Source organism: Cupriavidus sp. OTU4054 (genome assembly GCF_038440175.1).
Lineage (GTDB): Bacteria > Pseudomonadota > Gammaproteobacteria > Burkholderiales > Burkholderiaceae > Cupriavidus > Cupriavidus pauculus_D.
Genome location: NZ_JASATF010000021.1, coordinates 1 through 113,413, shown reverse-complemented (window position 1 = coordinate 113,413; position 113,413 = coordinate 1). Strand labels below are relative to the sequence as shown.

Below are 113,413 nucleotides of genomic sequence, written 5' to 3'. Positions count from 1 at the left end.
GCTGGTCGGCCGAATAGCCCGCCGCCTCGCGCGTGACGCGGATGCCGTCCGCCATCGCCTTGAGCACGTCGCGCGCCACGTCCGCCAGCACGTGCGCAGCCTCGGTCGGCAGCAGGTTGCGGCCCTCGTGCCGGAAGAGCGCGCAGCGCATGCCTTCCTCGAGCGAATGCAGTGCACGGTGCACGCTGACGGTGCTCACGTCGAGCGCCTCGGCGGCCTTGGCCAGGTTGCCGGTCTCCATGAACGCGAGCAGGGCCTCGAGCTTGCGGAAGGTGATTTCTTCGCTGATACGGCTTGGCATGGGCGGCAGGGGGATGAATATCGCCCAATGATAGCGGACCGGTAACCGCTTTGACCCGCAATGCTGCCGGGGGACACCGCAAAAAAAACCGGCCCCGCAAAGCGAGGCCGGCTTTCGTCGCACGTCGAGATCGGTCAGTAACCGTTCGCGGCGCCGTTGCGGCGGTTGTCGGCCGCCCCGCTATACACCGGGAAGCCATTGCCGTCATACGAGACGGAGATGCCGCTGAGGCCGCTCGTCAGCCCCGTCACCTGCGCGGTGCTGGTCGTGTTGCCGTACGTCGCGATCAGGTTGGCCACCTGGCTCGCGATCGGCTTGCCGCCCTCGAGCTGCGCAATGCCGTTCTGGCCCGTGAAGTTGTCCGCGTTGATCGCGGCCTGCAGGTCCATGCCGTAGATCTCGTGGCCAAGGAACGTCTTCACGATGTAGTCGGGGATCGGACCGCCGCCGGCGGAGCCCCAGACCAGCCGGATCCGCCCATCGGCATCGAACGCGATCGACGGCGAGATCGAGCTGCGCGGACGCTTGTTCGGCGCGTATCCGTTCACGTCGAGGCCCGGCGTGCTGGCCGAGAAGTTCGACATCGCGTTGTTGATCATGATGCCTGCCGCCTCGATATGCGCGCCCCAGTGCGTGTTGATCGTCGTGGTCATCGACAGCGCGTTGCCGTAACCGTCCACGATCGCCACGTTGCTCGTGGTGTTCCAGTCCTCGGCGTGCAGCGCTGCGCCGTTTGCATCGGCCTTCGCCAGCATCGTCGAGCGCACCGTCTTTACGCCCTTGAGCGTCTTGCTGCTGACCGCGGCCATCGTGTCGTAACCGGTCGGATCTGTCGCGGCGAACGCGGCGATGCCGTCGGCGGTGCCGCCCGCCGGCACGGTGCCGATCGCCGTACTCGTGATGAGCGCGGCGCGCGCGTCGAGGTAGGCCGGGGACAACAGCGTGTTCACGCGGGCATTGACGTTCGAGAACGCCGGGTCGCCCACGATATTGCGGCGGTCGGCGTTGGCCAGCCGGCTGCCTTCGGTCACCAGGTGCAGGTAGTCCGTGCCGTTGAACGCGGTGGCCGCCACATTCTTGCGCTCGAGCAGGCCGAGGTTGTACAGCTGGACCACGCCACCGAACGACGGCGACGGCTGCGTGTAGATAGTGAAGCCGAAGCGCGTGCCCACCAGCGGCTTGCGTTCCACCGCGTGATACGCAGCGAAGTCGGCCGCCGTCATCAGGCTCGGGATCCTGGCGACCGTGCCCGCCACTGACGGGGCGGCCGTGGTGCCGGCGACCGGCAGCGTGGAGTAGCACGGCAGCTGGCCCGTGGTGAGCTTGGTGATGATCGCCGGAGCGATGGTGCCGGCCGGATCGTAGAACGCTGCCGCGCCACCGTCACGCACGGTCGTCATCGACGCCGCGAGTTCCGGGTTCCTGATGATCGTGCCGACAGGCAGCGGCTTCTGCCTCGCCGCATCGGCCGGATCGCAGTAGCGTGCGTTGATGTCGGGATACTTGCAACGCGCGGCGCCCTTGGCCGTGCCGGCGGAATTCACCCAGGCCGACACCGCCGTACCGGCCGTCACCGGGTTGCCGTCGTCGTCGTATTCGCCGGAGTCCGAGTACAGCGTCTCGTACATGTACCGCGTCATCGGGAAACCATCGGTCGCCAGCTTGATGGCGTCGTCCCACAACCGGTTCCACGCGGTCTTGCCGTAGAGGTTGTGCACCATGTCGAGCACCGAGAGCGTGCCCGGCACGCCGACCGCGCGCGCGGAGATATTGGTGTTGCCCTGCTGCGACGAGATACTCGCGTTGGCCACAAGCCCGGACTTGCAGACGTTGTAAGGCGCGGTCGTCGAGACGTCCTGCGCCGTGGCGCGATAGATATCGGCCACGCCGCCGGTGGTCGCGGGCGACGACGAGAAACCGTCGAACGTGCGCACCTGCTTGCTCGTGGCGTCGTAATACGTGATCACCGTACCGCCGCCGATGCCCGAAGCGAACGGCTCGGCCACGCCGAGCACCGCCTGCACGGCAATGGCCGCATCGATCGCCGTGCCGCCATTGGCGAGCACCTTGCAGCCGGACGCGGAGGCATTCACGTCGGCCGACGTCACCATCATGTTGGTTCCCGTGATGCCGACCGTCTGACCGTAGGGGGCACCTGCCTGCTGGGTGCATAGCGAGGGATCGAACTTGACGCTGCGTACCGGTGTGGAGGGATCGGAGGGGGTGGCGGGGGGGCTGGCAGGGGGGGCAGTACCGCCGGTACTGCTTGTCGGCGGCGGATCGGAATCGCCACCACAGCCCGCGACGGCCATTGCCAGTACGGTCCCGATCACGAGACCTTTCTTCGTGGATTTCACTACGTACTCCCGTTTGAGTGTGAAGGTTCTTGTTCTTCTTCTACGGGAGAGCGTAAGCAACGAACGTGCCGTTTGAAAACATCCGTTGCTTACAGCGTATTTCGCCAAGCTTGCGGGCGCATCGCAATTCTGATTTGTCACATCGTGATGCTACGCGTCCAGCCGTTCGAAGCGGTGTCGGTCACGACCTGCCTCGCGATCGCATCGGCGAGCCGCTTTGCGTCGGCCGAGATGGTGTCGTGCCTGACCTCGGAGGCACCATGCACGCCCGCACCGGCCGCGGCGGACATGGCCACGTGGCCGGCCAGCGCGCCGACACCAGCGGTTTCCGCGACGCCGGGCATATGGCCGCTGTCGGCGTTCGACGTGAAGTGCTCGAGCGACACCGGTGCGCCATCGGCGGGCTTGTACAGGACCTGCACCGACGCGCCCACGTCGCTCTTGCCGGCGCCGAGGCCGATCAGCAGACGGCGGCGCGACTTGCCTTCGTCGATCTTGTCGAAGTCGCCCGTGAGGATCAGCGCGTTGACGCCGGCGGGAACGGGGCCATCCAGGCGTTCGGCATTGAGACCCTTCGCGCGGAGGTCTTGCACGATCTCGTTCGCCACGGCTTCGCGCGCCTGCATCACGGCCTGATATTGCTGGTCGGAGGACGACTCGCCGGTGGCCATGTTCGCCACCTTCTTCACCATGCCGCTGTCGAGGCGGACCATGCCGGTGGTGGCGACGAACGGCGTGACGTAGATGATGTCGGCATGCACGGGCGCAGCGAAGGGCGCGCGATTGACGTCGGCGGTCTGCGCGCTGGCGCAGCCGGTCATGAGCATCGTCGCGGCGGCGGCGGCGGTCAGTACGACGATCCTGGCTTGCTTGAAGAGGCGGGTGGTGGTTTGCATGATGATCTCCGGGTCTGGTTTCGCCGCGGTGGTCGCGACGTCGTTTGCTTGGGACCCAGTATGGAAAACACGCGACCAACTATCCAGCCATCAAGTATGTCGACACATGTCACGGAGATTTCACGGCGCGGGCAGCGCCACCACGGCCTCCATGCCACCGCCCTCGCGCGCGCGGAAATGCAGGGTGCCGCCGTGCAGGCGCGCGATGCGATCGACGATCGCCAGCCCCAGCCCCGTGCCCTTGGTCTGCGTGCGCGCGTTGTCGCCGCGGCTGAACGGCTCCTTGAGCCGCTCGAGCGCTTCCGGCGAAATGCCGTTGCCGCGATCGCCGACGGCGACGTACGCCGTGCCGTCCTCGCGCCACGTGCGCACCGCGAATCCGCTCTTGCCGTAGACGATGGCGTTCTGCATCAGGTTCATCAGCAGCCGCATCATGCTGATGGGCCGGAAGGGTACTGGCGGCAGATCGCCGAGCGTCAGCGCGAAATCGTGGCCAAGGCCCGCGAAGTCCGATGCAAGCTGGCCGACCAGCGCGTTGAGATCGCCGGGCTCCGGCGCCTCGCGCTCGCCGCTGCCCGCGTAGTCCATGAACTGCTGCAGGATCGTGTCGATCTGGTCGAGGTAACCCTCGGCGGAGGCGACGAAGTTGTCCTCGGCGCCACGCGGCAAGGACATCGCCATGGCCAGCCGCAGCTTCGTCAGCGGCGTGCGGATATCGTGCGAGATACCGGCGAGCATCAGCGCGCGCGTCGCTTCCGCCTGCTGCAGCGACTGCAGCATCTGGTTGAACGCGTGGCTCACCTGCGCGATCTCGGTCGGCCCATCGGTGGGCTGAGGCGGCGGCGCGCGGCCGGCACTCAACTCGCGCGCGGCACCGGCCAGCGTCTGGAGCGGGCGGTTCAGGTAACGCTGAAGCAGCAAACCCGTCAACGCGGCAAGCAAGGCGAGCCCGAGCGAGAGGAACAGCGTGGTCGTGATGCCACTCGCCTGTGCGTCGGCCGTCATCGGCAGGGCCACCCAGCGTGGCTCTCCGGCCACGTGCACGCGAATCCAGAGGCGTTCGATCTCGCCGCTCTCCCATCGCACGGGCATATCGGGCGGCAACTGCGTGCGCAGCGCGCGGACGAACGTCTCGCGCTGCCAGGTGCCGAAAAAGTGCGAAAGGCCCTGCCCCCGGTGCGGAGACTCGCCCGGTGTCTGCGTCTGCGCGCCGAGTTTCGCGGCCACCGCCTGCCCGGCATCGCGGGGCATCGCGACGAGCACCGTGTCGAGCGTCCTGACGTAGTCGGCGAATATCGTGGCGGCCCGCTCGATGCGGGGACGCTGCACGAAATGCAGCAGCACGGTGAGCGAACACAGTTGCGTGAACGCGACCAACGCCACCAGGAGCGCGATATTGCGTGCGAGCAGCGACCGCGGCAGCAGCCGCATCATGCCTCCACGCCGGCAACCAGCATGTATCCGACGCCCCACACCGTCTTGACGAAGCGGGGCTTGGACGGGTCTTCCTCGATGATCTGCCGCAAGCGCAGGATCTGGACGTCGATGCTGCGATCGAGCGCGTTATGGTCGCGGCCGCGCGCGCGGGCAAGCAGGTTGTCGCGGCTGACCGGCCGGTTCGGCGACGAGCCAAGCGCATGCAGCAGCAGCATCTGCGCCGAGTGCATTTCCACCGGTTCGCCGCCGCGCCGCAGCGTCTGCCTGCCGACATCGAATTCGAAGTCCCCGAAGCGTAGCGTCTGCGACGTGACGGTGGGATCGCCAGCCGCCATCTTCTGCCGTCGCAGTAGCGCGCGGATGCGCGCGACCAGTTCGTCGGGCAGGAAAGGCTTGGCCAGGTAATCGTCGGCGCCGGTCTCGAGACCGAGCACGCGATCGACGGGATCGCCCTTGGCGGTCAGCATCAGAATCGGCAGCGTCTGCCCTTCCGCGCGCAGGCGGCGGCAGACGGACAGGCCGTCCTCGGGCTCCATCATCAGATCGAGCACGAGGAGGTCGTACGGTTCGCGTTGCAGGTAGCGGTCCAGCTGCTTGCCGTCGGCGACGGTCCGCACGCTGAAGCCGTGGCCCGTCAGGAAGCGCTGCAACATGTTGCGGAGCTCGGCCTCGTCGTCGAGCACCATGATCTTGTTCGCCTGCTCCATGCGCGTCTCCCGGTGCGAGTCAGCTATCGACTCATCATCTGCTTCGCCATGAACGCCTCGATCTGCGGCAGCGTGATATAGCCGGCGCGCTGCGTGTCGATCTCGTCGAAGTGCCGTGCAACCATCGGCATCCCGGCCGCTGCCTGCTCCCGCGTCAGCTTGCCGTCGCGGGTCGTGTTGGCGTTGGCGAAGCGCGACTGCAGTTGCTGCTCGGCGCGCTCCATGCGCGGATTCGGCGCGGCGGGGGCCGCAGCCGGCTGCGGGCTGGCCTGTGCATAGGCACCTGCCGAAACAATACACAAGAAAAGTGCGGCAATCATCCGATTCATGATGGACTCCGTGGGGTGGCCGACATGGCCGGCCGGGGTGAAATAGGGATAGGTCAGGAGAGCGCGGGAGCGCCCGGTATCAGGCGTAGTGCCCAGGTACCCAGACGCGGCCGATCCAGTGGCCCGGAACATAGACGGCCACGCGTGCGGGTGGCGCCACATACACGACGAGCGGCGGGGGCGGCGCGACATATACGACCTTCGGTGCCGGCGCCACATAGACGACCTTGGGTGCGGGCGCCACGTAGACGGGGGGCTTCGGCGCGGCCGGCGCATACACGGTGACCGGCGGGAGCACGTAGGGCGTGGCGGGCGGAGGCGGCGGAGGCACCACCACCGCGGGCGCCGGGGCGACGGCGACCGTTGCGCCGACCGTGGTCACGCCGCCGGTCGCCACGACCGCGGTGGTGGTGCTGCCCGTCGTCACGACGCCGCCGTGCACGACGGTCGTGCCGCCGCCGGTGGTCACGACGCCACCCGACATCTGCGTCGCGCTGCCGCCGTGAACGACCGTGCCGCCATTGCCGCCCGTGACGGTGCCGCCGCGGTAGCAGGTGTTGCCGGCGCAGCTGGTCGCGGCCGAATGGTTGTAGGTGTTGCCGTTGCCGGTGGTGACCGTGCCGTTCGAGCTGTACTGCCCCGGTGCCTCGCGTGTCACGCTGCCAGACGTCGTGGCCGAGCGGCCATCGGAGCCGGTGAGGTCGCCCGTATGCGAACACGTGCCGCCGGCGCAGCTTGTCGATCCGTCGTGCTGCACCTGGCGGCCATTGGGGCCGATCGCGGTGCCGCTGTTCGAGAACTGGCCCGGCGCGGTCCGCGTGACGGCGCCCGTGTTGGTACCGATGCCGCCGTACGGGCCGATGGCGCCGCCGGCATGGTTGCAGGTGCCGCCGCCGCACGAAACGGCATGCGCGCCGTTGTACGTGCCGTGCGGGGTGTAGGCCGTGCCGTGACCGGTCCAGCTGGCGAACGCGGGGGTGCTGGCGATGACGAGCGTCGCGGCGGCGGAGATGAGCTTGAGCGATTTCATGTGAACTCCTTTCGGTTCGGATCTGCACCGCCGCGGTGGCGCGGTGCCGGTGACGGGACGAACTATAGAAGTCGGTCCGCGCGATCCAAACCCGAAAGGCATGTCACGGTGTTACACGCCGGGCTCGTGACATCGGGCGACATATTTGCCCGATGCGCCGTGCATCAGAGGCTACCCGAACAGCGCGGATGGGGGCGCGTAGAAACCGCGTCCGATCAGCCCCGCGTCGCCCGCCTCGTCGAGGATGGCGAGGTTCACGATTGGCACGCATGCGGCCTCGCGTGCGCGGCCGGCATCGACGATGCCCGTGACCGCATCGGTCACGCTCGCGCGGCGCGTCGCGAGGTCCGCCGGCAACCATTGCTGCCAGTCCGCGCGCAGTGCCGGCGCCAGCATCAGCGCCTGCCCGCCGAGTCCGCCGAAGTCGATCACCGCGCTGTCGCCGATCGCGCCGAGCGCGACGGTCGCATCGTGGCCCGGCAGACGAATACCGACCGGCGGCGCCGCGGGTACCGTCTGCCATGCCGCCGCGCGATGCAGACGCATGCCGAAGTCCACGCCGTTGCCTCCCGCGGCGGCGATGCCGGACGCCTGCCTGCGCAGATGCCAGCATGCGGTCGCCATCAGAATCGGCAGTACGAAACCCGCATTGGCGCCGACGACGGCCAGCGCCTCCGGCTTCAGGCCCGCGAGCGCGGTGACCAGCGCCGCATTGGCCGCAACCGTGCGGCCGTGACAGTCGTCGCCGTTGGCAAGCGCCTCGGCAATCAGCGGTCCCATGGCCACCGCATGTTCGCGCAGCCAGCCGTCGAGTGCGTCCAGGCCGCAGGCGGCAACCGCCGCGAGACGCGTTTGCGCCGCGGCGTCGCGGGTGCCGAAGCGTAGCGCGGGCGGCGGTCCCTCGATCAGCGGCGCATAGGCGACGGACGCGCCGTCACCCACGACTGCAAGCGGCATCGACGCCGACACCACCTGCGCGAGCGGCGTCGCCACGCCGTAGTCCTGCGCGGGCGCCAGCGTGACGTCTCCACCGGCCAGCAATCGCCCTGCCGCTTCGGCGTCCGGGGCAAGCCCCTCGAACATCACGGCCTGAATCGCCGCATTGCGTACGGGCGCCGGCACGGCCGCCGCGCTGGCATACGGCGGTCCCGCATGCAGCAGCACCGTGCGCGGCAGATCGGGCAGCACCGCGTCGCGGCGTTGCACGCCACGCCATAGCGCTGCCGCATACGGACGCGCGTACAGGCGCGCGAGGGCGTGTGCAGCCGGGTCGGCAGTCGTGGTCATCGTGGACGCTCCTCAGGCAGCTTGCGCCAGCGGCAGGATTGGCGATTGCGCGTCGAAGCGCCGACCCGCGCGCAGACAGAAGCTCGGCGAGAGCCAGCGGTCGGTCACGACCTCGGTGCCTTCGTTGTCGCGCATCACCCAGCGGCCACGCGCATCGTCGAGGACGCTCACGTCCGCCACGCCGCCCACCTTGAGCACACCGAGTTCGCCTTCCATGCCGATCATCTGCGCGGCGTTGCGCGTAACCATCGCCACCACGTGCTCGAGCGGCAGGCCCAGCGCGATCATGCTCGTCATCGCGGAGACCAGGCCGAAGCGCGAATTGCCCTTGAACAGATGGTCCTCCTCGTCCGGATGATGGTCGGGCGTGCCCGGCGGCGCGGGCACCGACGTGTTGTAGCCATGCATGTCCGCCCCGAGCGTATCGGGAATGACGCCCGCATCGAGCACGATGCGCGCGGTCTTGAAGCTGAAGTGGGAGCCGTGGCCGACGTCGATCTTGAGCCCGCGCGCGATCGCTTCCGGCACCAGCGGATGCAGCTTGCCGTCGATCTCCACGAAACCGCCCGGATGGCGGCTGAACGGGTGCGCGAGGATGTCGCCCGGTTTCAGCATTTCCACCACCTGGTTGAAGATCGAATCCGGATTCACGGCGCGGCCGCCGTCTTCGGGTTTCGGCCACAGCTGACCGAAGTGGATATAGACGGGCAACTGCGATTCGCGCCCGATACGCGTGGCAATGCGCATCACATCGACACCCCATCGCGCAAAGCCGCCAATCTCCGCATGGGCCTTGAGTCCGCGCACGAGGTCGCGATTGCTGCGCGCCGACTTGACCGTGGCATCGACGTCGAGGCACTCGGGCCGATACAGCTCCGGATAGTAATGGCCCTCCAGCCCGCCGACGAGATAGGCCGAGAGAAAGGCCAGCACGCGCGTATGCGAGGGCTGCGCGACGTACTGTCGAAAGCCCGGCAACGTGATGCAGCTTGGGCCGCCCTGATCCACCAGCGTGGTCACGCCGGAATGCACGCCACACATGTCGGCATTGAGGCCGAAGCGGCCGGTCACGCCTTCGTACACGTGGGCGTGAGTATCGATGAGCCCCGGCAACACGAGCTTGCCCCGGCAGTCGATCACTTCCGCGTCGCCGGCCTGCGCCGCCAGGTCCGCGCCGATGGCCGCGACGGTACCGCCGTCGATCAGCACATCGAACACGCCATCGCGTTGGCTGGAGGGGTCGATCACCCGTCCGCCCTTCAAAAGCTTCTTCGTCATGTGAGGTGAGTGTGCATTGTGGAGCGTTGATTTACGTGGCATACCTCATATTTGTGGCGAGGCAGCCCCCGGAATGGCGCGCGGACGTCAGCCGCCCAGATACGCGCGCCGGATATTCGGGTCCGCCAGCATCTTGTCGGCCGGCCCTTCATTGACCACGCGCCCGTTCTCGAGCAAATACGCGCGGTCGCACATTTCCAGCGCGGCGTAGGCGTTCTGCTCGACCATCAGCACCGTGGTGCCTTCGCGGCGCACTTCCAGAATCAGGTCGAAGATCATCTCGACGAAGTTCGGCGCCAGGCCCAGCGACGGCTCATCGAACATCACGAGGCGCGGCCGCGCCATCAGCGCGCGCGCAATCGCCAGCATCTGCTGCTCGCCGCCGGACAGTGTGCCCGCCGCCTGCTTCAATCGTTCACGCAGCCGCGGAAAGCGATCGAGCATGCGCTCGCGATCCTGCCGTACACGATTGCGATCGATGCGGCGATACGCGCCCATCTCGAGGTTCTCCGCCACCGTGAGCTGCGGGAAGACACGCCGGCCTTCCGGGCAGTGCGCGACGCCGCGCTCGATCACCGCCGCGGCCGATGCCCCGGAGATCTGGTGGCCGTCGAACGTGATGCGGCCATGCACGAGCGGCTCGAGGCCGCTGATCGCGCGCAGCGTCGTGGACTTGCCCGCGCCGTTGGCGCCGATCAGCGTGACCAGTTCGCCTTCGCGCACCTCGATCGAGACGCGCTCGACGCCGACGGCCGGGCCGTACCGTACAGAAATCTGTTCAACCTTGAGCACGTTTGAGCCCCGATCCGAGATAGGCCCGGATAACTTCCGGGTCCTGCTGAATATCCGCCGGCTTGCCGGTTGCAATGCGCTTGCCGTGGTTGAGCACCACGATATGGTCGGAGATCGACATCACCATATGCATGTCGTGCTCGACCAGCAGTACCGTCACACCGCTGTCGCGAATGCGCCGGACCATCGTCTTGAAGGCGTCCGTCTCCGACGGGTTGAGACCGGCCGCGGGCTCGTCCAGCAACAGGATGCGCGGCCGCGCCGCGAGGGCAATCGCCACGCCGAGCAGCCGTTGCTCGCCATAGGCAAGGCTCGATGCCAGTTCTTCCGCGCGATGCGCAAGACCGACGAACGCGAGCAGTTCTTCGGCGCGGGCACGCAGCGCGCGTTCCTCTTCGCGGACGCGGCGGCCGCGCGTCAGCGCCTGCCACAATCCCGAACGGCCCTGCAGATGCAGCGCGGTCAGCACGTTGTCGAACACCGTGCAGCCGGGGAACACGTTCGTGCGCTGAAAGCTGCGAACAAGCCCCAGCTCGGCGATCTTCTCGGGCGGCAGTCCCACCACGTTGCGGCCGAACACGCGAACCTCGCCAGCGGTCGGGCGCATATAGCCCGAGATGGCGTTGAATGTCGTGGTCTTGCCCGCGCCGTTGGGTCCGATCAGGCTGACGATCTGTCCCTCCTCCACGTCGAAGCTCACGGTGTCCATCGCCTTGAGACCGGCGATGTCCATCGTCACCCCACCCAGCGTCAGTACGGCCGCGCTCATGCTTCGTCTCCCTTTGCCGGCACCGCCATGGCGATCGGCGAGGCCACCGCCGTCGGCCGCGCGCGGCGGCGCAGCCTGGCGAACGCCGGCACGATGCCGCGCGGCAGCAGGATCAGGATCACGATCATCAGCGTGCCGTAGAGCATCCATTGCATTTCGGGAGCCATCACGCCGCGCAACGCTTCGGGCATCAGCCCGAAGATCAGGCCGCCGACGACGGGGCCGGCCAGCGTGCCCTTGCCGCCCGCGATCACCATGATGACCATCGTGATCGTGAACATGAACATGAAGACGTCCGGGTCGATGATCTGCACGGTATGCGCATAGAGGCCGCCCGCCGCACCCGCGATGCCGGCCGAGACCAGCGTGGCGATGCGCAGATAGCGCGATGCCTCGATACCGATCGAGCGCGCCAGCGTTTCGTTCTCGCGCAGCGCGACCATCGCGCGGCCCACGCGGCTGCGCACGATCGCCGCCACGGTGAACCATGCAACGGTTCCCGCCGCGAGCACGAGCCAGTAGCGCGCCGCCTTGGTCGTCAGGTCCATCACGCCCTGGCCGGGGACCCACATCGTCAGCGCGGGAATGTTGTTCAAGGCCATCGGACCCTCGGTGAGGTCCACCCAGTTCAGCGCGACCATGCGCATCACCTGCGCGAAGCTGATGGTCACGATGACGAAATACGCGCCGCGCACGCGGAATGCGAGCTTGCCGACGAGCCAGCCCGACAGGCTGGCCATGGCGATACCGGCAACGAATGCCACCCAGACCGGCTTCGGCGCCACGACGAACGGCGTGTCGAAACCGTAGATCGATACGTCGAAACCCAGCGAGAGCAGCGCGCTGGTATAGGCGCCGATGCCGAAGAAGGCCACGTGGCCAAGGCTTAGCTGCCCCGTATAGCCGAGCAGCAGGTTCAGGCTGATGGCCGCGACGATGAAGATGCCGCACGAGGCCATCACCGACAGCACGTAAGGGTCCGGCCAGAGCACGGGCAGCAATGCGAGCGCCGCGACACAGGCCAGCGGCGTGAATCTTGCGAGAGTCATCCCACACGCTCCTTGGTGGAAAACAGGCCCTGCGGCCGCACGATCATGACGATCAGGATGACCAGGAATCCGATGGCATCGCGGTACGCGGTGGACACATAGCCCGCGCCGAACTCCTCGACGAGGCCCAGCGTGAACCCGCCCAGCGCGGCACCCGGCAGATTGCCGAGGCCGCCCAGGATCACGATCGCGAACGCCTTGAGGCTGGCCAGATCGCCCATGGTCGGATTGACCACGAACACGGGCGCGAGCAGCGCGCCGGCCACCGCCGCGAGCGACGAGCCCAACGCGAAGGTGAGCGTGTACATGTACGGCACCTTGACGCCGACGATCTCCGCGGCGTCGCGGTCCTGGAACGTCGCCCGCATGGCGAGACCCAGCCGCGTGCGCTCGATCAGCAGGTAGAACAGTCCCAGCAGCACGACGGCCGTGCACAGCACGAACAGGCGAATCGGCGAAACGGATACGAGCCCCAGCACGAGCGGCTCCTGCGAGAACGGCGACGGCACCGCCTTGGCGACACCGCCCCAGAGCAGCAGTTCGCCGTTCTGCATCACGATCATCACGCCGATCATGATCAGCATGATCTCGTCCATGGCCGCGAGGTTTCGCCGCCGCAGCAGCACGTACTCGATCAGCGCGCCCACGGCAAAGCCGCCGACGGCCGCGAGAATCAGCGAGCCGAAGAAATTGAGGCCCAGCACCGATACCACCGCGTAGGCGATATAGGCACCCAGCGCATAGAGCTCGCCGTGCGCGAAGTTGACGACCCGCATGATGCCGAAGATCAGCGTCAGGCCGATGCCCAGCAACGCATAGGTCGCCCCAAGCACGAGTCCGTTCAGCGCATGCTGCAGGAACGATTCCACTGTGTTTCCCCTGTCCGTGCGTGGCTGCGGTATTACTTCACCGCGACCGCGCCATCCTTGAGCTCGACCACATAGATGTTCGGCTCGGCCTGGCCGCTTTCCTTGCCGGCGGGGCCCTCCTTGATAAACGCGATGTCGCCGTTCACGCCCTTGAGCTTGACCTTCCACAGCGCGTCGCGGATGGCGGCCGGCTCGGCCTTGCCGGCCACGCGGATGGCTTCGGCGATGGTCAGGATGGCGTCATAGCCGCGGAAGCCTTCGGTCTGGCCAGCGAAGTCGAGCTTGCGCGCGTTCCAGCCTTCCACGAAGTCCTTTGCCACTTCCGGATACTTCGCACGTTCCACGGCCCACGGCGCGAAGAACAGCAGATGCTGGCTCGCATAGCCCTTCGGGCCCGGCGTCTTCAGCAGCGGCTCGGGGAACGAGCCGCCGGTCGTGATGATGCGTTGCGGCAGGCGCTGCTCGGCCGCCTGACGAATCGCGAGCGTCAGCTGCTCGATGCCCGACGTGACGATCAGCGTGTCCGCGCCCGTGCTCTTGAGCGAGGCGAGCTGCGCCGACAGGTCGGTGGCGTCGGGCGCCATCGTTTCCGTGCGGCCTACCGCGATACCCTTGCCTTCGAGCGCCTTGCGGAACTCGGCGGCGGCACCGAGACCCCAGTCGTTGTTGACCGACAGGAAGTCCACCTTCTTGATGGCGGGGCTGAACGAGGCGAGATGCCTGGCGAATGCCGCGGCTTCCATTGCCGACGTCGGGCTCGTGCGGAAGATCCACGGATTGCCCGCGGTCGTGATCTTCGTCGACGACGCGGTCTCCACGACCATCGGCACGCCATACTCGACCAGCTTCGGCATGACGGCGAGCGTGAACGTGGAGCTCCACGCGCCCATCAGCACGGGCACCTTGTCCTTGAGGATCAGCTTCTCGGCCGAGTTGACTGCTTCGCGCGGGTTCGACTTGTTGTCCTCGATCACCAGCTCGATCTTGCGGCCCAGCACGCCGCCACGGCTATTGATGACGTCCGCCGCGATGCGCGCGCCGTTGGTCACGTAGGTGCCCGACGCGGCCACCGCGCCGGTCAGCGGCTCGGTGACGCCGATCTTGATCGTTTCCTGTGCCTGCGCGGACGACGCGCCGTAGGCGAGAACGCACGTGGCCACCAGAGTGGCGGCATGACGGATGGGGGCGCTGCGCTTGCTGCGGATCCACATGGGGATCTCCTTGTTCGAGATGAGACAGGACGATGGGTTACTGCAAGGGATGGAATCAGGCGGCATTCTTGCGGCCGCGCCACCACTGGCGCAGCCATGCCTTGAACACGCTCCACAGGTCGATGGAGGCCGACGCCGGCGCGGGTGCCGCGACAGCGGCGACAGCGGTGGGCGCACCGAGGGCCGCCTCCGCGCTCGCCGTGCGCGCGGCAACCTCGGCGACCATCGGCGTCTCCGCGGGCAACGCCGCCTGCAAGTTCGCCGCAAACTCGCGCGTCAGCTGTTCAGCCAGCGCCCGCACGATGCCCTCGCGGCTGAACTGCGCCAGCGCGCCCGTCACCGTATAGTCCACGGCCACGACGACCTCGGTCCCGGTGCCGGCCGGCTGCAGCGCGAACCGCGCCACTCCCTTGACGCGGCTTTGCGTCTTGCCATCCACGGCCGACCCGCTGAACGCGCCACTGCGGGCAGCGGCGTCCTGCTCCAGCTCGCCCTGCCCCTTGAAGCGCGCGGCGATCGGGCCGAGCTTGACTTGGAACAGCAGCGGCACCTTGTTGCCTTCCACCGCCGCATCGTCCGGAATGGACGCACCGGGCAGGCAGTTGACCAGCAGGCGGACATCCTGGAATGCCTGCCATACGGCGTCGGGCGCGGTAGACAGCGTGAAACGTTGTTCGATTTCCATGCAGCGCTCCTCAGGCGAACAGTTCGGGTTGCGCACGGCGCTCGCGCAGCACGCGCTGGATGGCGCGCACGATGCCGATATATCCCGTGCAGCGGCACAGGTTGCCCGCCAGTTCTTCCTGAATGCGCGCTTCGTCCGCGTCGGGCAGGCGCAGGACGATGTCCCGCGCGGTCATCAGCATGCCGGGCGTGCAATAGCCGCATTGGAGCGCGTGCTCCGCCGTGAAGGCCCCGCGCAGCTGCGCCATCACGGCGTCGTCGTCGAACGCCTCGAGCGTGCGCACCGCCTTGCCGACGAAGCGCACCGCCGATTGCAGGCACGACCGCTGCGGCGTGCCGTCGATCTCCACCGTGCACGCGCCGCACACACCGTGCTCGCAGCCGATATGCGTGGCCGTCAGGCCGCAGTGGTCGCGCAGTGCGTCGGCCAGGTGCGTGCGGTCCTCGATCTCCAGTGCGTACCGGCGACCATTCACGTCGAGGTCGATGCGCGTCGCGCGGACTTCCGGAAAATTCAGTTCAGGGGCGCTCATTCGGTGGTCTCCATATCCATGACGACGCGTCGCAGCATCTCGGCAAGCTGGGTGGCACGCGCGGGATCGACATCGACGCCGGCATCCGCGAGCCATGCGGCACGCTGCGAGGCATTCGAGAGCGAAGCAATCAGGCCCGCGCCTTCGAACACGCGCGGAGCGCCATCGAGCGCGCCGATGACGAGGCGCTCGACACCGAGCGCGGGATCGCGCAGCGCGCACACGAGCGCATGCGCGAACTCGCCGGTCTTGCGGCAGAACTTGCGATACGACCATTGGGCTTGTGCGGACAGCCGCGGCACGCTGACGGCGGTCAGGAGTTCGCCTTCGGCGAGCTGCGTCTCGAACGCGGCCAGCATGAAGTCGGCTGCGGGGACCATGCGCGCGCCATCGGGGCCTTCGAGCCGCAGCGTCGCGCCAAGCAGCGGCATCGTGCTGACCCAGTCAGCCGCCGGATCGGCATGGCACAGGCTGCCGCCGATCGTGCCGCGGTTGCGCACCGCGCGATAGGCAATACCGCGCGCCACCGTGGGCATCAGACCGCGGCTCGGGTCCGGCAGCCTGCCGTCCTCGAACGCCGCGTGAGTACACATCGCGCCGAACACGATCGCATCGGCGTCCTCCCTCACCGCGCGCAGTACCTCGATGCCGTCCAGATCGACGAGCATCTCTGGCTGCGCGAGCCGCAGGTTCAGCATCGCACCGAGCGACTGGCCGCCGGCGATGGGCTTGCCGCCCCAGCCGGCGTCGCGCAGCGCGCTTGCCGCGGCGTCGATCGAAGTGCCGCGCTCCAGGCGATAGGCAACGGCTTTCATTGCGCACCTCCCTGATGGGCGGCGACCCGCGCCTCGGCCAGCGCGGCGAGCACGCGTTCCGGACTTGCGGGGCATTGCGTCAGTTCCGCGCCCAGCGCATGCAGCGCATCGTTGACCGCGTTGATAATGGCGGCCGGCGGAGCGATGGCGCCGCCTTCGCCCAGCCCCTTCTGGCCGTACTTGCTGTGCGGGCTCGGCGTTTCCATATGCAGCAGCTTGAGCGCGGGCATTTCTCCCGCGCCGGGCAGCAGGTAGTCGGCCATGGTCGAAGCCAGCGGCTGGCCTTCCGTATCGAAGGGCATCTCTTCGTAGAGCGCCGTGCCGATACCTTGTGCAAGGCCGCCGATGATCTGGCCATCGACAATCAGCGGGTTCAGCAGCACGCCGCCGTCCTCGCAGATCGCGTAGTCGAGCAGCGTCACCTTGCCGGTGGCGGTATCGACCTCCACCGCGCACGCGTGCGTGGCGTAGCTGAAGGTGCCCGTATCGGGCTGGGTCTTGTATCCGGTTACCACTTCGAGCCCGCCCGGATCGACGCCGGCCGGCACCTTCTGCGGCGCGCGATACCAGGTGTGGGCGATCTCGGCGAGCGACATGCCCGTCGGTTGACCGGGTTCCCGCACAACCCCGTCGATCAACTGCAGGGACGCCGCGGGCTTGCCGAGCACGCCGGCCGCAATGCCGATCAGGCGCTGGGCGAGCAAATCGCACGCCGCGCCGACGGCGCCGCCGGCCATCACGGCGCAGCGCGAGCCCCAGGTGCCGGTGGAGTACGGCGAGACCGCCGTGTCGCCATGCACCACGCGCACACGTTCGATCTCGATGCCGAGCACCGTGTGCGCGACCTGCGCCATCGACGTTTCCATGCCCTGCCCATGCGAATGCACGCCGAGCCGCAGTTCCAGCACGCCGTCGGGGGTGATGCGGGCCGAGCATTGTTCGTGGCCGGGCACCATCGGGATGCCCCAGCCGTGATAGACCGAGGTGCCGTGCGCGCCCTGCTCGCAATACACGGACAGGCCCAGGCCGATACGCGTGGTGCCGCCCGCCGCATTGACCTCGCGCTGCCGCGCGCGCCAGCGTTGCCAGTCGAGCGCGGCCACCGCGCGCGTCATGCTTTCCGCGTAGTCGCCGGAGTCGAACAGCTTGCCGGTGATATTGACGAACGGCATCGCGCTGGCCGGCACGAGGCTGCGCGCGCGCAGGTCGTAAGGCTCCATGCCGAGGTCGCGCGCGGCCGCGTCCATCATCAGCTCGATGGCAAAGCACACACCGGTGCGCGCGACACCGCGGTAGGGCAAGATGCCGGGCTTGTTCGTCGCCATCGCGCGCGAGCGGCAGACATATCGATCCATCGTGTACGGGCCGGGCAGGATCGACGCCACCTGCGACGCTTCCAGGCAGGCGCTGAACGGATATAGCGAGTACGCGCCGGAGTCCACCATCGCCTCGCACTCGATGCTCACGAGGCGGCCGTCGGGCTCGACCTCGATGGCGATGTCATACGCATGCTCGCGGCAGTTGGCATTCGCGCTCAGTTGCTCGCGGCGGTCTTCGAGCCAGCGGACGGGGCGGTTCAGATGGCGCGCGAGCCAGGCGCAGCAGACTTCCTCGGGCAGCAGCAGCCCCTTGTAGCCGAAGCCGCCGCCGACGTCGGGCGAAATCACGCGTACCTGGCCTTCGTCGAGGCCCAGGCACTCGGCCAGACCGGTACGGTTGATATGGGGCACCTGCGCCGCGGAGTACATCACGAGCTGGTCGAGGCGGTGGTCCCACCAGCAGAGCACGGCGCGGCCCTCCATCGGCATCATGCACTGGCGCGCGGTACGAAGCTTGCGGTGATAGCGACGTGTGTTCGTTGCCGACGGCGTGTCGCCGCCCTTCTCGCCCTTCTCGCCTTTCTCGATGCGCGTCTCGACGAACACGTTGTCGCTCCACGCGTCGTGCACGCGCGATTCGGACGTATCCGCCGTGTTCATGTCGGCCAGCACCGGCAGCTCGTCGTAGTCGACCTCCACCTGCGCGGCGATATCCTCGGCACGCGCCCGCGTCGGTGCGATACACGCGGCCACCAGTTCGCCCACATGGCGCACCTTGTCGCTGGCAAGCGGATGCTGCACCGAGCGCTTGAAGCCCGGCAGGCCCGCGGCGGCGAGGATTGGCGCCACGCCCTGCAGATCGGCCATCGTGTACACCAGCGATTCGAGGCCCGCCGGCTTGTGGATGGCGCCGAGGCGCGCGTGGGCGACCGGGCTACGCACGAAGGCGACGTCGAGCATGTCCGGCATGCGGATATCGCCGACGAACTGTCCGCGGCCAAGCAGCAGCCGCTGGTCTTCCTTGCGCGGCACGCGCTCGCCGATGCCCTGGGCACGGACAACGGGCGCGAGGTGATCCCTGGAGGTTGGAGCGTTCATACGCGGGGGCGTCTTGTTGTGTGGTCCCGGCTTTCGCCAGCTGTGCGCTGCATAAAGCAACGCGTGTGCCACCGCGCACGCCTGGCGCGCCATCACATCGCGCAACCCATTGATCCGATTGATAAAATTCCACTGAATAAATATGTGCCATACCCCCTATCTCGCTAGAATGCGAGGGACGCCGCGACGTCCGCGCACCAACTTGAGTCGCACCCTGACGCATAAATGGGGCATGCCACATATTTCATGGTGCGCGAAACCACCTTACATGTCGTAATTTCCCGAAATACTCCGACATATGGGCTGCGGCGATACGTGGCATACTTCCCAAATCGCCTGCGGGCTATCCAGTACCCCTTCCATGATTCGCGAAGACAGCCTTCCCCTGCTCGAGGCGGAGCTAGCGGCGGTCCAGCAGCGCTCGGTGCTTTATTCCCGCCCGGGCTTTCTGATTCGCCGGCTGCATCAGATCCATGGCGGTCTGTTTCTCGAAGAGACCAGCGAGTTCAACATCACGCCGGTCCAGTACAGCCTGATGTCGGCCCTGCTCGAGCAGGGCGAGCTCGATCAGAATTCACTGGCGATGGCGATCGGCCTCGAACGCACCACTGTGGCCGAGGTGTTGCCGCGCCTCGAGGCACGCGGATTGATCGAGCGCCGGCAGTCGCCCCTCGACGGCCGCGTCAAGCTCGTGCGTCTGGCGCGCAAGGGCCGCACGCTCGTGCAGCGCATGCAGGAGGCCGTGGAGCGCGCGCATGCGCGCACGATCGAGCATCTGACGCCAGCCGAGCGCGACCTCTTCATGCTGATGATGATCCGGATCGTCGAGGCGAGCGACGTGCCCGGCGTGGCACCCTTGAAGAGCAAATAAGCCTCACACGCGCTTTCATGTCTCCCTGGCTTCGCGCAGCGGAAACATCAGCATCGCTGCCGCAATGCCCAGCGCGCCACCGAGCAGCGTCTCCCAGGCGCGCGCGACCAGCACCGCCAGCGAATGCTCGCCGGAGACGGCCAGCGTGACCACGAGCGTGAATGCGAAGGCGCCGCAGGCCACGTCGTACCGCTCGGGAAGCGCCATCGCGTAGACGATCATCGCCAGCGACGCGGCACACCAGATCAGCAATGGCGCGTGCGCCGCGAGCGGCAGGCAGACGAGGCCCAGCGGTACGCCCACGAGCGTGCCGACGATGCGGCGCCGTCCGCGCTCCAGCGTCGCCGCGGCGGTGCCCGTCACCACATACACGCATGCGGTGACGCCCCAGGCGGATTCGATCAGACCGAAGGCGCTGTTCAACGCCACGACCACCAGCGAGGCGGTTGCCGCCTGCAGGCCCATGACCAACTCTGGCGAGCCGAACCGCGGCCGCACGATCGGCGCGAGCGGTGGCGCCGGCACCGGCTGCTCGGCGGGGCCGGTCAGCATGCGTGGCACCACGGTGGATACGATCGCAATCAATACGGCCGCGACAATGGCCATCAGGTCGCGCGGCCCGAGGTCCGTCGTATAGCCCAGCAGTTGCCCGATATAAAGCTGCGATCCCACGCCGGCGCCGAGCACGCCGTAACGGCGCAGAAACCCGACACCGAACGCGCCGCTGATCAACACCCACTCTCCGCCCGCGCGCAGATGGGCTGACAGCCAGGGCGACGCCACCGCATAGACGGCCGCGCCGAGCCCGGCCGCGATGCAGAGCGCGACGAGATCGCGGGCCGAGGCATACCGTGTCGTACGTGCCTCCGACACACTGGCCCACAACGCGAACCCGGCCGCCAGCGTCACGAGGGGCGCCGCGTCGGGCAATCCAACCGATACGTCCCGCAGCGCGCCGAGCGCCGCCGCGATGCCATAGGCCGTGACGAGGCGCAGTCCCTTGATACGGCGATGCGTACCCGGGTCGATGCGATCCAGCCACTGGGAAAGCTTTTGGGAGAGCCGCTGGGCGAGGGCGGCCGCGGCGGTAAGAGCGGCGGTAAGGGCGGCGGTAAGAGCGGCGGGCAATGGGTGCTCCGGCGAAGGAACGGCTGCCTGCTATTAAACGCCGCCTCTGGCCAGCACGCAACGGCACGCGGAGCGCAGGGACATCGCGGCAGGCTTGGCGCGGCGGCGCTATCATCGCGGCTTTGCTCGCTCGCTTTCAGGAGACTCGCGTGCCCTACCTCGATCACGCCGGCGCCCGGCTGTTCTACACCGTCGATGGCCCCGATGGCGCGCCCGCCATCGTCTTCTCCAATTCTCTCGGCGCCGATCACACGATGTGGCAGCCGCAGGCCGACGCGCTGGCGGGCGAGTACCGGGTAGTCCGGTATGACACGCGCGGTCATGGCCGCTCGACGTTCGACGGCAAGCCGTTCGACATCGACACGCTCGGCCGCGACGTCCTGGCTGTTCTCGATGCATTGGAGATCGATACGGCCGCGTTCTGCGGGCTATCGATGGGCGGATCGACGGGGCAGTGGCTCGGCATTCACGCGCCGGAGCGCTTCTCGCATATCGTGCTGGCCAACACGGCGGCGAAGATCGGGGGCACCGACGGCTGGAACACGCGTATCGCCACGGTGCTGAGGGATGGCATGGGCGTCATGGTGGAGCCTTCGGTCCAGCGCTGGTTCACGTCCGGCTTCGTCGCGCGCGAGAACGCGGCGATCGCGCCGCTGCGTGAGGTACTGGCGGCGCTCGACCCGCAAGGCTATGCAGCCAACTGCGCCGCCGTGCGCGACGCGGATTTCCGCACGACGGCGTCCTCGATCACGGTGCCCATGCTCGTCATCGCGGGCAGCGACGATCCTTCCACAACAGCCGCCGAAGGCCGCGCGCTGGCCGATGCGATCCCGAACGCTCGCTATCTCGAACTCCCTGCCGCCCATATCTCGAGCTTCGAACAGCCGGCGCGCTTCACGCAGGCGCTGCGGGAGTTCCTGCGCTGACGGCGGGCGCCGGCCCGAGCCGCGCGGCGAAGACACGCCGGCAGATGTCGAGGAAATCGCGGCTCAGAATATTGCCCTCGGCCTGCAACGCAGTCGCCGCAATGATCGGCAGCCGCACATCCGGCACCAACGGCACCGCGCGCAATCCCATGGCCTCCGCCCCCAGCGCGGTGGCCGCTTCGACGATACCCACCCGCCTGCAGCGCGCGGCCAGCGCCATCACCGAGTGATAGGACAACGCCTGCACGCTCGACTTCACGTCGATGCCGAGATCCCGGCAGGTCTGCGCAAGCAGCCGCCCGACGGGATCGTCCGGGTCCGGCCCGATCAGCGGATGCTCGCCCAGGAACGCCAGATCGATCGCATTGACCGGCGGCACCACGCTCGGCGGGCCAATGCACATGAGCCGGCTCATCGCGAGCAACTCCTCGCGCACCGCCGGATGCGGCAAGTTATGGAACAGAATGCCGATATCCGCATCCAGCAGCGCGAGATCCGCCGCCGCCTGATCGGAGTAGATCGCGCGCACCGTAATGCGCGCGTTCGGATAGCGCAGTGTCATCTCGGCCACGGCCTCCGCCACCAGCGTCTCGGCCAGCGCCGGTGCCGCAATGATCCGCAACGTATCCGACCGCTCGCCCCGCAGGTTCTCGGCAAGCTTGCGAATCGCGCCAAGCTGTGCATCCAGCTTCTCCATCTCCGGATACAGCTGCAGCGCCTCGCGCGTGGCGACCAGACGCCCGCGCACGCGCTGGAACAACACGTAGCCAAGCTGCCGCTCCGCACTATGCAGGATCTGCGTGACGGCCGGCTGGCTCAGGTTCAGCAGCTCGGCCGCCGCGCTGAGCGTGCCCGTGACGCGAATGGCATTGATGACCTCGATATGGCGCAGCCTCATCGGCACTTCCCCCTGTTGCGGCATCCGCGGCCATTATGCGCCGCCGCGCCTACGCCTTCTGCGGTAACGCCCCCTCGGCCCCCTCGGTCCCCACGTCCGGCGTGCCCACCCGCTGCCTGCGGAAGTACACGAGGCAAGCGAGCGCGAGCATGACCGTCGCCATCACGTAGTAGGCGGGAATCATCTTGCTGCCGGTAGCCTTCGACAGCCACGCGCACGCCAGCAGCGACAACCCGCCCACGACCGTGAAGTTCAGGTTATGGATCAGTGCCAGCCCTGTCGTACGCGTACCGTGAGGAAACAGCTCCGCGAGAAACGCCGGCATCGCGCCCTGGAACACCATCACGCACGCGGTAAGCCCGGTCACGCAGGTGACATACACCGGAACGGTCGGCACATTCACCATCCACAGGAACGCGGGCACGGTCAGTACCGCGGTCAGCAACGTCCCGAGCGTGATCATCGCCAGCCGGCCATGACGATCGGACAACGCGCCGAACACCGGCGGCAGGATGATCTGCGCCATGGCGTAGCCCATCGCGCCATACATCGAGTCCGCGACCGACAGGCCCAGCTCCTTCTGCGCATACAGCGGGATGTAGACACCAAGCAGATAGTTGGTCGAGGCCGCCAGCGAGTACACGCCGATTGCACAGGCGATGCGTGCCTTGGCGGTGGTCAGCGTGGTGCGCACCGGATTCGCCTCGTGCCGCCCCTGCGTGAACTCGGGTGTCTCGTCGACGCGGCGACGCAGCCAGTAGCCGAACGGCACGATGACTAGCCCAAGGATGAACGGCAACCGCCAAGCCCATGCAACAATCTGCTCGCTGGGCACGGCGGCCGTCAGCACGTACGTCACCACGCTGGCGAGTCCCGTCGCCAATCCGATACCGACCACCTGAAAGCTCGCGAAATAGCCGCGCCGATGCCTGGGCGCGTGCTCGGTGACGAACGACACCGACGTCCCGAACTCGCCGCCCGCCGAGAATCCCTGCAGGAACTTGCCGGCGACCAGCACGACGGTGCCCGCGATGCCCCATGCCGCGTAAGACGGCGCAAACGCGATCATCGCGGTGCCGACGCCCATCGCCCAGATGGTGAGCATCATGCCGGCCTTGCGGCCATGACGATCGGCGTAGCCACCGATGACGAGCGCGCCGAGCGGCCGCACGAAGTAACTCACGCCGAACGTGGCCAGCGTCACCAGCAGCGACGTGTAGGGATCGGCGGTGGGAAAGAAGACTCTGGCGATATAGACGGCGAGAAAGCCGTAGATGAACAGATCGTAGAACTCCAGCATATTGCCGACGAGCGCCGAGCCGATGACGCGGCGAAAGCGGGCGCGGGTGGCCTGATCGAGAGCATGAGATTGCGGCATGACGGACTCCGGTGTGGGTGGCGGGGCCGCCATCAAGCGTTCAGGAAATCGAAGCCCGCCAACGCAAAGGCTTCCGCCAGCGCGCGCAGCTCGGCAATCGACACGTGCTCGTCGGGTGCGCCCATGTTCCGCGGCGTCAGACCGCAGACGACGGTCGGGACGCCCGCGCGCCGGTACAGCCGCGCATCGGATGCGCCAACGCGCATGTTCACCACCGACGGCACGCCCGAGACCTCCTCGCAACAGCGCCGCAGCGTGGCGACCACCGCGTGGTCCGGCGACGTCCAGCTCGGTTCGTAGCGGCGGTCGATGATCGCTTCCACACCTGGGCACTGCTGCAGGATCTGCGCCAGCTCGTGCTCGACATCGGACACGCTCGTCCCCACGGGAAGACGGAGGTCAACCGTCGCTTCGGCCGTGTCGGCCACCAGGTTCGGCAGCCGGCCCCCGCGAATCGTGCCGATCGTCATCGTGATCCGGCGCAGCACGTCGCTCTCTCCCGCGCCGGACAGCGCTTCGGAAACATGGCTTGCCTCGCGGATCGCGGCCAGCACCGTCGGCGGCGCCGCCACCGGCATGTCGCGCAGCCCCGTCAACGCATCGAGCGCGCGCAGCAGCTTCTCAATCGCGCTATCGCCCTTATGCACATGGGCGGCATGCGCGGAGGTCCCCCGCGCACGCAGCGTCAGCCACACCATGCCCTTCTCGCCAAAGCGCAGCACGCGCATCGATCCGGTGTCGGCGCTGATCATCGCGTCACCGCGCGCATGCGGGACGTGGTCGAGCAGGTACTGCGTGCCTTCCACCCCCATGGTCTCCTCGTCGCCGACGAATGTCGCCACCACCTCGCCCGGCCAGGCATGCCGGCACGCTGCAAGCTGCCGCATCGCAACAAGAATGGCGGCGATGCCGCCTTTCATGTCCGACACCCCGAGACCGAATAGATCGGTGCCGCGCACTTCGCCGGCAGGGTCGGCGGTCCACGCGTCGGCATCGACGAGCGGAAACGTATCCATATGCCCATTGAATACCAGCGTGCGCCCGGGGCCATTGCCCTTCAGCCGCAGCACGAGATTCATCACGTGCGGCAAGGTGCGGTACCGCTCCACCTCCACGCCGGGAATGTCGCTCGCATAGGCGGCGATGGTCTCCGCCATCGCGTGCGTGTCGCCGGGCGGGCATGCGCTGGGCACCGCGACAAGGCGGCGCGCGACGTCGATGGTGTCGGCGGAAGCCGAGCGTGCGGCAGCCGCCAGCCATGCACGCGTGTCGTGCCGGCCCACTGGCGCGGCGGTGGCCGGATATGAGGAGTCGAGAGTGTCTTGCATGGCGAATGGACGATGTCGATGGGGGAGCCGATGTCGATCGGTGTGTGCCGCATGTCGTCGATGACGATTGCGTGAACCCATCTTCGGCGCCGCGATGGGCGCCGTCCAATTAGCAAGTGGTGCGCGCCTATAAGAGAAATCAAAGTCCGGCACCGTTCTCGCGCATGGCGCACCGCAATAAAGATTCCCGTGCGCCGCAACGGGGAACGCAAGACGTTCTTCGCAGGATTGGTAAAAATCCCTACACCTGCCGCAAATCCTTATGCTATAAATCCCTGCAAGACGAGATGTCGTCTCACAACATGTCGCGCTAGCTGCCAATATTGCCAGCGGAGCGCAAGGCAACAGAGCCCGAACCGGTGAAGACCGGTTCGGGCTTTTTCGTTTTCAGATTTCTGCGCCTTTCGTAGTGCCCCAGTCGAATGGATGCCACGGCAACCAGGGCGGAGCTTTGCCTTCGACTTCGAAAACAACACCGCATCACATGGCCTAGGAGAACACGATGAGCCAGTTCAATCGCCGCCGCTTCGTCAAGACCGCCGGATCCATGCTCGCGCTCGGCGCGACCTCGGGCACGCTGCTGCGCCCGCTTGCCGCGCATGCGCAGGAGAGCGTCAAGCTAGGGCTGCTGCATTCGCTGTCGGGCACCATCGCCATTGCCGAGGCATCGCTCGTGGATGCCGAGAAAATGGCCGTGGACGAGATCAACGCCTCGGGCGGCATCATGGGCCGCAAGATCGAGGTAGTGGTCGAGGATGGCGCGAGCGAGAACCCGATCTTCGCCGAGAAGGCGCGCAAGCTGCTGGAGCGCGACAAGTGCGCGGCGATCATCGGCTGCTACACGTCGGCCTCGCGCAAGGCCGTACTCCCCGCGCTTGCGCGCGCCAACGGCCTGCTGTTCTACCCGACGTACTACGAGGGACAGGAGCAGGACAAGCACGTCATCTACCCGTCGCAGGAAGCCACGCAGTCCGTTATCGCCGCCATCGACTGGATGGCGCGCGAGAAAGGCAAGACCATCTTCCTGGTCGGCTCCGACTACATCTATCCGCGCACCTGCAACAAGATCGCCAAGGCCACGATCACGAAGCTCGGCGGCAAGCTCGCGGGGGAGGAATACGCACCGCTCGGCCATACGGAGTTCTCGTCGATCATCAACAAGATCAAGGCTGCGAAGCCCGACTGCATCTACAGCACGGTGGTCGGCGGCTCCAACGTCGCGTTCTACAAGCAGCTGCGCGCCGCGGGACTCGACGGCAGCAAGATCACGCTGCTCTCCACCGTGGTGTCGGAGAACGAGATCGAGGGCATCGGCAAGGACAACGCGGTGGGTTACTACGCGTGCATGGGCTACTTCCAGAGCCTGAAGAATCCCGTCAACGAGCGTTTCGTCAAGGCCTTCAAGACGCGCTATGGACAGGAGCGGGTCATCGGCGATCCGATGGAAGTGGCCTACAACAGCGTCTACCTGTGGAAGCTCGCCGTGGAGAAGGCCAAGACCTTCGACCCCGAGAAGGTGGCGGCGGCGGCCGGCGGCGTCACGCTCGACGCGCCCGAAGGCACGGTCCGCGTGCATGCCACCAACCATCACGTATGGAAGAAGGTGCGCGTCGGGCGCGCGCGCCCCGACGGCCAGTTCGACATCGTGTGGGAGTCCGCGAACCTGATCGAGCCGAATCCGTTCCCGCAGCTGTAACGGAGACGACGCATGGATATCGATATCGTCGCGATGCAGGTGTTCAACGGCATCAGCCTGTTCACGATCCTGTTCCTGATGGCGATTGGCCTCGCCATCGTGTTCGGGCTGATGGGCGTCATCAACATGGCGCACGGCGAGCTCATGGCGCTCGGCGCGTACATGACGTACCTGACGTCGCGCGCGTTCGAGCATTGGGCGCCGCAGTGGATGGACGGCTACCTGTTTGCCGCCATCCCCGTGGCGTTCGCCACCACGTTCGCCGCGGGCTATGTGCTCGAGCGGGGCTTTATCCGCTTCTTCTACGACCGCCCGCTCGATACGCTGCTGGCCACGTGGGGCCTGAGCCTGATCCTGCAGCAGACCTACCGCTCGGTGTTCGGCCCGCAGGAAGTCAGCGTACCGCTCGCGTCGTGGCTGTCCGGCGCATGGGAGCCCGTGAGCGGCATCCAGCTGCCGCTCACGCGCATCTTCGTGATCGGGCTGACCGCAGTGGTCGCGCTCGCGGTGTATCTGCTGCTCTATCGCACGCGATGGGGACTGCGCGTGCGCGCCGTGACGCAGAACCGCGCGATGAGCGATGCCGTCGGCATCAACACGGACCGCGTGGATGCCGCCACGTTCGCGCTCGGCTCCGGCCTGGCGGGCATTGCCGGCTGCGTGTTCACGATGATCGGCTCGACCAACCCCGGTACCGGGCAGCTGTATATCGTCGATTCGTTCATCGTGGTCGTGTTCGGCGGCGTCCAGAGCCTGATCGGCACGGCGCTATCGGGCTTCACCATCGCGCAGTCGCAGACGACGCTCGAGTACCTGATGAGCGGCTCCATGGCAAAGGTCGCGATCCTGCTGCTGGTGATCACCGCGCTGTACTTCCGGCCCAACGGCCTGTTCGCCCGCAAGGCACGGAGGTAATGCCATGAAGCGCTCCACGAAGCTTGTCTACCGCAAGACCGACATCGCCGCGCTCGCCGCCGTCGCCGTGCTGCTGCTTGCGGTGCTGCCGCTCGCGCTCGATGCGTTCCGGCTCAACCTCGTCGGCAAATACCTCGCCTTCTCGTTCGTCGCCATCGGCATCGTCATCACATGGGGGTATGGCGGCATCCTGAGCCTGGGCCAGGGCATCTTCTTCGGCCTCGGCGGCTACATGATGGCGATGTTCCTGAAGCTGGAGGCTTCCGCGCCCGAACTGCCCGACTTCATGGTCTGGAGCAGCGTGGAGAAGCTGCCGCTATGGTGGGAGCCGTTCCACAGTTTCGCCGCCACCGTCGTGCTGATCCTCGTGCTGCCGGCACTGCTCGCCTACGGCCTGTCCTACGCCGTGTTCAAGCGCCGTCTCAGCGGCGTGTACTTCGCGATCGTCACGCTGTGCCTTGCCACCACGCTTACCGTGCTGATCATCGGCCAGCAGGGCGACACCGGCGGCGCCAACGGCATCACCGACTTCCGCACGCTGCTGGGCATGGACGTGGTCGGCGACGCCGCGCGGCAGGTCATCTACTTCGTGCAGGCCGGCACGATCCTCGTACTGATGGCCCTCGCCGTCGCCCTCCTGCGCAGCCGCTTCGGCAAGGTGCTCATCGCCATCCGCGACAGCGAGGACCGTGTGCGCTTCAGCGGCTACAACACCGCGCACTTCAAGGCGTTCGTGTTCATGCTCGCGGCCATCCTGAGCGCGATTGGCGGCGCGTTCTACACGCTGCAGGTCGGCCTGGTCTCGCCGGGTGTGGTCGGCGTGGTCACCTCCGTGGAGATGGTCATCTTCGCGGCCGTCGGCGGGCGGCTATCGGTGCCGGGCGCCGTGGTCGGCGCGCTGCTCGTCGGTTTCCTCAAGTCGTGGCTGTCGGAGACCTTCCCGCAAATCTGGCTCTACTTCCTCGGTGCGATCTTTATCGTCGTGGTCGTGGCCATGCCCAATGGACTCGCCGGGCTATTCAGCAACGTCGGTGACGCTCGCCGCGCGAAGGAGAGCCCATGAACGCGGAACTCGATATGGACAACATGATGCCCGCCCCGGCGATGGCCGCCACGCAGGCCGAACCTGCCGCACCCGTGGCCGGCTGCCTCGAGATCGAAGCACTGACGGTGTCGTTCGACGGCTTTCGCGCGGTGGACGGACTGAGCCTGCGCGTCGATCCGTGCGAGTTGCGCGTGATCATCGGCCCGAACGGCGCCGGCAAGACCACGCTACTCGACATGATCTGCGGCAAGACGCGCCCCTCCTCCGGGCGTGTGCTGTTCGAGGGAAAAGACCTCGCCCAGATGCCCGAGCACGAAATCGTGCGCGCGGGTGTCGGCCGCAAGTTCCAGACGCCGTCGGTCTATGAAGACCTGACCGTGTTCGAGAACTTCGAGATCTCGCTGCCCAATGCGCACGGCGTGCTGCGCTCGGTGTTCTTCCATCGCCGCAGCGACGTCATTGCGCGCATCGAAGCGGTCGCGGACATGGTGTTCCTGCGCGACCGCCTGGACGGCAAGGCCGGCCGGCTGAGCCACGGGCAGAAGCAATGGCTCGAGATCGGCATGCTGTTGCTCCAGGAGCCGCGCCTGCTGCTGCTCGACGAACCCGTGGCCGGCATGAGCCCGCGCGAACGCGAACTCACGGCTGCGCTACTCGCCCGCATCGCGCAGGGCAAGTCGGTCATCGTGATCGAGCATGACATGGACTTCGTGCGCCAGATCGCGAGCAAGGTGACCGTCCTGCATCAGGGCCGCGTGCTCAGCGAGGGCACCGTCGCGGAGGTACAGGCGGACCCCCGTGTCATCGACGTCTACCTCGGCCACTAGGAGCCCAGCCATGCTCGACGTGCAACGACTCAATGTGGCCTACCGCGAATCGCATGTAATCAAGGATGTCTCGTTCTCGGTCGCCGAGCGCGAGTCGGTCGCGATCATGGGCCGCAACGGTATGGGCAAGACCACGCTGCTCAAATCGCTTATCGGCATGCTGCCCGCGCGCAGCGGCAGCATCCGCCTGCGCGGCACGGAGCTCAATGGCCTGCGCGGCCACGCGCGCGTGCGGCAGGGGCTCGCGTTCGTGCCGCAGGGACGCATGATCTTTCCGGCGCTGACCGTGGAACAGAACATCCTGACCGGCACCGAGTATTCGCGCTATCGCGCGGTGCCCGACTACATCTACCAGTGCTTTCCTGTGTTGAAGGAGATGCGCAACCGGCGCGGCGGCAATCTCAGCGGCGGTCAGCAGCAGATGCTCGCCATCGCGCGCGCGCTCGTTTCCGACCCGCAGGTACTGATTCTCGACGAGCCGACCGAAGGCATCCAGCCCTCGATCATCAAGGACATCGCGCGCACCCTCAACACGCTGCGCAAGGAGCGTGGGTTCGCGATCGTGGTGTCCGAGCAGATGCTGAGCTTCGCGCTCGACCTCGCTGACCGTTTTCTGGTCATCGACGGCGGGCGCATCGTGCACGAGGAAGCGCGCGAGACGCTCGACCAGGAGAAAGTGCGGTCATTCCTGACCGTCTGAGGTGTTACCCGTTTTTTCCAAGGAGAAATAACATGCGACATGGCGATATCGGCAGCTCGAAGGACACGGTTGGCGTGGCGGTGGTGAACTACAAGATGCCGCGGCTGCATACGAAGGCGGAGGTACTCGACAACGCGCGCAAGATCGCCGAGATGCTCGTGGGCATGAAGCAGGGCCTGCCCGGCATGGATCTCGTGGTGTTTCCCGAGTACTCGACGCATGGCATCATGTACGACGCGAAGGAGATGTACGAAACCGCATCGCAGATTCCCGGGGAAGAGACCGAGATCTTCGCGGCCGCCTGCCGCAAGGCCAATGTGTGGGGCGTGTTCTCGCTGACCGGGGAACGGCACGAGGAGCACCCGAACAAGGCGCCGTACAACACGCTCATCCTGATGAACAACCAGGGCGAGATCGTGCAGAAGTATCGCAAGATCATGCCGTGGGCGCCGATCGAAGGCTGGTATCCGGGCGACTGCACGTACGTGTCCGAAGGGCCGAAAGGGCTCAAGGTCAGCCTGATCATCTGCGACGACGGCAACTATCCCGAGATCTGGCGCGACTGCGCGATGCGCGGCGCCGAGCTGATCGTGCGCTGCCAGGGCTATATGTACCCCGCGCGCGACCAGCAGATGATGGTCGCCAAGACCATGGCATGGATGAACAACAGCTACGTGGCGGTGGCCAATGCCACGGGCTTCGACGGCGTGTACTCGTACTTCGGCGGGTCGTCGCTGATCGGCTTCGACGGCCGCACGCTCGGCGAGTGCGGCACCGAGGAGATGGGCATCCAGTACGGCGAGTTCTCGCTGAGCCTGATCCGCGACGCGCGCAAGAACCAGCAGTCGAACAACCACCTGTTCAAGCTGCTGCACCGCGGCTATACGGGCAAGATCAACTCTGGCGAGGGAGCGCAGGGCGTGGCCGCCTGTCCGTTCGAGTTCTACGGCAAGTGGGTGAACGATCCGGATGGCACGCGAAAGATGGTCGAGTCCATCACGCGCACGACCGTCGGCACGCCCGAGTGTCCGATCGAAGGGATTCCGCACGAGCAGGCCGAGCACCGCTGACGCGATTGCGGTGACCGCACCCACCGCGGATGACGCACGCCGCGGTGGGCCACCTTTCCACGACGATCCCTCTCACCAGACCGCGCAATGTCCAGTGCCATCGCCGCCTATCGCATCGAGACCGAACCGTTCTATCAACCCGTCGGACAGGAAGTCGCATGGTTCGAGCACGCCTACGCGCACCGGCTGCCGACCGTACTCAAGGGCCCGACGGGCTGTGGCAAGACGCGGTTCATCGAGTACATGGCGTGGAAACTGCGCAAGCCACTCATCACGGTGGCATGCAACGAGGATATGACCGCGTCCGACCTCGTCGGCCGCTACCTGCTCGACGCGCAGGGCACCGCCTGGCATGATGGCCCGCTCACCACGGCCGTGCGCGAGGGCGCGATCTGCTACCTCGACGAGATCGTCGAGGCGCGGCAGGACACGACCGTGATCATTCACCCGCTCACGGACGCGCGGCGCATCCTGCCGCTCGACAAGAAGGGCGAACTGATCCACGCGCATCGGGACTTCCAGCTCGTCGTGTCGTACAACCCTGGCTACCAGAGCCGCGCGAAGGACATGAAGCCGTCCACGCGGCAGCGCTTCGTCGCGATGCAGTTCGACTACCCCGATGCCGCCGCGGAGGCGCGCATCGTCGCGGCGGAAGCCGATATCGCCCCGCAACTCGCCACGCAGCTCGTCGATATCGCCGCGCGCACGCGCGCGCTGCGCCATCGCGGCCTCGACGAAGGCGCCTCCACCCGCATGCTGATCCACGCGGGCACGCTCATGCGCTCGGGCGTCTCCCCGCGCGACAGCTGCGACATGACGATGACCCATGCGCTGACCGACGATCCCGATATGGCGCTCGCGCTGCGCGGGCTCATCGAGGCAACGTTCGCATGACGGCTTCGGACGTCTCCGCATCGCTCGATCCACTGCTGACGGGATTGTCCGGGCCAGCCGGATGCGGTCTCACCGTGGCGACCGCCGCACGCCTGCGCCGCCCGGTGCTGACGCCCACGCATCTGCTGATTCCGGCCGCCGAGGCCTACACGGCGTCCTACGCCATGCAACGCGCGGCGGCCGCGCATGCCGCCGCGCATCTGCGCTTCTCGCCCCGCGCGCAGTCCTCTCGCGGTCTCAAGCCCCTGAGCATTGCCGTGATCTCGGCCATCGAGGATGCGCGGGTCGATAGCCTGATGATGCAGGATTGCCCCGGCTTGCGCGCGTGGTGGCTACCCCCGCTGCGCGATGCCGTCGATCCGCATGGTCTGAGCTTCCGCGCGATGATGAGCCGCCTGGGCGCGGCGCTGCTCGACGACGACTGGCCGGACGACAACTACTGGATCGACAAGGCGCGTCGGGGCTTCGCGGCACTGCGCGCGCGCCTGCACGACCATGCGGCGTTCCGCGAGATGGCGTCGATCCTCGCCAACGATCTCGGGCAGATGCGCGTCCGCTTCGATGCGAACGACTACGCGGTGCCAGCCCCTTATCGCGACGACAACAGCTTCCTGTGGGACCATGGCGATGCCGCGCCGCCGCCCGATGCGGAATCGCTCGCGCTCGCGGGTACATCGACTTATCAACGCGACGAACGCGATGAAGCGAGCGGCGAGGTTGCCCGCGCGGAGATGGCCGACGAACTGTCGCGCACGGTGTACCCCGAATGGGACTATCGGCTCGACCTCGCTCGCCAGGACTGGTGCACGGTCATCGAGCGCTCGCCGATGGCGCAGTCGTTGCCGCATGGCGACGTGGCGCCACCGGATCCGTCACGGATCGGCGCGCGTCTCTCGCTGCCCCATCGCCAGCGCCTGAGCCGCGAACGGCGCCTCCGGCGCCAGCTCGAAGGCGAGTCGCTCGATCTCGACGCGGCCGTCACGGTCATGGTCGATCGCCGGCTCGGCCTGGCGCCGGAGCCGCGGCTGTTCCTGCGTCCCGCGCGCGGTACACCACACTTCAGCATCCTGCTGCTCGTCGATGCCTCGGCGTCCACCAACGACGTGGCGACCGGCGTTGGTACCGGCAGCGGCGCCACGGTGCTCGACGTGGAACGCACCGCCACCGCGATGCTCGCCCATGCGGCCGCGGAGTGCGGCCATCGCGTCGCCATCCACGCGTTTTCGTCGGACACGCGCGAGGCGGTCAACTACTTCCGGCTGCTCGACTTCGGCAAGCCGCTAGACCTCGACGCGCGCGCGAGACTGGGCGGACTCGCGGGCCGCTTCTCCACGCGTCTCGGTACCGCGCTTCGCCACGCCACCACGTGCGTGATGGACGAACCCAACCCCCATCGCGCCATCGTCGTCATCACGGATGGCGAACCGTCCGATGTCGATGTATTCGACCGCCGCTATCTCGTCGAGGACGCGCGCGCGGCCGTGCAGGCGGCACGCCGCGCGGGCGTGGCGGTCTGCGGTGTCACGATCGACTCGGGTGCGGCACCGTACATCCGCACCATCCTCGGGCATGGCAACTTCTGCATTGCCGATACGGCGCGGGCCTTGCCTGCGCAACTGTCGGCAATATATGCTCGACTCGTGTCCAACTAGCGAGACCGCGGAACCATGGCCAACAAGGACCCCGTGCGCGTCGGCGTACTGTTCTCCGAGACGGGCGCCACTTCGACGATCGGTCACTCGCAGCTTCAGGGATCGCTGCTGGCGATCGAGGAAATCAACGCGGCAGGCGGCCTCGACGGGCGCGAACTCGTGCCCGTGGTCTACGACGCGCAATCGTCGCCCGCCGTCTATGCGCGCCTGGCCGAGCGCCTGATCGTGCAGGACCGCGTCAACACGATCTTCGGCTGCTACATGTCGAGCAGCCGCAAGGCCGTGCTGCCTGTGGTCGAGCGCTGGAACAAGCTGCTGTTCTACCCGACGCTCTATGAAGGCTTCGAATTCTCGAACAACATCATCTACACAGGTGCCGCCCCGAACCAGAACAGCGTGCAGCTGGCCGAGTTCATGACGGCGAACTTTGGCGCGCGCGTGTATCTGATCGGCTCGGACTATATCTATCCGTACGAATCCAACCGCATCATGGGCGAACTCGTGCTGCAGCGGCAGGACAGCCAGAAGGTCGGCGAGCGCTATGTGCCGCTCGATGCCGGCGAACGCGACTTCGCACCGATCATCGCGGAGATCCGCGAGCGGCGGCCGGACTTCATCTTCTCGACCGTGGTGGGCAATTCGACGGCCGCGTTCTACCGCGCCTATGCGGAGGCGGGCCTCGATCCGCGCACGATGCCCATCGCGAGCCTCACGACCTCGGAGGCGGAGATCAGCCAGATGGGCGCCGACGTGGCTACGGGCCATGTCACGGCGGCCCCATACTTCCAGTCGATCCAGCGCGACGACAACCTCAAGTGCCTCGAACGTCTGCGCCGCCGCTTCGGCGACTCGGTGCCGAACCTGTGCTGGGAGGCCGCCTACTTCCAGATGCACGTCTACGCGAATGCGTTCCGCCGATGCGGCGAGGACGAGATCCTGCATATCATGCCCCATATCCTCGGCAGCGAGTTCGATGCGCCGCAGGGACGGATCCGCATCGATCCGTCGAATCATCACACCTGCCTGTATCCGCGCATCGGTATCGCCAATTCCCGCGGCCAGTTCACCATCGTGCGGGAGGCCACGCGTCCGGTCCATCCCGACCCCTACCTCGTCACGCATTCGCTCGGGGACTGGACCACGACGCTCACGACGCTGGAGCTCTGACGTGGGTGCGGAAGGCCAGCGTCGCACGATCCGGGCGACTCCCCAGATTCTCAAGGACCTGCGCTCGCTGCGCGTGCTCGTCTTTCATCCCGACGATGCCGACGGCAAGCAACTGACCGACCAGCTGCAGCGCATCGGCTGCCAGGTGCAGGCATTCTGGCCCCCGCTGCCGACGCTGCCCGAAGGCATCGACGCAGTGTTTCTCGCCGTGCGGCCCGATTGCATCGAGCTCGGCTTCGACTGGTTCAAGGCCGAGAACGCGCCGACGCTGATCGCGGTGGTGACCTACGAGAATCCGACCATCGTCGAGGCCGTGCTGCATATCGGCGCGCAGGCGGTACTGGGTTCGCCCGTGCGCTCGTTCGGCCTGCTGTCGTCGCTCGTAGTCGCGCGGCAGGTGCATGGGCAAGCCGGCGCATCCGGCCGCAAGATCCGCAAGCTCGAGGCCAAGCTCGTCGGCGTGCGACAGATCGAGGAAGCGAAGAACATCCTCATGCGCACGCGTCAGATCAGCGACGGTGCCGCCTACGACCTGATCCGCGACCAGGCCATGAGCAAGCGCGTGACCACCGAGGTCATCGCCGCCGCCATCATCAACGCCAACGAGATCCTGTCGATCGGCAAGACCTGATCGGCTGGCGCGGTCAGCCGATCAGCTTGAGCAGCGCGGGCACCGTGAGCACCGCCGTGTAGTAGCCCATGAACTGCACGCCGGTGTTGAAGCCGATCGTGCGCGCCAGCAGGCCCCCCATCAAACCCATCGTCAGGATCACCAGCAGCCCGACGAGTCCGCCTTCCCACACGCTGATCACGAGAATCAGTCCGACGAACGTCGCGATGATCGCCTCGTGCGAGACGCGGCGCGAGACGAACAGCGCCGCGCGGCGCGCGTAGTTCATCGCGAACGGATACGACACCAGTGCGGCCAGGCAGACGGCGAGCAGCCCGTAGCCGAGGAACTCCCAGTGATTGAGGAGGTTGTGCAGATTGTGCGTCTGCCCGCCGCCAGCGTCCACGGTGAAGACCGGCGGCGCATTGAACAGCGGCGCGGCGGGACCTGCCGCGACCGGGCTCAGGGGCAGCCCGAACGCGATAAGCGGAATCAGGGCCTCGGCGATATAGGTGGCTTCGGTCACGCCATTGCGCGCGCTCAGGACCGTGGTCAGGCGATGGTAGGCATGCCGGATGCGCGAACCGACCAGTTCGCCGAGCACGACCGTCATCGCCACGGGGCTGAACACGAACGTCGCGCTCGAGATGGCTGCCGTGGCCACCGTCCATCGCGTCTGCTCGCGATCGAGCACGCGGAACGGGTTAGGGAAGTAGCCGGCCCAGCCCTTGACGTCGGGCGCGATGGCAAAGGTACGCACCTTGTCGCGCCGCATGCGCTGGCGATCGGTGGGCGAGATCACCGAGTACAGGTCGGCGATCAGGGGGCCGATCGCAATCCCGAGGAAATAGCTGATGCTGAGCTTGACGCCGAACTTCGCCGTCAGCGTCTGCAGCGCCACCACCACGAAGACGAACGGCACCAGCGCGGCAACCGAGGCCCAGCGTCCGGCCGAGCTGTACGCGATGATCACCGCGGCGATCACGAAGATCCATGGCGCCGCCTTGGTGATCGTCGCGCCGAACGGTGCAAGCAGCACCGCGAACAGGACCGCGAGCGGCACCGCGACGAATGCCGCGATGATGGCGCCCGAGATCATCTTGCGTAGCGCGATATGCGGCACGCCGAGATTGCGCAGGTGGTTGGCATCCTGCAGCAGCGGGGTGGCCAGCGTGTCGCCCGGGATGCCGAGCAGCGCGGTGGGAATCGCGTGGGTCATATGCTTGGCCACGGCGCCCGCGAGGAAGAACGTGAATACGCCTTCGGGGGGCACGCCCAGCAGCACGACGAGCAGCGTCAGCGGGGCCAGCGTGGTGGTCTCGTCGGTGCCGGAGACCAGGCCGATGGCCGCGAACACGACCGCGCCGATCAGGCCCATGCCGGCGGCCACGAGGATATGGGACAGCAGTGTGGATTCCATCATCGTTCGTCTCCGTGTCTTACGACGATGCGGATACCGGCGACGCCGGCGCCGGCACGTGCCGCGCCGCGGCGGCCACCGCCTCCGGACGCGCCGCGCGTTCGCGTGCGGCGAAGAGTTCGAGCAGTTGCAGGGCCTCGAGCTCGCGCACCGCGGCGGCGGGCAGGTCGGCGATCGAACCGAGGCCGCCGTTCTCCGCCGCGAGCTTGTCGAGCACTTCCTCGCGCCATGCGGGATCCGCGGCCGCATCCTCCGTGACCTCGCGCTTGGGCGCGAACAGCAGTGCGCACAGCACGCCCGAGAGCAGGCAGCCGCCCAGCCCCGCGAGCATGGCGTAAGCCCGTGCAAGATCGGCATTGGCGACGAGGGTCGCGAGCAGGCGGCTCGCGGCAAGGTAAGCGGCAATGCTGACAACGGCCCCGATCGCGATGGCCCAGGCGAGATGGCGCGTATCCGCGGTATCTCCCCAGACCTCGACCAGGTCCCATGCCGATGCGTCGGCTTGAGGTTTCATCGACTTGTCTCCTTGATGGCCCGTCTTGCCGCGCGCACGGGTGTGGCGCGGCAGACGATGCTCTGGTTTTCTCTACTGCAAAGGCTTCAGGCGCGCAGTTCCGCGAGCAACGCCACCGCCCGGTCGGTCCGCACGTCCTTCTCCTCGGCCATCCGCTTCGCGATGCGATCGACTTCGTCGCCGACCGCGCCCGCGACGAGCGCGATATTGCGCGCGTGCAGCGCCATATGGCCGCGCTGGATCCCTTCCGTGGCCAGCGCGCGCAACGCCCCGAGATTCTGGGCAAGTCCGACCGCCGCCGCAATCTCGCCGAGCTCCTGCGCGGACTTCACGTCCAGAATCTTCAGCGCGAGGCGTGCCAGCGGATGCGTCTTCGTCGCGCCGCCCACCAGCCCGACCGGCATCGGCAGTTCGATCGTCCCGACCAGCGCGCCGCTGGCATCCTTCTCCCAGTGCGTCAGCGATGTGTACTGGCCGTTGCGGCACGCGTAGGCATGGGCGCCAGCCTCCACCGCGCGCCAGTCGTTGCCGGTGGCCACGACCACGGGGTCGATCCCGTTCATGATGCCCTTGTTGTGCGTGGCCGCGCGGTACGGATCGATCGCCGCGAACACGTAGGCATCGATCACGCCCTCGACAATCTCTTCGCCGCTGCGCTCGGCCGTGGCGAGCACCGATGCGGGCAGCCTCACGCGGGCGCGCGCGAGCCGCAGGTCCGCGAGGTTCGACAGGATACGCAGCCGTACCGATCCGCCCGTGATTTTCTCCACGAGCGGCGACACGGCCTCGGCCATCGTGTTGACCGTGTTGGCGCCCATGGCATCGCGCACATCGACGATCAGGTGCATGACCACCATCGGTCCGCGCGGCGTGTCCTGGAACACGTGCACGGCAATATCCTTGCAGCCTCCGCCCAGGCCGATCAGCACCTTGTCGCGGCTGTTGGCCACGGCGAGAATGTCTTCGCGCTGACGCAGCAGTGCCTGGCGCGCGCCGTGCGGATCGGACACACCGAGCACCTGCACCTGCGCCCGCATCAGCGGCACGGTGCTCGATGTCTCGAAGCCGCCGCAGTCGCGCGCCAGCTTGGCCATGAACGACGCGGCGGCGACCACCGAGGGTTCTTCCACGACCATCGGCACGAGCACGTCGCGGCCGTTCACGCGGAAGTTGCCGGCCACGCCGAATGGCAGCTCGAACGTGCCGACCACGTTCTCGATCATCCCGTCCGCCAGCGCGCTGCCCAGCGCGCCGGGCTCGGCCAGCAGGCGGATGTCGTCGGGGGAGAGGGCGGCGGCGCCGGCCAGATGCTGCAGGCGTTGCGCGGGCGTGAGGGCGCGAAAATTCGGTAGCCGGGAGTCGAGGCCCACGGTGTCTCCTTGTTGGTATGGAATGGTGACACTTTAGGTCCACTGTACCCATGAAAAAAGGTACAGTTCGGCAGGACACTCGCCTACCCGCCCGCCATCGTGACCCGATCGACCACCCTCTCCGCCACGCTTGCCAACTCGCTCGAGCGCCAGATCGTCGAAGGCGCCTACCGTGCCGGCGACAAGCTGCCCTCCCTGCGCGAACTCGCTTCGCTGCACGGCTACAGCAAGAACACGATCGTCGCGGCGTTCGAATTGCTGGTGAGCCGCGGCCTCGTGGAGCCGCGCCGCGGGGCCGGCTATTTCGTGCTGGACCAGCACGCGAAGGCGCGGCCCGACGAGGAACCCGGTTCGTTGCGGCGCGCGATGGATATCGTCTGGCTCATGCGCGAGCAGCTCAAGAGCCGGCCCGACGTGCTCGCGGTCGGCGATGGCTTTCCGCCGGTGGAATGGCTCGCGGAAGCGCGGCTCGACAAGTACCACCACAAGGTCGCCCGCACCGGTCTGGGTGCGTTGTTCCGGTATGGCAATCGCTTTGGCTATGGGCCGCTGCGCGACCATCTCGTGCGCAAGCTCGGCGATGTGGGGGTGGGCGCCGATGCGCGCCAGATCGTGCTTACGCACGGCGCGAACGATGCACTCGATCTCGTCATCCGCTACTTCGTGCCGCCGGGCGCGACGGTGTTCGTCGATGACCCGGGCTATTACCCGTTGTTCGGCAAGCTCAAGCTCGCCGGCGCGCGCATCGTCGGCGTGCCGCGCCTGGCCGATGGCCCCGACCTCGATGCGCTCGAGCAGTTGCTCGTTCAGCGGCGGCCACGGCTGTTCTTCACGCAATCGGTCGGCCACAACCCCACGGGCTCCGACCTGTCGGCCGCGAAGGCCTACCGCGTGCTGCAGCTCGCGCAGAAGTATGACGTGATGCTGGTCGAGGACGATGCCCTGGCCGATTTCAAGCCGACCACGCTGCCACGTCTGTCCGCGCTGGACCAGCTGACGCGCACGATCTACGTGGGCAGCTTTTCCAAGTCGTTCTCGGCGGCGTTACGCGTGGGGTTCATTGCATGCAGCGCCGATCTGGCGAGCGATCTCGCGGACCTGAAGGCGCTGATCCACGTGAGCAGTTCGGAATACTGCGAGCGCACGATCGACGTGATTCTCAGCGAAGGGCATTACCAGCGCTATATCGCGCGGCTGCGCGCTCGGATGACGGCGGCGACGGCCAGGGCCCATGCGCTGTTCGACCGCCTTGGCATCGATATCTTCGCGCGGACCGAACAGAGCCTCTATCTATGGGGCACGATGCCGGGGGTCACCGACTCGCTGGTCGTCGCCGAGCGCATGCTGGCGCAAAAAGTCATGATCGCCCCGGGCCGCGTCTTCCGCGTGAACGCCGAGGCCACGTCGCCGTGGTCGAGGTTCAACGTGGGGGCCGTGCTGGTTCCGCGATTCGAGCGCGCGCTACACGCGGTGCTTGGGCAGCGCTTATAGCGGTGCCTGCACCTTCGCCGCGGGCACGGCCGGCGCGGGGGCCGGGCCAGTCGGCTGCGCGCCGCCGTAAGCGAAGTACTTCGCCTTGGCGCCCTTGGCCCAGTAAGCGGTGGTGAACTGCTTGCTGTCGCGCCCATAGAGCAGTTCGATGCTGCCATTGGCGGCCGCCCACTCGGCATAGCCATTCTCGGCGCCCGGGTCCGTCTTGCGCTTCGATTCGTAGCGCGCATCGAGCTTCTTCGTCACGTCGTCGAGCGCGGGCCGATCGAACGTCAGCGTAATCAACGCCACCGCATCGGACCCATCGCAATTCACGATCACGCGCGTCAGCCCCGGCAGATTGAACCGCTCGAGATGCTTGATCTCGATCGCATCCCCACCCGCCCAGGCTGCCTTTCCCGCGTTGACGTGGTTCTGCGCATGCGTGAGCTTCGCGCACTTGCTTACCCCGAGCTCGAGCCCCAGCGGCGCGGCCGCCGGGGGTACGGGCTGCGCCATCGCGCCCGTGGCCACGGCAGCGGAGATCCAAAAACCAGCGAAAGAGAAAACCTTGAGCATCGTGAGACAAACCTGAAAAGAGTCTGCGCAATATTACGGCCATTTCCTGCAGAAACTGAAACAGGCCCGTTACATGTGGGACATCGCCCGCTCAACCGGGCGCGCTCTGCTTGACCCGCTCGATCAATGCCTCGGCCGCATTCGAGAGCCGCGCGTTCCAGCGCCGGATCAGCGAGATCGGATGCCGATACCCGGTCGCCGGCAATCGCCGCGCCACGAGCCCGAGGTCCTTCACGAAGTCGAGCACATAGCCTGGCAACACGGCCACGCCCACCCCCGATTTCACCATCGCCAGCACCGACAGCACCGTGCCTACCTCGATCGCCGATCGATACGTCAGCCCGTGCTGCGCGTACACGCGATCGACGGTGCGGCGCGTGCTGAACGACGGATGCATCGAGATATGCGGATAGCGCGCGAGCACGTCCCACGTCAACGCACGCTTGCGCGCGAGCGCATGGTCGGGCAGGCAGATCGCGTGCAGGGTCTCGTCGTAGAGATGCTCGATCGCGAGCTTGGGATGCCCGGCCTCCAGCGAGACGAGCCCGAAGTCGGCGCGCCCGTTCACCACATACTCGACGGTTTCGTCAGTGGACAGTTCGTGCAGCCCGATCTCGATACCGGGATGCGCGGCGTGGAACGCCGCCACGGGCTGCCGCAGCAAGCCGTAGGACATCATCGGCGACGCGGCCACGCGCACCTCGCCGCTTTCCAGATCGAGCAGCGTCTGCAGGCTGCGCTCGGCCGCGTCCATGGTGCCGAGCACCTCGCAGACATAGCCATAGAGCTGGTCTGCCAACTGGGTCGGCAGGACCTTGCGCGTGGTGCGCTCGAACAGGCGCTGACCGACCTTGGCCTCCATCTCCTGGCAGATCTTGCTGACCGCGGACTGGGTCATATGCACGGTCTGCGACGCGGCACTGAAGCTGCGCAGTTCGTACACCACACGGAACACGCGGAATTCGCGAAGGGTCAGGTTCATGGCGCGATGATAAATGACGAGCTAGGGTTCTCCCGTATTTGCGCTGCAACATCGGGCAGTACACAATCCGATCCCATATTCGAATGTTGTCCGGTTGCATGGACAACCATTCCTTCCAACCGCTGCACGCGAGCCCGCTCGCGATGCCCAAAGTGGTGATTCTCAGCCCTTACTGACGAATGAAATCCGGCCGTTTTCCACGGAGCCGGATGGCGGTTTTTTTGTCACGAGGGAAGTCAAAGCATGAAGGCGAGAGAATTACGCATTGCGGCAGCTGTAGCAGGTCTGTTTACCGGTGGAGCGTTCGCTCAGACGTCCGTCACGCTGTACGGCGTCGTCGATGCCGGTATCGAGTACGTCAATCATCTGGGTCCAGGCGATAACACGTCGGTACGGATGCAGTCGGGCAACCTCTCCGGTTCGCGCTGGGGCCTGCGCGGCGCGGAGGATCTCGGTGGCGGCCTGAGCGCGATCTTCGCGCTGGAGAGCGGCTTCAATATCGACGATGGCAAGAGCGGGCAGAGCCGCCTGTTCGGCCGTCAGGCATGGGTCGGCCTGCGCCACACCTATGGCCAGATCACGCTGGGCCGTCACAACACGCCGATGTACGAGTACGGGGTGCAGTACGACCCGATGGCCATTTCCACGCGCTATTCGATCGGGATACAAGACCCGACCTTCCAGTCGCGCGCGGACAACGCGATCCGATACGAAGGCAAGTTCGGTCCGGTCACCGGCAAGCTGTTCTACAGCTTCGGCGCGGATGGCACGTCGGGCGTCAACGCCGAGGTACCCGGTAACTATAAGGTGGGCCGCGAGATCAGCGGCAGCCTTGCCTACGAGAATGGCCCGCTCGCCGTGGCCGTCATCTACGACGAACTGAACGGCAATACGGTCGCCACGGACGAGAACAAGACGCGCAAGGCCGCGATCGCCGCGAACTACAAGATCGGCCCGGTCAGGCCTTACCTTGGCTATCGCTATGCCCGGATCATGACGCCGCCCACGTCGCAGACGACCAACCTGTACTGGGCGGGCGCGATCTGGGATGTCACGCCGGCATGGTCGCTCACGGGTGCCGCCTACTATCAGGACTTCCGTAACGCCGGGGCGGACCCCTGGCTCTTTATCGCCTCCGCAGACTATGCGTTCTCGAAGCGTACCGATGTCTATCTGAGCGTCGCCTACACGCGCAACAAGGACGGTTCGGATCTTGGCACGGGCGGGTTCGGCACCACCGTCGCCGGCAAGAACCAGACGGGCGTGCTACTGGGGATGCGTCACAAGTTCTGATCTGCGCAGCAGTTGGGCGATTGAGGGGAAGTGGGCGACCGCTTCCCCTTTTTCTATCGGCGCTCGTCAGCGGTTAGAACAAACGCTCTAAACTTCGTCCTTGCTTATCTATCTAGTAGTAGATAATATTCAGTCCATCGACGCACCTACCTAGTAGTAGATGCAGGAACCGAACAGACCCAGGAGCCAATCATGACCGCCAAGACCATCCTTACCGCCGCCGCCCTCGCCGTTGCTTTCATCGGTGGTGCCGCCCAAGCCGCCCAGGGTTCGCGTGACCCGTACCTCGACGGTGCCCGCACCATCAGCGAGCCGCGCAGCACCTTTACCGACGGCGCCCGTATCAGCAATCGCGATGGCTTCACCGACGGTGCTCGTACCGCCGACCCGTATCTGGATGGTGCCCGTGTTGGCAAGGCCGACCCCTTCACCGACGGAGCGCGGGTGGGTACCCAGACGGTTGCTGGTCTGGACCGCGTGGGTGTCTCCGCCGAACCGAGCCGCAAGGTTGACCCGTACACCGACGGCGCCCGCGACATCAACCGCCCCCGCAACCCGTTCGTCGATGGCGCCCGTAACGGCCAACGCGACGTGTACACCGACGGCGCCCTCGTGTGATCGGTAGCCAGGTTGCTCCGTCCCCCCGCAAGCGGACCCTCCCACCGCAAACGAGGGGTGCAAGAAGAAACCGGCGGCCCATGGCCGCCGGTTTCCCGTTGACGCGCGACACCAGGCCATCAGAACCGATACCCGATCCCCGCCAGCACCACATCGGTATCGCGGTCATACCCCGTCACCGCCCGGTTCCATGACACGCGCGCCAGCCAGTGCTCGCCAAAGCGATAACTGGCGGACATCGTCAGCAACCCCGACCATCGCGACGGCGCCCCGGACGCCGAGCGGCCCCGCTCGCTGAGATCGATCGCGTAATACGGCCCCGCGCCCACCCCAAGCGTCCACGTATCGTGGAAGAACGCGCGCTCCAGCCACAGCTGGCCCGCCACGCCATGGCGCCGCAACGCCGAGCTCTCCCCTTCATCGACGTAGCTGATCGTGCCCGAGGCGTAGCGCATGAGCCCGCGCCGATACTCGACAGCCTTGGCGAACGACGTTTCCGAATTGAACGTATTGACGATGGTCTGCCCCAGAAACACCGTGAGCTCGTTGCCCGTGACGGCATCCCCGCGCGATGGGGGCGGCACGACCAGGCCGCCCCGGTCACCACGATCGAGCTGGTAGCCCACGCCGATCAGCAGCGTATTGGTCTTGATGCTCGAAGGCGTCTGGGTCCGGTTGTAGCGTGCCTGCACCATCCACGGTCCGCCCCCGACGTACCACGTCGCCGCCACGCTCGCGAGCAGCCCCCAGCCGTGATGGTTGTCGCTCGTCCCGTCGTCGTTGCGGTCCGTCGTGTCGAAGTATCGATAGGGTCCGGCGCCGACGGCAACGTTGAACGCTCGATCGGCAAAGGGATAGCGCCACCAGAGCTGGGCGCCAAGGCCGTCTCGATGATGATTCGTGACATGGCCCTCGTTCAGGTACGAGAACGAGGCAAACCAGTTCTCCGCGAGGTTGTGCTGATAGCTGTAGCCATAGCCATAGCTGCTCTCCCCACCGGTGTCCGCACGCTGCAGGCCACCCAGCACGAGCAATTCCTGCGCCGCCGCGGGATGCATCCACGCCGCGGCGATCAGCAGCAGAACCGGCAGACACCGGCGAAGCGCGGCGGCAGTTGCAAGGGTGGGCATGGCATGACCAGTCAACGAATTGCCGTGCCATCTTAGCAACGCGGCCACCGCCCCGCTCCACCGTTATGTGCGACCGGTAACGGAAGCGCTCCGGTCACCGTCCCCTAGCGCTTCGCCTTCTCCGCCGCCTTGCGCGCGAAAAAGCGCGTCATATACGCATCGGGTTCCGGCCCGGCGTAGGACTCGCCGAACATCGCGATGCTCGTCTTGAGTCCGCGCTCGATGGATGGATCCTCCCAGGCGCGCAGCAGCGCCTTCTGCGTCCGGATTGCCACCGGGCCGCCCTCGAGGATCTCCCCGACCGTGTGTTCGATGGCGTCGTCGAGCGCGGCATTCTCCACCACCTCGTTGAGAAATCCCCACGCCTGCGCGCGCGCCGCGTCGATCGCCGCACCCGTCAGCAGCAGCCATCGCGTATTGCCCTCGCCGATCAGTCGCGCCAGGATGTTCGCGTGGATGACCGAGGGAATACCGATGCGCACCTCCGGCATCGCGAAGTTCGCGGCCGTATCGGCGATGCGGATATCGGCCGCCGCGGCCAGTTCCAGTCCGCCCCCCATGCACCAGCCCGCCAGCCGCACGATCGTCGGCACGGGGAAATCGCGGACCGCCTCGCACAGATCGTGCAACCGCGTGATAAAGGCCACGGCGGTGTCGGGCTGCAGGGCGGCCAGTTCCTTGATGTTCGCACCGCCGATAAACGCCTTCTCGCCGGTGCCGCGCAGCACCAGCACGCGGATGTCCGGGTCGCGCGCCAGTGCGCGCAACGTGCGGGTGAACTCGACGATGGTGTCCGAGTCGAGGATATTCAGCGACGTGCCATTGGCAATCCGCAGCGTGGCCACGCCACGTGCGTCGATATCGAGGGTCAGATGTTCGAGGTCTTGCATGTCGGGACTCATTCGTTAGCGGTGCGCGAAGGCAATGCGGGGGCCGGGGGCGCGTCCGTGGTCGCGGCGGGTGAGCGGAAGCGCGCGGCGATGTGTCGCTCGTGTCGCGGGTGGCGCTGGTGCGGCTCGCCTTCGTCGAAGAACCCCACCGCGCGCAGTTGCGGATCGTCGATCAGGTCCTCGACACGATTCACGCGCGCGCACGGGATATCGGCCGCTTCGAACAAGGCGAGCCACGCATCGCTGGTGCGCGTCGCCAGCGTCTCGGCCAGATAGCCGTAGATCGCATCGTAGTTGTCCGCGCGCGCGGCCGCGGTCTGGAAGCGCGCATCGGCCTCGAACGTCGGCAGTTCGCCAATCGCCTCGAAGAACGAACGCCAGTGCTTGTCGTTGTAGACCACCGCGGCGATATATCCGTCCCGCGTGCGGTACGGACGGCGATACGGCGTCAGCAGGCGGCTGTAGCCCATCGGCCCCGCCGGCGGTTCGAACGAGGCGCCGCCGAGATGATCGCCCAGCACGAAGGCCGCAATCGTCTCGAACATCGACACACGCACGAAGTCGCCTTCGCCGCTCTGCTGCCGCCGGTACAGCGCGGCCAGAATGGCATGCGCGGCGGTCAGGCCCGTCACGCGGTCCGCGATCAGTGTCGGCACATACTGCGGCGCACCGCCGGTCTGGCGCGCGAACAGTTCGGCAAGGCCGGTCTGCGCCTGGATGACATCGTCGTACGCCGCGCGCCCATGGAGCGGGCCACCTTCGGCATAGCCCGTGAGCTCCGCATAGACGATGGAAGCGTTGAGCGCACGCACCGCCGCTTCGTCGAGCCCGAGCCGGCGCATGGCCTGCGGCCGCACGTTATGCACGAGCACATCGAACGCCGGCAGCATCGCGCGCAGCCGCGCCTGATCGTCGCCATGCTTGAGGTCCAGCACCAGCGACTGCTTGCCCTGATTCGCATGCAGGAACATCGCGCCCATGCCGGGCTCGCGCTTGGCCCCGGCATGGCGCATCACGTCGCCTTCAGGCGGTTCGACCTTGACCACCTCCGCACCGTAGTCGGCAAGAATCTGCGTGCAGACGGGGCCCATGATCACCGACGTGAGATCCAGCACCCGCACGCCGGCCAGCGGGCCCTGCCGCGGCTTGTCACCACCATGCATCATTGCTGCTCCACACCGGCCCTGGTGGCGCGCGAGACCCAGATGTCGCGCTGCGCCACCGCGAACGCCGCATGCTCCTTCGGCGAGTTCGGGCTCGCGACCATGCCGAGCGTGGCCAGCTTCTCCGCCACCTGCGGTCGCGCGAGCGCGGCGTTCACGGCCTTGTTCCACTTGTCGACGATGGCCGGCGGCGTGCCCGCCGGCGCGGCCAGGCCGACCCATACCACCAGATCGAAGTCCTTGTAGCCGGCTTCGGCCATCGTCGGCACCTCCGGCAGTTCGGGCAGGCGCTTCGGCGTCGTGATCGCCAGCCCATTGAGCTTGCCCGCGCGCAGGAAGCTCATGACCACCGACGTATCGGCCAGCATGTAGTCGATCTGGCTACCCATCAGGTCCGTCACCGCGGGCGGCTGGCTCTTGTACGGAATCGCGTCGGACGGCGCGTGCGCCACCATCGAGAACGTCGCCGCGGCAATCTGCGCGGAGCCGCTGCCGTAGCCGTAGCGCAGGCGGTTCTTCTGCGCGAACGCGGACAACTCCTTCGCCGACTTGTACGGCGTGTCGGGACGCGTCACGAGCACCAGCGGAATCGTGGCGATTCGCGAGACATGCACGAAGTCCTTCACCGGGTCGTACCCCGGCTTCTTGTACAGGGCGCCAATGCCCGAATGGGTGGCGCTGCTCGTCAGCAGCAGCGTATAGCCATCGGGCGCGGACTTGGCCACGTAGCTCGAACCGATGATCCCGTTCGCACCGGGCCGGTTATCGACAACGATGGTCCCCAGCGCCTCGCGCACTTCCTCGGCAACGATACGCGCGGCCGTATCGGACGCACTGCCCGCGCTGAACGGCACCACGAGCTTGATGGGGCGGCTTGGGTAAGCATCGCCCTGCGCGAGTGCCGGATGAAAAAACGCCGCCAGCAAGAGCGCGGCGGCGATCGAGGACGTCTTCATGGCATGTCTCCGTATCTGTTCTGGTTTGGATATGAAGGCATGCTAAGGGCGATGCACTGATGCTCACAAGCGAATGGTTTTCATAGATTTATCGCTAGTTGGAATAAACCGCCGTTGCCGATCAATCGACGGTCGCGCCCGACGCCTTGACCACCTTGCCCCACTTGTCGATCTCGCGCGTGATGAACTTGCCCGTGTCGGCGGGCGACGTCCACGCGGCGGCGAAGCCCTGCGTGGCAAATCGCGCGCGGACGTCTTCCTGCGTGAGTACCGCCTTGAGGGCCTCGCTGAGCTTGCCGACCACGGCGGGCGGCGTGTTGGCCGGCACGAGCAGTGCATTCCACGCGGTGGCCTCGTAGCCGGGCACACCGGCTTCCGCCATCGTGGGCACATCGGGCGCCGCGGGCGAGCGCGTGCTGCCGGTCACGGCAAGCGCCTTGAGCTTGCCGTCGCGCACGAACGGCATGGAGGACAGCATCGTGTCGAACATCACGGTAGCCTGGCCCGCCATCACATCGGTGAGGGCCGGCGCGCTGCCCTTGTACGGCACGTGCGTCATCTTTACGCCGGCCATGCTGTCGAACAGTTCGGCGGCCAGATGCGTGGACTGCCCGTTGCCCGAGCTGGCGAACGTGACAGCACCGGGCCTGGCCTTGGCAAGCGCGATCAGTTCCGCGACATTCTTTGCGGGGGTCGCGGGCGCCGTGACCAGCACGAGCGGACCGCTCGTCAGCATCGAGACCGGCGCGAAGTCCTTGCTCGTGCTGTAGCCGGGCTTCGAGAACAACGTCATGTTGATGGCATGCGCGGTCGTGGCGACCAGCAGCGTGTAGCCGTCGGGCGCGGACTTGGCCACGGTGTCGGCGCCGATATTGCCGCCCGCACCGGGACGGTTATCGACGACGATGGTCTGGCCCAGGCGTTCGGAGAGCTTCTGTCCCACCACGCGCGCCACGATGTCCGTGGGGCCGCCGGGCGGATAGGGCACGATCATGCGGATCGGCTTGGTCGGCCACTCCTGCGCGGCCGCCGATGACACCATCGACAGGGACCAGAGTGGCAACAGGGCTGCGGCCACGAGGGGCCGCAGCGAAAACATGCGTTGGGGGGTCATGCGCTCTCCTGACTCGCTGCGGTTTTGCGGGGTGAAACGACATCGAAAGCGTGATCAGAGGGCTTATATGCGCCCTCGCGCATCGATGTCACTTTGCACCGCATCAAAGTTTCGTCGCTCGAAACTTTGGCGAGTCAGGCACTGCGCCGGGTGGTGCTAGCGGCTGACGAGTTCGCGGAAACCCTGAAGCAGACGGTTCATGTCGTCGGCCGTCAGCGCGCCCATCGTGGAGATACGGAACAGCTCCGAGGACAAGCCGCCCTGCCCCGCGTAGATCACGAAGCCGCGCGTCTTCAGCCCGTCATGCAGCTGCTCGTACGTCACGCCCGCGGGCAGACGATACGCGCGCAGCACCACGGACGATTGCTCGGGCGCCCACAGCGGCGCGATGCCGAGTTCGGCCAGCCCCGCGCGCACCTGCTCCGCCAGCGCCGCATAGCGCTGGTGACGCGCCTGCCAGCCGCCTTCGTCCTCGTACTCGCGCAACGCCTCCACGAGCGCGTAGAACGCATGCACGGACGGCGTGAACGGCGTATTGCGCTGATCCTGCAGCTTGGCCATGCGGCCAAGATCGAGGTAGTACGCGCGTTGCACCGCCCTGGCCAGCGCATCGCGGCGCGTGACCACGAACGCCGCGCCAGGCACACCGTGCAGGCACTTGTTCGCGGTTGCCGCCACGGCGTCGATGGCACCCGAGAAATCGATCGCCTCGGCACCGAAGCTGCTCACCGCGTCGACCAGCAGGCGCACGTTGCGCGACTGGCATAGCGCATCGATCGCCGGCAGGTCGTTGAGGCGGCCCGTCGTCGTCTCGTGATGGATTACCGTGACATGTGTGATCGACGGATCGGCATCGATCGCCGCCGCCACACGATCGAGGTCGGGCGCGCTCTTCCAGTCGTGCGTGACCAGCGTATGCGCGATGCGATATTGCGTCGCGATCTGCGCGATGCGCTCGCCATATACGCCGTTCTGCACGATCAGCAGCTTGCCCTGTTCGGGGACGAGCGACGCGATCATGCTTTCCACGGCGGCGGTGCCGGAACCGGTCATCAACACGGCCGACCATTGCGCGGGATTGAGCCCGTACACGCCCAGCAGGCGCGCGCGCGCTTCATCCTGCAGATCGAAGAACTCGCCTTCGCGATGGCACAGGTCGGTCTGCAGCAGGCTCTTGCGCACGCGCTCGCTCAGCGTGACGGGGCCCGGGTTCAGCAACAGCATCTTTGTTTCTCCGCTTAGTTCGTCCGCTCAGTTCGCGTCCGCCAGCTCGCGGCCCTGATCGGCCCCGATCTGACGGCCCAGCCGCGTCTTCACCTGCACCGGGGTCACCGTCGGACGCGGCAGCCCGTCGGGCGTTCCCGCGCGAATGGCGAGCCGCACGAACCGCGTACCGTCCGCGGGCGGAGCGCCCAGCACCTCGTCGATCAGGCCAAGCCGGTCGCCTTCGATCGCCGACGCGTAGCCGCACGAAGCGGCGATACCGGCAAACGAGACGTTGCGCGACACCGTCGCCTGCCCGCCCGTGGAATCGTGCGCGCCGTTGTCGAGCAGCACGTGCGTGAGGTTCGAAGGACCGTACGCGCCCAGCGTCGCGAACACGCCCATGCGCATGAGCGCGGCACCATCGCCGTCGACGGCCACCACCTTGAGGTCGGGGCGCGCGAGCGCGAGGCCCAGCGCGAACGGCGTCAGGCAGCCCATCGAGCCGACCATGTACAGCTGGTTCGGACGATCGTCGAGCGCATAAAGCTCGCGGCCGCAGAAACCCGTGGACGCCACGACGACCGTGCCTTCCAGCGGCGTGTGCGCGATCACGCGTTCCAGCGCATCGCGGCGGGTCGGCAGGTCCGCCTCGGCCACGCCGTGCCAGTCGGCCTGCGCGGCCGCGCGCGCACGTGCGGGCAGCGCCGGCTGGGCGTTCAGCGCGTACGGCGCCACGCTGCCCTTCTGCATGATCAGCGCGTACGGACGGCCCGTGCTGTCCATGTGGGCGATCGCGCGGTCGAGCGCGGGACCGACGGCATCGGCCTCGGTCGGGAACAGCTCCCATGGAATGTCCATGGTGTCGAGCATCGCCGGCGTGATCGGGCCCATCAGCGCGTGCTGGGGCTCGTCGGAGGCGCCGCCGGGCTGGCCGCGCCACGTGACGATCAGCAGCTGCGGCAGGCGGAACGTCCACGTCAGCGACGTGAGCGGGCTCACGGCATTGCCGAGGCCCGAGTTCTGCATCATCGTCACGCCGCGGCGCCCTTCGCGGGCCCCCTGCGTGACGCCCGCGATGAATGCCACCGCGTCGCCCTCATTCGCAGCCGACACGTAATGCAGCGTCGGGTCCTGCACGACGTAGTTGATGAACGGCGTCAGGTACGAGCACGGCACGCCCGCGTACCATTCGAAACCGCGCGCACGCGCGGCTTCGACGAACTCGACCGCCTCGATCATCGGGCGCCCTCGCTGCCAGCGGCGAACGGCGTTTGTCCGTGCGCGAAGTCGCCTGCCAGACGGAAGTCCTCCAGGTCGTTCACGCCGCGCCAGTGGCCGTGCACGTACGTCACCGCCACCTCCTCGCCCTGCGCGACGAGCGCGTTGAGCAGGTCGGGTACGTCGAGCGAATCGAAGTCCGGACGCGCGCGCAGTTCGCCGAGCAGTTTCTGCAGCTTTGCCACACCTTCGCCGCGCACGTTCAGCAGGCCGATCCAGCGGCCATGCGACTTGCCGTCACCGCCGTTCTCGTCGTCGGAGACCTTCCGCAGCGTGACCTTCTGGCCGAACAGATCGCGGTTGTCGGCCGACGAGGTCCACACGAAGTCGCGCACGCTCTGGTTCGATGCCGCCTTGTCCGACGAATCCGAGGAATCGACGACCACCGTGAACGGCGCGTCGCTCTCGACGAGGTCGCGCAGGATGTAGCTGCGGAACAGCAGATCGCCGTAGGCGATCACGGTGTCGCCCTGCAGCGCATCGGCCGCGCATGCGAGCGAGGCGAGTTCGCCGGTCTGCGCATGGCGTTCGTTCACCGCGAGCTTGATGCCGGCAGCGTCGATGGCCTTGGCCTGATAGCCACCGACCACGGTGATGTCGTTGATGCCCTGCTTCTTGAAGCCATCGACGAGATGGCGCAGCAGCGGCTTGCCGGCGATCGGCAGCATGACCTTCGGCTTGTCCTCGGTCAGCGCCTCGAGGCCCTTGCCGCGTCCGGCCGCGAGCACCACGGCCGCGCCCGGGCCCGAACCGCCCGACAGGTAGATCTTCTCGGCTTCCGAGTATTCGTCCGCATCCTGCAGGCGGAAGATCTCGTTGACGGTGGCAATGCGGTCTTCCACATTGACCAGCGTTTCGTTCTCGTAGATGTCCTTCGCCACGGCCTGCATCGACGATGCGGCAACGCGAATCAGGTGGTTCGCCCAGATCACGAGGCTGATGCCAGCCTTGCGGTACGCATCGGTCGGCGTGCTGTAGTACTTGGTCGGCACGATCACGATCGGGCAGCGGCCGGCCCACTCGCGCGCGAAGGTCAGGATCTCGTCCGCCTTCGAGAGCTTGCTGTGGATCAGGATCGCATCGGCACCGGCCTGATGGTAGGCCTCGGCGCGGCGCAGCGCCTCGTCCATGCCCCAGCCCGCGATCAGTGCTTCCACACGTGCGACGATCGAGAAATTGTCGTCGGCCTGCGAGTCCTTGCCGGCCTTGATCTTGCCGCAGAACTCGTCCATGTCGGCCAGCGGCTGGCGCTCGCCGCCGATAAAGCTGTTGGTCTTCGGGAACTGCTTGTCCTCGATACACACGCCGGCGATGCCGCGCTGCTCGAGCTTGCGCACCAGACGGCGCACGTTGTTGAAGTTGCCGTAGCCCGTATCGCCATCCAGCAGGATAGGCAGGTCGCTGGCGTCGGCCATGAACTCGAGGTTGTCGACCACCTGGGTCCAGCTCGCCTCGTTGTTGTCACGCACGCCGAACTGGGCGGAGATCGCCAGGCCCGAGGCCCAGATGCCCTTGAAGCCCGCCTCGCGCACGATGCGCGCGGAGAGGCCGTTGTGGGCTTCCATGATGAATTCGAGGTCGTTGCTCTGGAGCATCTGGCGCAGACGGGCCGCGCGCGAGGTCGAAAGCAGGTTCGGGTCGATGGCGTTCATTGAGCAACTCCTACAGGTCGCGTCAGTTGGGGCAGGACTTCTTCGGCGGCGCGTGTCACATCGCCAGGGAAATCGATTTCAATCCACGGCGCGCCGGTCACGTCGGCCGTGTCAAAGGTATGACCACCTTCCAGCAGCAGGTCGCGCACCGCTTCTTCATGCGGCATCTTGGCGCGTCCGCCGTTCACATAGTCGGCCACGATCTCGGCCAGGCGGCGCGCGGTCTTCTCGTCGAAGCGGAAGAAGCCTACCGACTCGCCGATGGTGTCGTATTCGAGATCGGCCATCAGCTGTTTGCGCAGTTCCACGGGCACGCCGTTCTTCAGGCACAGCTTGACGGGCTCGTCGCCGGCCTCGAAGTCGCGGTCGATCAGCAGACGGTTGGTGCTCTCGCCCGCGACCAGTGCCTTGAGGATGCGCTCGTCGTAGAGCACATCCGCGTCCATCAGCAGCACGTCGCCGCCGCGCGTCATGGCATCGGCCACGGTATGCACGGTCAGCACGCTACCCAGGTCGTAGCGGTCATTGATCACGATCTCGGGGCGACGGGCCAGGCCAAGACGATCGACCTCGGCTTCCACCTGCCTGGGCTCGAAGCCCAGCGCGAGCACGATGTCCTGCACGCCCGCCGCGTTGAGCATACGTATGTGACGCTCCAGCAGCGTGGTTCCGTCGAAGCGCAGCAGGCATTTGGGGAACTGGGCCCCCGGCTGCTGCTGCAATCGCAGGCCAAGGCCCGCGGCAAGGATGATGGCTCGCATTATTCAGTGACTCGCGATAGAAATTAAATCGGTCGGATAACCGCCCGTCATTCGGATGGTTCCAAAGCCGCGCGTCTGCGCTGGAACTTCCGTTCACTCAAATGCAGATACAACAGGCCCGGCAAACCCAGGATCAGTTCGCGCACGCGCTTGGCCAGCGACAACGCCAGCGCCATGTCCGGCGGCAGACCCACCAGCGGGGCCAGCAGCAGGTACCCGCCTTCCTGCGCGCCGAGCGAACCAGGAATCGCAAAGGCCGCGCCACGAATGGCCTGGCCCACCGACTCCAGTAACAACGCGTCCACCCAGCTCACCGGATGACCGAGGAAATGCATGATCAGCCAGACCTCGGCGGTGCCGACGATCCAGCCGATCAGGTTCAGGAAGAAGCTTGCCGCCACACGGCCCTTCTCGCCGTAGAGCTCGCGAATCGCTTCGTCCACGGCGTCGGCGCCTACCGTCAGGCCCTTCCAGTCGCGCTTGCCGAAGACCTTCGACAGCAGCCGCAGCACGCGGCCGAACATCCCCCGGCGCTGCAGCACGACAAATCCCACCACCATCAGCGCCAGCACCGCGGTGGCGGCAATGACCGGCGTACGCTCGCCCGCCAGGCCGCCGTTGGCGCTGAACAGCAGCACGCCGCCGAGCGCGAACAGGATCTGCGACAGCGCCTGCGCGGTCGTGCTGACCGTGATCGCCGCGGCCGCGTCGCGAATGCGCGCGCCGCGATGCGACAGGTACCGCACCATCAGCACCGGACCGCCCAGCTGACCGGCCGGCAACAGGCTGTTGACCGACTCGCCGACCCAGCGCGTCATGATCGCGTCGCGGATCTTGCCTTCGCCGTGGCGGTGCATGAGCACCCAGATCGATGCCGCATCGAGCAGCAGCGGAATCAGATGGAAGGCCGCGATGAGCGCGAGGCCCCATTTGGCGACCAGCAGCGTCGAGACCACCGCATCGAAACCGCGCCATGCCAGCAGCGCGACGAACAGCGCCGCGCCAATCGTAAACAAAAGTACTGCAGCACGAGTCACGCGCGATTCTTCCCACCCGATAGCAGGCGCCGGAACACCTGACGGAAACCGAAGTACGCGACCGCATCCTTCATATTCGAAATAAGACGCAGCCACGGGCGCATGCCGGGGTCGGTCACGTACTCGAACGTGAGCGAGACCCGGAACTCGTTGGCGCGCGCGGGCGTGATGCGGTGGCGCAGCTTGTCGCCGTCGAACAGCACGAGGCCGCCCGGCGGAATCGCGACCGAGCCCGGCTCGTCGGCGCGGTCCTTGTCACGCGTGTGCAGCTCGTAGTCCAGCCGGCACGACGATTCGTCGATGACGCCAAGCAGCACCGTGTAGCGGCGGCCGTCGTAGTAAGACGTGTCGTAATGCCAGCCGATATGGTCCCCTTCGCGCGTGTAGTAGTACAGCGCGTAGGCATGCGGATCGGTCGCGGGGCACACCTGCAGGCGGTCGCCGGTCATCTGCTCGAGCCAGCCGATCAGCGCCTTCGAGCGATACAGCTCGGCGATGAACGGCGCATGCTCGTCGATGGTGTGCCGGCTGACGCTGCCGCCCTGCTTGTGGCCGGGCAGGTAGTTGCGGTTGATATGCGGCTGCAGTTCCCGCGCGAGCCGGATCAGCTGCGCCGTGGCATCGGGGGCGAGGAACTTGTCGAGATACAGAAACGCGCCCTGCCGCACGAAGTCTTCGCGCAGTGCCGCATTGTCGAACGTGGCGGTTTCGCGCGCGACGTCGGCGTCGGGCGTGGATACCGCGCGTGCCGCGTGCGATGGCGACGACGATGATGATGTGCCGGGCAGGGTCACATCCGGTGCGCTCGCGCGCATGGCCTGGTCAGTCATGGGTACCTCAGGCGTCCTTGGAATTCATCACGGGCTGGGTGCGGCGCACTACGCGCCAGTAATCCACGATGCACCATGCCGCGAAGATCGGCGCGCCGATGGCGGCCGCCTTCAGGAATGGCGCGATGCCGTTCGTCAGCGTGACGAGCGGCAGCAGGTACAGCACGTCCTCGGTCTCGAAACCGGCGGCCGATGCCTGCTTGGTGCCGCTCTTGCCGACCATGGACTCGATGCGCATGCGCAGGAAGAAGATCAGCGCGACGGCAATGCCGGCGATCGTGCCGAGCGCGGCGGATCCGATCGGGCCCTTGTCGTCGGGGCTCGCGATCGCCACACCCATGCAGCCGAACAGCAGGATCGTGACCAGCGCGTCGGCGGCCAGATCGTAGAAGTGGCCAAACTTGCTGCCTTTGCCGCTGATGCGGGCGAGTTCGCCGTCGGTGTGGTCGACGAAATTCGACAGCACGATCAGGAACGCACCGATATTCGTCCACAGATACCCGCCACGTGTCAGCGCGATCGCACCGGCAAGGCCGATCAGCAGGCGGACGGTCGTCAGGTGGTTGGGCGTGACGCGGGTGTGCTTGAGGGGTCGGACCAGGCGACGCGCGAGGCGTGCATCCCAGGTCGGCGGCAGAGGCGGCTCGTCTGGAAAATTTGTCGAATTGTTGTTCATCCGGAAACTGTCCAGGAAGCTAGGGAGATGCTGGGGGAGCAAAACGTCAAACAGTACGCCCGCGACCTGCGATTGACAAGTATCCCTTCAGACAGGGCTCGAGCGGGCGGACTCTGGCGCGAAGAATACTCCAACTCGCGGGGAGGCGTACGTAATCGGGGTGCAGGTACCGCCACTGATGGCCGTCCCGGCGATGTTCTTGACTATTCATTCCAAAATAAGTACAACGTCGACATGGCTAGACCCAAGGCATTCGACAAGGACCGCGCGCTGGACGCCGCCATCGGCGTATTCCGCCTACATGGCTTCGAAGGCACCTCTACGGAGATGCTGACCCAGGCCATGGGGATCGGCAGGCAGAGCCTGTATGACACCTACGGCGACAAGTGGCAATTGTATTGCCTTGCCGTGGAACGTTACGCCTCGAACGAAGCGAGCGCTCACCTTTCAGCACTCCGCGGTAAGACGCGGGCCTTCGATGGCATCGGCGCAATGATTGCCCGCGTGATCGCGGAAGCGGACCATGCCTGCCTCGGGGTCCACTCGATCTGCGAGTTCGGACACAGCCAGCCGGATCTGTCGGCGATCCATGCGCGCGCGCACCACGCGCTCGCGTCGGCGATCGCCGCGCGCGCGGCCGAGGCCCAGTCCGACGGCGAGATCGCGGCGGCGCTGACGCCCGAGGCCGTGGCCACGCATGTCATGGCCAGCTTCGCGGCCATCCGCATCGCCGCACGGGGCGGTGCGGACGCGGCGCAGCTCGAAGTCATCGGGTCGATGACCCTGCGCGCCTTGCGCTGATTTTTTTGCCCAATTTTGGAACGATCATTCAAAAAAGGAGAAGTCGATGAAGGTCATCGCAATGCAACGCCCGGGCGGGGCGGACGTACTCCAGCTCGATACGCTGACCGATCCTGTGGCCGGTCTGGGCGAGGTGCTCGTCGACGTGGCTGCGGCCGGCGTCAATTTCATGGATATCGGCGTGCGCGGCGGCGAATTCTGGAAGGAGTATGCGTACCCGAAGCGCCTCGGCGTCGAAGGCGCCGGCCGTGTGGCCGCCCTCGGCCCCGGCGTCACGGACCTCGCCGTCGGGCAGCGCGTGGCGTGGGTCTACGTGCCCGGGAGCTACGCCGACCGCATCCTCGCGCCGGCTTCGGCGCTAGTCCCGATTCCCGACGATATCGACGATCGCACGGCGGCCGCCCTGATGATGCAGGGCATCACCGCCAGCCACTTTGCCACCGACTTCTATCCAGTACAGCCCGGCGACGTCGCACTGGTCCACGCGGCGGCGGGCGGCGTCGGCCAACTGCTCTCGCAGATCATTCGCCTGCGCGGCGGCAGCGTCATCGGCCGCGTTTCGTCGGCGGATAAAGTCGGCGCGGCCAAAGCCGCAGGCGCGGCACACGTGATCGTCGATACCACCGGCCAGTTCGCGGACGAGGTCCTCCGGCTCACGGACGGCGAGGGTGTGCACGCGGTGTTCGACGGCTCGGGTCCCACGACCTTCAAGGACTCGGTGGCCTCGCTGCGCCGTTCGGGCACGTTCTGCTGGTACGGTCCGGTACTCGGCGGCCCCGGCCCGATCGACATCATGAGCCTGCCGCGCAGCATCAAGATCGGCTATGCGGTCTTCTTCGACCACATCCACACGCCTGCACTGCTGCGCGAGAGAACGAACCGCCTGTTCGACTGGATCCGCAAGGGTCAGTTGCGCGTGAGCATCGGCGGCCTATATCCGCTGGCGGAAGCCGGCAGGGCCCACGCGGACATGGAAAGCCGCGCCACCACGGGCAAGTTGCTGCTGGTGCCGTGACGGCTGCGGCTGGATCGCGGCGCGGAGATCAGAACGGCTTGGTCGGCAAGTACTTGCCGTCGAGCGTGATCACCGCGCGGTGGCCGCCTTCCGGGTCTTCCACTTTCTTGATATCGAGCTTGAAGTTGATCGCGCTGATAATGCCGTCGCCGAACTTCTCGTGCACGAGCACCTTCAGCGTGGAGCCGTAGACCTGCACCATCTCGTAGAAGCGATAGATGGTCGGATCGGTCGGCACGCCGCCCGGAATGCTGCCGCGGACCGGGATGGTCTGTAGCAGGCGGATGGCGTCGTCGTCGAGTTCCAGCCGCGCGGCGACGATCTTCGCGACATCGGCCGGCAGCGGATGCTGGCCCAGCAGCGCGGCGGTCACGAACGCGAGGCTCAGGCCCGTGCCTTCGTTGATCTGCTCGAACGTCAGGCCCTTGCGGTCCTTGGCGTCGATGATGACGTCCGTCAGGTTCTGGCGGGTGGTCTGGGTGACTTGCGATTGCGGCGATTGCGGCATGAACGGCTCCTTGGCAGGTAGGAAGACAATGACGCGCCGGCGGTGGGTCCGCGTTGGCGAGTCCGGTCGGGGTTGCAGGGGGACTAACGGGGGGTGATACGGGTCGCGGCCACCGTGCGGTGGTCGGCGAGGGAGACAAACTGCTCGGTCACGCCGTCGAACGCATCGACCGATCCGGTGCCGATGTCGTAGACCCAGCCGTGGATCGTCAGGCGGCCTTCTCCAAGCGCCTTCGCCACGGACGGATGCGTCCTCAGGTTGGCGATCTGTGCCTTCACGTTCTCGCGCACCATGCCATCGACGCGCGCCTTGTCGTCGGCATGCTCGCGCGAGGCATTGATGGCCTTGGCGGCATCGGCATGGCGCAGCCAGCCGGCTACCTGCGGCATATGGTCGAGACACGTGCACTTGGCCACCGCGGTCATCGCGCCGCAGTCCGAGTGTCCGCAAATCACGATATCGCTCACGCCCAGTCCGACCACCGCATACTCGACGCTCGCCGAGACACCGCCGGGCTGCACGCCGTACGACGGCACGATATTGCCGGCATTGCGGATCACGAACAGGTCGCCTGGCTCGCGCTGGGTCAAGAGTTCGGGCACCACGCGGCTGTCCGAACAGGCAATGAACAGGGTCGGCGGCTTCTGGGTCGTGGCCAGGCGCTTGAACAGTTCGGACCGCTTCGGAAACTCTTCGCGCTGAAACTTCAGGAAACCGTCGATCAGGTCTTGCATGGCTCGCTCCATCGGGACGTCGCTAAGTCGTGTCGCTAATTCGTTGATGCAAGCATCGTGCTTCAGAGCCATAACGTCCAAGACCAGTTTATTATGTTTTCGATTGGAAATACCAATAACGAATGGTCCGATGCTGCTGCGACATATCCGCTACTTCCTGGCCGTCGCCGAGACGGGCAACTTCACGCGCGCGGCGGAGATCGTGCACGTGTCCCAGCCGACGCTTTCCCAGCAGATCCGGCAGCTCGAGGACGCGCTCGGCGCCCAGCTGTTCGATCGCACCGGCCGGACCACGCGCCTGACCGACGCCGGCGAGGCCTATCTGGTGCACGCGCGCCGCGCCATCCAGGACCTCGAGGCCGGCCGCCGCGCGATCCATGACGTGGGCGAACTCACGCGTGGCAACCTGCGGCTCGGCATGACGCCGACGTTCACGCCCTACCTGTTCAGCCAGCTGATCGTGGCGTTCAACGCCCGCTATCCCAATATCGCGCTCAACGTCCGCGAGATGCCGCAGGAGCGCGTGGAACCGCTGCTTGCCGACGACGCAATCGACCTCGGCATTGCGTTCGACGATATCCATCTGCCCGAGGTGGAAGCGCTGTCGCTGTTCGAGGAGCCGCTGTCGCTGATGGTCGGCATCCAGCATCCGCATGCGCGCCGGCGCACGGCACTGACTGCCGCGGATCTGGAGAAAGAGTCGATGGCGCTGCTGACGCGGGAATTTGCGACACGCGGCTATATCGAGCGATATTTCGCGCCGCTCGGCATCGTGCCGAAGATCATGATCGAAGTGAATTCGGTGGCCGGCGTCATCGAAGCGGTGCGCAGTGGCCGGTTTGCCACGGTGCTGCCCTCGGCGATCGCCGACGTGCACGACGATCTCAAGATCCTGAAGCTGGAGGTCCCGCTGGCACCACGGCGCGCCGCCGTCCTGCAGCGCAAGGGCGCTTATCAGACGGCGGCGGCACGGGCGTTTATCGCGTTTGCGATGGAAGGTCTTGGAACGATGCTTCCGTCTGCTGCTGCGACGCAGAAACGCGGCGCGGGTAGTGCTCCGTGAAGCGGACAGCCGCGCAGATGGCCGCCACGGTCAGCAGCGCACCGGCACCGGGTCGCGTCCGCATCAGCAGGTCGGCACCGATCAGTGCCACGAAGGCCAGTGCCCAGGCACCCGAGATCACGTAGTTCGTGCGCACGAAAGCCGGGTGGCTCCACAGCGACGGCGCCACACGTTCCCGCGCATACTGCATCGTGAACGGGATGCCGATTGCCATCGAGGCCAGCACGACGCCGAGCAGGCCCGCATCGACCACGAGCCGCACCTGCGCGATATTCCATGCCGGCTGGTCGCGCCATGCGTAGAGGGCGAGCGCGCCAAAGAGGATCACGGTACCGATCTCGAGCACCTTCACCGAGCGGCCGCTCGCGGCGTCGCGGACCACGAGTGCCAGCGCCATGACCGCGCCGGCGGTCAGCCCGGCAAGGATGCCGAACAGATGCTCGACGATCGCGAAGGCAAGAAAGGGGGAAAAACCCAGCAGGATGTTCATGTTCGGCTCCGTTGTTCGATTGCGCTTTGCTGTATTGCGCGTTTGCGATGAACCTATCGTACGTAGCGACAATGAGCCGAAAATGAGCCAACAAAAAGAGCGCCCGAAGGCGCTCTCGTCGCGTTCCAGGGGCGTCGGCTATTGCTGCTGCGTGCCAAGCGACCGGTTGATCCGCAGCGCCAGCAGCGTGCACACCACGCCCGACAGCAGATACACGCTGACGGCCACCAGCCCGAAGCGCGCCGACAGTCCCAGCGCGACCAGCGGCGCGAAGGCAGCCCCGAACAGCCAGCCGAAGTCCGTCGTCAGCGCCGCGCCCGTATAGCGGTAGCGCCGTTCGAAGTTCGAGGTCACGACGCCCGCCGCCTGCCCGTAGGACAGGCCCAGCAGCGCGAACCCGATCAGGATGAACAGATCCTGCCCGGTCGCGCCGCCATCGAGCAGCCATGGCGCGAACAGGCTGAAGACGCCGATCAGCAGCGCCATCGCGCCCAGCATCGAGCGCCGGCCCACGCGGTCGGCGATCCACCCCGACGACACGGTCGTGACGATCGCGATCGCCGCGCCGACGATCTGGATCGCCAGCACGTCCGACAGCTCCTGCGTCTTGTGCAACTGGACCCACGACAATGGGAACACCGTCACGAGGTGGAACAGCGCGTAGCTGGCCAGCGCCGCGAACGCGCCCAGGAAGATATTGCCGGCCTGGGCCTGCATGATCTCCACGGTGGTGATCGGCTCGAGTTCCACCTCGTCCAGCAGACGGGTGTACTCGTGCGTGACCACGAGGCGTAGCCGCGCGAACAGCGCCACCACGTTGATGGCAAAGGCCACATAGAACGGATAGCGCCAGCCCCAGTCGAGGAACTCGGCCTGGCTCAGGCTCGCATGGAGGAACAGGAACAGCGCGCCCGCCACGATAAAGCCGGTCGGCGCGCCAAGCTGACCCAGCATCGCGTACCAGCCGCGCTTCTCGGGCGGCGTGTTGAGCGCGAGCAGCGACGGCAGTCCATCCCACGACCCGCCGAACGCCACGCCCTGCAGGAAGCGAAACACGGACAGCAGCACGATCGACGTCGTCCCCAGCGTCGCGTACGTCGGCAGGAAGGCGATGCCCACCGTGGCGGTGCCAAGCAGGAACAGCGACGCCGTCAGCTTGGTGCCGCGTCCCCATCGCCGCTGGATACGCATGAACAGCGATGTTCCAAACGGGCGTCCGATAAACGCGAACGAGAACACCGTGAACGCCAGAAGGAGCCCCTCGAGTTCGCCCGCGAACGGAAAGTAGACCGACGGAAAGACCAGCACCGACGCGATGCCGTACGTAAAGAAGTCGAAATACTCGGAAGCGCGCCCGATCACGACGCCGGTGGCGATCTCGGCCGGCGCGATCTGCGCGTGCCCTGGCGCGGGAGGTGCAGCCGGCGACTCGCGATGCTGATGGGTCAGACTCGACATCGTGGCTCCTAGTCAACAAATTTTTGTGAGATGCGGCGTACTGCATTCACAAGAATAGCGCCTAAACTCCAAGAAAACCCGAAACGTTTTACGGCATGAGATTCGGGCGGATGTATTCAACACATCACTTCTTCGAATATGGGACGCTCAGAACAGGCGGTGCGATCACATTTCGGGGTGCGAGGGGTAACAAGACTCGTCACCGTGTCCGGCCTGCTCATGGGCCTTGCAGGATGCAATGCAGTGCTGCTTTCGCCATCTGGCGATCTGGCGGTCAAACAGCGCGACCTGATCATCATCGCCACGTGCCTGATGCTGCTGATCATCATCCCGGTGATCACGATGACGCTGGTCTTCGCCTTCCGCTATCGGGAGGGCAATAGCGAGGCGACGTACAACCCCGACTGGGATCACTCCACGACCCTCGAACTCGGTATCTGGGCCGCGCCGCTGCTCATCATCATCGCGCTGGGCGCCGTGACGTGGGTGAGTACCCACCAGCTCGATCCGTATCGTCCGCTCACGCACCTCGACGATCGCCGTCCGATTCCGGCCGGCACCAAGCCGCTGACGGTCGAGGTCGTCGCGCTCGACTGGAAATGGCTGTTCCTGTATCCCGAGCAAGGCATTGCGACGGTCAACGAACTCGCCGCGCCCGTCGATCAGCCCATCCGCTTCAAGATCACCTCCAGCGCGGTCATGAACTCGTTCTTCATCCCGGCGCTGGCTGGGCAGGTCTATGCCATGCCGGGCATGGAGACCAAGCTCCACGCCGTGATCAACCGCGCCGGCGTCTATGACGGCTTCTCGGCCAACTACAGCGGCGCCGGCTTCTCGCAGATGCGGTTCAAGTTCCACGGACTCACGAACGAGGAATTCCAGCAGTGGGTCGCCAAAGCCAAGTCGGATGGAAACCAGCTGTCGCGCGATGCCTACGTCAAGCTGGCCAAACCCAGCGAGGCCGAACCCGTGCAGCACTTCGCCAGCGTGGCGCCGGGGCTGTACGACGCGATCCTGAACCGTTGCGTGGAGGGCGGCACCTGCCGTGCCGACGTCATGGCGCTCGATGCCACGCGCGGCAAGTTCGATCCGTCCGCCTACGTCTGCACCGCGAGCAACACGATCGGGGTCGATGCGCCCACGGTCTCCGGTGACGCCGTGGCCGACGCGATCGGCAATCGCCGCCTGGTTCGCTGACACGCTTCTCGACAACTTCTGTTGGCCCTCACGGCCTTTGGTGATCAACATGCCCGAGCGTTCCGAACTCGCCACGCAGATTTTCGGCCGGCTTTCGTGGGAAGCCATTCCGTATCACGAGCCGATCCTGCTCATCACCTTCATCGTCGTCGCGCTCGGCGGGCTCGCCCTCGTCGGGGCGCTCACGTACTTCCGCGTCTGGGGCTATCTCTGGCACGAGTGGTTCACGAGCATCGACCACAAGAAGATCGGCATCATGTACGTGATCCTCGGCGTGATCATGCTGTTGCGCGGCTTTGCCGACGCCGTGATGATGCGGCTTCAGCAGGCCATCGCGTTCGGCGACAACCTTGGCTACCTGCCGCCACACCACTACGACCAGATCTTTACCGCGCACGGCGTGATCATGATCTTCTTCGTGGCGATGCCGCTCGTCACGGGGCTCATGAACTTCGTGGTGCCGCTGCAGATCGGCGCGCGCGACGTCGCCTTTCCGTTCCTCAACAACTTCAGCTTCTGGATGACCACGGGCGGCGCCATCCTCGTGATGATGTCGCTGTTCGTCGGCGAGTTCGCCAAGACGGGATGGCTGGCCTATCCACCGCTCTCCGGCATCGTTCATAGCCCCGACGTTGGCGTCGATTACTACATATGGGCGTTACAGGTCGCCGGGGTCGGGACATTGCTGTCGGGTATCAATCTGCTGGTGACGATCATCAAGATGCGCGCGCCCGGCATGAGCTTGATGCGCATGCCCATCTTCACGTGGACCTCGCTGTGCACGAACGTGCTGATCATCGCGGCATTCCCGGTGCTGACCGCCGCCCTGACGCTGCTGGCGCTCGACCGGTACGTCGGTACCAACTTCTTCACCGTCGATAACGGCGGCAGCGCGATGATGTACGTGAACCTGATCTGGATCTGGGGGCACCCCGAGGTCTACATCCTGGTGCTGCCCGTATTCGGTGTGTTCTCGGAAGTCGTCGCCACGTTCTGCCGCAAGCGCCTGTTCGGCTATGCGTCGATGGTCTATGCGACGGTCGTGATCACGGTGCTCTCGTACCTCGTCTGGCTGCACCACTTCTTCACGATGGGATCGGGCGCGAGTGTGAACTCGTTCTTTGGCATCACGACCATGATCATCTCGATCCCCACCGGGGCCAAGGTGTTCAACTGGTTGTTCACGATGTACCACGGGCGCATCCGCTTCGAGGTGCCGATGCTGTGGACCGTCGGCTTCATGGTCACGTTCGTCATCGGCGGCATGACCGGCGTGCTGCTCGCGGTCCCGCCCGCCGACTTCTCGCTCCACAACAGCCTGTTCCTGATCGCCCACTTCCACAACGTGATCATCGGCGGCGTGCTGTTCGGGCTCATGGCCGGTATCACGTACTGGTTCCCGAAGGCCTTCGGCTACCGCCTGGATCCGTTCTGGGGCAAGTGCTCGTTCTGGTTCTGGCTCGTCGGCTTCTACTTCGCGTTCATGCCGCTGTACTGGCTGGGCCTGCTCGGCGTGACCCGCCGCATGAACCATTTCGACGATCCGTCGCTGCAGATCTGGTTCCAGCTGGCCGCGTTCGGCGCGTTCCTGATCGCGCTCGGCATCGGCAGCTTCCTGATCCAGCTGTTCGTGAGCTTCCGCAACCGCGAAGCGCTGCGCGACACCACGGGCGATCCGTGGAATGGCCGCACGCTCGAATGGTCGACGTCCTCGCCGCCGCCGCAGTACAACTTCGCGTTCACGCCCATCGTGCATGACGCCGACGCGTGGTGGCAGATGAAGCAGCACGGCTACAAGCGGCCACTCGAAGGCTTTATCCCGATCCATATGCCGAAGAACACCGCAGCGGGCATCGTCCTCGCCGCGCTGAGCTCCATCTGCGCGTTCGGCCTGATCTGGCATATCTGGTGGCTCGTGATCGTCTCCTTCGTCGCCACGATCGGCGGCGCGATTTATCACACCTTCAACTACAAGCGCGACTACTACATTCCGGCCGACGACGTGGTCCGGACCGAAGCCGCGCGCACTCAACTGCTAGGCAGCCATGGCTGATACGACGATCCCCCTCGCCGGCGGCGCGGCAGCGCCCGAAGATGGCTCGCGGCAGGAGCCGCTGCAGTTCTACATCAAGGTGGAGCACCATCCCGCGCAGGGCACGCTGCTCGGGTTCTGGTTCTACCTGATGAGCGACTGCCTGATCTTTGCCTGCCTGTTCGCCGCGTATGGCGTGCTCGGGCGCGAATACGCGGGCGGGCCCACGGGCGCCGAGCTGTTCGACCTGCCGCTGGTCGCGCTCAATACGACGTTCCTGCTGCTCTCGTCCATCACGTACGGGTTCGCGATGCTCGAGATGCAGAAGAAGAACCTGCGCGGCACGCAGATATGGCTCGCGATCACCGGGCTCTTCGGCGTGGCGTTCCTCTCGGTGGAGCTCTACGAGTTCGCGCATCTGATCAGCGAAGGCGCCGGCCCGCAGCGCAGCGCGTTCCTGACCTCGTTCTTCGCGCTGGTCAGCACGCACGGGCTGCACGTGACGTTCGGCATCATCTGGCTGATCACACTGATGTTCCAGCTCGGCAAGCATGGCCTGATCACGGCCAATCGCCGCCGGTTGCTGTGCCTGTCGATGTTCTGGCACTTTCTGGACGTCGTGTGGATCGGCGTCTTCACCTTCGTCTATCTGATGGGAGTCCTGCCATGAGCGCGCATGACGAGGCAATGGGCCACGGCCATGACGACGATCACGGCCACGACGAACTGGCGGGCGCCGCGCATTCGACGATGAGCGGCTATGTGACGGGTTTCGTGCTGTCGGTGGTGCTGACGGCGATTCCGTTCTGGCTCGTGATGGGGAAGGTGTTCGACAAGTCGTCGACGACGGCGCTGGTGCTGCTCGGCCTGGGCGCGGTGCAGATCGTCGTTCACATGATCTACTTCCTGCACATGAACGCGCGCTCGGAAAACGGCTGGACGCTGCTCGCGCTGATCTTTACGCTCGTGCTCGTGGTCATCACGCTGTCGGGCACGCTCTGGGTCATGTTCCACCTGAATACGAACATGATGCCCAATATGCAGAACGTCCAGCTGCCGGAGGGTGGCACGATCGTGCCACCCAAGTCCCCCTAAGCTGCGAGGCGGAAGATCGCCACGGCTTCCTTGAGCCGCTGGGCCTGCTCCTCGAGCGAGCCCGCGGCAGCCGCGGCCTGCTCGACGAGCGCCGCGTTCTGCTGCGTCACGGTGTCCATCTGCGTCACCGCCTGGTTCACCTGCTCGATACCCGCGCTCTGTTCGGCCGATGCCGCGCTGATCTCGCCCATGATGTCCGTCACGCGCTTCACGGCGCTGACGATCTGCTCCATGGTCTGACCCGCTTCCGAGACCAGCTCCGAGCCACGCTCGACGCGCTCGGCCGAATCACCGATCAGCGACTTGATCTCCTTGGCCGCCGTCGCGCTGCGCTGCGCGAGACTGCGCACCTCGCCGGCCACCACGGCAAACCCACGGCCCTGCTCGCCGGCGCGCGCCGCTTCCACGGCCGCGTTCAGCGCGAGAATGTTGGTCTGGAACGCAATGCCTTCGATCACCGCGATGATATCGACCACCTTGCGCGACGCGCCGCTGATCTCTTCCATCGTGTTGACCACCTGGCCCACCACCTCGCCGCCCTTGATCGCGACGTCCGAGGCATTGACGGCCAGCGAGCTCGCCTGACGCGCGTTGTCCGCGTTCTGGCGGACGATGCCCGTGAGCTCTTCCATGCTCGATGCGGTTTCCTCGAGCGACGACGCCTGTTCCTCGGTACGCTGCGACAGATCGGTGTTGCCCACGGCAATCTGGCTCGTACCGGTGGCGATCGCTTCGGTGCCATGGCGCACTTCCTGCACGATGCCAAGGATGTTCTCGTTCATCTCGCGCAGCGCCTCGAGCAACTGACCGGTCTCGTCGGTGCTGTCCACGTCGATACGGCTGGTCAGGTCGCCCGATGCCACGGTGCGCGCGATATGCACCGCACGGTGCAGCGGACGCGTGATGCCGATGGTGAGCCAGAACGCGAAGCCGGCACCGATGGCCAGCATCACCGCGCCGAGCGCGATCATGCGATTGCGGGCAGCAAGATAGGTCTCGTTGATTTCCTTCGCGGTATCGTCGATCGACGCACGCTGGATATCGAGCAGCTTCTGGATCTCGGCAAGGTAGGCATCGCCGGCCGGCACGAACTCGGTCTCCAGCACCTTGTTTGCCTCTTCGGTCTGACCGTCCTTCTTGAAGCGCGCGATCTTGTCGCGCGACTCGTTGTACGGGTTGCGCACCTGCAGGATCTTCTGGAACGCGGCCTTTTCGGCATCGGAGACCAGCATCGGCTCGATCTTGTCGCGCATCGCGGCGATCGTGTCGGCAGACCACTTGGTCTCCTTCGCGAAGAAGGCACCCAGCGTCGGGTCGGCACTCTTGGCGGTCGCCGTCGTGCGGCGCACGCTCGCGTACATCAGCCGGTACCAGTCGCTGACGATACGTTCCTTGGCCAGCGGCTCCTGCATCATGGCGTGCGTGTGGCTCGCCACGTCCTGCAGACGCGACATGCCATAAACGGTCATGAGTAGGGACAGAAACAACACGACGCCAAAGCCTATGCCAAGGCGGGCGCCAATACCGAGGTTTTTCATTTCGTCTGCCTGATGAGTGCCATTGGGCGAACTATCGGCAGTGGAGAGGATTTTCTTGAATGCCTAATCCAGCACCCGCACGCGGCGCTGTCCGCCCTGCGCGGGCAATTCGATGGCCACGCCGCCCGCGGTGCGAGCCCCATGGCCGGTCAGCGCGCCGATCACGACCTGATGCGTGACCATCAGATAAGGGCCTCGGGTCGAGGCCATCGATCAGGCGTGAAAGCCTTTCGGTCTGCGCGGTGCGGGTCGCGTCGTCGGCCTCGAAGAACGAGTTGAGCAACGGCTCGACGCGCACGGGACCGAAGTTCATCAGGCGGGCGGTTTCCTGACACCGGCACCATGCGCTGCTCATCACGCGCGTGGGCCGGAAACCGGCGGTCTTCCACGCAGCGCCGAGGTCCGTGGCCTGCTGCCGGCCGGCGGCGTCGAGATTGCGCTGCGTGGCGCAGTCGCCGAGGCGGAAGCCCGGCGGATCGCTGAGCCCGGGCGCGCTCGCATGGCGCACGATGACGACCACGTTCGGGCGCTGTAACTCGCCCGGTGTCACCGACGGTTGCGCCGCGCCAGGCATGGGCGCCATCAGTGACAGCAAAGCGGGAAACAACGCAGGAAAGAGACGTGCCATCGTGGACTCCGGCAACGAGCAAGTCTTTCCAACATAGCACGCCGATGGGGGCACGCGTGCGGGGCCGACATGCGAGGCGACCGAGGCTAGCTGTCGGCGACTGCCTGCGCGTCCCGCGCGGGCACCACGGAATGCCCCATCGCGCTGAACACGTACGGGACGAGCGCGATCACGACAATGGCCGCGGCGGTACCGAAGATCACGCCATAGGTCAGCGCATTCGGCCACAGGCGGTCATGGCCGATATTGGCGATCACGCCGAAGCCCCACGACGTCAGCGCGGAACCGAGAAACACGAACGAGTTGAGCACGCCCAGCCCGCGCCCACGCTTGGCCGGCGGCAGCAGGCTGCGGCCCTGCGCCATCACGAGCGGATGGAGCATGCCGATCGTCGTCAGCAGACCCATGCACGCGACGCTCTGCACCACACCATGGCCGGGCCAGATCGCCAGCGCCACCGCGCCGCATGTCGAGAAGCACGCCCAGCCGAGAATCGTCCGCTTGAGCGTCGTGCGCCGGACGAGCACGGGCAGCAGGAATGCGGTGGCAAATCCGGTCAGGCTCAGCAACGTCAGCGCGATACCACGCGTGCCGGCGGCGAGCCCGTACACATTGGCCAGATACGGCCCGCTCCACGCATTGCGAAACGCGGTGCCGGCCGCCATCGCGACGCATAGCGGAATCAGCAGCCACAGCGCGCGCATGCCGAGCAGGCGCGCGCTGTCGATCAGCATGCCGCCCATCGGCGCGTGCCGGGCGTCCGCGTGGCCCGTATCGCGCACGTGGCGCCAGACGCCATAGCATGCCAGCACCATGCACACCGCGGAGATCGCCATCGCATAACGCCAGCCGATCCATTGGGACATCCAGCCCAGCGGCGCCGTGGCACACAGCGCGCCGATCATGCCCATGGCATTCGAGCGGCTGACCTCGCGCATATAACGCTTCTCGTCGAGATGCTCGGAAGCGAAGTGCATCAGGCCCATGAACACCGGCGCGCACGCGAGGCCGAGCCCAGCCTGCGCGACCATGGCCGCGCCGCCGCTCGGCGCCACCACGAACATGATGGACGAGACGGCCCCGACGCCGAGCAGCAGCGCGGTGGGACGGCCTACGCCATAACGGTCGAATGCCAGCCCCACAGGAATCTGCGCGGCGGCGAACGCCAGGAAGAAGCAAGACGACAGCGCGCCGAATCCCGCCGGCGACAGCGAAAAATCGTGCTGCAGTTCGGGCGCGATAACCGCCAGACAACTGCGATAGAACTGGCTCAGCACGAACGCGAAGGTCAGGAGCGCGATACCGCGATTGGCATCGATGGCCCCGGCGATGGCGCCACCGGCGGCGCGGGCGTGGGCGTCGGCGACCGCGGGCGTGGGGGGACGCTGCGCGGTCCGATCGCTGGCCGAATTGTTCAACTTGCACTCTCTTGTCAAAATCCCACCACTGCAGCGATTCAGTTGTTCTGCAGGGCAGGCGCGAATTCTGGGTTCGCGAATGGAGCGTCAATTCTACCCGTGCCACGGCGCGAAAATTGTCCATGGCATCGGTCAATGATTACGTCGAGACGCGCTTCCAGTGATCGGCACCGTCGTCTTCGTCGGCAACCAGTACGATGGCCTGCCGGCAACGTTCGCACTGATAGAGGTGGGCGCTTCCCTGCGATGCCGTCGGCAGCGTGGCCGATTTCACAAGGTGCGCATGGGGCGGAACATGGCCGGGGCGGCCAATGAGCCGCATGCAAAGTTCGCACGGATTCTTGGGCATGACTGCACTCCACTGCCTGGTACGGCACAAATTGCTGCGCCGCACCACAATTCCAGTATAGAAGCCGCCGCTTTCGAATCAAATGTCGCCCTGCAAAAAAGAACGCCCGCGTGAAGAGGGCGTTCGATCGTGGAGACCTTGTCGGTCTCAGCTGCCGATGCCCAGCAGTTCCACTTCGAAGTTCAGTGTCGCATTGGGCGGAATCGCGCCCGGCACGCCGCGTGCGCCGTAAGCGGTCGAGGCCGGACAGGTCAGCTTGGCCTTGCCGCCCACCTGCATCTTCTGCACGCCTTCGGTCCAGCACGGGATGACGCGGTTGAGCGGGAACGAAATCGGCTGGCCGCGCTTGTACGAGCTGTCGAATTCGGTGCCGTCGGTAAGCGTGCCGCGGTAGTGGACCTTCACGGTATCCGTGGCCTTCGGCGATGCGCCCGTGCCCTTGGTCAGATGCTGGATCGTCATGCCGGAAGGCAGCGTCTCGGGCGCGGATTGCTGAGCGTGCGCCGCGCCGGCAACGGCCAGAGCCGCGATAAGGAACGAGAGTTTCTTCATGGATGGCTTCGGTGTCGAGTCGAAGTTGGGGGAAAACACGAGTGTACCCCGTTCGCACATGCCGTCCGCGGCGCTTGGCTTCGGGGGCGGGTATCGTTAGGATTTGCGTTCCGCCCCTTCAACGTCTCCTTTCACAGGACTTTTCCGATTTATGGAGCCACGCCACGCAGAGCTGACCAAGGCGCTCATTCAGGACATCACCAGCGGCGTCTACCCGGTCGGTTCGAGCCTGCCCGGCGAGCTCGAACTCGCAGACAAGTACGGCGTCAGCCGGGGCACCGTGCGCGTTGCACTGACGCGCATCCAGGAACTCGGCATGGTTTCGCGCAAGAAACGCGCGGGAACACGCGTCGAGGCGTCCGCACCGCAATCGGGCGAGTACATGCCGCGCCTCTCGTCGATTGAGGAACTCGTGCAATACGGCGCGGCCACCGCGCGCAGGATCCACGGCGCACGCGAGGTCGTCATGGACGTCGAGATGGCCGCGCATCTGGGCTGTCCGCCCGGCTCGCGCTGGCTGCACATTCCCACGTCGCGCACCAATCCCGCTGCACCCGATCATCCGGTCGCGTGGTCCGACGTGTACGTGACGGCCGACGACGGCGCGAAGATCAAGAGCAAGCTCAAGACGTCGGAGGGCCTGATCTGCGAGCTCGTCGGCCAGACGTCGGGACGCGTCGTGAAGGAAATCCACCAGACCGTGCGCGCGATCGGCATCCCCGCGGCAATGGCGCAGACGCTCGGGACCGCGCCCGGTGCCCACGCCCTCGAGTTCGTGCGGCGGTACTACGATCAGTCGGACCGGCTGTTCGAAGTGGTGGTCAGCGTGCATCCTGCCGACCGGTTCTCGTATTCCACGGTGCTCCAGCGGCAGGCGGTCTGAACGGGCCTTCCGCGCGGCGTCGCTTTATGCGAATATGTTCAAACATATTCCGCTAGAGAATGCCGGAGCGCCCCGCATGACCGTCGTCTATCAGGAAGACATCGCCGACAGCGTCGCCGATGCGCTGCAGTTCATCAGCTACTACCACCCCGCCGATTTCGTCGAGGCATTGCGCCGCGCATGGGAGGCGGAGCCGCCAGGCGCCGCGCGCAGCGCGCTGACGCAGTTGCTCGTGAACAGCCGCATGGCCGCGCGCGGTCACCGGCCGCTGTGCCAGGACACGGGCGTTGCGCAGGTTTTCCTGAGCGTCGGCATGGACGTACGCCTCGCCACGCGCGACGGCAGCGCCCTGCGCAGCCTTCAGGACGTCGTCAATGACGGTGTGCGGCGCGCCTATACGCTGCCCGCGAACCCGCTGCGCGCGACGATGGTCGCGTCGCCACTCGGCGCCCGCCGCAATACGGGCGACAACACGCCCGGCTTCGTCGACGTCGAACTCGTGCCCGGCAATACCGTCGAGATGATCGTGGTGGCCAAGGGCGGCGGCGGCGACGTGAAGGCGAAGTTCACCACGCTCAATCCGAGCGACTCGCTCGTCGACTGGATTCTCGATGCCGTGCCACAGATGGGCGCGGGCTGGTGTCCGCCCGGTGTGCTCGGCGTGGGCATCGGCGGCACGCCCGAACAGGCGATGCGCGCGGCCAAGCGATCGCTGTTCGCGCCGATCGACATCCAGACCGTGCGCGCGCGCGGCGCGAACGATGACGTCGAGGCGCTGCGGCTGGCGTTGCATGACCGCATCAACGCGCTCGGCATCGGCGCACAAGGCCTGGGCGGGCTGACCACCGTGCTCGACGTCAAGGTCGGCGCGCTGCCGAGCCATGCGGCCGCGTTGCCCGTTGCCCTGATTCCGAACTGCGCGGCCACGCGCTTCGTGCGGTGCACGCTCGACGGCAACGGGCCCGCGACATTCACGCCGCCGGACCCGTCGCTCTGGCGCGATATCCCCGATGCGATGCCCGAAGAGGCCGATGCCCTGACGGTGGACCTCGATACGCTGACGGCGGACACCGTCGCGCAATGGAAGGTGGGCCAGACGCTGCGCCTGCGCGGCCGCCTGCTGACCGCGCGCGACGCTGCCCACAAGCGTCTGATGGCGATGCTCGATGCGGGCGAACCGCTACCGGTGCCGCTGCGCGACCGAGCGATCTATTACGTAGGGCCGGTCGATCCCGTCGGCGATGAGGCCGTGGGTCCGGCCGGACCTACCACCGCCACGCGCATGGACAAGTTCCTGCCGCGCCTGCTGGCCGAAACCGGCCTGCGCGTGATGGTCGGCAAGGCCGAGCGCGGGCCGGCGGCGATCGATGCGATACGCGACAACGGTGCCGCGTACCTGACCGCCGTCGGCGGTGCCGCCTATCTGATCTCTCGCGCGATCCGCAAATCCCGCGTCGTGGCTTTCCCCGACCTTGGCATGGAGGCCATGTACGAGTTCGAGGTCGAGGACATGCCGGTCACCGTGGCCGTCGATGCGCGCGGACGATCGATCCACACCGTCTTCCAGCGCTAGGCGCTCCGGCGGGGCTCACTCGAGCGCGGCACGCGGGTCGTGCCGCGCGAGCCGGCGCAGCAGATGATCGACCTCCGCACGCGCGGTGGCCGACATCACGGCGGCAGGCTTGCGTTGCGCGGCCGACGTCAGCAGCCCGCGCCGCATCATCACGTACTTGCGAACCGCCAGTCCCGCGCCGGGCTGCTGCTCGTAGCGAAGCAGCGGCAGGTGCGCATCGAACAGATCGTGCGCGGCCTCGCGCTCGCCCGCCGCGTTCAGGCGCACGACGTCGCACAGCATGTCGGGGAAGCAGTAGCCCGTGTTCGCGCCGTCCGCGCCGCGCTCCACCTCGTAATCGAGAAAGAGGCCGTTGTTGCCGCACAGGATCGAGATATGGCGCATCGAGCCATCCTTCTCGAAGCCACGCAGCGTCGAGATCTTTTCAAGCCCGGGCCAGTCTTCGTGCTTGAGCATCGCGCACGACGGCAGCTCGGTCACGATTCGGCGAATGACGCCCGGCGTCATTTGCACCGAGAACGTCAGCGGATAGTCCTGAATGACGAACGGCACGTCGTCGCCGATCGCCTCCACGGCCTGCCGGTAGTAGCCGACGATCTGGTCGTCGGTGCGCAGCGTGTTGGGCGGAGCGATCATCACGCCCGCGGCGCCACGGTCCATGACTTCACGCGTCAGTGCGCGCATGGCCGCGAAGCCGGGCGCGGACACGCCCACGACCACCGGCAGCTTGCCCGCGCGCTGGATCATGCGTGCCGCCACATCGACCGATTCCGCATGCTCGAGTTTCGGGGCCTCGCCCAGCTGGCCGAGCACTGTGATGCCGGTGGACCCGCATTCGAGATAGAAATCGGTGAGCCGGTCGATCGAGGCGGTGTCGATGCTGCCGTCGTCGAGAAACGGTGTCGGGGCGATCGGGAAGACGCCCTTGGCGTCGGGGGTCAGCGGCATGATGTCTCCTGAAGTCGTGATGCGATACGTGATGCAATGGATATCGCCATGAAACTTGCTAGCATGGCGGCATGGATGTCCGATTCCTGCAAAGCTTCGTCACGGTCGTCGATGTGGGCTCCCTCGCGGAGGCCGCGCGCCGGCTCGACCTCACGCCCGCCGCCATCGCCGCGCGCCTGCATGCGCTCGAGGAAGAGCTCGGCGTGCCGCTCGTGCGACGCGCGGGCCGATCCGTCGTCCCCACGGAAGCGGGCATCCGCATTCTCGATCGTGCGCGCCAGGTCATCCGCGATATCCGCGACATGGGTTCGGTCGCCACCGGCGATGCCTCGCTCGGCGAGTTCCGCCTCGGCTCGTTCGTCACGGCGATGGGCAGCATCGTACCGCCGTTGCTCGGACAACTCTATCGCCGTCATCCCAATGTGAACCTGTTCGTCAAACCCGGGCGTTCGATCGAGCTCTGCGAAAGCCTGACGCGTGGCGAGCTCGACGCCGCGATCGTCGTCGAGCCGCAGTTCGCGGTGGCCAAGGGTTACCAGTGGGCCGAGTTCATGGCCGAACCGCTCGTGGTGGTGGCGCCTGCCGCCATGGCCGGACGCGACCCGCACGAACTGCTCGCGAACGAGCCGTTTATCCGCTACGACCGCTCGGTCCTCGGCGGCCAGCTCGCGGACCGGTACCTGCGCGATCATGGCATTCGCCCGCGGCAGCGGCTCGAGGTGGATGGCCTGATGGTGATCGCCGCGCTCGTGGGCGAAGGCCTCGGCGTGGCGCTCGTGCCCGACTGGCGGCCGATGTGGGAAAGCGGGCTCGCCATCGCGCGCTGCCCGCTGCCCGACCGCGCGCCAGTCCGGCGCGTGGGCCTGATCTGGTCGACGCAGGGACCGCGCGCATCGCTCGCCGAGGCGTTGCTCGACGAGGCGCGCGCGCTGTTCGATGCTCACTCGGGCGTCTTGCCGCGTGCCTCGGGCAGGCGCAGGAAGTCGAAGTCCACGCCCTGATCGGCCTGCGTCACCGTCTGCAGGAACAGCTTCAGGTATCCGCGCGAAGCGCTCGGCTCCACCACCGGCGATGCGTCGCGCCGGCGTTGCAGTTCCTCGTCCGGGACCAGCAGGCTCAGCTCGCGCCGGCTCACGCTCAGGCGGATGCGGTCGCCGGTGCGCACCAGCGCCAGCGGCCCGCCGACCGCCGCTTCCGGCGTGACGTGCAGCACCACCGTGCCGAACGCGGTGCCGCTCATGCGGCCATCGGAGATCCGCACCATGTCCTTCACACCCATGCGCGCAAGCTTGCGCGGAATCGGAATGTAGCCGGCCTCCGGCATGCCGGGCGCGCCCTTCGGTCCGATATTGCGCAGCACGAGGATATCGTCGGCGTTCACATCGAGGTCGTCGAGGTCGATACGCTCGACCAGATCCTGCGAATTCTCGAACACGACCACGCGGCCTTCATGCTCCATCAGCTTCGCATCGGCCGCGGACTGCTTGATGATCGCGCCGCCCGGCGCGAGGTTGCCGTTGAGCACCGCGATGCCGCCCTGCGGATAGATCGGATTCTGGATCGAGCGCACCACGTCCTGCTTGAACGGCTCTCCCGCCGCGTCGATCTCTTCGCCGAGCGTGCGGCCCGTGACCGTCAGCGCATCCAGGCGCAGCAGCGGCTTCAGTTCGCGCAGCAGCGTGGCCATGCCGCCGGCCTTGTGGAAGTCTTCCATGTAGTGCTGGCCGGTCGGCTTCAGGTCGAGCAGCACCGGCGTCTCGCGGCCCATGCGGTCCAGTGCCTGCATGTCGATATCGAGCCCCATGCGGCCCGCGATCGCGGCCAGGTGCACGATGCCGTTGGTGGAGCCGCCGATCGACAGCAGCACGCGCATCGCGTTCTCGAACGCGGCCGGCGTGAGGATGCGATCGATCGTCAGGCGTTCCTTCGCCATCTCCACCGCGCGCGCGCCAGTCAGCTCCGCCATGCGGATGCGGTCCGCGGTCACGGCGGGCGGCGTCGCGGAGCCGGGCAGGCTCATGCCCATGGCCTCGGCAAGACAGGCCATCGTGCTGGCCGTGCCCATCACCGAGCAGGTGCCCACGCTCGCGACCAGCTGGTTGTTGACCTCGCCGGTTTCCTGCTCGTCGATCTCGCCCGCGCGGAACTTGCCCCAGTAGCGGCGGCAGTCCGTGCACGCGCCCACGCGTTCGCTGCGGTGCGAGCCTGTCAGCATCGCGCCCGTCACGAGCTGGATCGCCGGCACGCCGGCGGACGCCGCGCCCATCAGCTGCGCGGGCACGGTCTTGTCGCAGCCGCCGATCAGCACCACCGCGTCCATCGGCTGGGCGCGGATCATCTCCTCCGTGTCCATCGACATCAGGTTACGCAGGTACATGCTCGTCGGCGCGGCAAAGCTTTCGTGCACCGAGATCGTCGGAAACGGCATCGGCAACCCGCCCGCGAGCATGATGCCGCGCTTTACCGCGTCGATCAGCTGGGGCATGTTGCCGTGACACGGATTGTAGGCACTGCCCGTGTCGGCGATGCCGATCACGGGCCGGTCCAGCGCGCTGTCCGTATAGCCCGAGCCCTTGATAAAGGCCTTGCGCAGGAACAGCGAGAAGCCCAGGTCGCCGTAGTTGGTCAGCCCCTTGCGCAGGCCGCTGGCATTGCCGACAGGCTGGCCTTGCTGGGCGTTGTCTTTCGTGGGGTCCTTCGGTTTCTGGGTCATGATTGTGTTCAGGCTTTCTTCAACAGAATATTTCGATCGATCCCGTTCGCTCGATCAGCTATCGGACTTGATCTGCGCGTCCGTGATCACCTTCTCCCAGCGGCTGACTTCGGTACGCAGCCGCTCGGCGGACTTGTCGGGCGAGGTCGGCGCGGCGGCGTACACACCCTGCTTCAGGAACTGCTCCTTGACCTCCGGATTGTCGAGCATCTTCGCGATCGCCGCGTTCAGGCGCTCGACGATCGCCGCGGGCGTGCCGGCCGGCGCGAGCACGCCGAAGGTCGAGGCGACTTCCAGCTGCGGCATGCCGGCTTCCGTGGCGGACGGCACGTCGGGCAGCATCGAGATGCGCTTGGGAGCCGCCACCGCGAGCGCGCGCAGCTGGCCGGCCTTGATAAACGGCTGCGCGGCGGGCACGGTCTCCACCATCATGTTGACCTGGCCGGCCACGAGATCGGTCATTGCCGGGCCGCTGCCCTTGTACGGCACGTGCACCATGTCGATGCCGGCTTCCTTCTTGAACAGTTCGGCCGCCATGCGCTGCGGCGCGCCCGCGCCCGACGAGGCGTAGTTGAGCTTGCCGGGATTGGCCTTGCCGTACTGGATCAGTTCCGGCAGCGTATTCACGGGCAGCTTCGGATTGACCACGACGACCAGCGGTACCGAGCCCACCACCATCACCGGCGCGAAATCCTTGATCAGGTCGTAACGGAGCTTGCCCTTCTCGAGCGTCGCCATCGTCGAATGCGAGGTCAGCGCGCCCATCAGCAGCGTGTAGCCGTCCGGCGCGGACTTGGCCACCACTTCGGCACCGATATTCCCGCCGGCGCCGCCGCGGTTGTCCACCACCACCTGCTGCCCCAGCGCTTCGCCGAGCTTTTGCGCGATGATGCGGCCGATCACATCGGTCGCGCCGCCCGGCGGGTACGGTACGACGAGCCGGATCGGCTTGTCGGGATAGGCGGCGAACGCGGGAATGGCGTAGGGGAGCGTCAGCAGAACGCATAGCGTCGCGCGCAGCGCGTGGCGCCGGCTATTGTGGGTGGTCATCGGTCGTCTCCTGAATATTTTTTATAAGGGAGCACGCCTGCACGATGCCTTGCGGACCCAGCCCGCACGCGCTGCCCGGCCACAAGTCTCGCCCTGCCGGGAAGAAGAAAAAAGCGACTATGAGACTGATTAACCAAAAAATTTTTTTGGTTTAAACATAGCTGTTCCGCGATGAGACAAATCTCATTACTCTATCTGCGGCAGGACCTGTTTGCGCCAGATCAAATGCACGACGAATAGCCCATGACGCGCCGCGGCGATGGTGGAAAAATGCGGCGCATTGCAAACCTTGAAGAAGAGGAGAAGTCGTGGATATTCAGCAATGGAGCATGATCGGGGGCGTCGCCGTAGCGACGGGAACGGCCATCTTTGGTGGGGTGACGTTCTTCGCGGGGATGATGGACAAGCGGTTGAGTTTCTTCGCAGACATGGTGGACAAGCGGTTCGACTTGCTGGTCAATGCCATGAATCGTGGCTTCGAGCAGATCGACAAGCGCTTCGAGCAAGTGGACAAACGCTTCGAGCAAGTAGACAAGCGCTTCGAGCAAGTGGACAGGCGCTTCGAGGAGGTAGACAAGCACCTCAATCGCCTGGAGGCCCGGGTGGACCGTTTGGACGTACGTCTGGAGCGGGTAGAACGCCAGGTCCAAAGCATCGACACCCGCCTGGCCCGCGTGGAAATGCGCTTCGGCGATCAGCCACCCGCCATGGATCCCCGCGGCGGCGCCTGCTAAGCTCAATGCCTGACCTTCGTCCCCTGACCCCACCCCGGAGAGACCCGCCATGTCACAACGCATCACCATCACCACCCCCGACGGCAGCTTCGCCGCCTACCTCGCCACCCCGGATCCGGCCAATGCCAGAGGCACGGCCATCGTGGTGATTCAGGAGATCTTCGGGATCAATGCGGACATGCGCGAGACCTGCGACAACTTTGCCCGCGACGGCTTCGTCGCGATCTGTCCGGATCTGTACTGGCGCCTGGAGCCGAACGTCGAGCTGACCGATAAGACCAAGGAAGAGTGGGACAAGGCGTTCGCGCTGCTCAACGCGTTCGATATCGACAAGGGCGTCGAAGATATCGCCGCCACCATCGCCTACACGCGCAAGCTACCGGGCGTGACCGGCGGGGTCGGTACCGTCGGCTTCTGTCTCGGTGGCTTGCTGGCCTTCCTGACGGCTACGCGTACCGACACGGATAGCGCGGTGTCGTATTACGGCGTGAATCTCGACAAGTTCCTCGGGGAGGCGGGCAAGATCAAGAGCCCGCTGCTCATGCATATCGCCGAGGAGGACGAATTCGTGCCGGCCGAGGCCCGCGCGAAGATCATCGAAGCGCTCAAGGACAACAAGCACGTCGAGATCCACACCTATCCGGGCTGCCAGCACGCCTTTGCGCGCAATAACGGCATTCACTATGTCGATGCGGCGGCCAAGGCCGCCAACGCCCGCACGCTCAAGGCGTTCCAGGCGTTGTAAGGGCCGCGGCGCCGTTCGGAGCGGCGTCGTTCAGGGCGCGATCATTCGGTGGCGCCCTGCGTCTGCAACGCGCGACGACGCTTGCGCGCATCCATCATGCCGCCGAAGACCGGCCACACGAGCACGACGATCGCCAGGCCCATGATCGTGCCAACGAGTCCATTGGACCAGAACACATCCATCTGCCCTTGCGACATCAGCATCGTCTGGCGGAACGCGTCTTCCGCGCGATCGCCGAGCACCAGCGCGAGCACGAGCGGGGCCAGCGGATAGTCGAGCTTCTTCAGGATGTAGCCGACGACGCCAAAGATCAGCATGAGCCAGACGTCGAACATCGCGTTGTGCACGGTGAATGCGCCGATCGCGCAGACCACGAGGATCAGCGGCGCGATGATCGCGAACGGAATGCGCAGGATGGCGGCGAACAGCGGCACCGTGGACAGCACCACGATCAGCCCCGCGAGGTTGCCCAGATACATGCTCGCGATCAGGCCCCACACGAACGTCTTCTGCTCCGCGAACAGCAGCGGCCCCGGCTGCAGGCCCCAGATCATGAGACCGCCCAGCAGCACCGCGGCCGTCGCCGACCCCGGGATGCCGAGCGCGAGCATCGGCAGCAAGGCGCTCGTGCCGGCCGCGTGCGCGGCGCACTCGGGGGCGATCACGCCCTCGATATTGCCGCGTCCGAACGTCTCGCGATTGCGCGCGAAGCGCTTGGCCACGCCATAGCCCATGAACGATGCGGCCGTGGCGCCGCCGGGCGTCACGCCGAGCCAGCAGCCGATGACCGACGAGCGGATCAGCGTCATCCAGTAGCGCGGCAATTCCGCCCAGGTCTTGAGCACGACCTTGAGATCGATGTTCGCGCGCTTGCCGCGGAAGGCAATGCCCTCTTCCATCGTCATCAGGATCTCGCTGATCCCGAACAGGCCGATTACCACGACAAGGAAGTCGAACCCGCGCAGCAGTTCGGTGGAGCCGTATGTCATGCGCAGCGTGCCGGACACGGTATCCATGCCGACGGCGGCGAGCGCGAAGCCGATGCACATTGCAATGACGATCTTGGCCTTCGCTTCCTTGCCCATGCCGATAAAACTGCAGAACGTCAGGAAGTACACCGCAAAGAATTCCGGTGGTCCGAATCGCAATGCGAATTTGGCCACCAGCGGCGCAAGGAACGTAATGAGCAATACGCCCGCCAGCGCGCCGAGAAACGAGCCCGTGAACGCGGACGTCAGCGCGCGTCCCGCCTCGCCCTGCTGCGCCATCGGATAGCCGTCGAACGTGGTGGCGACCGACCACGCCTCGCCCGGGATATTGAACAGGATCGAGGTAATCGCGCCGCCGAACAATGCGCCCCAGTAGATGCAGGAGAGCATGATGATCGCCGAAGTCGGCTCCATCGAGAACGTCAGCGGTAACAGGATCGCCACGCCGTTGGGACCGCCCAGTCCCGGCAGCACGCCCACCACGATGCCGAGCAGGATGCCCGCGAGCATCAGCGCCACGTTGTGCCACGACATCGCGACCGCGAAGCCGCCCATCAATGCATTGAGTTCATCCATCGCGGCCTCCTCAGAACCCGAGGGCCGCTTCGAGCGGCCCCTTCGGCAGCGGCACGCGGAACTGCATCTCGAAGATCCAGAACAGGGCCACGTTGACCAGCACGCCGGTGGCAATCGAGCGCCACCACGAGAATTTGCCGAGCAGGATCATGAAGCCGATCACGAACAGCGCGGACGCGACATAGATGCCGAGAAAGCTGATGACCGCCACATAGACCGTCAGGGGCACGAGAATCACCGCGACCTGCTTCAGTTGCGGCCACGTGACGAAGGTCTCCCCCGGTTCCATGCGCCATGCGTGCCAGAGCACGAACAGGCAGGCGAGGAAAATGATGGCGCCGATGCGCAACGGGAAATAGCCCGCCTCGGGGCCGTCCGGCGCCCAGCCGGCGCCAATGCTGTAATTGCTGACCATCACCACCACGGCGCCCGCCGCGATCAGCAGCGCCACGGCGATCTCCGCCGTCCGTACCGTGATCGCCGCCGGTGCCGCGGCCTCCTGTGGATGCTCGCCCATGATCGGGTCTCCTGAATGCCATCGGAAATCCCCTCGCCCGTTGCAGGCGAGGGACACAGCCATCGCTCGTCAGCGCGCGGCGGCAACGAAGCCGGCGGCCTTGATGATGTCCTTGTGGCGGTTCTCGTCGGCGACGAGGAAGTCCGTGAGCTTCTGGCCTACGAGGAAGTCGTTCTTGAGCGCGTTCTTCTCGAGGTACTCCTTCCACTCTGGCGTGGCCACGACCTTCTGCATCAGATCCACGTAGAACTTCTGCTGGTCGGGCGTGACGCCGCCGGGCAGCATGAACACGCGCAGCATCTCGTACTCGACATCGAGGCCCGCTTCCTTGCACGTGGGAATGTCACCCCAGCTCTGCGTGCCCGTGATCTTGGCCGAATACTGCATGCGCGCGGGCGCGAACACGCACAGCGCGCGATGCTCGCCGGCGCGCCATTGCCCGATCGATTCGGAGGGATTGTTGACGTTGGAGTCGATATGCTTGCCCGACAACTGCGTGGCCGCCTCGCCGCCGCCCTTGTACGGGATGTAGATGAAGCGCACGCCGGCCTTGCGTTCCATCTGCGCGGTGATGATCTGGTCCTCGCGCTTGGAGCTCGTGCCGCCCATCTTGAGCTTGCCCGGATTTTCCTTGGCCTTGGCCAGATAGTCGGCCGGCGTCTTGTACGGGTCCTGCGAATTGGTCCACAGCACGAACTCGTCCTGCGCCACCATGGCCACCGGCGTCAGGTCTCGCCAGTTGAACGGCAACTGGCTGATCATCGGAACCGTGTAGAGCGCCGACGATGTGACCAGCAGCTTGTGCGGATCGCCCTTGGACGCCTTGGTGTCCATCAGCCCTTCCGCGCCGCTCGCGCCGGCCTTGTTGACGACGATGATCGGCTGGTTCATCAGCTTGTGCTTGGCGATGATGCCCTGGATCGAGCGCGCCATCTGGTCGGACGCGCCGCCCGCGCTGAACGGCACCACCATCTCCACCGGCTTGGTGGGCTCCCAGGCGAACGCCGGGGCCGCCATGCCACCTAGCAGCGACGCCCACGCCAGCGCGCGAACCGTTTGCCGCAACTTGCCCTGCAACCTTCCTTGCAACATCATGGCTTGTCTCCTTTGATGGAAACCGTGCGGTCTGATGCCGCATCGGTTCTTGTTGCCAAAAGCTGCCGCGCGCCTCAGGGCGCCATGCGTACGCCGCCAGAATCAGGCCGCGCGCAATGCCGGTTGCGCCGCCGCGGCGCGCAGGCTCTCCATCGCCGCGAGCACGCCGCCGGTCTGGTGCGGAACGTTTGCGAGCGCGAGGCCCATCTCCACGCCGGCGAGGGTACCCATCAGCGTAAGGTCGTTGAAGTCGCCGAGATGCCCGATGCGGAAGATCTTGCCGGACACCTTCGACAGCCCCTGGCCGAGCGACATGTTGAAGTTCTCGAGCACGACCTTGCGGAACGCATCGGCGCTATGGCCTTCCGGCATGACCACGGCGGTCAGCGCGGGGCTGTACTCCGCGGGGTTCTGGCACAGGATTTCCAGACCCCACCCGCGCACGGCGGCGCGCGTGGCTTCCGCATGGCGCTTGTGGCGCGCGAACACGTTCGGCAGGCCTTCCTCGAACAGCATGTCGCACGCTTCGGAGAGGCCGTAGAGCAGGTTCGTCGCCGGCGTGTACGGCCAGAAGCCGTTCTTGTTCGCCTCGATGATCTCTTCCCACCCCCAGAACGCCTTCGGCAGCTTCGCGTTCGCGGAAGCGGCAATCGCCTTCTGGCTCACGGCATTGAACGAGATGCCCGGCGGCAGCATCAGCCCCTTCTGCGAGCCTGACACGGTCACGTCCACGCCCCACTCGTCATGGCGATAGTCGACCGAACCCAGCGAGGAAATCGTATCGACGAGCAGCAGGGCCGGGTGGTTGGCGGCATCGATCGCGCGGCGCACGGCCGCGATATCCGAGGTCACGCCCGTGGACGTTTCGTTATGGACCACGCAGACGGCCTTGATGGTGTGCTGGCGGTCTTCCGCCAGGCGGGCGCCAATCGCGGCGGCATCCACACCATGACGCCAGTCGCCACCGAGGAACTCGGAGACCAGACCGAGCTTGTCGGCCATGCGCTTCCACAGCGACGCGAAGTGGCCGGTCTCGAACATCAGCACATGATCGCCGGGCGACAGCGTGTTGACGAGCGCCGCTTCCCACGCGCCGGTGCCGGACGCGGGATAGATCACCACGGGCTGCGCGGTCTGGAACACCTTGCGGATGTCCGCGAGCACCTTCTTGCCCAGTTGCTGGAACTCGGGACCGCGGTGATCGATGGTCGGATAGTCCATCGCGCGGAGCACCCGGTCCGGCACATTGGTCGGCCCGGGGATCTGCAGGAAGTGCCGGCCGCTCGGATGGGAATTCAGTCGGATCATATCGCCTCGTGTCTCAATTTGAATTTTGTATTCAAAAAACAGGGGTGCACTACGGGACTGGCTTGCGGGATAATGTTGGCGGGCGGTCGCGCCGCCCATCCCGTAAAAAGTCCTTATAAATCAGTATTTATCAGTCTTTCTGGTCGCCTTTTTCGCCGCATCCGGCGTGCCCGGCGACCCCGGCATGCAGTTCGTGCTTGCCTCAGAGTAGGTTTTGAATACAATACTGTCAAGCCGCGATATCACCGATGAGTCTCAATCCGACCCCTTCCTCCCAAGCCGTGGACCGCCAGATCCTGCATGTGGCGGTGGCCCAGCGCCTGCGCGCGATGATCCTGGAAGGCGAACTCGCGCCCGGGGCACGGCTCAACGAGCGGGTGCTCTGCGAACAGCTGCAGGTGTCGCGCACGCCGTTGCGCGAGGCATTCAAGGTGCTGGCCGGCGATGGCCTCGTGACGCTGCTGCCGAACCGCGGCGCCGAGGTGGTCCAGCTCTCGCAGGAAACCATCGACCATCTGTTCGAGATGATGGGCGCGCTGGAGGGCCTGTCTGGCGAACTCGCCTGCGAACGCATTACCGACGCCGAACTGAACGAGATTCGCGCGTTGCACTTCGAGATGCTCGCCTGCCATGCGCGGCGCGATCTGCCCAACTACTACGCGTTGAACCGCCGCATCCACGATGCCATCAATGCGGCGGCGCGCAATCCGATCCTCGAGGAGACCTATCGACGCATCAACCTGCGTATCCAGGCACTGCGCTTTCGCTCGAACTTCGATCAGGAAAAATGGGACATGGCCGTGCTCGAGCACGGCGCGATGCTCGACTGCCTGGCGAAGCGCGACGGCGCGGGCCTGCGTGACATCCTGCGCGCGCACCTGAAACACAAGCGCGACGCGCTGATCGCCGAACTAGAACGCGTACAGGGCGCCGCCGCCTGATCCCGCGGCGTGGCCCGAGTGCGTGCAGCAACCGGAGACCCCACGTCCATGGCTTTGCCGACCACTCCCACGCCACCCGGCGTGCAACCGCTTCACTTCATGCCGCGCGGTGGCGCGGCACCGATGCAGCAATCGCCGCTCTACCGGCGGCTGGCTGCGGAATTGCGTGGCGACGTCCTGTTCGACGCCGCGAGCCGCGGCCGGTATGCGACCGATGCGTCCATCTATCAGGTCATGCCGATCGGCGTGGTGGTGCCGCGCGACGAAGCCGACGCGCGCCTCGCGCTCGATATCGCGCGCGACCTGCACGCGCCGCTGCTGCCGCGCGGCGGCGGTACGAGCCAGTGCGGACAGACCGTGGGCGAGGCACTGGTCATCGACAACAGCAAATGGCTGAACCAGGTCATCGACTTCGATCCCGTCGCGCGTACGGTCACCGTGCAGCCCGGCATCGTGCTCGATCACCTGAACGCATGGCTCAAGCCGCATGGCCTGTGGTTCCCGGTGGATGTCTCCACCGCGGCGCAATGCACGATCGGCGGCATGACCGGCAACAACTCGTGCGGATCGCGCTCGATCCAGTACGGCAACATGGTGCACAACGTGCTCGGCATCGACGCCATCCTCGCGAACGGCGAGGAAGTGCGCTTCGACGGCAGCTGGCCCGCGGAGGGTGCCGCGCATCGTGCGATTGCCGATGGCGTGCGGCGCATCGCCGAGCGCGAACGCGATGCCATCGCCGAGATGTATCCGCACGTGCTGCGCCGCGTCGGCGGCTACAACCTCGATATCTTCTCGCCGCGGAGCGAGCGGCCCTACACCGCCGATGGCAGTGTCAACCTCGCCCATCTGCTCGTCGGCTCGGAAGGCACGCTTGCGTACTTCAAGCGCATCACGCTGCAACTGTCGCCGCTGCCGACGCACAAGACGCTCGGCGTGGTGAACTTCCCGACGTTCTATCAGGCCATGGACCTGACGCGGCATATCGTGGCCTTGCGGCCCGCGGCTGTCGAGCTCGTCGATCGCACGATGATCGATCTGTCGCGCCGGAACCCGGCGTTCCGTCCCGTGATCGAGCGCGCGCTCGTGGGCGAGCCCGAGGCAATCCTGCTCGTCGAGTTCGCCGGGGACGACCGCGATAGCACCGTGCGCGATCTCGCGCGGCTCGTCGAGCTGATGGCGGACCTCGGCCTGCCGGGATCCGTCGTCGAAATGCCCGAAGCGGGACCGCAGAAGGCGTTGTGGGAAGTGCGCAAGGCCGGCCTCAACATCATGATGAGCATGAAGGGCGATGGCAAACCCGTCTCCTTCATCGAGGACTGCGCGGTACCGCTCGAACATCTGGCCGAATACACCGCGCGGCTGACCGAGGTCTTCCACAAGCACGGCACGCGCGGCACGTGGTATGCCCATGCAAGCGTCGGCACGCTGCATGTCCGGCCCATTCTGGACATGCGCCGCGATGGCGCGGCCAAGATGCGCGCCATCGCCGAAGAGGCGGCCGCCATGGTGCGCGAGTACAAGGGCGCCTACTCGGGCGAGCACGGCGACGGCATCTGCCGCGGCGAGTGGGTGGCGTGGCAGTTCGGTCCCTCGCTGAACCGCGCGTTCGAGGAAGTCAAGGCGCTGTTCGATCCCGACAACCGCTGCAACCCCGGCAAGATCGTGCGCACGCCGCGCATGGACGATGCCACGCTGTTCCGCTTTCCGCCGGGCTATACGGTCAAGCCGCTCGTGCCCGCGCTCGACTGGTCGGCGTGGAACGTCACGCGCGATCCGGTCACCGAAGCGGAAAGCGCGCCGGGCACCGGGCTCGATCCCGCGCGCGGTCTCGCCGCCGCGGTCGAGATGTGCAACAACAACGGCCATTGCCGCAAGTTCGATGCGGGAACGATGTGCCCGAGCTATCGCGTCACGCGCGACGAGCAGCATCTGACGCGTGGGCGTGCCAACACGCTGCGCCTGGCGCTGTCGGGACAGCTCGGGTCGGAAGGCATCCTCGATCCGGCCGTGAAGGAGACGCTCGATCTCTGCGTCTCGTGCAAGGGCTGCAAACGCGATTGCCCGACCGGGGTCGATATGGCGAAGGTCAAGATCGAGGTGCGCGCCGCGCACGCGCGCGCGGGACATCTGCGCCTGCGCGACAAGCTCGTTGCATTCCTGCCGCGCTACGCGGGCGCGGCCAGTCGCATGCCGTGGCTGTTCAATCTGCGCGACCGCATTCCGGGCCTTCCGCAACTCGGCGAGCGGCTGTTCGGCATTTCCGCGCGGCGCTCGCTGCCGCGCTGGCAGCCGGCATTCCTCGATGCCCGGTACCGTTCCACGCCCGAGACCCATGACGACGCACGGAAGGAAGTCGTGCTGTTCGTCGATACGTTCAACAATCATATGGAGCCCGAGAACGCACGCGCGGCGCAGCGCGTGCTCGAGCGTGCGGGCTATACCGTGCATCTGTCCGGCGTGCCGGGCGAGCGTCCGCTGTGCTGCGGCCGCACGTTCCTCGCCGCGGGGCTCGTCGATGAGGCAAAGGCCGAGGCCAGGCGTTCGCTCGATGCGCTGCTGCCGTTCGTCGCGCGTGGCGTGGCGATCGTCGGGCTCGAGCCGTCGTGCCTGCTCAGCATGCGCGACGAGTTCCTGCAATATGGCTATGGCGATGCCGCGCGGTCGCTGGCCGACAATGCGTTTCTGTTCGAGGAATTCCTCGTGCGCGAACACGCGGCGGGACGCTTCGCGCCGACCCTGAATGCCATCGGCAAGTCGCGGGCGATGCTGCATGGCCACTGCCACCAGAAGGCGTTCGACGCGGTGCGCCCGGTCGAGCAAGTGCTCGGATGGATTCCGGGCCTCAAGTCGGAGCTGATCGAGTCGTCGTGCTGCGGCATGGCGGGCAGCTTTGGCTATGAGGCCGAGCATCACGACGTGTCGATGCGTGTGGCCGAGTTGTCGTTGCTGCCCGCGGTGCGCAAGGCCGGCGACGATGCGGTGATCGTCGCCGACGGTACCAGTTGCCGCCATCAGATCCACGACGGCGCGCAGCGTGAAGCGCTACACGTTGCGCGCGTGCTCGAGATGGCGATGCAGCCTTAGCGCTGCGCCGCCTGCGGCACCAGCTCCACGCGCTCGACGCTTTCCTTCTCCACGGCCTTGCGCGAATAGACAAGCGGGAAGTACTGCCCTTTGGCCCACACTGGCGCGAGATCGCGGTAGTGTGGGTTGGCGGGATTGCCCGACTGCCCCGGTGTGTTGACCACGCGCGAGGCATCCCAGTTGCCGACGTCGAGCACCATGCGATATGACGCGCCCGCGGTCAGCTGGAAGTCGCTGTTGCGATACGTCGTGGCCATCGGCGTGAAAGCGGAGCCGCCGATCGGTCCCGCGTTCACGTCATATTGCCTGCGCGCATCCGCATCGAGGATCGGGCTCAAGGGATGGTTGAACACGGCCGTATGCAGCTTGCCCCATTGCCATGCGCGCATATCGGGCCCGAGCTTCTGCTCGACCTCGACGATCGCCCCGCGCAGCGAGGCAAGCATGACCTCGTTGCGCTTCGTCGTGTCCATCCAGGGGCCCGGCTGCTCGAGTACCGCGATCACGCGTGCCGCATCGCCCGCGCCAACGAGCCTGGCGCCCTCCGGCGACAGCGCCGCGCGCACCACGGCCGGACGCAGATGCTTGCTGAACCAGACCTCGAACAACGCGGCGGGCGCGCTGTCCGCGCGTTCGTTGCCATCCCACCCGCGCAGCAGATCCAGTGCACTGCGCAGTTTCGGATCGGTACTGTCGATGCCCTTGAGCAGCGCAACCACGCGTTGCGCGGGCAGCGACACCGTATCGGTCTGCCATGCCATCGAATCCGCCAGCGAGCTGCGCGGATTGGCGCCGACCACGGCCTTGAGCCGGCGTGCGCGCGAACTGTCGCTCCACTCGTAGCCGACCCCCTTCTGCGCGGCGGGATGATCGGACGGAATATTGTTCTCGTTCGCCGTGACCACGTATCCGGCCGGTGGGTTATAGGTCCACGGCAACTCGTCCATGTTGCGGTAGCCCGCCCACTCGTAGCGCCCGTCGCCCGGTACCGGCGTCAGGCCATCCCAGTTGGGGCGGATGACCGTCAGCCCGCCCGGCAGCCAGCCGATATTGCCGCCACGATCCGCGAAGACCTGGTTCTCGCCGGGCGCGCCCCAGCGATTCATCGCCGCGCGGAACTGATCCCAGTTCTGGGCGCGCATGTAGTCCATCGAGCCGAAGTACGGCGCCATGCCGACGTCGAGCCATGCCGCGCGCAACGCGTACGCGCGATGGCCCGCCGCGTCGGCGTAGAGCAGCGGCCCGTGCCGCGTGTAGTCGATGGTGACGGTGCGCGGCGTGGCCTCGCCCTTGACCGCGATCTGCTCCGTCACGGTCTTCATCGGTTCCCATCGCCCCTGATACCGGTACTCGCTCGGCTGTGCCGGGTTGGTCTCGTAGACGTAGAGATCCTCCTGATCCATGTAGAAGCGCGTAAGCCCGAATGCGATGGTGCCGTTGTGGCCGATCGAGATGCCGGGCAGGAACGGCTCGCCGGCGCCGATCACCGACAGGCCCGGCGCGTTCAGATGGCTGATATAGCGCAGGCTCGGGGCGCCATGCGCGCGGTGGGGATCGTTGGCGAGAATCGGGCGGCCCGTGGTCGTTCGCGCGCCGGCAATCACCCAGTTGTTGGAGCCGAGACTGCGCGCGAGATCGCTGGCCGCATCCTGCAGCACGTAGAGTTCTTCGAGCGGTACATCGGTCTTGCGGTCTGCCCGGGCAGGGCCCCACCAGTCCTTGGGAAAGCGCGGCGCGGCGGTGGCGAGTTCATAGGCACGCTTGAGTTCGGCGGCCGGAATCGCGCAGGGATCGAGGCCTTCCGGCAGCTTCGGTTCCACGGGGGGATCGAGCTCGCGGCGAAGCCAGTCTGCGCGCACGGCGTCGGGCTTTACCTCGCAATAGATCTGCGCGCGATCCACCTCGCCCGTGAAGTTCAGCGTCAGGCCGTGGTGGCGAATGCGTACGATGTCCTCCGCGCGCCAGTACGACGGCTTGTAGTTCAGGACCTTGAACTCGGGCGGCAGCAGTTCCGGATGCGCTTCGGTCTGCGACACGAATGCGTTCACGCCGGCCACGAACGCCTCGGCCACGCGCTTGGCGTCGGAGCCATAAGCGAGCCATTCGCGGTACATGTCGCCACGAAACAGCACGGCGCGCGCCATGCGGTCGCCATCGACGTAGTTGGGACCGAAGTCCTTCGCCATTTCGCCAAGTCCGCGCTTGCGCCAAAGATCGATCTGGAACAGCCGGTCGCGCGCGGCCATGAAGCCCTGCGCGTAGAACGCGTCGTACAGCGTACCGGCATAGATATGGGGCACGCCCCAGCGATCGACGAGGATGCTGGCCGGCTTCTCCAGACCCGGTGCGACATAACGGTCTGGCGGCGCGGCCGATGCAAGATGCGTGGTGCCTGCGAGCGCGAGGCAGGCGAGGGTATGCGAGAACGTCCGGGAAAGCTTGCGGGAAGGCGTGATGCGCTGGCGATGCATGGGTCTCCTCTTTTTGTTGTGGGCCCAACGTGTTGTGGGCTCAACAATCGAGGATAGTCAACACCGCGCCTCATGACGAGGACATCACGTCAAACGCGCGTTTGCTTTCTGGGACCGCCCGATCAGTACACGTCGCGCCGATAACGCCCGTCTTCGGTCATCTGTTGCAGTGCCTCGTCGCCGGCGATCGACACCAGTGCCGCATGCACGCCGCCCGCCATGCCCTGCAGGCTGCCGCACACATAGATTGCCGCCCCCTCCGCAATCCACTCGCGCAGCGCCATCGCATGCGCGGCCACCGCATCCTGCACGTAACGGAGCGGCCCGCCATCGCGCGAGTACACACGGTCCACGCGTTCCAGCACGCCACTCGCATGCCATCGTCCGATGTCCGCGTCGTGGAAGGCATCGTGCGCGGCCGAGCGTTCGCCGAACAGCAGCCAGTTGCGACGATGGCCCGCCGCTTCGCGCGCCTTGATCTGGGCACGCAGGCCCGCGAGGCCCGTGCCATTGCCGATCAGGATCAGCGGGCGGCCGTCGGCCGGTGGATGGAAGGCGCGATTGACGCGCACTCGCAGCGCAATCGCGGTACCGACCGCCGCGTGTTCGGTCAGCCAGCCCGACGCGAGGCCAAGGCGCCCATCGTCGTAACGCGTCTGGCGAACGAGCAGTTCGAGGCGTCCGTCCGCAGGCAGCGAGGCAATCGAATACTCGCGATGCGGCAGGGCCGGCAGCGCGTCGACGAGGCGCTGCGGCGACAGCCCCACGAGCGTGTCGAGGTGCGCCTCGGGCAATGGCAGGCGCGTGGCCAGCGCCGCGGCCAGCGTCGTGGGGCGGCTGTCGCAGCGTACCGGCGTGGTGCCGTCGAGCGCGAGGCGCGCGAGCAGCGCGGCCACGACGCCGGGCGGATGACAGGGTCCGACTTCGGCGATGTCCCCCGCCGACCAGTCGAGGGCTTCGGCCTCTTCAGGTACGAGCGCCAGATGGCAGGCCGGCGCCCCCGCGCTACCGGGGTTGAGCACGCGGCGTTCGACGAGTTGCCAGCGCCCGTAGCGCGGCCGCTCCCAGTCGGCGATCTCGGCCCCGCCGGACATTGCCGACAGATGGTTCTGCCAGTGCCGGAGCGCACCGGGGTCGCCGTTGTCGACCTCGACCATATCGAACAGCGGCTGCGCGTGATGACGCTGCAGCCATGACGACAACGTATGCCCGAATGCGCAGAAGCGCGCGTAACTGCTGTCGCCCAGCGCGAGGATGCCGTACCGCAGCTGACGCAGGCTATCCGGGGCCACGCCAGCCATCATGCGGCGCGTGAAACCGGACGCGCTGTCGGGCGCATCGCCCTCCCCCGTCGTGCTGACGAGGAACAGCGCCTGCCCGCAGGCCGCAAGCTGCCTGCCGTCGAGATCGGCGAACGACGTCACGCGCACGGGCATGCCCGCACCCTGCAGCGCGCGGGCGGTCTGCTCCGCGAGTTGCTCGGCAAACCCGGTCTGGCTCGCGAACGCGATCAACGTGGGACGGTCGGTATCCGCGCCGGTGCCAGCGCTACCGAATGCCGCGCGTGCCGCGCGGCGCCGGCGGTGGCGCGCGAGCACACCCACGCAGAACGCGAGGTACGCCACGACCACGCCGGCCGCGATCGCCGTGCGGTCATGCGCGGTCAACGCCAGGACCGTACCGGCGGCACAAACGGCGATAGGCGCGATCGGTGTCAGGAATTTCATGGCAACATCGTCATTGCATCATCGCGGCGAAGGCCGGGGAGACATGTTCGTCGAAACCGCGCGGCGTCCGTACGAGAAAGCGTGCCGCGAGCGCGTGACGCGCGGCCGTCTGCAGCCCCGCATCGGGACCGAGCACGGTCAGCGCCGTGGACCACGCGTCGGCCATCATCGCTTCCTCGTGCAACACGGTCACGGAGGCCAGCGCGTGCGTGGCCGGGTAACCGGTGCGCGGGTCGATCGTATGCGCGTAGCGGCGACCCGCCTGCTCGAAATAGCGGCGATAGTCGCCCGAAGTCGCGACCGACAGCCCGCATAGCGCCACCAGCGTCCGTGCGTCCTGCTCCTGGCCTTCCCCCCGGCCGTCTGCATGGGGCGATTCGAGCTCGACCCACCATGGCATGCCGTCGGCCTTGACGCCATGCCCACGCAGTTCGCCGCCGATCTCGACCAGATGGCTCGTCACGCCGGCGCCGTTCAGATACCGCGACACGGCATCGACCGCAAACCCCTTGGCAATCGCGCAGAAGTCGAGCGATATGCCGCCCGGCTGCCACACCGCGCGTCGCTCGATGTCGACTGCCATGCGCTGCCAGCCGCAATGCGCCCGCGTGCGCGCAATCGCGTCGGGCGCAGGCGCGGTATCGCGCCGCCCCGCGGGACCGAAGCCCCACAGATCGACCAGGGCGCCCGCGCTCGGGTCGTACGCGCCGCCGCTTTCGCGCGCGGTGCGCAGCGCGGCGGTCAGGACCGTGAGCGCGTCCTCGGGCAGAACCACCCACTCGCCGGACGCCGCGCGGTTGTAGCGGCTGATATCGGAGTCGGCGGACCAGTTGCTCATCTGCGCGATGACGCCATCGAGCACCGCGCGGATGCCCGTACCGAGCGACGACGGATCGCACGCGGCAGGCAGCTCTGCCGCCACCGACCAGGTCGTGCCCATCGTGTCGCCCGCCCATTGCCACGCGCGCGCGCCCGCCACCGGCGTGGGGGGCGCGCTCAGCGCGAGCGGGATCAATACGCGATGCGTCATGGCGGACGGCTCGACTTACTGCGGCAATACCTCGACGGTCACCGCATACGTCGCACGTCGCGCCTTGATTGCGCGATTCGACGTCTTGTCGTCGCGTACCTCGGCTTCCATCCAGTACATGCCGGGCGCGGGCCACTTGACGCTGAACTTGCCGTCCGCGTCGGTGGTCACGTCCATGTCGTTGAGCTTGTCCCGATAGCGGATGCCACCGGGCACGACTTCCACCTTGAGGTTGCTCGCGGGCTTGCCATCGAGCAGCAGGCGGAAGTTCGCGGCTTCGCCGGCGACGAGGTCGTTCGGATGCGTGATGGGCTGCAGTTCCAGACCCTTGCCCGTGGCCGCGAACGCCTTCGTGCTGGGCTTGCCCGCGGTGACGAACGTCTCCACGCGGCCAAGCGTCTCGGTGGTCTGCAGCCCCTCGGCGTTCGGCGGCACCGCGCTGGCAAGCGCCTCGGCGGTGCCGCGGAAACGCTTGGTCTCGCCGTTGACCTTCCAGTTCGCGAACACGCCGGTGTTCACCACGGCTACGCGGTACGTGCCCGGTTGCGCCAGATGCAGGTCGAACGTGCTGCGGAACTTGCCGGTGGACGCGTTCTCGGGCTTGAGCGCGGCGCCATCGGGACCGGTCACGACGAGGCTGTCCAGCCGCATCGGGAAATGATCGAATACGAACAGGTCGTTCGACACGGCGGCATCGACGGTGACCCACGGATCGTTGCCCGCGAGCACGGTGGAGGATGGCAGCAGCCATTGACGGTGGGCGTGCGCGGCGAGCGGCGCAAGGGCGGCAAGCGCGAGGAGCGTGGCGCGCAGCGCGAGGCGTTGCAGAGGACGGGCAGGTTTCTTCATGGTCGTCTCCGGTTCGATATCAGGGCTTGAGGTCGATGCTGACGGCACCCAGTTCATGGTCGCCCTGGGCACGGGCGTTCTGCGCCGACTGCGGCGGCCACGTGAACGGCACGCGTACGAGTTCGCGTCCGCCCACCTCGCGCGCGGCTTCCACCACGAGCTGGTAGCTGCCCGCCGGCAGCTTGCCCAGCGGCGCCTTGCCGTCCGAGAACGTCAGCGTCTGCTCGCCGGGCGCGCGCGTGGCGCCGGAAATCCCGTCGGCCGGCATCTGCATGTCGCGGCCGGCCTTGCGCCACCACTGGCGCATGTCCTTGAGCCACTTGGTGCCGTGGTCCTCCTTGCTCTTGGCGTCGTACCAGACCGCCAGCGTGGAAACCGGGCTCTGGTCGGCGCGCTCGATCCAGATGGAGACGTAGGGCCGGTGGTACTCGGCAACGGTGAGACGCGGAATCTCGACCTTGACGTTCATTTCCGCGGCCATGGCGTTCACGGCGGGCATCGCGGCCATGCCGGTCAGGGTAACGGTGAGCAGTCGGCGCATATCAGGACAGCCTTTCCTAGCCATAAAGGTAGAGGTGGAGATGATGGGATCGATCAATGGATAAACAGGATGGCCAGCAACAGCGGCAGGACCACGCCGAAGCCGACGAGCGGCCACGTGGCGGCCCGTCCGCCCGCGTGAAGCTTGAGCAGGAACAGCCCGGTAATGCTGAACACGAGGCACGCAATGGCGAACGCGTCGATGAACCAGCTCCAGGCGTTGCCCGTGTTGCGGCCCTTGTGCAGGTCGTTGAGATAGGAAATCCAGCCGCGCGTCGTGACTTCGTACTGGACCTCCCCGTCGTCGAGCGAGACGCTGGCCCAGGCATCGCCACCGGGCCGCGGCAAGGCAACATAGAGCTCGTCGGCCGACCATTCGGCCTCGCGTGCGGAGGCATCGACGTCGAGCGTGCGCGCCAGCCACTCGGCCAGCACCGGCGGGACGGCGGATTTCGCGTCGCCCTTGCGGCGCGCACCGTCGGCAGGGGCAGGCACCGCGCGCCGCAGCGCGTGCAGCACGTCGGCGGGCAGGGTTTCCTGCCGTGTCACGACCTTCGGCCGGCCTTCGATCTGGCCGGCATGGTTGAGCGTGAAACCGGTCACGGCGAACAGCAGCATCCCGATCAGGCAGATCGCGGAACTGATCCAGTGCCACTGGTGCAGATGCTTGAGCCAGAACGCGCGGCGCTGCTGGCCGGAAGCTGGCTGGGTGTCGATCATGGAAACGGGGACTCGCAACTGCGGTGACAGCGGCGTCACAAGGAAAACGCAGGCTGGAGGATGATAATGGTTCTCAATTAGGAGAGCAACGCACCCTCTGCCGGGTGGTGTTACGGATCATTACGGCCGCCATGGCGCCGTTGGGGGTGGCGACTACAATGCTTTGACATCAGGCCTTCACGCCGCGGGGAGCTATGTTCGGAGACATGTTTCGCTTCGCCGAAGGCCCGGACGGATGGCCACGGATCTACGTCCAGACCGACAGCCTGCCCGTGGCGATCGTCATCGTCGCGGGCCTGTTGCTGAGCATCGCCCTGGCGAGCGTGCTTTGCTATGCGGTCACGCGCATCCTCCTGCTGTGGGTCGTGCGGCGGCTTGCACGCGGCGAACATCGCAAATGGCTGCGCGCGGCGGAGCGCCACAAGGTGTTCGACCGGCTTGCGCCGATCGTGCCCGCCTGGATCGTCTATCTGTCGGCGCCGCTGCTCACGGGCATCTCGTTTCCGATCATCTCGATGCTGGGGCGCCCGGTCGGCGTGATTGCCGCGTGCTTCATGGTCTATGCGGCACTGCGCGCGGGCTTTGCGCTTCTCGCCAGTATCGAGGATCGCTACAGCCACTTTCCGCATGCCAGCGAGCGGCCGATCAAGAGCTTCCTGCAGGTCGCGACCATTGTGCTGTATCTGATGGCGCTGATCGCCATCGTCTCGCTGCTGCTCGACCGATCGCCGACTTACTTCCTGACGGGCGTGAGCGCGATGACCGCGCTGCTGATCATCGTGTTTCGCGACTCGCTGCTCGGCTTTGTCGCGAGCATCCAGCTGGCGGCCTACGACATGCTGCGCATCGGCGACTGGATCGAGGTGCCCGGCTATGTCGCCGACGGCGTCGTCACCGATATCTCGCTCAACACGATCAAGGTGCAGAACTTCGACAATACGATCGTCACGCTGCCGAGCTATGTGCTGCTCAGCAACGGCGTCAAGAACTGGCGGGGGATGATGGACTCGGGTGCGCGCCGCGTGCGGCATGCGATTCCGTTCGATGCGGATAGCGTGCGCCTGTGCGACGACGCATTGCTCGGCGCGTTGCGCGCGAGCCCGGCGCTACGGTTGCCGCCCGCGCTGGACACGGCGGCGGTGCGCGATTCGCTCACCAATCTCGGCATGCTGCGCGCGTACATGATGGCCTACTTCCGCGAGCATCCAGCTATTCGCGCCGACATGCCGCTGGTGATCCGCCACGTGCAGTCGACGAGCCAGGGGCTGCCGCTCGAGGTCTTCCTGTTCGTCAACGTGACGGACTGGCAAACGTACGAACAGGTCCAGTCGGACCTGTTCGACCACGTCTATGGCGTACTCCCCTTGTTCGGCCTCCGCGTCTGGCAAAAACGCTAGGAGACCGCCTGAAGCTATTTTGCCGGGGAAGGTGTTGCCGCCGGCGGCGCGGGAATGGGCGCCACGCCGTCCGCCTTGATATACGTCACCGACGTCACGTAGTTCACGGCGGTATAACGCTCGGCCCCGTTGGCCCCGGTGCGCTCGCCCGGCGTCTGGTCGTTGTGATGGACCTCGGCCACATACGTGCCCTTCCACGGCATCTCGAACTTCACCGCGCCGTGCTCGTCCGTATTGGCTTCCTTCGCCCAGCCCGATTGCGTGACGAGCGCCACCTTGGTCTTCGGCAGCGGCTTGCCCTGGAAGAACAGCTTGAACGCACCGGTTTCGCCCGTGGGTACGAGGTCGAGCGGCAGCTTCGGCTGTTGTGCCGCGAAGTCGGTGACCCAGCGCGCGGCCGGGTAGTACCAGTTGGCCATGTCCTTGTCCGCGCGCTTGAACGCGTAGAGCGGATAGCTCGCGTCCTGCGCCACCACGGACTCGCCGGCGGTGGCGCTGAACGGCAGCACGAAACCGTTGGCGGTCTTCACACCCGCCGCGGTCTTTTCGCCTTTCGGCGAGAGCAGCGTCGCGCTCGGCGCCACGAACTTGTCGAGCAGGCCCGGCGAGGCCTCGCGCAGGTTGTCGCCGAACTCGCCGAAGCGAATCACCGCGCGCTGGTCGGCGGGTTCGATCCAGATCTGGTGCGCGTGCGCGGCGGAGGACAGGGCCATCAGTGCGAACGCGATGGCGGTCGTCTTGGTCATCAGCATTTCCTTATATCGGGGCAAACGAACAAACATCAGAAGTCGATCTGCGCGGACAACAGCAAGGTGCGAGGCGCCGCTACTGTCGCATAGGTGCCGCTCACGAGCCAGTAGTCCGAGTTGAACAGGTTCTCGACATTGGCGCGGAACACGACGGACTTGCCCATGACCTTGGTGCGATACCGCGCGCCGACGTCGTAGCGCGTCCACGACGGCATGCGCAGCGTATTGGCCGCGTTGAAGTACACGCCCGAGGTATTGATGATGCGGCCCGACAGGCTCAGCCCCGGCACCCACGGCATATCCCAGTCGACGCCGAAGTTGAAGGTGTGGTCGGGCACGCCGTTCGCGTCCTTGCCGTCGTTGACGCCCCCGGCGGTGCGCGAAAGCTTGGCGTCGTAGAACGTGGCGCTCGCCATCAGGCGCAGGCCCTGCACGACCTCGCCATACGCCGACAGTTCGATCCCGCGATTCTTCTGCTCGCCATCGAAGCTGTAGAGATTCGTGGCGGGATCGGTCACCGCGCTTGGGCGCTTGATCTGGAACGCGGCCAGGCTCGTCGTGATGCGGCCCCAGTCCACCTTGACGCCGGTTTCCATCTGGCGCGACTTGTACGGCGGGAACACCTGGCCCGCGTTGGCGGCCGTGGTCGGCGCCACACCGCCGCGCGTCAGGCCGGACGTGTAGTTACCGTACAGCGAGACGTACTGCAGCGGCTTGATCACGAAGCCGGCGAGCGGCGAGATCGCGCTGGCGTCGTAGCTCGAGGTCTGCGCGCCCGTCGTCGTGGAATAGTTCTCGAGCGAAACCTTCTGGTGGCGCAGGCCACCGGTCAGCTGGATGCGATCGTCGAGGAACGACAGCGTGTCGGTCACGGCCACGCTGGTCAGCACGGTATCCGACGCTTTCTGCGCATCGGTACGCGCGCCGATCACGGCCGGCAGCGGCGTCGGATTGTAGATGTTCGAGGCGACCGCGGACGATGGCGGGTTCGCGATATACGCATTGCCGAGTTCCTGGTCCAGCCGCGTGAAGGCCACGTTCAGCGTATGGCCCACGCCAAAGGTGGAGAACATCGCGCGCGCGCCGACTTCGGCCGTGCTCGTCTTGCTGTACGAATCGTAGTACGAGTTATTGACGCGGAAATTGCCGAGCGCGTCCACGGGACCCGACGGGAACGTCTGGTACGCGGTGCCTCCGCGATAGCCCCCTGCCGCGTAGACCATCAGGTTCGGCGAGATGTCGTACTCCAGGCGCGACATCACGGCCGAGTCATGCAGCCAGAGCTGCGTGCCCGGGAAGAAATTGCGGTGGCCCGAGGGAGCATCGGGAATCGACGTCACGCCCGCGGCAAAACCGACCTGCGGACGGAAGTTCTCGACGCCTTCGTGCTGCGTGTAGGCATCGAGCGACCAGCGCAGCTTGCGGCCGCGATAGTCGAGGCCGAGCGCGCCGAGGCCCAGCTCCTGGCGGCCGGCGTCAAGATTGCTCTGGCCGTTCCTGTACACGCCATTGACGCGTACGCCCCATTCCTTTTCCTCGCCGAACCGGCGGCCGACATCGGCCTGCACGCCGAGAATCGACTTGCTCTCGTAGGTCGTGGTCAGGCGCGTCAGCGGCTCGTCGCCGGCGCGCTTGGTGGTGATATTGATCGCCCCGCCGACGCTGCCGTTCGGGCCGATGCCGTTCATCAGCGTGCCCGGTCCCTTGAGCACTTCCACGCGTTCCATGATCGCGGCCGGCATGCGGCTCGACGACACCAGCCCGTAAAGGCCGTTGATGCCCACGTCGCCGCTCGCCACGGTATAGCCGCGGATCTGGAAGTCTTCACCGAAGCCGCCCGTCGAGGTCAGCGTGCGCACCGACGATTCGTTGATGACCACGTCGGCCAGCGTGCGGGCCTGCGTGTTCTCGATGGTCTCGGCCGTGTAGTTCATGGTGCTGAACGGCGTGTCCATGACATCGAGCGAACCGAGAATGCCGAGGCTGCCGCCGCGCGCCACCTGGCCGCCCGCATATTCGGGCTGCAGGCGCGTATCGGCCGATGCGGTCACGGTGACCGGCGGCAGCGTCCCACCGGCGCCGCTGCCGGTGTTGCCAGCAGGGCTGACGACCTGATAGCTGCCGTTCGATTGCTCGACCACGGTCAGGCCCGATCCCGCCAGCAGCGTGTCGAGACCGCCGCGCGCGGAGTAGCTGCCGTTCAGGCCTGCGCTCTGCCTGCCTGCGGCAATCTCGGGCTTGAACGACAGCATGATGCCGGCATCGCGGCCGAAACGGCTCAGCGTGTCCTCGAGCGTGCCCGCGGGAATCGCATAGGCGCGCGTGGCGGCGGCCTGTGCGTGGGCGGCAAACGGCATGACGGCGGCCGGCGCGACCACTGCACCGCCGAATACGATACGGCCCACCATGGACGTCAGCAATTTACGGCGAATGACACGATGAGACTGACGCTCGCGCGTCCGGACGTGACCCATGAGTGAAACCTTTCGATGGAAGAGAGTTGAAGTACCTGTCTTCCCTGACCCGCGAGCTTCCAAAAGAGATCAGCTTTTCTCGAAATTTTTTCCGGCGGGCGGTACGAGGCGAATCTCGTCGTCGCCCCAGAACCGGCTGACGACCTGCTGGCGCACGTTGAGGGTGGTCCCGAGCGTGTCGAGCACCTTGCTCACGTCGTCGAGCGGGAACGAGCCCGAGACGAGCACGTCCCGCAGCGCGGGATCGCACGAGAGCGGAGCGCGGCTGTAGCGGCCCAGCTCCGCGATGAAATCGTCGAGGCGCATGCTGCGGGCGACGATAAAGCCGTCCGCCCATGCCATGCCGGCCTTGCTGGCCGCGTCGGGCACCGTAATCGTCTGCGCGGTATAGCTGGCGCTGTAACCCGACTGCAGTACGAGTTTGCGCGCGGGATTGTCGCGCGGGCGGATCTCCACGGCCCCCTCGTAGACGGCCACGCCCGTGTCGTGCGCGTGATGGCGCATCACGTACTGCGTGCCAAGCGCGCGGGCCGTGCCGAAGGCGGTCTCGACGAGAAACGGCCGCGGCACCGCTTCGCGGTCCGGCGCGGTCGTGATCAGGATCTCGCCCGAGATCAGCCGCACGCGGCGCTCCGTGGCGCTGAAGAGAATATCCACCGCGCTCGAGGTGTTCAGCATCAGCGAGGTCCCATCGGACAGCATCAGCTTGCGACGCTCGCCGACGCCGGTGCGATAGTCCGCGGCCCACTGGCGCCAGCCCCGCTGCTCGCGGGCGCTCCATGTGGCACCACCGGCGATGGCCAGGATCGCCAGTGCCTTGATGGCATGGCGGCGGCCCGGCGACGCCTTCGGCATCAGCGCCGCGCGCGCGAGGCCCGCGGTGGCGGGGGTGGCCAGCGGCTGAAGCCGGCCCTGCACGGACTCGATGCGGCGCCACGCGCGCTCGTGGTCGGGATCGGCGGCCCGCCAGCGCTGCCACGCTTCCACGACCTCGGACGATACGGCGGCATCCTGCAACGCCACGAGCCACTCGAGCGCCTGCTCGGCAACGGCCGGCGGGATGGAGGCGGCATCGGCGGTCGCCTGATACCAGGACGACTGCGCGGGGTAAGAGTATGGCTTCATCGGAACGGCTTCATCGGCGTTTCATCCGACGAACGACAGATCGGCGAAGTAGCAGCGCTGCAGCGCCTTGACGATGTAACGCTTGACGGTGGGCACGGAGATGCCGAGCGTCTCCGCAACCTGCGCATGGGTCTGGCCATCGAGCTGCGACAGCAGGAACGCCTGGCGCACGATGGGCAGCAATCCGTCGAGCAGCCGGTCCAGTTCGACCAGCGTCTCCAGCAGCATCGCGCGCGTTTCCGGCGACAGGCCCACGTCCTGCGGGGCATGCGCCAGCGCCTCGAGGTAGGCCTGTTCGAGCTTCTCCCGGCGCCAGTGATTCGACATCAGGTTCCTGGCCACCGTCGTCAGGTAGGCGCGCGGCTCCTCGAGCTGAGCCGGCACGCGGTCGCTGTTGAGCAGCCGCACGAAGGTGTCCTGTGCCAGGTCCGCCGCATGTTCGGCGCTGCCGAGACGGCGTTGCAGCCAGCCCCTGAGCCACGAATGGTGGTCCACATACAGGGTGGCAACGTCGGGCGGGGCGACGGGGGACGGAAGGACGGAACCCGAGGTACTCATGGGGCGTAATGATAATCATTGTTACTGGTAAACATCCAGCATGTCGGCAAATCGATACAACCGATGTCGAGGGATTACAACGAATTCGGCATTTCCTGACTTTGACGTGGCCTCCGGGGCACGCTCAGGGTAATCACTGACTTTGCATACGAATGCAAGAACACTAATCTGCATACGTATGCACCACCCCTTACAGAGACACTCCCAGGAGACACCATGATTCGTTACCTCAAACGTGGACGTGACGTTCAGGCGCGTGCCGACGACGACACCGCGGTCCGCAATACCGTCGAAGGCATCATTCGCGACATCGAGACGCGCGGCGACGCCGCCGTGCGCGAATACAGCAAGAAGTTCGACAACTGGGAGCCCGAGGACTTCCGCCTGTCGCAGGCCTCGATCGAAAAGGCGATAAAGAGCCTGTCCGCGCGCGAGCTGGAAGACATCCGCTTTGCCCAGACCCAGGTGCGCAACTTCGCGCAGATCCAGCGCGACTCGATGCTGGACGTGGAAGTCGAGACCCGCCCCGGCGTGTTCCTCGGCCACCGCCACGTGCCGATGAACGCGGTCGGCTGCTATATCCCCGGTGGCAAGTACCCGCTGCTGGCTTCCGCGCACATGAGCGTGCTGACGGCCAAGGTCGCGGGCGTCAAGCGCGTGGTCGCCACGGCGCCGCCGTTCCACGGCGAGCCGCACCCGGCCATCGTCGCCGCCATGCATATGGCCGGCGCGGACGAGATCCTCGTGCTCGGCGGCGTGCAGGCCGTGGTCGCCATGGCCGTCGGCACCAACAGCATCGCGCCGGTCGACATGCTGGTCGGCCCGGGCAACATGTTCGTGGCGGAAGCCAAGCGCCAGCTGTTCGGGCGCGTCGGCATCGACCTGTTCGCGGGGCCGACCGAAACGCTGGTCATCGCCGACGACTCGGTGGACGGCGAGATGTGCGCGGTCGATCTGCTCGGTCAGGCCGAGCATGGACCGACTTCGCCCGCCGTGCTGCTGACGGACAGCGAAGCGCTGGCCCACGCGACCATGGCCGAAATCGAGCGCCAGCTCAAGATCCTCCCGACCGCCGAGATCGCTGCCAGGTCGTGGGCCGAGTTCGGCGAGGTCATCGTCTGCGACACCCGCGAAGAGATGCTGCAGAAGGCCGACGAACTCGCCTCCGAGCACGTGCAGGTCATGACGCGCGACCCGGACTGGTTCCTGAACAACATGACCAACTACGGCGCGCTGTTCCTCGGTCCGCGCACGAACGTCGCGTTCGGCGACAAGTGCATCGGCACCAACCACACGCTGCCCACGAACAAGGCCGCCCGTTACACCGGTGGCCTGTGGGTCGGCAAGTTCCTGAAGACCTGCACGTTCCAGCGCGTGACCACGGACGCGGCCAGCGCCGAAATCGGCGAGTACTGCTCGCGCCTGTGCCACATGGAAAACTTCGCCGGCCATGGCGAACAGGCCAACCTGCGCGTGCGCCGCTACGGCAACCGCCCGGACGTGCCCTGGTACGAGCCGGTGCCGGAGCTGCAGGGATGACAGCCGCGACGCCACTGCCCTCCGCATTGCCTTCGTTCGGCGGGTTTCGGCTCGACGGCAAGCGCGCGCTCGTCACGGGCGGGGGCCGCGGCCTCGGCCTGGCGGCGGGTGTGGCACTGGCGCAGGCCGGTGCCGCCGTCACGCTCGCGGCACGGTCCGGCGCGGAGCTCGAAGCGGCCTGCACGGCTATTCGCGAGCAGGGCGGCAGCGCCGATGCGCTCGTGCTGGACGTGACCGATGCCGCCGCGGTCCGGCGCGCGGTCGAGAGCCGGCCGCCGTACCAGATTCTCGTCAACAACGCGGGCATGAACCGGCCGAAGCTGCTGACCGAGACGCCCGACGAAGACATCGACGCGGTGTTCGCGCTGAACGTGAAAGCGACCTTCTACGTTGCGCGCGAGGTCGCCCGCAGCCTTCAGGCCGCCGGCCTGCCGGGCTCCATCATCAATGTGTCGTCGCAGATGGGGCATGTGGGCAGCCCGCGCCGGACGCTGTATTGCGCCAGCAAGCATGCAGTCGAAGGCATGAGCAAGGCGCTGGCCTGGGAACTCGGGCCCGCGGGCATTCGCGTCAACACGCTGTGCCCGACCTTTATCGAGACCGCGTTCACCGCGCCGATGTTCGAGGATCCGGCATTCCGCCGCTTTGTCGTCGACAAGATCGCGCTGGGCCGCGTCGGCACGATCGACGAGGTCATGGGCCCCGTGGTGTTCCTCGCGAGCGATGCGTCGAGCCTGATGACGGGCAGCGCGCTGATGCTCGACGGCGGGTGGACGGCGGCATGAAGGCAAAGGTCACCGCGCACGACGTGGCCCGGCTGGCGGAGGTGTCGCAATCCGCCGTCAGCCGCGCGTTCACGCCGGGCGCGAGCGTGGCCCCCGACACGCGCGAGCGGATCCATACCGCGGCGCGTCAGCTCGGCTATCGTCCCAATGCCATCGCGCGCAGCCTCATCACACGCCGCAGCCGGATCATCGGCCTCGTCATGAGCTACCTGGAGAACCAGTTCTATCCGGTGGTCATCGAGCGCCTGTGCCAGGCGCTGCAGCAGGACGGCTATCACGTGCTGCTGTTCATCAGCGAGACCGAGGACGCCGACAACGTCCTCAAGGACATCCTGCAGTACCAGGTCGATGGCATCGTGATGGCATCGACGACGCTGTCGTCGGCGCTCGCCAACGACTGCATCCATGCCGGCATTCCGGTCGTGCTGTTCAACCGCGTGGCGCAGATCGGCACGCTGGGCGGCTACTCGACGAGTTCGGTCACGTCGCAGAACCGGGACGGCGGACGCCTCGTCGGCGAGTTGCTCGCCGGCAACGGCCATCGCCGCATCGCGTGGCTGGCCGGCGCCGAGAATGCCTCGACGAGCCGCGAACGCGAGGCCGGACTCTGCGACGCCCTCTCCGCGGCTGGCCTGCAACTGCATGCGCGCGGCGTGGGCCATTACGACTTTGCCGAAGCGCGGCGCGCCGTGCTCGCGATGTTTCGCGACCCCGCCAGCCGCCCCGACGCGCTGTTCTGCGCCAACGACCATATGGCCATCGCGGCGCTGGAAACCCTGCGGACCGAACTCGGCATGCGAGTCCCCCACGACGTATCGGTCGTCGGCTTCGACAACGTACCGCAGGCGGCGTGGCCGTCGTTCGACCTGACCACCGTGCAGCAGAACGTCGAGCAGATGGTCGATGCCACGCGCACGCTGCTGTTCCAGCAGATCGGCGGCGAGGTGATGGCGCGCAGCGTCGCCGTGCCATGCGTGCTGGTCGAGCGCGGCACCGTGCGCGCGAGCGGCGTGGCACGCCGGCCCATCCATAACGAGACACACGAGACACCCGAGACAACATGATCGACAAGCAAGACCTTCAAACACTTTGCGGCGGGCGCCCCGTGGCGATCGTCGGCGCGGGACTGGTCGGCGCGGGCTGGGCCATCGTCTTCGCGCGTGCCGGGCTGAACGTGAAGATGTTCGACGCCAATGCCGAGATCACGCGCAAAGCCGTGCCGCTCATCGAGACGCAACTCGAAGGCCTGCGCCGCCATGGGCTGATCGACGAGGATCCTGCCGTCGTGCTGGCACGCATTACGCCGGTCGCCACGCTGGCCGAGGCCGTCGACGGCGTCGCCTACGTACAGGAGTCCGTGCTCGAGCGCGTCGACGTCAAGCGCCAGCTGATGGAGGAACTCGATGCGCTGCTCGCGCCCGACGCCATCGTCGGCAGCTCCACATCCGGTATTCCGGGCTCGGCCTTTGCGCTGGGCCTTGCCATCTCGCCCCGCGTGCTGATCGTGCATCCGGTGAATCCGCCCTACCTCGTTCCCGTCGTGGAGCTCGTGCCGTCGCCGGAGACCTCCGCGCGCACCGCCACGTTCGCCGATGCGCTGATGCGCGCGGTCGGACAGACCGTGGTGCACGTGCGCAAGGAAGTGGAAGGGTTCGTGCTGAACCGCCTGCAGGCCGTGTTGCTGCGCGAGGCCTGGGCACTGGTGCAGGACGGCGTGGCCAGCTGCGAGGACGTCGACAAGACGATTCGCGACGGCCTCGGCTGGCGCTGGTCGTTCATGGGGCCGTTCGAGACGATCGATCTGAACGCACCCGGCGGCGTGGCGGATTACGCCGTGCGGCTGGGCCCGCTTTACCAGCGCATCGCGCGCGCGGGCAGCCATGAAGCGCCCTGGGATGCCGAGCTGATCGGCCACGTGGAATCGCAACGCCGCGAGCATCTGTCGCAGGCGGATCTGGAATCGCGCCGCGCATGGCGTGACGAACGACTGATGGAGTTCGCGGCGGCCCGGCGCGCGCAGGCGCCTCGACACTAATCACCGGGCACGTCAGGGCACACAGATGCCTGCCCCCCAAAGCAAAACAGGAGACATCCATATGAAACTGCCTCGCTATCCCCTCACCGTCCTCACCACAGCCCTCGCACTGGCCGTCTGCAGCCTGCCCGCCGCCCACGCGCAGAACGACTATCCGAACAAGCCGATCCGCCTGATCGTGCCGTTTGCCAATGCCGGCGTGACCGACACCAGTGCGCGCATCGTGGCGGAGAAACTCGGCCAGCAGCTGGGCCAGCAGATCGTCGTCGATAACAAGCCCGGCGCGGGCGGCAATATCGGCACGCAGATGGTGGCCAAGGCCGAGCCCGATGGCTATACGCTGCTGCTCGGCTATGACGGCACGCTCGTCATCAACCCCAACGTCTATGCGAAGGTGCCGTTCGATCCGGTGAAGGATTTCGCGCCGATCGGCAAGATCGGTGACGCGCTGCTGCTGATCGCGGCCAATCCGAAGCTCGGCGTCAAGAACATCGCGGACCTGCAGAAGTACGCCAGGACCCTGCCCGGCGGCGTGTCCTACGGGAGCGCCGGCAACGGCAGCACCACGCATCTGGCCGGCGAGATGTTCCACCAGCGCACCGGCATGGCCATGACGCACGTCCCCTACAAGGGCGGCGGCCAGGCCCTGCTCGACGTCGTGGGCGGCACGCTGCCCATCACGTTCGCGGCGGTGACGGGTGCCATGCCGTTCGTGAAGAGCGGTCAGGTGGAGGCGCTGGCCGTGACCTCGCGCGAGCGCGCGCCCTCGCTGCCGAACGTGCCCACGCTGATCGAAGCGGGCCTGAAGGACTTCGAGATCAATTCGTGGGTCGGTCTGCTGGCCCCGGCCAAGACGCCCCAGCCCGTGCTCGACAAGCTCAGCGCCGCGCTGCAAAAGGTGCTGAACGACCCCGCGATGCGGGAACGCCTCGCCTCGCTCGGCATCGTCGCCACGCCGGGCACGCCCGACGCCTATGGCAAGGAGATCGTGCGCGACCTCCAGAAGAACAAGGCGATCACCAAGGCCGCGCATATCAGTCTCGACTGACCTGTCACAACGAGCGCACCCCACATCATGACAACACTCTTCGACAAGATCTGGGCGGCCCATGCGGTTGCCCGCAATGGCGCCGGCGAGGACCTGATCTATATCGATCGGCACCTCGTGCAGGAAGTCTCGAGCCCGCAGGCCTTCGCGAGCATGGCCGAGTCCGGTCACGTGCTGCGTTCGTCGCCGCGCCATATCGCGGTGCAGGACCACAACGTGCCCACCACGGCCGATCGGCTGACGAACATCCCGAACGCGGAAAGCCGCGAGCAGATCGCGACCCTGCGCCGCAATACGCAGGCCACGGGCATGCGCCTGTACGACCTCGACCATCCGCTGCAGGGCATCGTCCACGTCATCGCGCCGGAACTCGGCTACGTGCTACCGGGCAGCACCGTGGTCTGCGGCGACTCGCACAGCGCCACGCTGGGCGCGATGGGCGCGGTGGCGTGGGGTATCGGCACCTCGGAGGTCGCGCACGTGATGAGCACGCAGAGCCTGTGGATGCGCAAGCCGCGCACCCTCGGCATCTCGATCTCGGGCGTGCTGCCGCGCGGCACCTATGCAAAGGATCTCGCGCTGGCCATCATTCACCATATCGGTACCAGCGGCGGCAACGGCTACGGCGTCGAGTACTTCGGTCCCACGGTGCAAGCGCTGTCGATGGAAGCGCGGATGACGCTCTGTAACATGACCATCGAAGCCGGCTCGCGCTTCGGACTGATCGCCCCGGACGCCACCACGATCGCGTATCTGCGCGACCGCGTGCAGGGCGCCGCGCGCGAGCATTTCGAGCAGGCCGCCAAAGTCTGGAGCACGTTGCGCACCGACGCCGCGTCGGATTTCGATCGGCGCGTCGAGTTCGACGCGGCCACCGTGGCGCCGCTCGTGACGTGGGGCACCACGCCGGCCGACAGCGCCGCATTCTCGGGTCGCGTGGGCGACGGCGCCACGCTGGACGAGGCCGCCGAGCGCAACCGCATCGAGGAGAACCTCGTCTATATGGGCCTCGAGATGGGACAGGCACTGTCGTCGGTGCCGATCGACGTGGCCTTTATCGGCTCCTGCACCAACGGCCGCCTCGAGGACCTGCGCGCCGCCGCGGAGGTCGTGCGCGGACGCCGCGTGGCATCCAGCGTGCGTGCGCTCGTGGTGCCTGGCTCGGGCAGCGTCAAGCGCGCGGCCGAGGCCGAAGGGCTCGCGCAGGTCTTCGTCGATGCAGGCTTCGAATGGCGCGAGTCCGGCTGCTCGATGTGCATCGGCATGAATGGCGACAGCCTTGCGCCGGGCGAGCGCTGCGCCTCCACCTCCAACCGCAATTTCGAGAACCGGCAGGGACAAGGCGGCCGCACGCATCTGATGAGCCCCGCCGCTGTCGCCGCCTCCGCGCTGCGGGGACACCTGACCGATCCCCGGGAGTACCTCGCATGAAAGCCGTGATCGCAGAAGTCCAGGGCCGCGCCGCGGTCATGCAGCGCGACGACATCGATACCGATGCCATCTTTCCGGGCCGCTTCCTGCGCCTCGTGCAACGCACGGGCATGGGCGCGCATCTATTCGCCGACTGGCTGGCCGAAGGGCGGCCCGAGGTCGCGTTCATGGCGGACGCCACGCCGCCGCGCATGGTCGTCGCGCTGCAGAACTTCGGCTGCGGCTCCTCGCGCGAGCACGCGGTGTGGGCGTTGTCCGACTATGGCATCAAGGCGGTCATCGCGCTCTCGTTCGGCGATATCTTTCGCAACAACTGCGTGAAGAACGGCGTGGTCGCGGCCATCGTGACGCCCGACGATCATGCACGCCTGTTGCGGGCCCTCGCCGCCGACAAGGATGCCCCGTTGCATCTGCGCGTGGCCGGGCGCACGCTGCAGTTGCCCGATGGCGGCACCATGCCGGTCGTCCTCGCCGACGGCCATGCGGAACAGCTGCTGTCCGCCGAGGACGAAGTCGACCGCACGCTGGCCCACGATGCGGCACTACGCGCCTACGAGGAACGCGTGCAGCGCGAACAGCCGTGGCTGGCCTCGATGGGCTGAGCCGCCTTACCTCATATCCACCTACAGGAGCCGCCATGGCCAATCCCATTCTTCGCCAGAAGCTCGCCGCGGGCGAGTTCATCACCATCCCGGGCGTGCAGGACATGATCGCCACCGTCATGACCAACAAGGTCGGGTTCGACATCATCTACGGTTCGGGTTACTGGCTCACCGCGTCGAGCCTCGGCCTGCCCGACGCCGGCATTGCCACCTATACGCAGATGGTCGATCGCATGCGCACGATCACGCGGACGTCGAAGGCGGCCCTGATCGCCGATGCGGACACGGGCTACGGCGGCCTGCTCAACGTGCACCACACGGTGCGCGGCTACGAAGAAGCCGGCGTCACCGCGATCCAGATCGAGGACCAGGAATTTCCGAAGAAATGCGGCCACACGCCGTTCAAGCGCTGTGTGCCGATCGAGGACATGGTCGAGAAGATCAAGGTCGCCTCGGAAGCGCGCCAGGACAAGGAGAATTTCCTGATCATCGCCCGTACCGACTCACGCGCGAGTCTCGGCGTGGATGACGCCATGCGTCGCATGGAGGCCTACGCGAAGGCGGGGGCCGACATCCTGTTCTTCGAAGCCCCGCAATCGGAGGAAGAAATGCGCCGCGCATGCGAAGCCTTCGACCTGCCGATGATGGCCAACATGGCCGATGGCGGCAAGACGCCGATCCTGCCGGCAAGCGTGCTGAAGGAGATCGGCTACTCGCTCGCCATCTTCCCCGCGATGACGAGCCTCGTGGCCGCCGCCGCCATCGAGAAATCGCTGCGCCATCTCAAGGAATCCGGCACGAGCCTCTCGCCGGACATTCCCATGGCCGACTTCAACGAGTTCTGCCGCCTGATCGGCTTCGAGGAAGTCTGGGATTTCGAGAAGCGCTGGGCGCGCTGACTGTCGCGACGCCCCGTCCCCATAACAACGATCCGGAGGAGACCTGAATGCCCATCATCAACACCACGTTCCGCGCCACGGCGCTCGCCCTCGCGGCGATGGCCGTCACCGCTTTCGCCCATGCACAGCCCGCATGGAAGCCCGACCGCCCCGTCACGATCGTCGTGCCCTACGTGCCCGGCGGCGGCACCGACGCCTCGGCGCGCGCGACGGCCAAGCTGCTCGGCGAGCAGTGGGGCCAGCCCGTGCTCGTCGTCAACCAGCCCGGCGCGGACGGCCTCATCGGCACGCGCAAAGTCACGGAGTCGAAGCCCGACGGCTACACGCTGCTGCTGCAGACGCCGGCCATCGTGCTGACCAAGCACGCGCCGTCGTTCACGGGCACCGATCCGCTCGCGAGCCTCGTGCCCGTGACCAATATCGCGCAGTCGCCCGGCGTGATCGTGGCCAACAGCAAATTCCCGGCTACGTCCCTGCCGGAGTTGATCAAGTACTGCAAGACGGCCACCACGCCGTGTTCGATGGGCACCGGCGAGAACGTCGCGAAGCTCTTCGGCCAGCAGCTGAAGGCGGAGGTGCTGCCGAACCTGATCGTCGTCAACTACAAGGGCACGGCGGCGATCATCACGGACATGATCGCCAACAACGTCAACTTCGCGGTGACGGGCGTGGCATCGGCCCTGCCGCACCAGAAGGCCGGCACGCTGAAGATCGTGGCCAACCAGGGTACGCATCGCTTTGCGGGCGCGCCCGATGTCCGCACGGTGATCGAGACCGGGATGCCGCAGTACGAGTACACGACGTGGTTCGGGCTGTTTGCGCCGAAGGGCACCCCGCCGGCGGTCACGCAGAGCATCTACGAGGCGGTACGCGAAGCCATGCGCCACCCGGAACTGCAGACCGCGATCACCGCCGCGGGCGCCGAACCGCTGGTGAACACCCCCGACGAGTTCGCGGCGCAGGTGCGCAAGGAAGATGCTCGCTTCACGGCACTGGCCAAGCGCTTTCCGCTGAACTAGTACCCCCGCTGGTCATATGGCCTTGCGAAAAAAACGCTTGTAATGAGATCGATTCGCATTTACTATGGCCTCACTGTCTGATTCACGCGGCGCACGACACCGGCAGACAGTGAAGAACTTCTGGGCAGTGCCACGCGGATCTCGTGCGACGCACTGCCCGTTACAGACTTTTGTGGGGACCGCTCCGTCACGCGGAGCGTTTGGCAGTAGCCAGCCATCGGAAGATCAGGAAAGCATCCAGACCCCGCTTTCTTGATCGCGTCATTCGGTGGCAAGCCAGGCCGCCTTTTTATTCCGCGCGCCGTGCAGGCACGGCGCACCGCCCGGGACGACCGCCATGGCGACCTCGTCCCGGGTGTCCTGTCAGCCTGAATATTCCGTCATGGGTTGCCGATGCCGGGCGAATCGAACCTTCGCCCCGCGGGAATGCGTTCGCGCCTGCCCGGGCGCGCGATTCCCGCCCATGGTCCGCCCTGACGCCTAACACGCGCTGCGGCGCGAATCGCTCCATGTCCCTGTCACCTGTGAGTACCGATCCCCGTCTCAAGCACGCCGGCCTCAAGGCCACCTCGCCCCGCATGCACGTGCTGGAGGCGTTTCGTACCAGCGACCGCCGCCATCTGAGCGCGGAAGACGTCTATCGCATCCTGCTGACGCAGGACGTCGATGCCGGCTTATCGACCGTGTACCGCGTGCTCAACCAGCTGGTGCAGGCCAATATCCTGCTGCGGCACACGTTCGAGGCCGATCACGCCGTCTTCGAGCTGAACGAAGGCGGCCACCACGATCACCTGATCTGCGTGAACTGCGGCCGGGTAGAAGAGTTTCGCGACGAGGGGATCGAGCGCCGGCAGCGCCAGGTCGCCGCGGACAACGAATTCGAGCTGCGCGAACATATGCTCGTGCTCTACGGCCTGTGCCCCGCCTGCCAGCCACGCACCACGGACGATTGAATCGTCGCGTGGCGACAACGTCTCTTACAGAATCGCGAGGGCTTGTTACAAGGGCGCTAGAACCGTAATACGCCACACCGGTAGAGTGGAGGTACAGCATCACACTACAGGTGAACCACAATGAACAAGCCGAACAAGCGTCCCCTGATCGCGTCCACCCTGACCATCGCGGCCCTGGGTCTGGCCGCGCTGACCGCCTCCACGTCCGCACTGGCCCGCGTCGATGTCGATGTGAATATCGGCGCACCGGCTCCGGTCTATGCCGCCCCGGCCCCCGTCTACGCGGCTCCGGCCTATGCGCCGCCCCCGGTCGTCGTTGCCCCGGCCCCGGTCGTCGTCGCGCCCGTCGTGATTGGCTGGCATAACGACCGCTACTGGGATGGCCGCCGCTGGTATTCGCGCAACGAGTACCGCGAGTGGCACGACCGCGGCCGTCATGGTGGCCCCGGCCCGCGTGGCTGGCATGACCCGCATGGCCACTACGCGGGGTACGACCACGACCACGGCCCGCATCATCACTGATCGCTGACCGCATCCGTCGCGCCCCGCGGCTATCAGGCGGTGCGCGCCTCGGGGGGGGGGGGGGGGGGGGGGGGGCGGGGCCCGAAAAAAGCAACCCC

General features: G+C 66.5%; 106 protein-coding genes (1 of these 106 cut by a window edge). 41 read left to right on the top strand and 65 right to left on the bottom strand.

What is annotated here, in order from left to right:
* The 18 genes from AAHB16_RS22965 to AAHB16_RS22880 all read right to left on the bottom strand — a co-directional run.
* Positions 1-301 carry the beginning of a LysR family transcriptional regulator gene (locus tag AAHB16_RS22965; protein WP_150375683.1) on the bottom strand. Its footprint begins 611 nt before the window's first position, so the window shows 301 of its 912 coding nt (coding positions 1-301); its start codon is at positions 299-301; its stop codon lies beyond the left edge, outside the window.
* A gap of 134 nt (positions 302-435) precedes the next feature.
* Entirely contained in the window at positions 436-2,658 is a 2,223-nt protein-coding gene (locus tag AAHB16_RS22960) for a gamma-glutamyltransferase family protein (protein ID WP_342052072.1), read from the bottom strand.
* 137 nt (positions 2,659-2,795) lie between these two features.
* Positions 2,796-3,554 carry a DUF4410 domain-containing protein gene (locus AAHB16_RS22955; protein ID WP_342052071.1) on the bottom strand — a complete coding sequence of 253 codons (759 nt, stop codon included), beginning with the start codon at positions 3,552-3,554 and terminating at the stop codon, positions 2,796-2,798.
* Between the two features lie 120 nt (positions 3,555-3,674).
* Entirely contained in the window at positions 3,675-4,985 is a 1,311-nt protein-coding gene (locus tag AAHB16_RS22950) for an ATP-binding protein (protein ID WP_342052087.1), read from the bottom strand.
* The gene (locus AAHB16_RS22945) at positions 4,985-5,698 is read right to left on the bottom strand and encodes a response regulator (RefSeq protein ID WP_342052070.1); all 714 of its coding nucleotides are present in this window, start codon (positions 5,696-5,698) and stop codon (positions 4,985-4,987) included. Before AAHB16_RS22945 ends, AAHB16_RS22950 begins: the two co-directional genes overlap by 1 nt.
* A 23-nt stretch (positions 5,699-5,721) precedes the next feature.
* Positions 5,722-6,027 (bottom strand): EF-hand domain-containing protein, encoded by a 306-nt coding sequence (locus AAHB16_RS22940; protein WP_150375691.1) that lies wholly within the window; start codon positions 6,025-6,027, stop codon positions 5,722-5,724.
* Between the two features lie 79 nt (positions 6,028-6,106).
* The gene (locus AAHB16_RS22935) at positions 6,107-7,057 is read right to left on the bottom strand and encodes an SPOR domain-containing protein (protein WP_342052069.1); all 951 of its coding nucleotides are present in this window, start codon (positions 7,055-7,057) and stop codon (positions 6,107-6,109) included.
* A gap of 171 nt (positions 7,058-7,228) precedes the next feature.
* Positions 7,229-8,344: an oxamate carbamoyltransferase subunit AllG family protein gene (locus tag AAHB16_RS22930; protein ID WP_342052068.1), complete on the bottom strand. Its 1,116-nt coding sequence runs from the start codon at positions 8,342-8,344 to the stop codon at positions 7,229-7,231.
* A 12-nt stretch (positions 8,345-8,356) separates the two neighbouring features.
* On the bottom strand, positions 8,357-9,622 hold the full coding sequence (locus tag AAHB16_RS22925) for an amidohydrolase/deacetylase family metallohydrolase (RefSeq protein ID WP_150375697.1): 1,266 nt from the start codon (positions 9,620-9,622) through the stop codon (positions 8,357-8,359).
* 87 nt (positions 9,623-9,709) lie between these two features.
* Complete coding sequence (locus tag AAHB16_RS22920) at positions 9,710-10,414, bottom strand: ABC transporter ATP-binding protein (RefSeq protein ID WP_150375699.1); 705 nt, start codon at positions 10,412-10,414, stop codon at positions 9,710-9,712.
* Positions 10,401-11,183, bottom strand: coding sequence for an ABC transporter ATP-binding protein (locus tag AAHB16_RS22915; protein WP_150375701.1), 783 nt, complete (start codon positions 11,181-11,183; stop codon positions 10,401-10,403). The genes AAHB16_RS22920 and AAHB16_RS22915 overlap by 14 nt, the downstream gene beginning before the upstream one ends.
* Entirely contained in the window at positions 11,180-12,232 is a 1,053-nt protein-coding gene (locus AAHB16_RS22910; RefSeq protein ID WP_150375703.1) for a branched-chain amino acid ABC transporter permease, read from the bottom strand. The genes AAHB16_RS22915 and AAHB16_RS22910 overlap by 4 nt, the downstream gene beginning before the upstream one ends.
* Positions 12,229-13,101 (bottom strand): branched-chain amino acid ABC transporter permease, encoded by an 873-nt coding sequence (locus AAHB16_RS22905; RefSeq protein WP_150375705.1) that lies wholly within the window; start codon positions 13,099-13,101, stop codon positions 12,229-12,231. The genes AAHB16_RS22910 and AAHB16_RS22905 overlap by 4 nt, the downstream gene beginning before the upstream one ends.
* A gap of 32 nt (positions 13,102-13,133) precedes the next feature.
* A complete protein-coding gene (locus AAHB16_RS22900) occupies positions 13,134-14,312 on the bottom strand; it encodes an ABC transporter substrate-binding protein (RefSeq protein ID WP_150375707.1) in 1,179 nt (392 codons plus the stop codon).
* Between the two features lie 55 nt (positions 14,313-14,367).
* Positions 14,368-14,997, bottom strand: a complete 630-nt coding sequence (locus tag AAHB16_RS22895; protein ID WP_342052067.1) for an SRPBCC family protein — start codon at positions 14,995-14,997, stop codon at positions 14,368-14,370.
* 10 nt (positions 14,998-15,007) lie between these two features.
* Entirely contained in the window at positions 15,008-15,529 is a 522-nt protein-coding gene (locus AAHB16_RS22890; protein WP_342052066.1) for a (2Fe-2S)-binding protein, read from the bottom strand.
* Positions 15,526-16,344 carry an FAD binding domain-containing protein gene (locus AAHB16_RS22885; protein ID WP_342052065.1) on the bottom strand — a complete coding sequence of 273 codons (819 nt, stop codon included), beginning with the start codon at positions 16,342-16,344 and terminating at the stop codon, positions 15,526-15,528. The genes AAHB16_RS22890 and AAHB16_RS22885 overlap by 4 nt, the downstream gene beginning before the upstream one ends.
* Entirely contained in the window at positions 16,341-18,761 is a 2,421-nt protein-coding gene (locus AAHB16_RS22880; protein WP_342052064.1) for a xanthine dehydrogenase family protein molybdopterin-binding subunit, read from the bottom strand. Before AAHB16_RS22880 ends, AAHB16_RS22885 begins: the two co-directional genes overlap by 4 nt.
* A gap of 361 nt (positions 18,762-19,122) precedes the next feature.
* On the opposite strand from AAHB16_RS22880, the gene AAHB16_RS22875 reads away from it, so the two are divergent.
* Positions 19,123-19,632: a MarR family winged helix-turn-helix transcriptional regulator gene (locus AAHB16_RS22875; RefSeq protein WP_150375717.1), complete on the top strand. Its 510-nt coding sequence runs from the start codon at positions 19,123-19,125 to the stop codon at positions 19,630-19,632.
* 15 nt (positions 19,633-19,647) lie between these two features.
* On the opposite strand, the gene AAHB16_RS22870 is transcribed toward AAHB16_RS22875, so the two are convergent.
* Positions 19,648-20,760, bottom strand: a complete 1,113-nt coding sequence (locus AAHB16_RS22870; RefSeq protein WP_342052063.1) for an FUSC family protein — start codon at positions 20,758-20,760, stop codon at positions 19,648-19,650.
* Positions 20,761-20,909: 149 nt separating this feature from the next.
* Here AAHB16_RS22870 and pcaD point away from each other — a divergent pair, with 149 nt between their 5' ends.
* Entirely contained in the window at positions 20,910-21,686 is a 777-nt protein-coding gene (pcaD, locus tag AAHB16_RS22865; RefSeq protein WP_342052062.1) for a 3-oxoadipate enol-lactonase, read from the top strand.
* Here pcaD and AAHB16_RS22860 read toward each other — a convergent pair.
* The 3 genes from AAHB16_RS22860 to AAHB16_RS22850 are packed head-to-tail and all read right to left on the bottom strand — an operon-like array spanning position 21,655 to position 25,290.
* Positions 21,655-22,584, bottom strand: a complete 930-nt coding sequence (locus AAHB16_RS22860; RefSeq protein ID WP_342052061.1) for a LysR family transcriptional regulator — start codon at positions 22,582-22,584, stop codon at positions 21,655-21,657. The genes pcaD and AAHB16_RS22860 overlap by 32 nt on opposite strands.
* Before the next feature lie 49 nt (positions 22,585-22,633).
* Positions 22,634-23,962 (bottom strand): MFS transporter, encoded by a 1,329-nt coding sequence (locus tag AAHB16_RS22855; protein ID WP_342052060.1) that lies wholly within the window; start codon positions 23,960-23,962, stop codon positions 22,634-22,636.
* A gap of 32 nt (positions 23,963-23,994) precedes the next feature.
* Entirely contained in the window at positions 23,995-25,290 is a 1,296-nt protein-coding gene (locus AAHB16_RS22850; RefSeq protein ID WP_342052059.1) for a M20/M25/M40 family metallo-hydrolase, read from the bottom strand.
* Positions 25,291-25,792: 502 nt separating this feature from the next.
* Here AAHB16_RS22850 and urtA point away from each other — a divergent pair.
* The 10 genes from urtA to AAHB16_RS22800 all read left to right on the top strand — a co-directional run bounded on the left by urtA (position 25,793) and on the right by AAHB16_RS22800 (position 35,887).
* Complete coding sequence (urtA, locus tag AAHB16_RS22845; protein ID WP_342052058.1) at positions 25,793-26,986, top strand: urea ABC transporter substrate-binding protein; 1,194 nt, start codon at positions 25,793-25,795, stop codon at positions 26,984-26,986.
* 12 nt (positions 26,987-26,998) lie between these two features.
* Positions 26,999-27,901, top strand: coding sequence for an urea ABC transporter permease subunit UrtB (urtB, locus tag AAHB16_RS22840; protein ID WP_150375731.1), 903 nt, complete (start codon positions 26,999-27,001; stop codon positions 27,899-27,901).
* A gap of 4 nt (positions 27,902-27,905) precedes the next feature.
* A complete protein-coding gene (gene urtC / locus AAHB16_RS22835) occupies positions 27,906-28,964 on the top strand; it encodes an urea ABC transporter permease subunit UrtC (RefSeq protein ID WP_342052057.1) in 1,059 nt (352 codons plus the stop codon).
* A 41-nt stretch (positions 28,965-29,005) separates the two neighbouring features.
* The gene (gene urtD, locus AAHB16_RS22830; RefSeq protein ID WP_342052086.1) at positions 29,006-29,773 is read left to right on the top strand and encodes an urea ABC transporter ATP-binding protein UrtD; all 768 of its coding nucleotides are present in this window, start codon (positions 29,006-29,008) and stop codon (positions 29,771-29,773) included.
* A gap of 10 nt (positions 29,774-29,783) precedes the next feature.
* On the top strand, positions 29,784-30,473 hold the full coding sequence (gene urtE / locus AAHB16_RS22825) for an urea ABC transporter ATP-binding subunit UrtE (protein ID WP_150375737.1): 690 nt from the start codon (positions 29,784-29,786) through the stop codon (positions 30,471-30,473).
* Between the two features lie 32 nt (positions 30,474-30,505).
* The gene (locus AAHB16_RS22820) at positions 30,506-31,543 is read left to right on the top strand and encodes an aliphatic amidase (protein ID WP_342052056.1); all 1,038 of its coding nucleotides are present in this window, start codon (positions 30,506-30,508) and stop codon (positions 31,541-31,543) included.
* Positions 31,544-31,630: 87 nt separating this feature from the next.
* Positions 31,631-32,437, top strand: coding sequence for a CbbQ/NirQ/NorQ/GpvN family protein (locus AAHB16_RS22815; protein ID WP_342052055.1), 807 nt, complete (start codon positions 31,631-31,633; stop codon positions 32,435-32,437).
* Complete coding sequence (locus AAHB16_RS22810; RefSeq protein ID WP_342052054.1) at positions 32,434-34,089, top strand: nitric oxide reductase activation protein NorD; 1,656 nt, start codon at positions 32,434-32,436, stop codon at positions 34,087-34,089. The genes AAHB16_RS22815 and AAHB16_RS22810 overlap by 4 nt, the downstream gene beginning before the upstream one ends.
* A 15-nt stretch (positions 34,090-34,104) precedes the next feature.
* Complete coding sequence (locus AAHB16_RS22805; protein WP_342052053.1) at positions 34,105-35,256, top strand: transporter substrate-binding domain-containing protein; 1,152 nt, start codon at positions 34,105-34,107, stop codon at positions 35,254-35,256.
* A 1-nt stretch (position 35,257) separates the two neighbouring features.
* Positions 35,258-35,887 (top strand): ANTAR domain-containing response regulator, encoded by a 630-nt coding sequence (locus AAHB16_RS22800; protein WP_150375747.1) that lies wholly within the window; start codon positions 35,258-35,260, stop codon positions 35,885-35,887.
* A 13-nt stretch (positions 35,888-35,900) separates the two neighbouring features.
* Here the strand turns inward: AAHB16_RS22800 and AAHB16_RS22795 are convergent, their stop codons facing one another.
* The 3 genes from AAHB16_RS22795 to AAHB16_RS22785 all read right to left on the bottom strand — a co-directional run bounded on the left by AAHB16_RS22795 (position 35,901) and on the right by AAHB16_RS22785 (position 39,170).
* Complete coding sequence (locus AAHB16_RS22795) at positions 35,901-37,289, bottom strand: tripartite tricarboxylate transporter permease (protein ID WP_446718125.1); 1,389 nt, start codon at positions 37,287-37,289, stop codon at positions 35,901-35,903.
* A gap of 16 nt (positions 37,290-37,305) precedes the next feature.
* Positions 37,306-37,800 carry a hypothetical protein gene (locus AAHB16_RS22790; RefSeq protein WP_150375749.1) on the bottom strand — a complete coding sequence of 165 codons (495 nt, stop codon included), beginning with the start codon at positions 37,798-37,800 and terminating at the stop codon, positions 37,306-37,308.
* An 86-nt stretch (positions 37,801-37,886) separates the two neighbouring features.
* A complete protein-coding gene (locus tag AAHB16_RS22785) occupies positions 37,887-39,170 on the bottom strand; it encodes a hydroxymethylglutaryl-CoA reductase, degradative (protein ID WP_150375751.1) in 1,284 nt (427 codons plus the stop codon).
* Positions 39,171-39,269: 99 nt separating this feature from the next.
* Between AAHB16_RS22785 and AAHB16_RS22780 the strand changes: the two genes are divergently transcribed.
* Positions 39,270-40,661: an aminotransferase-like domain-containing protein gene (locus AAHB16_RS22780; protein WP_342052052.1), complete on the top strand. Its 1,392-nt coding sequence runs from the start codon at positions 39,270-39,272 to the stop codon at positions 40,659-40,661.
* On the opposite strand, the gene AAHB16_RS22775 is transcribed toward AAHB16_RS22780, so the two are convergent.
* Both AAHB16_RS22775 and AAHB16_RS22770 read right to left on the bottom strand, forming a co-directional pair.
* Positions 40,656-41,219 (bottom strand): hypothetical protein, encoded by a 564-nt coding sequence (locus AAHB16_RS22775; protein ID WP_446718124.1) that lies wholly within the window; start codon positions 41,217-41,219, stop codon positions 40,656-40,658. The genes AAHB16_RS22780 and AAHB16_RS22775 overlap by 6 nt on opposite strands.
* 91 nt (positions 41,220-41,310) lie before the next feature.
* Entirely contained in the window at positions 41,311-42,201 is an 891-nt protein-coding gene (locus AAHB16_RS22770; RefSeq protein ID WP_342052051.1) for a LysR family transcriptional regulator, read from the bottom strand.
* Positions 42,202-42,444: 243 nt separating this feature from the next.
* On the opposite strand from AAHB16_RS22770, the gene AAHB16_RS22765 reads away from it, so the two are divergent.
* Both AAHB16_RS22765 and AAHB16_RS22760 read left to right on the top strand, forming a co-directional pair.
* Positions 42,445-43,494 (top strand): porin, encoded by a 1,050-nt coding sequence (locus AAHB16_RS22765; RefSeq protein WP_342052050.1) that lies wholly within the window; start codon positions 42,445-42,447, stop codon positions 43,492-43,494.
* A 192-nt stretch (positions 43,495-43,686) separates the two neighbouring features.
* Positions 43,687-44,112 carry a hypothetical protein gene (locus AAHB16_RS22760; RefSeq protein WP_150375759.1) on the top strand — a complete coding sequence of 142 codons (426 nt, stop codon included), beginning with the start codon at positions 43,687-43,689 and terminating at the stop codon, positions 44,110-44,112.
* Between the two features lie 119 nt (positions 44,113-44,231).
* On the opposite strand, the gene AAHB16_RS22755 is transcribed toward AAHB16_RS22760, so the two are convergent.
* The 12 genes from AAHB16_RS22755 to AAHB16_RS22700 form a co-directional block, all read right to left on the bottom strand.
* Positions 44,232-45,242 (bottom strand): outer membrane beta-barrel protein, encoded by a 1,011-nt coding sequence (locus AAHB16_RS22755; RefSeq protein WP_342052049.1) that lies wholly within the window; start codon positions 45,240-45,242, stop codon positions 44,232-44,234.
* Between the two features lie 104 nt (positions 45,243-45,346).
* Positions 45,347-46,132 (bottom strand): enoyl-CoA hydratase, encoded by a 786-nt coding sequence (locus AAHB16_RS22750; RefSeq protein WP_150375763.1) that lies wholly within the window; start codon positions 46,130-46,132, stop codon positions 45,347-45,349.
* A gap of 8 nt (positions 46,133-46,140) precedes the next feature.
* Positions 46,141-47,298: a CaiB/BaiF CoA transferase family protein gene (locus AAHB16_RS22745; RefSeq protein WP_342052048.1), complete on the bottom strand. Its 1,158-nt coding sequence runs from the start codon at positions 47,296-47,298 to the stop codon at positions 46,141-46,143.
* A complete protein-coding gene (locus AAHB16_RS22740) occupies positions 47,295-48,251 on the bottom strand; it encodes a Bug family tripartite tricarboxylate transporter substrate binding protein (RefSeq protein ID WP_342052047.1) in 957 nt (318 codons plus the stop codon). The genes AAHB16_RS22745 and AAHB16_RS22740 overlap by 4 nt, the downstream gene beginning before the upstream one ends.
* 121 nt (positions 48,252-48,372) lie before the next feature.
* Complete coding sequence (locus AAHB16_RS22735; RefSeq protein WP_223851802.1) at positions 48,373-49,293, bottom strand: tripartite tricarboxylate transporter substrate binding protein; 921 nt, start codon at positions 49,291-49,293, stop codon at positions 48,373-48,375.
* Positions 49,294-49,521: 228 nt separating this feature from the next.
* A complete protein-coding gene (locus AAHB16_RS22730) occupies positions 49,522-50,589 on the bottom strand; it encodes a 2-aminoethylphosphonate aminotransferase (RefSeq protein WP_342052046.1) in 1,068 nt (355 codons plus the stop codon).
* A gap of 27 nt (positions 50,590-50,616) precedes the next feature.
* On the bottom strand, positions 50,617-51,810 hold the full coding sequence (aepY, locus tag AAHB16_RS22725; RefSeq protein WP_342052045.1) for a phosphonopyruvate decarboxylase: 1,194 nt from the start codon (positions 51,808-51,810) through the stop codon (positions 50,617-50,619).
* Entirely contained in the window at positions 51,807-53,501 is a 1,695-nt protein-coding gene (gene aepX, locus AAHB16_RS22720) for a phosphoenolpyruvate mutase (protein WP_150375771.1), read from the bottom strand. Before aepX ends, aepY begins: the two co-directional genes overlap by 4 nt.
* Positions 53,498-54,262, bottom strand: coding sequence for a phosphocholine cytidylyltransferase family protein (locus AAHB16_RS22715; RefSeq protein ID WP_342052044.1), 765 nt, complete (start codon positions 54,260-54,262; stop codon positions 53,498-53,500). Before AAHB16_RS22715 ends, aepX begins: the two co-directional genes overlap by 4 nt.
* 47 nt (positions 54,263-54,309) lie before the next feature.
* Positions 54,310-55,299: a flippase-like domain-containing protein gene (locus AAHB16_RS22710; RefSeq protein ID WP_150375775.1), complete on the bottom strand. Its 990-nt coding sequence runs from the start codon at positions 55,297-55,299 to the stop codon at positions 54,310-54,312.
* Positions 55,296-56,114, bottom strand: a complete 819-nt coding sequence (locus tag AAHB16_RS22705; RefSeq protein WP_191002431.1) for a HalD/BesD family halogenase — start codon at positions 56,112-56,114, stop codon at positions 55,296-55,298. The genes AAHB16_RS22710 and AAHB16_RS22705 overlap by 4 nt, the downstream gene beginning before the upstream one ends.
* Positions 56,115-56,136: 22 nt before the next feature.
* The gene (locus AAHB16_RS22700; protein WP_342052043.1) at positions 56,137-56,805 is read right to left on the bottom strand and encodes a CDP-alcohol phosphatidyltransferase family protein; all 669 of its coding nucleotides are present in this window, start codon (positions 56,803-56,805) and stop codon (positions 56,137-56,139) included.
* A 234-nt stretch (positions 56,806-57,039) separates the two neighbouring features.
* Here AAHB16_RS22700 and AAHB16_RS22695 point away from each other — a divergent pair, with 234 nt between their 5' ends.
* Both AAHB16_RS22695 and AAHB16_RS22690 read left to right on the top strand, forming a co-directional pair.
* A complete protein-coding gene (locus AAHB16_RS22695) occupies positions 57,040-57,606 on the top strand; it encodes a TetR/AcrR family transcriptional regulator (protein ID WP_342052042.1) in 567 nt (188 codons plus the stop codon).
* Positions 57,607-57,652: 46 nt separating this feature from the next.
* Complete coding sequence (locus AAHB16_RS22690; RefSeq protein ID WP_342052041.1) at positions 57,653-58,621, top strand: quinone oxidoreductase family protein; 969 nt, start codon at positions 57,653-57,655, stop codon at positions 58,619-58,621.
* Positions 58,622-58,649: 28 nt separating this feature from the next.
* On the opposite strand, the gene cynS is transcribed toward AAHB16_RS22690, so the two are convergent.
* Entirely contained in the window at positions 58,650-59,129 is a 480-nt protein-coding gene (gene cynS, locus AAHB16_RS22685) for a cyanase (RefSeq protein ID WP_150375785.1), read from the bottom strand.
* 83 nt (positions 59,130-59,212) lie between these two features.
* Complete coding sequence (locus tag AAHB16_RS22680) at positions 59,213-59,863, bottom strand: carbonic anhydrase (RefSeq protein WP_342052040.1); 651 nt, start codon at positions 59,861-59,863, stop codon at positions 59,213-59,215.
* Positions 59,864-59,993: 130 nt separating this feature from the next.
* On the opposite strand from AAHB16_RS22680, the gene cynR reads away from it, so the two are divergent.
* On the top strand, positions 59,994-60,926 hold the full coding sequence (gene cynR / locus AAHB16_RS22675) for a transcriptional regulator CynR (protein WP_150375789.1): 933 nt from the start codon (positions 59,994-59,996) through the stop codon (positions 60,924-60,926).
* On the opposite strand, the gene AAHB16_RS22670 is transcribed toward cynR, so the two are convergent.
* Both AAHB16_RS22670 and AAHB16_RS22665 read right to left on the bottom strand, forming a co-directional pair.
* On the bottom strand, positions 60,841-61,416 hold the full coding sequence (locus AAHB16_RS22670) for a hypothetical protein (RefSeq protein ID WP_150375791.1): 576 nt from the start codon (positions 61,414-61,416) through the stop codon (positions 60,841-60,843). The genes cynR and AAHB16_RS22670 overlap by 86 nt on opposite strands.
* Before the next feature lie 138 nt (positions 61,417-61,554).
* A complete protein-coding gene (locus AAHB16_RS22665) occupies positions 61,555-62,874 on the bottom strand; it encodes an MFS transporter (RefSeq protein WP_150375793.1) in 1,320 nt (439 codons plus the stop codon).
* A 219-nt stretch (positions 62,875-63,093) separates the two neighbouring features.
* Between AAHB16_RS22665 and cyoA the strand changes: the two genes are divergently transcribed.
* From cyoA to cyoD, 4 genes are read left to right on the top strand one after another with little or no spacing between them, the layout of a single operon-like run.
* Complete coding sequence (gene cyoA / locus AAHB16_RS22660; protein WP_223851803.1) at positions 63,094-64,071, top strand: ubiquinol oxidase subunit II; 978 nt, start codon at positions 63,094-63,096, stop codon at positions 64,069-64,071.
* A gap of 49 nt (positions 64,072-64,120) precedes the next feature.
* Entirely contained in the window at positions 64,121-66,124 is a 2,004-nt protein-coding gene (gene cyoB / locus AAHB16_RS22655) for a cytochrome o ubiquinol oxidase subunit I (protein ID WP_342052039.1), read from the top strand.
* On the top strand, positions 66,117-66,773 hold the full coding sequence (gene cyoC / locus AAHB16_RS22650; protein ID WP_150375799.1) for a cytochrome o ubiquinol oxidase subunit III: 657 nt from the start codon (positions 66,117-66,119) through the stop codon (positions 66,771-66,773). Before cyoB ends, cyoC begins: the two co-directional genes overlap by 8 nt.
* A complete protein-coding gene (gene cyoD / locus AAHB16_RS22645; protein WP_150375801.1) occupies positions 66,770-67,198 on the top strand; it encodes a cytochrome o ubiquinol oxidase subunit IV in 429 nt (142 codons plus the stop codon). The genes cyoC and cyoD overlap by 4 nt, the downstream gene beginning before the upstream one ends.
* Here the strand turns inward: cyoD and AAHB16_RS22640 are convergent.
* The 5 genes from AAHB16_RS22640 to AAHB16_RS22620 form a co-directional block, all read right to left on the bottom strand.
* Entirely contained in the window at positions 67,195-68,736 is a 1,542-nt protein-coding gene (locus AAHB16_RS22640; RefSeq protein ID WP_342052038.1) for a methyl-accepting chemotaxis protein, read from the bottom strand. The two genes, cyoD and AAHB16_RS22640, sit on opposite strands and share 4 nt — an antisense overlap.
* Before the next feature lie 31 nt (positions 68,737-68,767).
* Entirely contained in the window at positions 68,768-69,364 is a 597-nt protein-coding gene (locus AAHB16_RS22635; protein ID WP_342052037.1) for a histidine phosphatase family protein, read from the bottom strand.
* Between the two features lie 86 nt (positions 69,365-69,450).
* On the bottom strand, positions 69,451-70,695 hold the full coding sequence (locus tag AAHB16_RS22630; protein ID WP_150377437.1) for an MFS transporter: 1,245 nt from the start codon (positions 70,693-70,695) through the stop codon (positions 69,451-69,453).
* 226 nt (positions 70,696-70,921) lie between these two features.
* Complete coding sequence (locus tag AAHB16_RS22625; protein ID WP_191002456.1) at positions 70,922-71,131, bottom strand: hypothetical protein; 210 nt, start codon at positions 71,129-71,131, stop codon at positions 70,922-70,924.
* A 147-nt stretch (positions 71,132-71,278) separates the two neighbouring features.
* The gene (locus tag AAHB16_RS22620; RefSeq protein ID WP_150375807.1) at positions 71,279-71,683 is read right to left on the bottom strand and encodes an FKBP-type peptidyl-prolyl cis-trans isomerase; all 405 of its coding nucleotides are present in this window, start codon (positions 71,681-71,683) and stop codon (positions 71,279-71,281) included.
* A gap of 151 nt (positions 71,684-71,834) precedes the next feature.
* On the opposite strand from AAHB16_RS22620, the gene AAHB16_RS22615 reads away from it, so the two are divergent.
* Positions 71,835-72,566, top strand: coding sequence for a GntR family transcriptional regulator (locus tag AAHB16_RS22615; protein WP_150375809.1), 732 nt, complete (start codon positions 71,835-71,837; stop codon positions 72,564-72,566).
* Between the two features lie 76 nt (positions 72,567-72,642).
* Positions 72,643-74,139, top strand: a complete 1,497-nt coding sequence (locus tag AAHB16_RS22610; RefSeq protein WP_342052036.1) for a fumarate hydratase — start codon at positions 72,643-72,645, stop codon at positions 74,137-74,139.
* Between the two features lie 15 nt (positions 74,140-74,154).
* Here the strand turns inward: AAHB16_RS22610 and AAHB16_RS22605 are convergent, their stop codons facing one another.
* Positions 74,155-75,087 (bottom strand): dihydrodipicolinate synthase family protein, encoded by a 933-nt coding sequence (locus AAHB16_RS22605; protein WP_150375813.1) that lies wholly within the window; start codon positions 75,085-75,087, stop codon positions 74,155-74,157.
* A 71-nt stretch (positions 75,088-75,158) separates the two neighbouring features.
* Here AAHB16_RS22605 and AAHB16_RS22600 point away from each other — a divergent pair, with 71 nt between their 5' ends.
* Complete coding sequence (locus AAHB16_RS22600; RefSeq protein WP_150375815.1) at positions 75,159-76,088, top strand: LysR family transcriptional regulator; 930 nt, start codon at positions 75,159-75,161, stop codon at positions 76,086-76,088.
* On the opposite strand, the gene AAHB16_RS22595 is transcribed toward AAHB16_RS22600, so the two are convergent.
* Both AAHB16_RS22595 and AAHB16_RS22590 read right to left on the bottom strand, forming a co-directional pair.
* Positions 76,028-77,800, bottom strand: coding sequence for an IlvD/Edd family dehydratase (locus AAHB16_RS22595; RefSeq protein WP_150375817.1), 1,773 nt, complete (start codon positions 77,798-77,800; stop codon positions 76,028-76,030). The genes AAHB16_RS22600 and AAHB16_RS22595 overlap by 61 nt on opposite strands.
* 54 nt (positions 77,801-77,854) lie before the next feature.
* Entirely contained in the window at positions 77,855-78,850 is a 996-nt protein-coding gene (locus AAHB16_RS22590) for a Bug family tripartite tricarboxylate transporter substrate binding protein (RefSeq protein WP_150375819.1), read from the bottom strand.
* A 308-nt stretch (positions 78,851-79,158) separates the two neighbouring features.
* On the opposite strand from AAHB16_RS22590, the gene AAHB16_RS22585 reads away from it, so the two are divergent.
* Together AAHB16_RS22585 and AAHB16_RS22580 are read left to right on the top strand one after the other, a co-directional pair.
* On the top strand, positions 79,159-79,584 hold the full coding sequence (locus AAHB16_RS22585) for a hypothetical protein (protein ID WP_150375821.1): 426 nt from the start codon (positions 79,159-79,161) through the stop codon (positions 79,582-79,584).
* Positions 79,585-79,633: 49 nt separating this feature from the next.
* Positions 79,634-80,329 carry a dienelactone hydrolase family protein gene (locus AAHB16_RS22580; protein WP_150375823.1) on the top strand — a complete coding sequence of 232 codons (696 nt, stop codon included), beginning with the start codon at positions 79,634-79,636 and terminating at the stop codon, positions 80,327-80,329.
* A 41-nt stretch (positions 80,330-80,370) separates the two neighbouring features.
* Here AAHB16_RS22580 and AAHB16_RS22575 read toward each other — a convergent pair whose 3' ends face one another.
* The 4 genes from AAHB16_RS22575 to AAHB16_RS22560 form a co-directional block, all read right to left on the bottom strand.
* Positions 80,371-81,894 (bottom strand): tripartite tricarboxylate transporter permease, encoded by a 1,524-nt coding sequence (locus tag AAHB16_RS22575; RefSeq protein ID WP_150375825.1) that lies wholly within the window; start codon positions 81,892-81,894, stop codon positions 80,371-80,373.
* A 10-nt stretch (positions 81,895-81,904) separates the two neighbouring features.
* Positions 81,905-82,411 (bottom strand): tripartite tricarboxylate transporter TctB family protein, encoded by a 507-nt coding sequence (locus tag AAHB16_RS22570; protein WP_342052035.1) that lies wholly within the window; start codon positions 82,409-82,411, stop codon positions 81,905-81,907.
* A gap of 69 nt (positions 82,412-82,480) precedes the next feature.
* Positions 82,481-83,506 carry a Bug family tripartite tricarboxylate transporter substrate binding protein gene (locus tag AAHB16_RS22565; RefSeq protein ID WP_446718123.1) on the bottom strand — a complete coding sequence of 342 codons (1,026 nt, stop codon included), beginning with the start codon at positions 83,504-83,506 and terminating at the stop codon, positions 82,481-82,483.
* Positions 83,507-83,608: 102 nt separating this feature from the next.
* Complete coding sequence (locus AAHB16_RS22560; protein WP_150375829.1) at positions 83,609-84,814, bottom strand: pyridoxal-phosphate-dependent aminotransferase family protein; 1,206 nt, start codon at positions 84,812-84,814, stop codon at positions 83,609-83,611.
* A 248-nt stretch (positions 84,815-85,062) separates the two neighbouring features.
* On the opposite strand from AAHB16_RS22560, the gene AAHB16_RS22555 reads away from it, so the two are divergent.
* Positions 85,063-85,755 (top strand): GntR family transcriptional regulator, encoded by a 693-nt coding sequence (locus AAHB16_RS22555; protein ID WP_150375831.1) that lies wholly within the window; start codon positions 85,063-85,065, stop codon positions 85,753-85,755.
* 48 nt (positions 85,756-85,803) lie between these two features.
* Entirely contained in the window at positions 85,804-88,842 is a 3,039-nt protein-coding gene (locus AAHB16_RS22550) for an FAD-binding and (Fe-S)-binding domain-containing protein (RefSeq protein WP_342052034.1), read from the top strand.
* Here AAHB16_RS22550 and AAHB16_RS22545 read toward each other — a convergent pair.
* The 6 genes from AAHB16_RS22545 to AAHB16_RS22520 form a co-directional block, all read right to left on the bottom strand.
* Positions 88,839-91,313 carry a penicillin acylase family protein gene (locus tag AAHB16_RS22545; protein WP_342052033.1) on the bottom strand — a complete coding sequence of 825 codons (2,475 nt, stop codon included), beginning with the start codon at positions 91,311-91,313 and terminating at the stop codon, positions 88,839-88,841. The genes AAHB16_RS22550 and AAHB16_RS22545 overlap by 4 nt on opposite strands.
* A gap of 122 nt (positions 91,314-91,435) precedes the next feature.
* Positions 91,436-93,040 (bottom strand): sulfite reductase subunit alpha, encoded by a 1,605-nt coding sequence (locus AAHB16_RS22540; protein ID WP_342052032.1) that lies wholly within the window; start codon positions 93,038-93,040, stop codon positions 91,436-91,438.
* 10 nt (positions 93,041-93,050) lie between these two features.
* The gene (locus AAHB16_RS22535; RefSeq protein WP_342052031.1) at positions 93,051-94,070 is read right to left on the bottom strand and encodes an FAD:protein FMN transferase; all 1,020 of its coding nucleotides are present in this window, start codon (positions 94,068-94,070) and stop codon (positions 93,051-93,053) included.
* Positions 94,071-94,085: 15 nt separating this feature from the next.
* Positions 94,086-94,919: a DUF4198 domain-containing protein gene (locus AAHB16_RS22530; RefSeq protein ID WP_342052030.1), complete on the bottom strand. Its 834-nt coding sequence runs from the start codon at positions 94,917-94,919 to the stop codon at positions 94,086-94,088.
* A gap of 19 nt (positions 94,920-94,938) precedes the next feature.
* The gene (locus AAHB16_RS22525; protein ID WP_150375843.1) at positions 94,939-95,460 is read right to left on the bottom strand and encodes a DUF2271 domain-containing protein; all 522 of its coding nucleotides are present in this window, start codon (positions 95,458-95,460) and stop codon (positions 94,939-94,941) included.
* A gap of 53 nt (positions 95,461-95,513) precedes the next feature.
* Positions 95,514-96,179, bottom strand: coding sequence for a PepSY-associated TM helix domain-containing protein (locus AAHB16_RS22520; RefSeq protein ID WP_342052029.1), 666 nt, complete (start codon positions 96,177-96,179; stop codon positions 95,514-95,516).
* A gap of 206 nt (positions 96,180-96,385) precedes the next feature.
* Here AAHB16_RS22520 and AAHB16_RS22515 point away from each other — a divergent pair, with 206 nt between their 5' ends.
* Positions 96,386-97,576, top strand: a complete 1,191-nt coding sequence (locus tag AAHB16_RS22515) for a mechanosensitive ion channel domain-containing protein (protein ID WP_342052028.1) — start codon at positions 96,386-96,388, stop codon at positions 97,574-97,576.
* Positions 97,577-97,590: 14 nt separating this feature from the next.
* On the opposite strand, the gene AAHB16_RS22510 is transcribed toward AAHB16_RS22515, so the two are convergent.
* The 4 genes from AAHB16_RS22510 to AAHB16_RS22495 all read right to left on the bottom strand — a co-directional run bounded on the left by AAHB16_RS22510 (position 97,591) and on the right by AAHB16_RS22495 (position 102,482).
* A complete protein-coding gene (locus AAHB16_RS22510; protein ID WP_150375849.1) occupies positions 97,591-98,322 on the bottom strand; it encodes a DUF4198 domain-containing protein in 732 nt (243 codons plus the stop codon).
* 35 nt (positions 98,323-98,357) lie between these two features.
* Complete coding sequence (locus AAHB16_RS22505; protein ID WP_342052027.1) at positions 98,358-100,733, bottom strand: TonB-dependent receptor; 2,376 nt, start codon at positions 100,731-100,733, stop codon at positions 98,358-98,360.
* A 135-nt stretch (positions 100,734-100,868) separates the two neighbouring features.
* A complete protein-coding gene (locus tag AAHB16_RS22500; protein ID WP_342052026.1) occupies positions 100,869-101,924 on the bottom strand; it encodes a FecR family protein in 1,056 nt (351 codons plus the stop codon).
* Positions 101,925-101,945: 21 nt separating this feature from the next.
* On the bottom strand, positions 101,946-102,482 hold the full coding sequence (locus AAHB16_RS22495; protein WP_150375855.1) for a sigma-70 family RNA polymerase sigma factor: 537 nt from the start codon (positions 102,480-102,482) through the stop codon (positions 101,946-101,948).
* Between the two features lie 216 nt (positions 102,483-102,698).
* On the opposite strand from AAHB16_RS22495, the gene hisD reads away from it, so the two are divergent.
* The 11 genes from hisD to AAHB16_RS22440 all read left to right on the top strand — a co-directional run bounded on the left by hisD (position 102,699) and on the right by AAHB16_RS22440 (position 113,315).
* A complete protein-coding gene (gene hisD / locus AAHB16_RS22490; protein WP_150375857.1) occupies positions 102,699-104,021 on the top strand; it encodes a histidinol dehydrogenase in 1,323 nt (440 codons plus the stop codon).
* On the top strand, positions 104,018-104,806 hold the full coding sequence (locus tag AAHB16_RS22485; RefSeq protein ID WP_150375859.1) for an SDR family NAD(P)-dependent oxidoreductase: 789 nt from the start codon (positions 104,018-104,020) through the stop codon (positions 104,804-104,806). The genes hisD and AAHB16_RS22485 overlap by 4 nt, the downstream gene beginning before the upstream one ends.
* Positions 104,803-105,870, top strand: a complete 1,068-nt coding sequence (locus tag AAHB16_RS22480) for a LacI family DNA-binding transcriptional regulator (protein WP_342052025.1) — start codon at positions 104,803-104,805, stop codon at positions 105,868-105,870. Before AAHB16_RS22485 ends, AAHB16_RS22480 begins: the two co-directional genes overlap by 4 nt.
* A complete protein-coding gene (locus AAHB16_RS22475; RefSeq protein ID WP_342052024.1) occupies positions 105,867-106,841 on the top strand; it encodes a 3-hydroxyacyl-CoA dehydrogenase in 975 nt (324 codons plus the stop codon). Before AAHB16_RS22480 ends, AAHB16_RS22475 begins: the two co-directional genes overlap by 4 nt.
* Before the next feature lie 61 nt (positions 106,842-106,902).
* Entirely contained in the window at positions 106,903-107,889 is a 987-nt protein-coding gene (locus tag AAHB16_RS22470) for a Bug family tripartite tricarboxylate transporter substrate binding protein (RefSeq protein ID WP_342052023.1), read from the top strand.
* 27 nt (positions 107,890-107,916) lie between these two features.
* On the top strand, positions 107,917-109,320 hold the full coding sequence (gene leuC, locus AAHB16_RS22465; protein ID WP_342052022.1) for a 3-isopropylmalate dehydratase large subunit: 1,404 nt from the start codon (positions 107,917-107,919) through the stop codon (positions 109,318-109,320).
* Complete coding sequence (gene leuD, locus AAHB16_RS22460) at positions 109,317-109,922, top strand: 3-isopropylmalate dehydratase small subunit (protein ID WP_342052021.1); 606 nt, start codon at positions 109,317-109,319, stop codon at positions 109,920-109,922. Before leuC ends, leuD begins: the two co-directional genes overlap by 4 nt.
* 35 nt (positions 109,923-109,957) lie before the next feature.
* On the top strand, positions 109,958-110,821 hold the full coding sequence (locus AAHB16_RS22455; protein ID WP_150375871.1) for an isocitrate lyase/PEP mutase family protein: 864 nt from the start codon (positions 109,958-109,960) through the stop codon (positions 110,819-110,821).
* Between the two features lie 47 nt (positions 110,822-110,868).
* Positions 110,869-111,840 carry a tripartite tricarboxylate transporter substrate binding protein gene (locus AAHB16_RS22450; RefSeq protein WP_150375874.1) on the top strand — a complete coding sequence of 324 codons (972 nt, stop codon included), beginning with the start codon at positions 110,869-110,871 and terminating at the stop codon, positions 111,838-111,840.
* Between the two features lie 509 nt (positions 111,841-112,349).
* Complete coding sequence (gene fur, locus AAHB16_RS22445) at positions 112,350-112,793, top strand: ferric iron uptake transcriptional regulator (protein ID WP_150375876.1); 444 nt, start codon at positions 112,350-112,352, stop codon at positions 112,791-112,793.
* 120 nt (positions 112,794-112,913) lie between these two features.
* A complete protein-coding gene (locus tag AAHB16_RS22440) occupies positions 112,914-113,315 on the top strand; it encodes a hypothetical protein (protein WP_150375878.1) in 402 nt (133 codons plus the stop codon).
* Positions 113,316-113,413: the final 98 nt, after the last annotated feature.

What these genes read in the sequence shown, in the direction of transcription:
- AAHB16_RS22955 (WP_342052071.1), bottom strand. Translation starts at nt 3,554, where the DNA reads ATGCAAACCACCACCCGCCTCTTCAAGCAAGCCAGGATCGTCGTACTG.
- AAHB16_RS22950 (WP_342052087.1), bottom strand. Translation starts at nt 4,985, where the DNA reads ATGCGGCTGCTGCCGCGGTCGCTGCTCGCACGCAATATCGCGCTCCTG.
- AAHB16_RS22945 (WP_342052070.1), bottom strand. Translation starts at nt 5,698, where the DNA reads ATGGAGCAGGCGAACAAGATCATGGTGCTCGACGACGAGGCCGAGCTC.
- AAHB16_RS22940 (WP_150375691.1), bottom strand. Translation starts at nt 6,027, where the DNA reads ATGAATCGGATGATTGCCGCACTTTTCTTGTGTATTGTTTCGGCAGGT.
- AAHB16_RS22935 (WP_342052069.1), bottom strand. Translation starts at nt 7,057, where the DNA reads ATGAAATCGCTCAAGCTCATCTCCGCCGCCGCGACGCTCGTCATCGCC.
- AAHB16_RS22930 (WP_342052068.1), bottom strand. Translation starts at nt 8,344, where the DNA reads ATGACCACGACTGCCGACCCGGCTGCACACGCCCTCGCGCGCCTGTAC.
- AAHB16_RS22925 (WP_150375697.1), bottom strand. Translation starts at nt 9,622, where the DNA reads ATGACGAAGAAGCTTTTGAAGGGCGGACGGGTGATCGACCCCTCCAGC.
- AAHB16_RS22915 (WP_150375701.1), bottom strand. Translation starts at nt 11,183, where the DNA reads ATGAGCGCGGCCGTACTGACGCTGGGTGGGGTGACGATGGACATCGCC.
- AAHB16_RS22910 (WP_150375703.1), bottom strand. Translation starts at nt 12,232, where the DNA reads ATGACTCTCGCAAGATTCACGCCGCTGGCCTGTGTCGCGGCGCTCGCA.
- AAHB16_RS22900 (WP_150375707.1), bottom strand. Translation starts at nt 14,312, where the DNA reads ATGTGGATCCGCAGCAAGCGCAGCGCCCCCATCCGTCATGCCGCCACT.
- AAHB16_RS22895 (WP_342052067.1), bottom strand. Translation starts at nt 14,997, where the DNA reads ATGGAAATCGAACAACGTTTCACGCTGTCTACCGCGCCCGACGCCGTA.
- AAHB16_RS22890 (WP_342052066.1), bottom strand. Translation starts at nt 15,529, where the DNA reads ATGAGCGCCCCTGAACTGAATTTTCCGGAAGTCCGCGCGACGCGCATC.
- AAHB16_RS22885 (WP_342052065.1), bottom strand. Translation starts at nt 16,344, where the DNA reads ATGAAAGCCGTTGCCTATCGCCTGGAGCGCGGCACTTCGATCGACGCC.
- AAHB16_RS22880 (WP_342052064.1), bottom strand. Translation starts at nt 18,761, where the DNA reads ATGAACGCTCCAACCTCCAGGGATCACCTCGCGCCCGTTGTCCGTGCC.
- AAHB16_RS22875 (WP_150375717.1), top strand. Translation starts at nt 19,123, where the DNA reads ATGATTCGCGAAGACAGCCTTCCCCTGCTCGAGGCGGAGCTAGCGGCG.
- AAHB16_RS22860 (WP_342052061.1), bottom strand. Translation starts at nt 22,584, where the DNA reads ATGAGGCTGCGCCATATCGAGGTCATCAATGCCATTCGCGTCACGGGC.
- AAHB16_RS22855 (WP_342052060.1), bottom strand. Translation starts at nt 23,962, where the DNA reads ATGCCGCAATCTCATGCTCTCGATCAGGCCACCCGCGCCCGCTTTCGC.
- AAHB16_RS22850 (WP_342052059.1), bottom strand. Translation starts at nt 25,290, where the DNA reads ATGCAAGACACTCTCGACTCCTCATATCCGGCCACCGCCGCGCCAGTG.
- urtA (WP_342052058.1), top strand. Translation starts at nt 25,793, where the DNA reads ATGAGCCAGTTCAATCGCCGCCGCTTCGTCAAGACCGCCGGATCCATG.
- urtB (WP_150375731.1), top strand. Translation starts at nt 26,999, where the DNA reads ATGGATATCGATATCGTCGCGATGCAGGTGTTCAACGGCATCAGCCTG.
- urtC (WP_342052057.1), top strand. Translation starts at nt 27,906, where the DNA reads ATGAAGCGCTCCACGAAGCTTGTCTACCGCAAGACCGACATCGCCGCG.
- urtD (WP_342052086.1), top strand. Translation starts at nt 29,006, where the DNA reads ATGGCCGCCACGCAGGCCGAACCTGCCGCACCCGTGGCCGGCTGCCTC.
- urtE (WP_150375737.1), top strand. Translation starts at nt 29,784, where the DNA reads ATGCTCGACGTGCAACGACTCAATGTGGCCTACCGCGAATCGCATGTA.
- AAHB16_RS22820 (WP_342052056.1), top strand. Translation starts at nt 30,506, where the DNA reads ATGCGACATGGCGATATCGGCAGCTCGAAGGACACGGTTGGCGTGGCG.
- AAHB16_RS22815 (WP_342052055.1), top strand. Translation starts at nt 31,631, where the DNA reads ATGTCCAGTGCCATCGCCGCCTATCGCATCGAGACCGAACCGTTCTAT.
- AAHB16_RS22810 (WP_342052054.1), top strand. Translation starts at nt 32,434, where the DNA reads ATGACGGCTTCGGACGTCTCCGCATCGCTCGATCCACTGCTGACGGGA.
- AAHB16_RS22805 (WP_342052053.1), top strand. Translation starts at nt 34,105, where the DNA reads ATGGCCAACAAGGACCCCGTGCGCGTCGGCGTACTGTTCTCCGAGACG.
- AAHB16_RS22795 (WP_446718125.1), bottom strand. Translation starts at nt 37,289, where the DNA reads ATGATGGAATCCACACTGCTGTCCCATATCCTCGTGGCCGCCGGCATG.
- AAHB16_RS22790 (WP_150375749.1), bottom strand. Translation starts at nt 37,800, where the DNA reads ATGAAACCTCAAGCCGACGCATCGGCATGGGACCTGGTCGAGGTCTGG.
- AAHB16_RS22775 (WP_446718124.1), bottom strand. Translation starts at nt 41,219, where the DNA reads ATGCTCAAGGTTTTCTCTTTCGCTGGTTTTTGGATCTCCGCTGCCGTG.
- AAHB16_RS22770 (WP_342052051.1), bottom strand. Translation starts at nt 42,201, where the DNA reads ATGAACCTGACCCTTCGCGAATTCCGCGTGTTCCGTGTGGTGTACGAA.
- AAHB16_RS22765 (WP_342052050.1), top strand. Translation starts at nt 42,445, where the DNA reads ATGAAGGCGAGAGAATTACGCATTGCGGCAGCTGTAGCAGGTCTGTTT.
- AAHB16_RS22760 (WP_150375759.1), top strand. Translation starts at nt 43,687, where the DNA reads ATGACCGCCAAGACCATCCTTACCGCCGCCGCCCTCGCCGTTGCTTTC.
- AAHB16_RS22755 (WP_342052049.1), bottom strand. Translation starts at nt 45,242, where the DNA reads ATGCCCACCCTTGCAACTGCCGCCGCGCTTCGCCGGTGTCTGCCGGTT.
- AAHB16_RS22750 (WP_150375763.1), bottom strand. Translation starts at nt 46,132, where the DNA reads ATGCAAGACCTCGAACATCTGACCCTCGATATCGACGCACGTGGCGTG.
- AAHB16_RS22745 (WP_342052048.1), bottom strand. Translation starts at nt 47,298, where the DNA reads ATGATGCATGGTGGTGACAAGCCGCGGCAGGGCCCGCTGGCCGGCGTG.
- AAHB16_RS22740 (WP_342052047.1), bottom strand. Translation starts at nt 48,251, where the DNA reads ATGAAGACGTCCTCGATCGCCGCCGCGCTCTTGCTGGCGGCGTTTTTT.
- AAHB16_RS22735 (WP_223851802.1), bottom strand. Translation starts at nt 49,293, where the DNA reads ATGGTGTCATCGGCGGCCGCGCAGGAGTGGCCGACCAAGCCGATCCGC.
- AAHB16_RS22730 (WP_342052046.1), bottom strand. Translation starts at nt 50,589, where the DNA reads ATGCTGTTGCTGAACCCGGGCCCCGTCACGCTGAGCGAGCGCGTGCGC.
- aepY (WP_342052045.1), bottom strand. Translation starts at nt 51,810, where the DNA reads ATGATCGAGGCGGTCGAGTTCGTCGAAGCCGCGCGTGCGCGCGGTTTC.
- aepX (WP_150375771.1), bottom strand. Translation starts at nt 53,501, where the DNA reads ATGAACGCCATCGACCCGAACCTGCTTTCGACCTCGCGCGCGGCCCGT.
- AAHB16_RS22715 (WP_342052044.1), bottom strand. Translation starts at nt 54,262, where the DNA reads ATGCGAGCCATCATCCTTGCCGCGGGCCTTGGCCTGCGATTGCAGCAG.
- AAHB16_RS22705 (WP_191002431.1), bottom strand. Translation starts at nt 56,114, where the DNA reads ATGCGCGCGAGCGCACCGGATGTGACCCTGCCCGGCACATCATCATCG.
- AAHB16_RS22700 (WP_342052043.1), bottom strand. Translation starts at nt 56,805, where the DNA reads ATGAACAACAATTCGACAAATTTTCCAGACGAGCCGCCTCTGCCGCCG.
- AAHB16_RS22695 (WP_342052042.1), top strand. Translation starts at nt 57,040, where the DNA reads ATGGCTAGACCCAAGGCATTCGACAAGGACCGCGCGCTGGACGCCGCC.
- AAHB16_RS22690 (WP_342052041.1), top strand. Translation starts at nt 57,653, where the DNA reads ATGAAGGTCATCGCAATGCAACGCCCGGGCGGGGCGGACGTACTCCAG.
- cynS (WP_150375785.1), bottom strand. Translation starts at nt 59,129, where the DNA reads ATGCCGCAATCGCCGCAATCGCAAGTCACCCAGACCACCCGCCAGAAC.
- AAHB16_RS22680 (WP_342052040.1), bottom strand. Translation starts at nt 59,863, where the DNA reads ATGCAAGACCTGATCGACGGTTTCCTGAAGTTTCAGCGCGAAGAGTTT.
- cynR (WP_150375789.1), top strand. Translation starts at nt 59,994, where the DNA reads ATGCTGCTGCGACATATCCGCTACTTCCTGGCCGTCGCCGAGACGGGC.
- AAHB16_RS22670 (WP_150375791.1), bottom strand. Translation starts at nt 61,416, where the DNA reads ATGAACATCCTGCTGGGTTTTTCCCCCTTTCTTGCCTTCGCGATCGTC.
- AAHB16_RS22665 (WP_150375793.1), bottom strand. Translation starts at nt 62,874, where the DNA reads ATGTCGAGTCTGACCCATCAGCATCGCGAGTCGCCGGCTGCACCTCCC.
- cyoA (WP_223851803.1), top strand. Translation starts at nt 63,094, where the DNA reads ATGGGCCTTGCAGGATGCAATGCAGTGCTGCTTTCGCCATCTGGCGAT.
- cyoB (WP_342052039.1), top strand. Translation starts at nt 64,121, where the DNA reads ATGCCCGAGCGTTCCGAACTCGCCACGCAGATTTTCGGCCGGCTTTCG.
- cyoC (WP_150375799.1), top strand. Translation starts at nt 66,117, where the DNA reads ATGGCTGATACGACGATCCCCCTCGCCGGCGGCGCGGCAGCGCCCGAA.
- cyoD (WP_150375801.1), top strand. Translation starts at nt 66,770, where the DNA reads ATGAGCGCGCATGACGAGGCAATGGGCCACGGCCATGACGACGATCAC.
- AAHB16_RS22640 (WP_342052038.1), bottom strand. Translation starts at nt 68,736, where the DNA reads ATGAAAAACCTCGGTATTGGCGCCCGCCTTGGCATAGGCTTTGGCGTC.
- AAHB16_RS22635 (WP_342052037.1), bottom strand. Translation starts at nt 69,364, where the DNA reads ATGGCACGTCTCTTTCCTGCGTTGTTTCCCGCTTTGCTGTCACTGATG.
- AAHB16_RS22625 (WP_191002456.1), bottom strand. Translation starts at nt 71,131, where the DNA reads ATGCCCAAGAATCCGTGCGAACTTTGCATGCGGCTCATTGGCCGCCCC.
- AAHB16_RS22620 (WP_150375807.1), bottom strand. Translation starts at nt 71,683, where the DNA reads ATGAAGAAACTCTCGTTCCTTATCGCGGCTCTGGCCGTTGCCGGCGCG.
- AAHB16_RS22615 (WP_150375809.1), top strand. Translation starts at nt 71,835, where the DNA reads ATGGAGCCACGCCACGCAGAGCTGACCAAGGCGCTCATTCAGGACATC.
- AAHB16_RS22610 (WP_342052036.1), top strand. Translation starts at nt 72,643, where the DNA reads ATGACCGTCGTCTATCAGGAAGACATCGCCGACAGCGTCGCCGATGCG.
- AAHB16_RS22605 (WP_150375813.1), bottom strand. Translation starts at nt 75,087, where the DNA reads ATGCCGCTGACCCCCGACGCCAAGGGCGTCTTCCCGATCGCCCCGACA.
- AAHB16_RS22600 (WP_150375815.1), top strand. Translation starts at nt 75,159, where the DNA reads ATGGATGTCCGATTCCTGCAAAGCTTCGTCACGGTCGTCGATGTGGGC.
- AAHB16_RS22595 (WP_150375817.1), bottom strand. Translation starts at nt 77,800, where the DNA reads ATGACCCAGAAACCGAAGGACCCCACGAAAGACAACGCCCAGCAAGGC.
- AAHB16_RS22590 (WP_150375819.1), bottom strand. Translation starts at nt 78,850, where the DNA reads ATGACCACCCACAATAGCCGGCGCCACGCGCTGCGCGCGACGCTATGC.
- AAHB16_RS22580 (WP_150375823.1), top strand. Translation starts at nt 79,634, where the DNA reads ATGTCACAACGCATCACCATCACCACCCCCGACGGCAGCTTCGCCGCC.
- AAHB16_RS22575 (WP_150375825.1), bottom strand. Translation starts at nt 81,894, where the DNA reads ATGGATGAACTCAATGCATTGATGGGCGGCTTCGCGGTCGCGATGTCG.
- AAHB16_RS22570 (WP_342052035.1), bottom strand. Translation starts at nt 82,411, where the DNA reads ATGGGCGAGCATCCACAGGAGGCCGCGGCACCGGCGGCGATCACGGTA.
- AAHB16_RS22565 (WP_446718123.1), bottom strand. Translation starts at nt 83,506, where the DNA reads ATGATGTTGCAAGGAAGGTTGCAGGGCAAGTTGCGGCAAACGGTTCGC.
- AAHB16_RS22560 (WP_150375829.1), bottom strand. Translation starts at nt 84,814, where the DNA reads ATGATCCGACTGAATTCCCATCCGAGCGGCCGGCACTTCCTGCAGATC.
- AAHB16_RS22555 (WP_150375831.1), top strand. Translation starts at nt 85,063, where the DNA reads ATGAGTCTCAATCCGACCCCTTCCTCCCAAGCCGTGGACCGCCAGATC.
- AAHB16_RS22550 (WP_342052034.1), top strand. Translation starts at nt 85,804, where the DNA reads ATGGCTTTGCCGACCACTCCCACGCCACCCGGCGTGCAACCGCTTCAC.
- AAHB16_RS22545 (WP_342052033.1), bottom strand. Translation starts at nt 91,313, where the DNA reads ATGCATCGCCAGCGCATCACGCCTTCCCGCAAGCTTTCCCGGACGTTC.
- AAHB16_RS22540 (WP_342052032.1), bottom strand. Translation starts at nt 93,040, where the DNA reads ATGAAATTCCTGACACCGATCGCGCCTATCGCCGTTTGTGCCGCCGGT.
- AAHB16_RS22535 (WP_342052031.1), bottom strand. Translation starts at nt 94,070, where the DNA reads ATGACGCATCGCGTATTGATCCCGCTCGCGCTGAGCGCGCCCCCCACG.
- AAHB16_RS22530 (WP_342052030.1), bottom strand. Translation starts at nt 94,919, where the DNA reads ATGAAGAAACCTGCCCGTCCTCTGCAACGCCTCGCGCTGCGCGCCACG.
- AAHB16_RS22525 (WP_150375843.1), bottom strand. Translation starts at nt 95,460, where the DNA reads ATGCGCCGACTGCTCACCGTTACCCTGACCGGCATGGCCGCGATGCCC.
- AAHB16_RS22520 (WP_342052029.1), bottom strand. Translation starts at nt 96,179, where the DNA reads ATGATCGACACCCAGCCAGCTTCCGGCCAGCAGCGCCGCGCGTTCTGG.
- AAHB16_RS22515 (WP_342052028.1), top strand. Translation starts at nt 96,386, where the DNA reads ATGTTTCGCTTCGCCGAAGGCCCGGACGGATGGCCACGGATCTACGTC.
- AAHB16_RS22510 (WP_150375849.1), bottom strand. Translation starts at nt 98,322, where the DNA reads ATGACCAAGACGACCGCCATCGCGTTCGCACTGATGGCCCTGTCCTCC.
- AAHB16_RS22505 (WP_342052027.1), bottom strand. Translation starts at nt 100,733, where the DNA reads ATGGTGGGCCGTATCGTATTCGGCGGTGCAGTGGTCGCGCCGGCCGCC.
- AAHB16_RS22500 (WP_342052026.1), bottom strand. Translation starts at nt 101,924, where the DNA reads ATGAAGCCATACTCTTACCCCGCGCAGTCGTCCTGGTATCAGGCGACC.
- AAHB16_RS22495 (WP_150375855.1), bottom strand. Translation starts at nt 102,482, where the DNA reads ATGAGTACCTCGGGTTCCGTCCTTCCGTCCCCCGTCGCCCCGCCCGAC.
- hisD (WP_150375857.1), top strand. Translation starts at nt 102,699, where the DNA reads ATGATTCGTTACCTCAAACGTGGACGTGACGTTCAGGCGCGTGCCGAC.
- AAHB16_RS22485 (WP_150375859.1), top strand. Translation starts at nt 104,018, where the DNA reads ATGACAGCCGCGACGCCACTGCCCTCCGCATTGCCTTCGTTCGGCGGG.
- AAHB16_RS22480 (WP_342052025.1), top strand. Translation starts at nt 104,803, where the DNA reads ATGAAGGCAAAGGTCACCGCGCACGACGTGGCCCGGCTGGCGGAGGTG.
- AAHB16_RS22475 (WP_342052024.1), top strand. Translation starts at nt 105,867, where the DNA reads ATGATCGACAAGCAAGACCTTCAAACACTTTGCGGCGGGCGCCCCGTG.
- AAHB16_RS22470 (WP_342052023.1), top strand. Translation starts at nt 106,903, where the DNA reads ATGAAACTGCCTCGCTATCCCCTCACCGTCCTCACCACAGCCCTCGCA.
- leuC (WP_342052022.1), top strand. Translation starts at nt 107,917, where the DNA reads ATGACAACACTCTTCGACAAGATCTGGGCGGCCCATGCGGTTGCCCGC.
- leuD (WP_342052021.1), top strand. Translation starts at nt 109,317, where the DNA reads ATGAAAGCCGTGATCGCAGAAGTCCAGGGCCGCGCCGCGGTCATGCAG.
- AAHB16_RS22455 (WP_150375871.1), top strand. Translation starts at nt 109,958, where the DNA reads ATGGCCAATCCCATTCTTCGCCAGAAGCTCGCCGCGGGCGAGTTCATC.
- AAHB16_RS22450 (WP_150375874.1), top strand. Translation starts at nt 110,869, where the DNA reads ATGCCCATCATCAACACCACGTTCCGCGCCACGGCGCTCGCCCTCGCG.
- fur (WP_150375876.1), top strand. Translation starts at nt 112,350, where the DNA reads ATGTCCCTGTCACCTGTGAGTACCGATCCCCGTCTCAAGCACGCCGGC.
- AAHB16_RS22440 (WP_150375878.1), top strand. Translation starts at nt 112,914, where the DNA reads ATGAACAAGCCGAACAAGCGTCCCCTGATCGCGTCCACCCTGACCATC.